At 38.5% G+C, this 115,343-nt stretch carries 109 protein-coding genes, 8 tRNA genes and 1 pseudogene (2 of these 118 cut by a window edge); 51 read left to right on the forward strand and 67 right to left on the reverse strand.

The window, feature by feature from the left end:
* The 4 genes from CQZ96_RS11525 to CQZ96_RS11540 form a co-directional block, all read right to left on the reverse strand.
* Positions 1 to 381, reverse strand: the 5' portion of a protein-coding gene (locus CQZ96_RS11525; RefSeq protein ID WP_105713990.1) for a hypothetical protein. It extends 270 nt beyond the left edge of the window; only the first 381 of its 651 coding nucleotides appear in the window; the start codon lies at positions 379 to 381; its stop codon lies beyond the left edge, outside the window.
* 63 nt (positions 382 to 444) lie between these two features.
* Positions 445 to 963 carry a hypothetical protein gene (locus CQZ96_RS11530; RefSeq protein WP_105713991.1) on the reverse strand — a complete coding sequence of 173 codons (519 nt, stop codon included), beginning with the start codon at positions 961 to 963 and terminating at the stop codon, positions 445 to 447.
* A 40-nt stretch (positions 964 to 1,003) separates the two neighbouring features.
* On the reverse strand, positions 1,004 to 2,134 hold the full coding sequence (locus tag CQZ96_RS11535; RefSeq protein WP_105713992.1) for an MBL fold metallo-hydrolase: 1,131 nt from the start codon (positions 2,132 to 2,134) through the stop codon (positions 1,004 to 1,006).
* 2 nt (positions 2,135 to 2,136) lie between these two features.
* Complete coding sequence (locus CQZ96_RS11540) at positions 2,137 to 3,075, reverse strand: cation diffusion facilitator family transporter (protein WP_105713993.1); 939 nt, start codon at positions 3,073 to 3,075, stop codon at positions 2,137 to 2,139.
* 127 nt (positions 3,076 to 3,202) lie between these two features.
* Here CQZ96_RS11540 and CQZ96_RS11545 point away from each other — a divergent pair, with 127 nt between their 5' ends.
* From CQZ96_RS11545 to CQZ96_RS11555, 3 genes are all read left to right on the forward strand, one after another.
* Positions 3,203 to 3,661 (forward strand): GNAT family N-acetyltransferase, encoded by a 459-nt coding sequence (locus tag CQZ96_RS11545; protein WP_105713994.1) that lies wholly within the window; start codon positions 3,203 to 3,205, stop codon positions 3,659 to 3,661.
* A gap of 542 nt (positions 3,662 to 4,203) precedes the next feature.
* Positions 4,204 to 5,112: a DNA-binding transcriptional regulator HcaR gene (gene hcaR, locus CQZ96_RS11550; protein WP_105713995.1), complete on the forward strand. Its 909-nt coding sequence runs from the start codon at positions 4,204 to 4,206 to the stop codon at positions 5,110 to 5,112.
* A 124-nt stretch (positions 5,113 to 5,236) separates the two neighbouring features.
* Complete coding sequence (locus CQZ96_RS11555; protein ID WP_056516824.1) at positions 5,237 to 5,908, forward strand: DUF1345 domain-containing protein; 672 nt, start codon at positions 5,237 to 5,239, stop codon at positions 5,906 to 5,908.
* A 138-nt stretch (positions 5,909 to 6,046) separates the two neighbouring features.
* Here the strand turns inward: CQZ96_RS11555 and CQZ96_RS11560 are convergent, their stop codons facing one another.
* The 4 genes from CQZ96_RS11560 to CQZ96_RS11575 all read right to left on the reverse strand — a co-directional run bounded on the left by CQZ96_RS11560 (position 6,047) and on the right by CQZ96_RS11575 (position 9,252).
* On the reverse strand, positions 6,047 to 6,652 hold the full coding sequence (locus CQZ96_RS11560; RefSeq protein WP_105713996.1) for a glutathione S-transferase family protein: 606 nt from the start codon (positions 6,650 to 6,652) through the stop codon (positions 6,047 to 6,049).
* A 57-nt stretch (positions 6,653 to 6,709) separates the two neighbouring features.
* On the reverse strand, positions 6,710 to 7,411 hold the full coding sequence (locus CQZ96_RS11565) for a helix-turn-helix transcriptional regulator (RefSeq protein ID WP_105713997.1): 702 nt from the start codon (positions 7,409 to 7,411) through the stop codon (positions 6,710 to 6,712).
* A gap of 80 nt (positions 7,412 to 7,491) precedes the next feature.
* Positions 7,492 to 8,160, reverse strand: coding sequence for an HAD-IA family hydrolase (locus CQZ96_RS11570; protein ID WP_105713998.1), 669 nt, complete (start codon positions 8,158 to 8,160; stop codon positions 7,492 to 7,494).
* 153 nt (positions 8,161 to 8,313) lie between these two features.
* A complete protein-coding gene (locus CQZ96_RS11575; protein ID WP_004718156.1) occupies positions 8,314 to 9,252 on the reverse strand; it encodes an RluA family pseudouridine synthase in 939 nt (312 codons plus the stop codon).
* 769 nt (positions 9,253 to 10,021) lie between these two features.
* Here CQZ96_RS11575 and CQZ96_RS11580 point away from each other — a divergent pair.
* The 6 genes from CQZ96_RS11580 (at position 10,022) to CQZ96_RS11605 (ending at position 16,337) form a co-directional block, all read left to right on the forward strand.
* Complete coding sequence (locus CQZ96_RS11580) at positions 10,022 to 13,444, forward strand: Rne/Rng family ribonuclease (protein WP_105713999.1); 3,423 nt, start codon at positions 10,022 to 10,024, stop codon at positions 13,442 to 13,444.
* A 207-nt stretch (positions 13,445 to 13,651) separates the two neighbouring features.
* Positions 13,652 to 15,493, forward strand: coding sequence for a long-chain-acyl-CoA synthetase (locus tag CQZ96_RS11585; protein WP_105714000.1), 1,842 nt, complete (start codon positions 13,652 to 13,654; stop codon positions 15,491 to 15,493).
* A gap of 195 nt (positions 15,494 to 15,688) precedes the next feature.
* Positions 15,689 to 15,764 (forward strand) — tRNA-Lys (locus tag CQZ96_RS11590).
* Between the two features lie 92 nt (positions 15,765 to 15,856).
* A tRNA-Lys gene (locus CQZ96_RS11595) sits at positions 15,857 to 15,932 on the forward strand.
* Between the two features lie 93 nt (positions 15,933 to 16,025).
* Positions 16,026 to 16,101 (forward strand) — tRNA-Lys (locus tag CQZ96_RS11600).
* A gap of 160 nt (positions 16,102 to 16,261) precedes the next feature.
* Positions 16,262 to 16,337: transfer RNA gene (locus tag CQZ96_RS11605), tRNA-Lys, on the forward strand.
* 404 nt (positions 16,338 to 16,741) lie between these two features.
* Here CQZ96_RS11605 and CQZ96_RS11610 read toward each other — a convergent pair.
* A complete protein-coding gene (locus CQZ96_RS11610) occupies positions 16,742 to 19,717 on the reverse strand; it encodes a cytosine permease (RefSeq protein ID WP_105714001.1) in 2,976 nt (991 codons plus the stop codon).
* 607 nt (positions 19,718 to 20,324) lie between these two features.
* Here CQZ96_RS11610 and CQZ96_RS11615 point away from each other — a divergent pair.
* Complete coding sequence (locus tag CQZ96_RS11615) at positions 20,325 to 21,095, forward strand: TorF family putative porin (RefSeq protein ID WP_105714002.1); 771 nt, start codon at positions 20,325 to 20,327, stop codon at positions 21,093 to 21,095.
* 229 nt (positions 21,096 to 21,324) lie between these two features.
* Here the strand turns inward: CQZ96_RS11615 and CQZ96_RS11620 are convergent, their stop codons facing one another.
* Entirely contained in the window at positions 21,325 to 21,996 is a 672-nt protein-coding gene (locus CQZ96_RS11620; RefSeq protein WP_105714003.1) for a hypothetical protein, read from the reverse strand.
* A gap of 329 nt (positions 21,997 to 22,325) precedes the next feature.
* Here CQZ96_RS11620 and CQZ96_RS11625 point away from each other — a divergent pair, with 329 nt between their 5' ends.
* Complete coding sequence (locus CQZ96_RS11625; RefSeq protein ID WP_105714004.1) at positions 22,326 to 22,586, forward strand: PspC domain-containing protein; 261 nt, start codon at positions 22,326 to 22,328, stop codon at positions 22,584 to 22,586.
* Positions 22,587 to 22,679: 93 nt separating this feature from the next.
* Here the strand turns inward: CQZ96_RS11625 and CQZ96_RS11630 are convergent, their stop codons facing one another.
* The gene (locus CQZ96_RS11630; RefSeq protein ID WP_105714005.1) at positions 22,680 to 23,780 is read right to left on the reverse strand and encodes an HPP family protein; all 1,101 of its coding nucleotides are present in this window, start codon (positions 23,778 to 23,780) and stop codon (positions 22,680 to 22,682) included.
* 122 nt (positions 23,781 to 23,902) lie between these two features.
* Positions 23,903 to 24,319 (reverse strand): lysozyme inhibitor LprI family protein, encoded by a 417-nt coding sequence (locus tag CQZ96_RS11635; protein WP_105714006.1) that lies wholly within the window; start codon positions 24,317 to 24,319, stop codon positions 23,903 to 23,905.
* Between the two features lie 24 nt (positions 24,320 to 24,343).
* Between CQZ96_RS11635 and CQZ96_RS11640 the strand changes: the two genes are divergently transcribed.
* A complete protein-coding gene (locus CQZ96_RS11640) occupies positions 24,344 to 24,796 on the forward strand; it encodes a hypothetical protein (RefSeq protein ID WP_105714007.1) in 453 nt (150 codons plus the stop codon).
* On the opposite strand, the gene CQZ96_RS11645 is transcribed toward CQZ96_RS11640, so the two are convergent.
* Entirely contained in the window at positions 24,759 to 26,243 is a 1,485-nt protein-coding gene (locus tag CQZ96_RS11645) for an FAD-binding oxidoreductase (RefSeq protein WP_105714008.1), read from the reverse strand. The two genes, CQZ96_RS11640 and CQZ96_RS11645, sit on opposite strands and share 38 nt — an antisense overlap.
* Before the next feature lie 153 nt (positions 26,244 to 26,396).
* Between CQZ96_RS11645 and CQZ96_RS11650 the strand changes: the two genes are divergently transcribed.
* Positions 26,397 to 26,915, forward strand: coding sequence for a 3'-5' exoribonuclease (locus CQZ96_RS11650; RefSeq protein WP_056516792.1), 519 nt, complete (start codon positions 26,397 to 26,399; stop codon positions 26,913 to 26,915).
* A gap of 55 nt (positions 26,916 to 26,970) precedes the next feature.
* Here the strand turns inward: CQZ96_RS11650 and CQZ96_RS11655 are convergent, their stop codons facing one another.
* On the reverse strand, positions 26,971 to 28,281 hold the full coding sequence (locus CQZ96_RS11655; protein WP_105714009.1) for a tetratricopeptide repeat protein: 1,311 nt from the start codon (positions 28,279 to 28,281) through the stop codon (positions 26,971 to 26,973).
* Between the two features lie 414 nt (positions 28,282 to 28,695).
* Between CQZ96_RS11655 and CQZ96_RS11660 the strand changes: the two genes are divergently transcribed.
* The 7 genes and pseudogenes from CQZ96_RS11660 to CQZ96_RS11685 all read left to right on the forward strand — a co-directional run bounded on the left by CQZ96_RS11660 (position 28,696) and on the right by CQZ96_RS11685 (position 33,939).
* Positions 28,696 to 29,088, forward strand: coding sequence for a hypothetical protein (locus CQZ96_RS11660; RefSeq protein WP_056516786.1), 393 nt, complete (start codon positions 28,696 to 28,698; stop codon positions 29,086 to 29,088).
* Positions 29,089 to 29,194: 106 nt separating this feature from the next.
* Positions 29,195 to 30,172, forward strand: coding sequence for a glycine--tRNA ligase subunit alpha (gene glyQ, locus CQZ96_RS11665; RefSeq protein ID WP_004718182.1), 978 nt, complete (start codon positions 29,195 to 29,197; stop codon positions 30,170 to 30,172).
* Entirely contained in the window at positions 30,172 to 32,241 is a 2,070-nt protein-coding gene (glyS, locus tag CQZ96_RS11670) for a glycine--tRNA ligase subunit beta (protein ID WP_105714010.1), read from the forward strand. The genes glyQ and glyS overlap by 1 nt, the downstream gene beginning before the upstream one ends.
* A 2-nt stretch (positions 32,242 to 32,243) precedes the next feature.
* A complete protein-coding gene (locus CQZ96_RS11675) occupies positions 32,244 to 32,837 on the forward strand; it encodes a DUF6036 family nucleotidyltransferase (RefSeq protein ID WP_105714011.1) in 594 nt (197 codons plus the stop codon).
* Positions 32,838 to 32,842: 5 nt separating this feature from the next.
* Positions 32,843 to 33,232 (forward strand): hypothetical protein, encoded by a 390-nt coding sequence (locus tag CQZ96_RS11680; protein ID WP_004718187.1) that lies wholly within the window; start codon positions 32,843 to 32,845, stop codon positions 33,230 to 33,232.
* Between the two features lie 59 nt (positions 33,233 to 33,291).
* Positions 33,292 to 33,384 (forward strand): annotated as a pseudogene (locus tag CQZ96_RS21910) (hypothetical protein); the annotation flags it as partial.
* A 171-nt stretch (positions 33,385 to 33,555) separates the two neighbouring features.
* Positions 33,556 to 33,939 (forward strand): hypothetical protein, encoded by a 384-nt coding sequence (locus tag CQZ96_RS11685; RefSeq protein ID WP_105714012.1) that lies wholly within the window; start codon positions 33,556 to 33,558, stop codon positions 33,937 to 33,939.
* Between the two features lie 53 nt (positions 33,940 to 33,992).
* Here the strand turns inward: CQZ96_RS11685 and CQZ96_RS11690 are convergent, their stop codons facing one another.
* Complete coding sequence (locus CQZ96_RS11690; RefSeq protein WP_056516777.1) at positions 33,993 to 34,385, reverse strand: hypothetical protein; 393 nt, start codon at positions 34,383 to 34,385, stop codon at positions 33,993 to 33,995.
* Positions 34,386 to 34,698: 313 nt separating this feature from the next.
* On the opposite strand from CQZ96_RS11690, the gene CQZ96_RS11695 reads away from it, so the two are divergent.
* Together CQZ96_RS11695 and CQZ96_RS11700 are read left to right on the forward strand one after the other, a co-directional pair.
* The gene (locus tag CQZ96_RS11695; protein ID WP_105714013.1) at positions 34,699 to 35,412 is read left to right on the forward strand and encodes a hypothetical protein; all 714 of its coding nucleotides are present in this window, start codon (positions 34,699 to 34,701) and stop codon (positions 35,410 to 35,412) included.
* A gap of 205 nt (positions 35,413 to 35,617) precedes the next feature.
* Entirely contained in the window at positions 35,618 to 36,271 is a 654-nt protein-coding gene (locus tag CQZ96_RS11700) for a hypothetical protein (protein WP_105714014.1), read from the forward strand.
* 137 nt (positions 36,272 to 36,408) lie between these two features.
* Here CQZ96_RS11700 and CQZ96_RS11705 read toward each other — a convergent pair whose 3' ends face one another.
* The gene (locus CQZ96_RS11705) at positions 36,409 to 37,365 is read right to left on the reverse strand and encodes a 2-hydroxyacid dehydrogenase (protein ID WP_105714015.1); all 957 of its coding nucleotides are present in this window, start codon (positions 37,363 to 37,365) and stop codon (positions 36,409 to 36,411) included.
* A gap of 33 nt (positions 37,366 to 37,398) precedes the next feature.
* Positions 37,399 to 38,097 carry a TetR/AcrR family transcriptional regulator gene (locus tag CQZ96_RS11710; protein ID WP_105714016.1) on the reverse strand — a complete coding sequence of 233 codons (699 nt, stop codon included), beginning with the start codon at positions 38,095 to 38,097 and terminating at the stop codon, positions 37,399 to 37,401.
* A gap of 82 nt (positions 38,098 to 38,179) precedes the next feature.
* Between CQZ96_RS11710 and CQZ96_RS11715 the strand changes: the two genes are divergently transcribed.
* Together CQZ96_RS11715 and CQZ96_RS11720 are read left to right on the forward strand one after the other, a co-directional pair.
* Complete coding sequence (locus CQZ96_RS11715) at positions 38,180 to 39,283, forward strand: fatty acid desaturase (protein ID WP_096732826.1); 1,104 nt, start codon at positions 38,180 to 38,182, stop codon at positions 39,281 to 39,283.
* A 127-nt stretch (positions 39,284 to 39,410) separates the two neighbouring features.
* Complete coding sequence (locus tag CQZ96_RS11720) at positions 39,411 to 39,854, forward strand: hypothetical protein (protein ID WP_105714017.1); 444 nt, start codon at positions 39,411 to 39,413, stop codon at positions 39,852 to 39,854.
* 77 nt (positions 39,855 to 39,931) lie between these two features.
* Here the strand turns inward: CQZ96_RS11720 and CQZ96_RS11725 are convergent, their stop codons facing one another.
* Positions 39,932 to 41,221, reverse strand: a complete 1,290-nt coding sequence (locus CQZ96_RS11725; protein WP_004818705.1) for a hypothetical protein — start codon at positions 41,219 to 41,221, stop codon at positions 39,932 to 39,934.
* Positions 41,222 to 41,310: 89 nt separating this feature from the next.
* On the opposite strand from CQZ96_RS11725, the gene CQZ96_RS11730 reads away from it, so the two are divergent.
* On the forward strand, positions 41,311 to 42,087 hold the full coding sequence (locus CQZ96_RS11730; RefSeq protein WP_105714018.1) for a class I SAM-dependent methyltransferase: 777 nt from the start codon (positions 41,311 to 41,313) through the stop codon (positions 42,085 to 42,087).
* A 29-nt stretch (positions 42,088 to 42,116) separates the two neighbouring features.
* Positions 42,117 to 42,674: a hypothetical protein gene (locus tag CQZ96_RS11735; protein ID WP_004718211.1), complete on the forward strand. Its 558-nt coding sequence runs from the start codon at positions 42,117 to 42,119 to the stop codon at positions 42,672 to 42,674.
* A gap of 94 nt (positions 42,675 to 42,768) precedes the next feature.
* On the opposite strand, the gene CQZ96_RS11740 is transcribed toward CQZ96_RS11735, so the two are convergent.
* Both CQZ96_RS11740 and CQZ96_RS11745 read right to left on the reverse strand, forming a co-directional pair.
* Complete coding sequence (locus CQZ96_RS11740) at positions 42,769 to 43,176, reverse strand: protease inhibitor I42 family protein (protein ID WP_004718213.1); 408 nt, start codon at positions 43,174 to 43,176, stop codon at positions 42,769 to 42,771.
* A 79-nt stretch (positions 43,177 to 43,255) separates the two neighbouring features.
* On the reverse strand, positions 43,256 to 43,846 hold the full coding sequence (locus tag CQZ96_RS11745) for a hypothetical protein (protein ID WP_004718214.1): 591 nt from the start codon (positions 43,844 to 43,846) through the stop codon (positions 43,256 to 43,258).
* A gap of 183 nt (positions 43,847 to 44,029) precedes the next feature.
* Here CQZ96_RS11745 and CQZ96_RS11750 point away from each other — a divergent pair, with 183 nt between their 5' ends.
* Positions 44,030 to 44,653, forward strand: coding sequence for a class I SAM-dependent methyltransferase (locus CQZ96_RS11750; protein ID WP_004718217.1), 624 nt, complete (start codon positions 44,030 to 44,032; stop codon positions 44,651 to 44,653).
* A gap of 212 nt (positions 44,654 to 44,865) precedes the next feature.
* Here the strand turns inward: CQZ96_RS11750 and CQZ96_RS11755 are convergent, their stop codons facing one another.
* Positions 44,866 to 45,333, reverse strand: a complete 468-nt coding sequence (locus CQZ96_RS11755) for a Holliday junction resolvase-like protein (RefSeq protein WP_004718219.1) — start codon at positions 45,331 to 45,333, stop codon at positions 44,866 to 44,868.
* Between the two features lie 129 nt (positions 45,334 to 45,462).
* Here CQZ96_RS11755 and CQZ96_RS11760 point away from each other — a divergent pair, with 129 nt between their 5' ends.
* The 3 genes from CQZ96_RS11760 (at position 45,463) to sodC (ending at position 48,156) form a co-directional block, all read left to right on the forward strand.
* On the forward strand, positions 45,463 to 46,107 hold the full coding sequence (locus CQZ96_RS11760) for a ParA family protein (RefSeq protein ID WP_004718222.1): 645 nt from the start codon (positions 45,463 to 45,465) through the stop codon (positions 46,105 to 46,107).
* A gap of 100 nt (positions 46,108 to 46,207) precedes the next feature.
* On the forward strand, positions 46,208 to 47,326 hold the full coding sequence (locus CQZ96_RS11765) for an AI-2E family transporter (protein WP_004718224.1): 1,119 nt from the start codon (positions 46,208 to 46,210) through the stop codon (positions 47,324 to 47,326).
* A gap of 275 nt (positions 47,327 to 47,601) precedes the next feature.
* Positions 47,602 to 48,156 carry a superoxide dismutase family protein gene (gene sodC, locus CQZ96_RS11770; protein WP_004718225.1) on the forward strand — a complete coding sequence of 185 codons (555 nt, stop codon included), beginning with the start codon at positions 47,602 to 47,604 and terminating at the stop codon, positions 48,154 to 48,156.
* 111 nt (positions 48,157 to 48,267) lie between these two features.
* Here the strand turns inward: sodC and CQZ96_RS11775 are convergent, their stop codons facing one another.
* Entirely contained in the window at positions 48,268 to 49,491 is a 1,224-nt protein-coding gene (locus tag CQZ96_RS11775; RefSeq protein ID WP_105714019.1) for a DUF2252 family protein, read from the reverse strand.
* A gap of 184 nt (positions 49,492 to 49,675) precedes the next feature.
* On the opposite strand from CQZ96_RS11775, the gene yccS reads away from it, so the two are divergent.
* The 3 genes from yccS (at position 49,676) to CQZ96_RS11790 (ending at position 52,861) form a co-directional block, all read left to right on the forward strand.
* Complete coding sequence (gene yccS / locus CQZ96_RS11780; RefSeq protein WP_105714020.1) at positions 49,676 to 51,826, forward strand: YccS family putative transporter; 2,151 nt, start codon at positions 49,676 to 49,678, stop codon at positions 51,824 to 51,826.
* Positions 51,827 to 51,856: 30 nt separating this feature from the next.
* Positions 51,857 to 52,411 (forward strand): hypothetical protein, encoded by a 555-nt coding sequence (locus tag CQZ96_RS11785; RefSeq protein WP_105714021.1) that lies wholly within the window; start codon positions 51,857 to 51,859, stop codon positions 52,409 to 52,411.
* Between the two features lie 162 nt (positions 52,412 to 52,573).
* The gene (locus CQZ96_RS11790) at positions 52,574 to 52,861 is read left to right on the forward strand and encodes a DUF3817 domain-containing protein (protein ID WP_034615366.1); all 288 of its coding nucleotides are present in this window, start codon (positions 52,574 to 52,576) and stop codon (positions 52,859 to 52,861) included.
* A gap of 62 nt (positions 52,862 to 52,923) precedes the next feature.
* Here CQZ96_RS11790 and CQZ96_RS11795 read toward each other — a convergent pair whose 3' ends face one another.
* Positions 52,924 to 54,165 carry an MFS transporter gene (locus tag CQZ96_RS11795; protein WP_004818687.1) on the reverse strand — a complete coding sequence of 414 codons (1,242 nt, stop codon included), beginning with the start codon at positions 54,163 to 54,165 and terminating at the stop codon, positions 52,924 to 52,926.
* Between the two features lie 344 nt (positions 54,166 to 54,509).
* Here CQZ96_RS11795 and CQZ96_RS11800 point away from each other — a divergent pair, with 344 nt between their 5' ends.
* The gene (locus CQZ96_RS11800; protein WP_004718237.1) at positions 54,510 to 54,902 is read left to right on the forward strand and encodes a hypothetical protein; all 393 of its coding nucleotides are present in this window, start codon (positions 54,510 to 54,512) and stop codon (positions 54,900 to 54,902) included.
* A 34-nt stretch (positions 54,903 to 54,936) separates the two neighbouring features.
* Here the strand turns inward: CQZ96_RS11800 and CQZ96_RS11805 are convergent, their stop codons facing one another.
* The 5 genes from CQZ96_RS11805 to CQZ96_RS11825 form a co-directional block, all read right to left on the reverse strand.
* Positions 54,937 to 55,818, reverse strand: a complete 882-nt coding sequence (locus CQZ96_RS11805; RefSeq protein ID WP_105714022.1) for a pirin family protein — start codon at positions 55,816 to 55,818, stop codon at positions 54,937 to 54,939.
* A 31-nt stretch (positions 55,819 to 55,849) separates the two neighbouring features.
* Positions 55,850 to 56,614, reverse strand: coding sequence for a DNA polymerase beta superfamily protein (locus CQZ96_RS11810; protein ID WP_105714023.1), 765 nt, complete (start codon positions 56,612 to 56,614; stop codon positions 55,850 to 55,852).
* Positions 56,615 to 57,346: 732 nt separating this feature from the next.
* Positions 57,347 to 57,718: a hypothetical protein gene (locus CQZ96_RS11815; protein WP_105714024.1), complete on the reverse strand. Its 372-nt coding sequence runs from the start codon at positions 57,716 to 57,718 to the stop codon at positions 57,347 to 57,349.
* Between the two features lie 77 nt (positions 57,719 to 57,795).
* Entirely contained in the window at positions 57,796 to 58,611 is an 816-nt protein-coding gene (locus CQZ96_RS11820; RefSeq protein WP_105714025.1) for a DMP19 family protein, read from the reverse strand.
* 152 nt (positions 58,612 to 58,763) lie between these two features.
* Positions 58,764 to 60,173, reverse strand: coding sequence for an FAD-binding oxidoreductase (locus CQZ96_RS11825; protein ID WP_105714026.1), 1,410 nt, complete (start codon positions 60,171 to 60,173; stop codon positions 58,764 to 58,766).
* Positions 60,174 to 60,545: 372 nt separating this feature from the next.
* On the opposite strand from CQZ96_RS11825, the gene serA reads away from it, so the two are divergent.
* Together serA and CQZ96_RS11835 are read left to right on the forward strand one after the other, a co-directional pair.
* Entirely contained in the window at positions 60,546 to 61,778 is a 1,233-nt protein-coding gene (gene serA / locus CQZ96_RS11830) for a phosphoglycerate dehydrogenase (protein WP_004718250.1), read from the forward strand.
* A 274-nt stretch (positions 61,779 to 62,052) separates the two neighbouring features.
* Positions 62,053 to 62,925, forward strand: coding sequence for an EamA family transporter (locus CQZ96_RS11835; RefSeq protein WP_105714027.1), 873 nt, complete (start codon positions 62,053 to 62,055; stop codon positions 62,923 to 62,925).
* Positions 62,926 to 62,965: 40 nt separating this feature from the next.
* Here CQZ96_RS11835 and CQZ96_RS11840 read toward each other — a convergent pair whose 3' ends face one another.
* From CQZ96_RS11840 to CQZ96_RS11850, 3 genes are all read right to left on the reverse strand, one after another.
* Positions 62,966 to 65,002 (reverse strand): PKD domain-containing protein, encoded by a 2,037-nt coding sequence (locus CQZ96_RS11840; protein ID WP_105714028.1) that lies wholly within the window; start codon positions 65,000 to 65,002, stop codon positions 62,966 to 62,968.
* Positions 65,003 to 65,402: 400 nt separating this feature from the next.
* Positions 65,403 to 66,122, reverse strand: a complete 720-nt coding sequence (locus CQZ96_RS11845; protein ID WP_004718259.1) for a metallophosphoesterase — start codon at positions 66,120 to 66,122, stop codon at positions 65,403 to 65,405.
* 14 nt (positions 66,123 to 66,136) lie between these two features.
* A complete protein-coding gene (locus CQZ96_RS11850; protein ID WP_105714029.1) occupies positions 66,137 to 67,567 on the reverse strand; it encodes a tetratricopeptide repeat protein in 1,431 nt (476 codons plus the stop codon).
* Positions 67,568 to 67,736: 169 nt separating this feature from the next.
* Here CQZ96_RS11850 and CQZ96_RS11855 point away from each other — a divergent pair, with 169 nt between their 5' ends.
* Positions 67,737 to 68,606 (forward strand): EamA family transporter, encoded by an 870-nt coding sequence (locus CQZ96_RS11855; protein ID WP_056516700.1) that lies wholly within the window; start codon positions 67,737 to 67,739, stop codon positions 68,604 to 68,606.
* A gap of 232 nt (positions 68,607 to 68,838) precedes the next feature.
* On the opposite strand, the gene CQZ96_RS11860 is transcribed toward CQZ96_RS11855, so the two are convergent.
* The 3 genes from CQZ96_RS11860 to truB all read right to left on the reverse strand — a co-directional run bounded on the left by CQZ96_RS11860 (position 68,839) and on the right by truB (position 71,269).
* A complete protein-coding gene (locus CQZ96_RS11860; protein ID WP_105714030.1) occupies positions 68,839 to 69,300 on the reverse strand; it encodes a hemerythrin domain-containing protein in 462 nt (153 codons plus the stop codon).
* Positions 69,301 to 69,464: 164 nt separating this feature from the next.
* Positions 69,465 to 70,232, reverse strand: coding sequence for a sulfite exporter TauE/SafE family protein (locus CQZ96_RS11865; RefSeq protein ID WP_004718268.1), 768 nt, complete (start codon positions 70,230 to 70,232; stop codon positions 69,465 to 69,467).
* 131 nt (positions 70,233 to 70,363) lie between these two features.
* Complete coding sequence (truB, locus tag CQZ96_RS11870; protein WP_105714031.1) at positions 70,364 to 71,269, reverse strand: tRNA pseudouridine(55) synthase TruB; 906 nt, start codon at positions 71,267 to 71,269, stop codon at positions 70,364 to 70,366.
* Positions 71,270 to 71,407: 138 nt separating this feature from the next.
* On the opposite strand from truB, the gene CQZ96_RS11875 reads away from it, so the two are divergent.
* From CQZ96_RS11875 to CQZ96_RS11885, 3 genes are all read left to right on the forward strand, one after another.
* Positions 71,408 to 72,442, forward strand: a complete 1,035-nt coding sequence (locus CQZ96_RS11875; protein ID WP_105714032.1) for a lipase secretion chaperone — start codon at positions 71,408 to 71,410, stop codon at positions 72,440 to 72,442.
* A gap of 389 nt (positions 72,443 to 72,831) precedes the next feature.
* Positions 72,832 to 73,806 (forward strand): esterase/lipase family protein, encoded by a 975-nt coding sequence (locus tag CQZ96_RS11880; protein ID WP_105714033.1) that lies wholly within the window; start codon positions 72,832 to 72,834, stop codon positions 73,804 to 73,806.
* Between the two features lie 264 nt (positions 73,807 to 74,070).
* Positions 74,071 to 75,039 carry a lipase family alpha/beta hydrolase gene (locus tag CQZ96_RS11885; RefSeq protein ID WP_105714034.1) on the forward strand — a complete coding sequence of 323 codons (969 nt, stop codon included), beginning with the start codon at positions 74,071 to 74,073 and terminating at the stop codon, positions 75,037 to 75,039.
* Positions 75,040 to 75,102: 63 nt separating this feature from the next.
* Here CQZ96_RS11885 and rplS read toward each other — a convergent pair whose 3' ends face one another.
* From rplS to ispH, 12 genes are all read right to left on the reverse strand, one after another.
* Entirely contained in the window at positions 75,103 to 75,474 is a 372-nt protein-coding gene (gene rplS, locus CQZ96_RS11890) for a 50S ribosomal protein L19 (protein ID WP_004718278.1), read from the reverse strand.
* A 271-nt stretch (positions 75,475 to 75,745) separates the two neighbouring features.
* A complete protein-coding gene (gene trmD, locus CQZ96_RS11895; protein ID WP_105714035.1) occupies positions 75,746 to 76,486 on the reverse strand; it encodes a tRNA (guanosine(37)-N1)-methyltransferase TrmD in 741 nt (246 codons plus the stop codon).
* A gap of 42 nt (positions 76,487 to 76,528) precedes the next feature.
* Positions 76,529 to 77,077: a ribosome maturation factor RimM gene (gene rimM / locus CQZ96_RS11900; RefSeq protein ID WP_105714036.1), complete on the reverse strand. Its 549-nt coding sequence runs from the start codon at positions 77,075 to 77,077 to the stop codon at positions 76,529 to 76,531.
* A gap of 27 nt (positions 77,078 to 77,104) precedes the next feature.
* Positions 77,105 to 77,362: a 30S ribosomal protein S16 gene (gene rpsP / locus CQZ96_RS11905; protein ID WP_004718284.1), complete on the reverse strand. Its 258-nt coding sequence runs from the start codon at positions 77,360 to 77,362 to the stop codon at positions 77,105 to 77,107.
* Positions 77,363 to 77,507: 145 nt separating this feature from the next.
* Positions 77,508 to 77,954 carry a type IV pilin protein gene (locus CQZ96_RS11910; RefSeq protein WP_004718285.1) on the reverse strand — a complete coding sequence of 149 codons (447 nt, stop codon included), beginning with the start codon at positions 77,952 to 77,954 and terminating at the stop codon, positions 77,508 to 77,510.
* The gene (locus CQZ96_RS11915) at positions 77,948 to 78,421 is read right to left on the reverse strand and encodes a prepilin-type N-terminal cleavage/methylation domain-containing protein (protein ID WP_004718286.1); all 474 of its coding nucleotides are present in this window, start codon (positions 78,419 to 78,421) and stop codon (positions 77,948 to 77,950) included. Before CQZ96_RS11915 ends, CQZ96_RS11910 begins: the two co-directional genes overlap by 7 nt.
* A 10-nt stretch (positions 78,422 to 78,431) precedes the next feature.
* Entirely contained in the window at positions 78,432 to 82,196 is a 3,765-nt protein-coding gene (locus CQZ96_RS11920; RefSeq protein WP_105714037.1) for a pilus assembly protein, read from the reverse strand.
* 17 nt (positions 82,197 to 82,213) lie between these two features.
* Positions 82,214 to 82,984 (reverse strand): pilus assembly PilX family protein, encoded by a 771-nt coding sequence (locus CQZ96_RS11925; protein ID WP_004718290.1) that lies wholly within the window; start codon positions 82,982 to 82,984, stop codon positions 82,214 to 82,216.
* On the reverse strand, positions 82,985 to 83,956 hold the full coding sequence (locus CQZ96_RS11930) for a PilW family protein (protein WP_004718292.1): 972 nt from the start codon (positions 83,954 to 83,956) through the stop codon (positions 82,985 to 82,987).
* The gene (pilV, locus tag CQZ96_RS11935; RefSeq protein ID WP_004718294.1) at positions 83,956 to 84,513 is read right to left on the reverse strand and encodes a type IV pilus modification protein PilV; all 558 of its coding nucleotides are present in this window, start codon (positions 84,511 to 84,513) and stop codon (positions 83,956 to 83,958) included. The genes CQZ96_RS11930 and pilV overlap by 1 nt, the downstream gene beginning before the upstream one ends.
* Positions 84,510 to 85,016 (reverse strand): pilus assembly FimT family protein, encoded by a 507-nt coding sequence (locus CQZ96_RS11940; protein WP_004718296.1) that lies wholly within the window; start codon positions 85,014 to 85,016, stop codon positions 84,510 to 84,512. The genes pilV and CQZ96_RS11940 overlap by 4 nt, the downstream gene beginning before the upstream one ends.
* A 142-nt stretch (positions 85,017 to 85,158) precedes the next feature.
* The gene (ispH, locus tag CQZ96_RS11945; protein WP_004718298.1) at positions 85,159 to 86,109 is read right to left on the reverse strand and encodes a 4-hydroxy-3-methylbut-2-enyl diphosphate reductase; all 951 of its coding nucleotides are present in this window, start codon (positions 86,107 to 86,109) and stop codon (positions 85,159 to 85,161) included.
* 133 nt (positions 86,110 to 86,242) lie between these two features.
* On the opposite strand from ispH, the gene gmk reads away from it, so the two are divergent.
* From gmk to bfr, 6 genes are all read left to right on the forward strand, one after another.
* Entirely contained in the window at positions 86,243 to 86,863 is a 621-nt protein-coding gene (gene gmk / locus CQZ96_RS11950; RefSeq protein WP_034617459.1) for a guanylate kinase, read from the forward strand.
* 121 nt (positions 86,864 to 86,984) lie between these two features.
* Entirely contained in the window at positions 86,985 to 87,266 is a 282-nt protein-coding gene (gene rpoZ / locus CQZ96_RS11955; protein ID WP_004718302.1) for a DNA-directed RNA polymerase subunit omega, read from the forward strand.
* A gap of 212 nt (positions 87,267 to 87,478) precedes the next feature.
* Positions 87,479 to 89,590, forward strand: a complete 2,112-nt coding sequence (locus CQZ96_RS11960) for a RelA/SpoT family protein (protein ID WP_105714038.1) — start codon at positions 87,479 to 87,481, stop codon at positions 89,588 to 89,590.
* A 93-nt stretch (positions 89,591 to 89,683) separates the two neighbouring features.
* Positions 89,684 to 90,067, forward strand: coding sequence for a RidA family protein (locus CQZ96_RS11965; protein WP_004718306.1), 384 nt, complete (start codon positions 89,684 to 89,686; stop codon positions 90,065 to 90,067).
* A 187-nt stretch (positions 90,068 to 90,254) separates the two neighbouring features.
* Entirely contained in the window at positions 90,255 to 90,449 is a 195-nt protein-coding gene (locus CQZ96_RS11970; RefSeq protein ID WP_004718308.1) for a bacterioferritin-associated ferredoxin, read from the forward strand.
* A gap of 319 nt (positions 90,450 to 90,768) precedes the next feature.
* A complete protein-coding gene (gene bfr, locus CQZ96_RS11975) occupies positions 90,769 to 91,233 on the forward strand; it encodes a heteropolymeric bacterioferritin subunit Bfr (RefSeq protein WP_004818630.1) in 465 nt (154 codons plus the stop codon).
* A 113-nt stretch (positions 91,234 to 91,346) separates the two neighbouring features.
* Here the strand turns inward: bfr and CQZ96_RS11980 are convergent, their stop codons facing one another.
* The 18 genes from CQZ96_RS11980 to tpiA form a co-directional block, all read right to left on the reverse strand.
* Complete coding sequence (locus CQZ96_RS11980) at positions 91,347 to 92,996, reverse strand: PglL family O-oligosaccharyltransferase (protein WP_105714039.1); 1,650 nt, start codon at positions 92,994 to 92,996, stop codon at positions 91,347 to 91,349.
* Between the two features lie 54 nt (positions 92,997 to 93,050).
* Positions 93,051 to 93,407 carry a prepilin-type N-terminal cleavage/methylation domain-containing protein gene (locus CQZ96_RS11985; protein WP_228722718.1) on the reverse strand — a complete coding sequence of 119 codons (357 nt, stop codon included), beginning with the start codon at positions 93,405 to 93,407 and terminating at the stop codon, positions 93,051 to 93,053.
* Positions 93,407 to 95,053 (reverse strand): O-antigen ligase family protein, encoded by a 1,647-nt coding sequence (locus CQZ96_RS11990; protein WP_105714041.1) that lies wholly within the window; start codon positions 95,051 to 95,053, stop codon positions 93,407 to 93,409. Before CQZ96_RS11990 ends, CQZ96_RS11985 begins: the two co-directional genes overlap by 1 nt.
* 50 nt (positions 95,054 to 95,103) lie before the next feature.
* Positions 95,104 to 95,460, reverse strand: coding sequence for a type IV pilin protein (locus CQZ96_RS21875; protein ID WP_105714042.1), 357 nt, complete (start codon positions 95,458 to 95,460; stop codon positions 95,104 to 95,106).
* A 199-nt stretch (positions 95,461 to 95,659) separates the two neighbouring features.
* The gene (locus CQZ96_RS12000) at positions 95,660 to 96,226 is read right to left on the reverse strand and encodes a TPM domain-containing protein (protein WP_105714043.1); all 567 of its coding nucleotides are present in this window, start codon (positions 96,224 to 96,226) and stop codon (positions 95,660 to 95,662) included.
* Complete coding sequence (locus CQZ96_RS12005; RefSeq protein WP_105714044.1) at positions 96,220 to 97,347, reverse strand: TPM domain-containing protein; 1,128 nt, start codon at positions 97,345 to 97,347, stop codon at positions 96,220 to 96,222. Before CQZ96_RS12005 ends, CQZ96_RS12000 begins: the two co-directional genes overlap by 7 nt.
* An 82-nt stretch (positions 97,348 to 97,429) precedes the next feature.
* Positions 97,430 to 98,020, reverse strand: a complete 591-nt coding sequence (locus CQZ96_RS12010; protein ID WP_056516623.1) for a LemA family protein — start codon at positions 98,018 to 98,020, stop codon at positions 97,430 to 97,432.
* 100 nt (positions 98,021 to 98,120) lie between these two features.
* Positions 98,121 to 98,945, reverse strand: a complete 825-nt coding sequence (locus tag CQZ96_RS12015; protein ID WP_105714045.1) for a tetratricopeptide repeat protein — start codon at positions 98,943 to 98,945, stop codon at positions 98,121 to 98,123.
* A 106-nt stretch (positions 98,946 to 99,051) separates the two neighbouring features.
* The gene (locus CQZ96_RS12020; protein WP_004718330.1) at positions 99,052 to 99,447 is read right to left on the reverse strand and encodes a ribosome-binding factor A; all 396 of its coding nucleotides are present in this window, start codon (positions 99,445 to 99,447) and stop codon (positions 99,052 to 99,054) included.
* Positions 99,447 to 102,155 carry a translation initiation factor IF-2 gene (infB, locus tag CQZ96_RS12025; RefSeq protein WP_004718332.1) on the reverse strand — a complete coding sequence of 903 codons (2,709 nt, stop codon included), beginning with the start codon at positions 102,153 to 102,155 and terminating at the stop codon, positions 99,447 to 99,449. Before infB ends, CQZ96_RS12020 begins: the two co-directional genes overlap by 1 nt.
* A gap of 10 nt (positions 102,156 to 102,165) precedes the next feature.
* Positions 102,166 to 103,650: a transcription termination factor NusA gene (gene nusA / locus CQZ96_RS12030; RefSeq protein WP_004718337.1), complete on the reverse strand. Its 1,485-nt coding sequence runs from the start codon at positions 103,648 to 103,650 to the stop codon at positions 102,166 to 102,168.
* A gap of 34 nt (positions 103,651 to 103,684) precedes the next feature.
* A complete protein-coding gene (gene rimP, locus CQZ96_RS12035; RefSeq protein WP_004718339.1) occupies positions 103,685 to 104,209 on the reverse strand; it encodes a ribosome maturation factor RimP in 525 nt (174 codons plus the stop codon).
* A 202-nt stretch (positions 104,210 to 104,411) separates the two neighbouring features.
* Positions 104,412 to 104,488: transfer RNA gene (locus CQZ96_RS12040), tRNA-Met, on the reverse strand.
* A 100-nt stretch (positions 104,489 to 104,588) separates the two neighbouring features.
* Positions 104,589 to 104,665: transfer RNA gene (locus CQZ96_RS12045), tRNA-Met, on the reverse strand.
* Positions 104,666 to 104,741: 76 nt separating this feature from the next.
* Positions 104,742 to 104,818: transfer RNA gene (locus CQZ96_RS12050), tRNA-Met, on the reverse strand.
* Between the two features lie 44 nt (positions 104,819 to 104,862).
* Positions 104,863 to 104,947 (reverse strand) — tRNA-Leu (locus tag CQZ96_RS12055).
* A gap of 53 nt (positions 104,948 to 105,000) precedes the next feature.
* Entirely contained in the window at positions 105,001 to 105,342 is a 342-nt protein-coding gene (gene secG / locus CQZ96_RS12060) for a preprotein translocase subunit SecG (protein ID WP_034613616.1), read from the reverse strand.
* A 9-nt stretch (positions 105,343 to 105,351) separates the two neighbouring features.
* Complete coding sequence (gene tpiA, locus CQZ96_RS12065; protein WP_105714639.1) at positions 105,352 to 106,146, reverse strand: triose-phosphate isomerase; 795 nt, start codon at positions 106,144 to 106,146, stop codon at positions 105,352 to 105,354.
* A gap of 277 nt (positions 106,147 to 106,423) precedes the next feature.
* Between tpiA and pilB the strand changes: the two genes are divergently transcribed.
* Genes pilB through coaE form a run of 4 tightly spaced genes read left to right on the forward strand, consistent with a single transcriptional unit; the run spans position 106,424 to position 110,909 of the window.
* Complete coding sequence (gene pilB, locus CQZ96_RS12070; RefSeq protein WP_105714638.1) at positions 106,424 to 108,139, forward strand: type IV-A pilus assembly ATPase PilB; 1,716 nt, start codon at positions 106,424 to 106,426, stop codon at positions 108,137 to 108,139.
* A 27-nt stretch (positions 108,140 to 108,166) separates the two neighbouring features.
* Positions 108,167 to 109,399: a type II secretion system F family protein gene (locus tag CQZ96_RS12075; protein WP_105714637.1), complete on the forward strand. Its 1,233-nt coding sequence runs from the start codon at positions 108,167 to 108,169 to the stop codon at positions 109,397 to 109,399.
* 2 nt (positions 109,400 to 109,401) lie between these two features.
* Positions 109,402 to 110,283, forward strand: a complete 882-nt coding sequence (locus CQZ96_RS12080) for a prepilin peptidase (RefSeq protein ID WP_171287958.1) — start codon at positions 109,402 to 109,404, stop codon at positions 110,281 to 110,283.
* Between the two features lie 26 nt (positions 110,284 to 110,309).
* Positions 110,310 to 110,909 (forward strand): dephospho-CoA kinase, encoded by a 600-nt coding sequence (gene coaE / locus CQZ96_RS12085; protein ID WP_105714636.1) that lies wholly within the window; start codon positions 110,310 to 110,312, stop codon positions 110,907 to 110,909.
* A gap of 68 nt (positions 110,910 to 110,977) precedes the next feature.
* Here coaE and CQZ96_RS12090 read toward each other — a convergent pair whose 3' ends face one another.
* From CQZ96_RS12090 to CQZ96_RS12100, 3 genes are all read right to left on the reverse strand, one after another.
* The gene (locus CQZ96_RS12090; protein WP_105714635.1) at positions 110,978 to 111,889 is read right to left on the reverse strand and encodes a DMT family transporter; all 912 of its coding nucleotides are present in this window, start codon (positions 111,887 to 111,889) and stop codon (positions 110,978 to 110,980) included.
* Between the two features lie 38 nt (positions 111,890 to 111,927).
* The gene (gene rlmB, locus CQZ96_RS12095; protein WP_105714634.1) at positions 111,928 to 112,683 is read right to left on the reverse strand and encodes a 23S rRNA (guanosine(2251)-2'-O)-methyltransferase RlmB; all 756 of its coding nucleotides are present in this window, start codon (positions 112,681 to 112,683) and stop codon (positions 111,928 to 111,930) included.
* A 160-nt stretch (positions 112,684 to 112,843) separates the two neighbouring features.
* Positions 112,844 to 113,167, reverse strand: coding sequence for a pyrimidine/purine nucleoside phosphorylase (locus CQZ96_RS12100; protein ID WP_004718357.1), 324 nt, complete (start codon positions 113,165 to 113,167; stop codon positions 112,844 to 112,846).
* A gap of 530 nt (positions 113,168 to 113,697) precedes the next feature.
* Here CQZ96_RS12100 and recN point away from each other — a divergent pair.
* Positions 113,698 to 115,343: the 5' portion of a DNA repair protein RecN gene (recN, locus tag CQZ96_RS12105; RefSeq protein WP_105714633.1), read on the forward strand. Its footprint extends 16 nt past the window's final position; 1,646 of the gene's 1,662 nt are visible here — the first part of the coding sequence; its start codon is at positions 113,698 to 113,700; its stop codon lies beyond the right edge, outside the window.

Below are 115,343 nucleotides of genomic sequence, written 5' to 3' on the forward strand. Positions count from 1 at the left end.
TACGGCACTGACTAATTTCACCTTACCCTTTGCATCTACAGTATAGGTTTGTTTGCGCACACCATAAGGATAAGTCCAGAGCCCCTGCCGATCACCTGAGGCCCAATAACTATAAAAAATAATCTTGTTATCTTTGACCTCATAATCACCCAATTCAATCTGGAGAATACTACAGTCACCCGTGGTTGAATAAATTGTATGCGTGAGCAACTTTTGGTTATTTCGATATAATTCAATATCTTTACGTAAAGAATCAGCTTCTTCTTCATTCATCACTGTTTTCAACTCAAAATTATTTTGATTAATTTGTATATTTTGAGTCTCAGCAAAAGCTGTACTGGATAATGCCAGTAACATCAATAAAGTTTGGATTATTTTCATTATTCATCTCCCTTGATTTTTCAATCAGGAATCAACACTATTTTTTAGTTTGGATAAATCCCCCTAATCCTGACACAGCTTTTCCAAAACTGGAAGTATTTCACCGGCCTGACTAAAGGGTTGTGTCTGACGATAATGCTCTACCTTTTTAACCAGTTTATAGTTTTTATCGTCCTGACTTTTAAACTGTTCTAACCGTGTAAATGTCCGATCCTTACACAATACTTGATAATAATTAATCGTATATTGTTTTTTTGGGTTCACACTTTTAACCCAAGCTTGAGCAAGCTGAATAGTATCGGCCAATCGCAGATCATTTTCAAAGAATTGAGTATCTGAATTTTGGTATATCAGCTCCCATTTATCCCCTATTTCCAAATCATATTTTTTATTTAAAGGCTTAATACTTTTCGTATAATCCTCAGGTTCAAAATCTTCGACTGCTGCAGATTGGTCTACAACAGCACATGGCTCGTCTGAAACACAATCCGCCTTAGCCGCTTGAGTTAGGTCTATAGATTTTGCAGCGACTGAAGTCATCACCAAGCAAAACAACAAAGTACTGGATAAGATTTTTATCATTTTTAGTGCGCTCAATTTTTATGGCTCAATAAGGGGCCCACTACACCACCAATTTACGACCTTCACGGATACAGTAGAATGGATTAACCATTTTTGATGAATTCTTCATGGCCTTTTGTAAATCCTGCTCAGGCTGTTCCCGTGCTTCATCCGTCAATTGGAAAGTACGGTAATGAATTGCCAAAGAACGTTTGGCTTGTAAATCTAAATGCGCCTGAAAAGCATCTTGTGGATTCATGTGCATATATTTCATTAGCGCTCTTGGTTCATACGCACCGATTGGCAATAACGCAATTCGCGGTGAACCTAAACGTTTTTGAATTTCTTTAAAATGCGGTGAATACCCCGTATCGCCAGCAAAGAAGAAATGACCATGTTGCGATACCACAGAAAAACCGCCCCACAATGCAATATTCTGATCACGTAAACCACGACCCGAACCATGCTGTGCTGGGGTATAAATAATTTTTAAGTTTTTAAACAATGCAGATTGCCACCAGTCCATCTCAATCACATGGAACTCTTTAGGCAAGTAACAGGCATTGCCCAAACCTGTATAGATTGGCATGGCAAACTTGTTGTGTAGCCATCTTAAAGAGGCTAAATCCATATGGTCATAGTGATTATGACTGAGTAAAACTGCATGAATCTCTGGCAATTGCTCTAAAGCAATTCCAGCAGGAATCACACGTTTTGGTCCACGCCCATGTTTTGGACTGACATAGTCGGCCCAAACAGGATCAGTTAAAAAGTTATAGGGACCAATTTGAACCAGTACAGTCGCATGGCTCACAAACCAGATTTGCCAATCATGCTCATCGGCATCTGGTCGATTCTGAGGTAATACGCGTTTTGCCGCATAGAATTCTGATGATTCTTTTTGAGTATCCACATTCCAAGTATATGATTTTCGGGTACCCAGCCATTTCATCAAATCCCAACGGCTACGCCCTTGTGGTTTACGTACTTCATTAAAGAATCGTTCACCATTGTGTTGATTTGAACCAATCACACTAAATACAGGTTTATACCATGTATGTGACAGACAATTTTCAGTATCAATTCGATAATGCAATTGTTGAACTTGCTGAGATGGAACAGTCTTATTTTGCATTGTGTTGTCTTGTACCGTTGTATCTTCAAGACGGACCATTGGCTCTTGTTTCGACATGATTACTCTAAACGCCCTTTCATTCTTTCAAGCCATACTTGCTGTGTTTGTGGCTTCACGAATAATGCCACGATTTCGGGATGAATACTTTTAATCTTTGCTTCAATTCTGTTCACACAGGCTTCGATATCATCGGAAGTTAAACTATCTTTAAACTCTAAGCTTAAAGAAGCAATCACTTGATGTGCACCCATTTGTTCAGTCAGTACGCCATTTGCTGAATACACGGCAGGATCTTCCTGAGCAATTTTCAATACATTATGACGCAGTTTTGGATCTGCTGTTTCACCCATCAACAACCCTTTGGTTTCCCTTGCCAAAAGCAGGGCTGAGATGGCTAAGACAACACCAATCAGTACCGAAGCCACACCATCTAAAATGGGTAAATTAAACTGCTGGGCACAAAATATTCCCAGCAATGCAATGATTAAGCCAATTAAAGCTGCTGAGTCTTCAAATAAAACTGTAAAGGTTGTCGGATCTTTACTGCGACGAAAAGCTTCAAAATATCCCATTTGACCTTTGGTCTTTTTAAATGTTTTCAACGCAATAAACCATGAAGTGCCTTCACAAAGCAGCGCAAATCCGAGTACCACATAATTGACCAATGGGGATTGTATAACTTCTGGATGACGAATATGTTGAATACCCTGATAAATTGAAACCACAGCACCTAAAGCAAAAACCAACAATGCGACAATAAAGGCCCAGAAATATAACTCTCGCCCATAACCAAAGGGGTGATGATAATTTGCAGGCTGTTGTGATTTTTTTAAACCATACAGCAATAAGATTTCATTTAAAGTGTCTACGACAGAATGGACTGCCTCACTAAGCATCGCCGAACTATTTGTAATATAAGCGGCAACAAACTTAACCAGAGCAATGGCTAAATTGCCCAAAAGTGCTGCATATACAACAATTTTGTTGGAATCTGACATTTATTGTCCTGTTTTTTATCATCAAATACATCAATTTGATTTTTATATCTGTCCTGCTTCATATTAGCGAAACTATCTGTGATTTTTCTTTATTTTTTGTTGCTTTTCACAATTGAGTGAATCTTTTATGGAACCCAATTTAACCAATATTCTAAATACTCCGTCGCAGTCTCATCCACAATTATTAAAAATTTGGGAAGCTTCTGTACGTGCGACTCATGACTTTTTAAACGAACAGCATATCTTACAAATTAAAACGCTCATCATTCAGCATCATTATTTTGATCATGTGCGGTTGTTTCATGTGGAACGTGAAGGTCAAATCGCTGGGTTTATGGGACTGGCTTATCAAAAGATTGAAATGTTATTTATTGACCCTAAGTTTTTTGATCAAGGTATCGGTTCCATGCTCATTCAAAAAGCTTTTGAGTTAGGTGCACATGAAGTAGATGTCAACGAACAAAATATTCGTGCTTTGGAGTTTTATAAGAAACATAACTTCCAACAAATTGCACGTTCGGAACTTGATGCTGAAGGTAACCCATTTCCAATTTTGCATTTGAAACTAAAGAAGCCTTCCGTCTAAGTGTTTTGAGATAGAGCGAGATCAAAAACATCATCATAAACACCCTCATCAACTCTAGAATCCATAAATACCAAACCGACTTTACCCTATCTCCAAGTCGGTTTTTGTAATTCTCAGCATGATCATGTCTATCAGACAGATAGCAACAACTTAAACCAGTGCAATCAACCACTTTTCAAATGTTCGTTCATATAAATTTGGATCGCTGTAGATTGATGACGAGATACATCAATTAAAACATCGATATCAATTTTTCCATTCCTGAAAGTACGCTTATGACAAGTAAGGGCCGTAGATAAATTGATGTAACTTTGTACAGTTGATTGCTTCTAGACTAGAGCTTAGAGAAATATTTTTTGTTTTAATTAAGATATTTTATCAATTATTCGCTATGTTATTTTCTATATTAAAATAACAATGATTTTAAAAAGTTCATTTATTTTCTAAATACTATAATCGTCTTCACCTGACAGTTGTTTATAGATTATACTCTTTGAAAATCTTAGTAAGACATTTTTTGGATTATTCTTTGGACGCGTTATATGGAATTACGACATCTGAGATACTTCATTACTGTGGCTGAAGAACTCAACTTTAGCAAAGCAGCATTGAGACTTTATACAGCACAACCCTCACTCAGCCAACAGATCAAAGATCTTGAAGAAGATGTCGGTGTTCGGCTGTTAAATCGGACCAAGCGTAAAGTTGAACTTACTGAAGAAGGTGCTGTTTTTCTAGAGCAAGCACGCTTAACTTTAGCACAAGCCGATAAGGCTGTTGCTATGGCAAGACAGGTCTCCAAAGCCAGACAGCTATTGTTAAGGATTGGGTTTGTACCCGTGGCTGAAATAAAGATTTTCCCTTATGTCTTACCAAATTTAAGGGTACAAAATCCTGAGCTAAAAATTGAGTTATTAAGCTTAAATAACCTTGAACAAATGCGCGCATTGAAAAAGGGTGAGCTAGATATCAGCTTTAGCAGGCACAATTTTCATAATGATGAAATCGAAAGTAAATTTGTGCTCCGTGAGCCGTTAATTTTTGTTTTACCCAAAGATCATCCTTTAGCCAAGTATGAACGTATCCCTGTTAAAGCGCTCAATGGGATCGATTTTATTATTCCTGCTGAAGAACAATCCACGACTTTGCACAACACCATTTTAGAGTTTGCCAAACACAATCATATTGAATTGAATATCGTCCAAAAAGCTGACAATATTTCATTGAATATTAACTCAGTTGGAGCGGGCTTAGGCTGTACAATTTTGCCAAGTTATATTGCGCCATTAATCAATAATAACTCTGTCATTCGACCCTTAGATATTGAGCTTCCCTATCTAGACTTGTATGTAAGTTATCGAAAAAGTGCTGGCTCTGCTGCGATACAAAAATTCATTGAACTATTAACCAAGGTATTTTATCTGGATATCAATCGTTTAGAGCAAAAATAAGACCGCTGCGATAAGACATAGAGCGTAGGCCTATTTTTTAATATGACGACTTAAACCAATAGAACTTAATGCTCATTTTCTTTGCTCAAATATCCATCAATCTTTAACTCAGGCGGTGTTCATCATGTTAGGACGTGCATTTCACCAACTTCGATCAGGCATTCAGTCTCGCCCATATTTCTTTATTAGTTTTCTCCTCACAGCAGTTGTGTATATGGGGATGTCTTTGAGCACAGATTGGCAGTGGTCAACCAATTTGTTATTCAGCTGGAATATAGCCACCCTGGTCTATTTAATCCTGACCATGAAAATGCTCTGGGCAACCAATCAAGCGCATATTTTAAAGCGCGCTCAGCAGCAGGATGCCAGCAAATGGATCATTTTGCTGTTGGTTGTGCTCTCACTCATCATGTGTTTTATTGCCATTATTATTGAATTGGCACATTTGCCCGATGTGACTGGAGTTAAAGCCGGACATATCGCCTTAGCAATTTTTACCATCATTTTTGCATGGTTATTTATGCATACTATTTTTGCTATTCACTATGCACATGACTTTTACTTGGCAGTGGAGAATCATCAGGATGGTGGATTGGACTTTCCAAAAACACCTAAACCAACCTACCCTGAGTTTTTATATTTTAGTTATGTCATTGGTACTTCTGCGCAAACTGCGGATGTATCGATTACATCACGTTCGATGCGCGTTTTAAATATTCTCCATATCCTTTTGGCATATGGATTTAACACGACGATTTTGGCGATCTGTATTAATGTTGCCGCAGGTTTTATTTAACTGAAGTAAAAATAGAGGGATTAAAACCAAAAACCAATCTCCAAAGTTTTTTATCATTTTTCTGCGCTTGAATGTGACTAAAAAACCTCAATGCAAACCCAGCACGAGATCATGCTAAGTTTGCATCGTCTTGATGATTTAGTCGCTAAAAAGTGCTTGATTATTTCTTAAGTTTTTTCGGCTTTTGATTGAATTAAGATATTTTTCAATTGCAGGATGGCTTTCAATCTCTGCCATCTTCAATTGCCAAAATAGCATGGAACCAACAAACACATCGGCTACCGTAAATTGCTCACCACATAGATAAGGTTGAGCCTGCTGCAAGCCCTGAATTAAAGCCGTATAGGTGTCCTGAAAGTTTCCATAGCCAATATGCATTTTTTGCTCGTCGGTAATCTCAACCTTTAATGCGCGATCCGTCGTGGCTGCATCCCACGGTCCAGCAGCAAAGAACAACCAACGGAAATACAAGCCACGTTTTGGATCATCCAGTGCTGGTGCAAGTCCTTGATCAAAAAACTTATCTGCCAAGTATGCGCAAATTGCAGGCATTTCGTAAATCACCATATCGCCATCGACTAAGGTGGGCACTTTGCCAAATGGGTTAATCTTTAGATAAGATTCTGACTTCATTTCAGTGTGATAAGCCAACTCAATTTTTTCAAATTCAGCACCCAGTTCAATCAGTAGCCATTCAATAACAAGACCTCTAGACTGCGCGTTGCTATATAGTTTTAAGCCCATTTTTCCATTCCTTTATAGTGGTGTATTGAATATAAAGGGCGGCTGTGTCAGTTTTTGTCAGGAGCTTTTCAGCATGGATTTTTTTTGCAGCTCTTTTTGCCACCATGCCTGAAAAAGATGGCGCTTAAACTCTGGGTAAATGATTTCGGTCACATTTAATTTTTGAATCCGATCTAAACGAAAATTTCGAAAATCCTCACGTAACTCACACCATGCAGCCAACAACATTTTGTCATTGAAATACCCTAAGACAAAAGGCCAAAGCATACGGCTAGAGATATTTTGTTTTTCATCTAAATAATGCACTTCAATCTTGACCTGATAACGAATTGCTAGACGTACTTGTTCTACAATTTTCTCATCAACCACAAGCCAATGGTTGATAGACCGAAGCATGGTTTCATCAATCAGTTCTTGTTTATTCTTGGGCAATACCGCATTGAGTTTGGCCAAAACTGAATGTGCAGCATTTTTTAATGCTGGATCTGGCACTGACCTTAACCAATGCAATGCCAAGAACACTGCTTCGACTTCCGTTTCATCCAAACTCATCGGAGGCAGTAAAAAGTTTTCTTTCAGCTGAAATCCTAAGCCCGCACTGCCCTCAATATTGACACCTTGGTCACGTAAACTTTCAATATCCCGATAAACACTTCGGACACTAATCTCCAAATGTTCTGCTAAGCATTGCGCGGTAATGGGATAACGCTGTTCACGTAAAAGTTGTAATAAAGTGAGTAATCGAATAGAACGGCTCATGGTCAATTTTCTTATTATATCTCTTTGGTTTTATCTAAGTTTACGCTGAGGGCAATCTGCAAACAGCGTAAAAACAGCATCTAAGCAACTTCACTGGCCTTAAGCTGTTGAGTTAAAAACTGATGTAAATGATCGACGTTATCCGCGATCATCAGCGGATTAAAACGCTGTAATACATCAATCGCATGTACCCCATAACTCACCCCAACACGTGGCATGGCAATATTCTGTGCCATTTCTAAGTCATAAGATGTATCGCCCACCATAATGGCTTGCTCCGCCGAAATTCCAGTGTAATCTAAAATTTCAGCCAACATCAATGGATCTGGCTTGGATTTGGTTTCGCTCGCTGCACGGGTGATCTCAAATAAATCCTGACTCTGGGTCTGAGCCAAAACACGATCTAAACCACGACGGCTTTTCCCTGTTGCAACTGCCAATTTGATATTTTGATTTTTTAAATCATGCAACATTTCAGAGACACCAGCGAACCATAAATCATCTTTGGAATGCTCAACATAATGATCGCCATAGCATTTCAAAATTTCAGTGTGTAACTCAGGGATCTGTGGAAATAACACTTGAGCAACTTCAGGTAAACCTAAACCAATAATACTTTTCGCAGCATCAGCTGTTAACGGTTGGTCAAAGGTTTTTGCAGCAACCAATAAACTCGCCACAATTTGCCCAACTGAATCAAATAAAGTGCCATCCCAATCAAAAATGATAAGTTCTACAGGTTTTTGCATGAATTATTTCCAATATTTGCTCAGTTTACGCATGACTAATGTTTAGATCTTATGCCCTTTACATGACAAGCTAACGCATTTTTAAACACAAAGGGAACTTTTCATAAAACAAGTTCCCTGTGTGTAAAAGATAAAGTGAGCAGCGAGATCGAATCAATCTTTCTTTTGTGCTCTTAACTGCGCAACCAAGCTTTGCATATCTTCAGGTAAAGGCGCTTCGATCACAGGATAACCAGGAATTTCAAGACGCATTGCATGTAGGCTCAATCGACGAGCTTTGGGTCCACGATACTCTGTTTCATGACCATACTTATCGTCACCCACTAAAGGATGACCAATACTTAAACCATGCACACGAATTTGATGGGTACGGCCTGACAGTGGAGACGCATAGACCAGTGTCGCATGCATAAAGCGCTCGGCAACTTTCCATTGTGTCTTAGATTCTTTACCTTCTTCTGAGACACGTACACGACGTTCACCATTGGACAGCTCATAGCGCAATAAAGGTTGATTAATCAACTGTTGATCTAAACTCACTTGACCTTTAACAATCGCAGCATAGGTTTTTTTAATTTTATGCTCACGCAACATGTCTTGTAACGCCTTCAATGTGCTGCGTTTTTTACTCACCATCACCAGACCCGAAGTATCGCGGTCAATACGATGAATCAATTCCAAATATTTTTTACCTGTTGCCGCGCGTAAGCCTTCAATTAAGCCATAAGCCACACCGCTTCCACCATGTACGGCAATTCCAGACGGCTTGTTGACCACCAATAAACCTTCATCCTCATACACCACACGGCTGAGTAAGCTTTGTGCAACCTTATCGGATACAGGTGCATCAGTTTCGTCTTTTTGCTCAAAGCGAATAGGTGCAACACGGATTTGATCGCCAATCGCTAGCTTAGTTTCTGCTTTTATACGCTTTTTATTGACGCGTACTTGACCTTCACGAATTAAACGATAAATACGGCTTTTCGGCACACCTTTCAGGCGAGTAAATAAGAAATTATCGATGCGCTGGCCTTCTTGATGCTCGTCTACTTCAAACCAAGTTACATTTTGCCATTGTTGCGTAGAATTCATACAGTTAGGTGATCCAATAAAAAACTAAAATTTGATTAAAAACTGATCATTTAGACTATGCTTTTCATACAAAATAAGCATATAGCCCATAGGCAGATGATTCAAGGTTTGCTATAGTCAGCGCACGGATACCACCGTAAGTGAAATTTAGTGCCACCCTTTTTTAAAAATGAAAGCGTGACACAAACGATAAAATTCACGATAGATGCGGAAAGGTCCCAAAAGAATATGCCGACGCCGAAGGCTTTATTATATCGGCAAAAAGACAAACTGTTGCGTTTAATTGTACTTAAAGTACAGAAATCAGTTTGTTTAAAAATATATGTCGCCAACCCAGACGTTGGTTTTTAAACATAAACTGATACACATCAGGCAAGTCGCTGTAGAGTGTTATTCAGGACATAAGTGTTTGAGGCATTGGAACTGCACAATTTGTAAAGGTACGATGATAATTCCGTATCAAGACGCTCTCACAAAAGTTGAGATGCTCTTCGAGCAATGTGATAGTGAAAGACGAATCAAATCAGTCATCCAATGCACCACTTAAGTGCCAGTGAAGAGCTCAAAACTTTAATCGTGCAAAGATTAAAGAAGTATTGCAGCATCAATACAGGCATCAAACCCAACCTTGCTCAAAACAAGTGGGTAAATTACTCAGATCATATTGGATGTATCCGTGATTTGAGCATTGATCCAATATTTTAGATGTTCGCTTCACTTAAAAAAGATAGCGAGTTGTTGGTGTGAATCACTATTAGGTGTTACACCCATGAAACGTATGTTGATTAATGCAACACATGCCGAAGAAGTTCGCGTTGCACTCATCACTGGTCACCGTCTTTACGATTTCGATTTAGAAAACCGTACACGTGAACAAAAGAAAGCCAATATCTATAAAGGCCATGTCACTCGCGTAGAGCCTTCTTTAGAAGCTGTATTTGTAGAGTATGGTGCGGGTCGTCAAGGTTTCTTGTCGATGCGCGAAATTGCCAATACTTATTACAAGGCAGACCCTCGCCAAACATCAAATATTCGTGAACTCATCACTGAAGGCACTGAACTTTTGGTTCAAGTTGAAAAAGAAGAGCGTGGCAACAAAGGCGCTGCACTTTCAACTTATATTTCCCTTGCTGGTCGCTATTTAGTCTTGATGCCGAACAACCCAAAAGGTGGTGGTATTAGTCGTCAAATTTCAGGTTCAGTTCGTGAAGAACTCAAAGAAATGTTGGCGTCATTAAATACCCCTCGTGGTATGAGCGTAATCGTTCGTACAGCAGGGATTGGCCGTTCACAAGAAGAACTGCAACTTGATCTTCAACATTTGTTAGACCTGTGGGCACAAATCCAAGGTACAGCAAACTCTGGTCCATCACCAATGCTTGTTCATCAAGAAGCTGGTGTGGTGACGCGTGCTATCCGTGACTATTTACGTGATGATGTTGCAGAAATTTTAATTGACTCAGAGCAAGCCTATAACGAAGCCTATAACTTTGTTAAAGCGGTAATGCCAAATCAATTGGATAAGCTAAAAACCTATACGTTAAATGAACCGTTATTTGCGCATTTTGGTATTGAAAGTCAAATTCAAACAGCTTATGAACGTGAAGTTAAACTTCCTTCAGGCGGTTCAATTGTAATCGACCAAACTGAAGCACTGGTTTCAATCGACATCAACTCGGCGAAATCAACACGCGGACATGATGTAGAAGAAACTGCGCTCAGCACCAACTTAGAAGCAGCTGAAGAAATTGCTCGCCAATTACGTTTACGTGATATTGGTGGTTTGGTGGTGATCGACTTTATCGATATGACCAAAGAGCGCAACCAACGTATGGTTGAAGCTAAACTTCGTGAAGCGACGCAAAGTGATCGTGCCCGTATCCAGTTCGGTCAATTGTCACGTTTTGGTTTAATGGAAATGAGCCGTCAACGCTTACGCCCATCTCTTGAAGAAGCTACAGGTTATGTATGCCCTCGCTGTCATGGCACAGGTATGGTACGTGATCTACGTTCTCTTTCTCTTTCAATTATGCGTAAAGTTGAAGAGATTGCATTACGTGAACGTCAAGGTGAAGTTCAAGTTGAAGTGCCTGTTGAAATTGCAGCATTCTTATTGAATGAAAAGCGTCACAGTCTGGTTTACTTAGAACAAACGTCAAATGTGCGTGTTACTGTACTGCCACATCCACATTTAGAAACACCACATTACGAAATCTCATATAACCCAGAAGGTTTTGCGCCAACTAGCTATGAACGTACTGAAGCTACCCGTTCAAGCGAAAAAGAATTGGGCTATGAGTCATCTGAGTGGCATTTAGAAGAAGAGCAAACGCAACACAATGCTGCACCAGCTCAAGCACAAAACAATAAACAAAACAGAAAGCAACAACCTGCTCAAGCTCAAAAAGCTCAGCAAGCGGTTCAAGCACAAGTTGCTCAACCTGCTTCAAGTCCATGTGCTTGGTTAGAAAATCTGTTTGTACAAAAACAAGCAGCAACTGTTGACCAATCACGTACTGCAAACAATGCAGCTGCAGCCATTGAACAAATGATTAACGGTGGTGCTGTAAGCCGTGGTCAATTTGGCCAAGTGAATAGCAATAGCGCGCCAGCTGCAATTGAAGCTCAAGTTGTTGCTGAAACCAATGCTTATCTTTCACATGCACCTGTTCAAAAACAAGAACCACGTGAATATGAAAAACAGGGTGAGAAAGAAGAACGAACTCCGCGTAACAACAACAATAAAAATAAAAATCGCAACAAGCACAAAGAGTCACGTGAACAAAACACTGATCAACATCAAGTGATTGAAGAAGTGGTTCAGGTGCCTCGTCAAGAGCAACGCCAAGAACAGCGTCAGGAACAACGTGATCAACGTCGTCAGCAAAAGCAGCCACGTCAACAGCATGATCAAAATGCTGAAACGAATCATGCTGAACAAGCTGTTCCACGTCGTGATCGTAACCATCAGCAACGTCCAAACCGCCCAAATCGTCATCGCGATAGCAGCGTGTTTAATGATGAGCAACAACAAGCGCCAAACAACAATGCGCCTGTAGAGCATAATCAACCTCAAGAGAAACAACCTAAGGTTGAACTCATTGACACCCCGAAGCATGCAGCACTTGAAACAGCTTTAGTGGTTAACCTTGATCAAGCTCAAAGTGAAATTGTGGCATTAAACCCGCAACAAGTTGCTGCGCCAGCAAGCAACAAGCCGAAGCGTCATGATCGCAATGAAAAAGCTGAAACTGTTGCTAAAGCACCTCGCACTGTAGATGCTCAACCAGCTACTGCACCGGCTGTAGAAAGTCAGGCTGTAACGACTGAAGCAAAAGCACCTGCAGCAGCAGAGGTTCAAGCAGAACAGCCTGTGCAACGTGCCAGCAATGACCCGCGCCAAAAACGCCGTCAACAACGTGACGCTGCTCAAGCAAAAGCGGCACCGCCTAAAATCGCACCATCTCAAGTACCGACATTAAATCAGTACACAGTGGGAACGTTGATTCGTCATGTCTATGGTGATGACTGTGCGGTACTGATTGAACAGTTTGGGTTAATTCCAACATTCAATCGTGCTTTGGTTAAGTTTACTGAAGAATATTCAGCGACCTTAACTGTGGTAGAAAAGACCGATGTACAAAGCAAGCAGCCTGTAACACGCGATGTTGCTATCTCTAAAGCAGCACCAGAAGCACAACCTGCTGATGTTTTAGACTTAACGCCACCGAAGCCTGAGAATGATCGCCGTGTAGCGAATGATCCTCGTGAACGTCGTCGTTTAGCAAAACAAGCGGCTGTACAAGCAAAGCAAGAGCATCAAGCTGAACTTGAGCAACAACCGGAAGAAGTGAAAACTGAGACCCAAGCAAGTCCAGTTGAAGCAGCACCTGTGGTTACTCAAGCAGAAGAAGTGCAAGCTGAAACGCCTGTAGAAACGACAGTTGAAACAGCGCCTGCGGAAGCTCAAGTGGTTAAAGCAGCCCCTGCTAAGTCAGCTGAGAAAGCAGTTGTTGCAACTGAAAAGGCGAAAAAGCCACAACAATCGCTTGCTTTAGATACGACTGCTGAAGCGGCTGTAGATGAAGATGCACAAAAGGCAGACAATGTGGCAACAGATGAAAAACCTGCCCGCCCTCGTCGCCCTCGTGGTCGCCCGCCAAAAAAAGCGACACCGCCAGCGGATGAGTAATGTGTAAAAATTTGCTTAAAATGTAGCGATTAAAGAGAACCTAGTCATTTCGATGGCTAGGTTTTTTTGCTATTTTGAAGAGATTATCAGGACATTTGTCAGATTAGGTTGATTGCACTAGTCTTATACGATTAAAAAGACAAATGTAATGTGAGTCAATGACACTCTAAAAATTGTATTGGATTACGAAAAATAAATAGGATTGATATGAGTCAAACAACACAGGCCGATCTCATCGGATTTACTGATGTCGCAGAGCGCTTACCACAGCTCATCAATAAGCTTCCCAATATCCTGACTGGACTTAAACAAGCTTATATCAGAACACCCAATACACCTGCTGGGCTAGGTCTTGCTTTTGAACGTGCTGTAAAACGCAATCCTTATGGTGATGCGTTATTATTTGAAGATCAACGCTATAGTTATAAAGAACTGAATAACTGGGCCAATCAAATTGCACACTTTTATCTTTCTATTGGCATAAAAAAAGGCGATGCGATCACCGTGATGATCGAAAATCGTCCTGAGTTGATTGCGACCGTGATTGCACTGGCAAAAATTGGCGTAACAACAGCTTTAGTCAATACCTCACAGACAGGTAAAGTCCTGACGCATAGTATCAATTTGGTCAATCCTGTTGCGGTGATCGTCGGTGAAGAATGCCGTGCTGCGGTAGATGAGATTCGTCAAGACTTAAACATTGCTCAAGACCGCATCCATTGGTTTGCAGATCAAAATACAACGCAAGACTCGGGTACAGCACCTCAAGGCTTTATCAATCTCGCTGAAAAAATTCAACAATTTCCAAAATTCAATCCTTCGACCACACAAAGTGTCAAAGGGAAAGATGGCTTGTTTTATATCTATACCTCTGGCACAACGGGTTTACCTAAAGCTGTGGTCTTTACCAACAGTCGTTGGACCTTGGCATATGGAACATATGGTCATGTCTTAAACTTAGGTGAAGATGATGTGATGTACTGCACTTTACCGCTTTACCATGCAACAGGTATGGTGGTGTGCTGGTGTGGTGCTATTGCAGGTGGTTCAGCTTTGGCAATCCGTCGTAAATTCTCTACCTCTGCATTCTGGTCTGATGTCAAAAAGTTTAATGCGTCCGCAATTGGTTATGTCGGTGAACTTTGCCGCTACCTTATGGATGCACCTGCTTCAGAACTTGATCATACGCACCGTGTCACCAAAATGATCGGTAATGGTATGCGTCCAAATATTTGGGGCAAGTTTAAAGAACGCTTTGGTATCGAAGAAATTTTAGAACTTTATGCCTCTAGTGAAGGAAATGTAGGCTTCAGTAATGTTTTTAATTTTAACAATACTGTTGGCTTCTCCCCTACACCTTATGCCATCGTCCAGTTCGATAAAGAAAAAAATGAAGCAATCCGTGACAGTCATGGTGCATGTCAAAAGGTCAAAAAAGGTGAAGTGGGCTTATTGATTGGTAAAATCACCAAGCGCTCCCCTTTTGATGGCTATACAGACCCAGAAAAGAACAAGTCAGTGATCATGAAAGATGTCTTTAAAAAGGGCGATTCTTACTTTATTACTGGTGACTTGGTTCGTGATATTGGTTTCCGACACGCGCAATTTGTCGATCGCCTTGGCGATACTTTCCGCTGGAAAGGTGAAAATGTTTCAACCACCGAAGTTGAAAATATTTGTAGTGAATACCCTAAAATCACAGAAGCTGTGGTTTACGGCGTTGAAATTCCAAATACCAATGGTCGAGCAGGTATGGCTGCCATTACTTTACATGATGGTGAAGAACTGACTGAACAAGATCTAAGCCAGCTTGCAGTCGAGTTTAAAAAGAACTTGCCAGCCTATGCTGTTCCGGTATTTTTACGTATCCAACAAATTGTAGAAACGACGGGTACATTTAAATATCAGAAAAATAAATTAAAGGAACAAGCCTTTAATCCTGAAAAAACCTCTGATCGTTTATTGGTTTTACTGCCAAGTGCCAATGCCTATTGTGATGTCACTGCGGAAGTTTTTGCCAATATTGAAGCTTATAAATACCGCTTCTAAAGCTAAAAGCCCTGATTTCAGGGCTTTTTTAGTCCATTTTGTGTTATTTATAACCGAACGTTGCAAACTTTCTTAATTTTTACTTGCGCTCTATCAATATCTTGCTAAAATACGCTCCATCAAAACAAAGTGGTGTTTAAAAACTTTTTAGTTTTCTTGCACTACACATTCAAGCCTAGCTTGGATGAAGGTTCAGGGTCGTTAGCTCAGCTGGTAGAGCAGCGGACTTTTAATCCGTTGGTCCCGCGTTCGAATCGCGGACGACCCACCACTTAATTGTTTTGACCTGTAAATGGATAGCGATAGAAAATTCTCAATTTTCACAAATATCGTGTAAAGCATCGCTTTATACATCCTTGCTCAGGGTCGTTAGCTCAGCTGGTAGAGCAGCGGACTTTTAATCCGTTGGTCCCGCGTTCGAATCGCGGACGACCCACCATCTTCATGTTTCAACCTGTAAATAGATACCGATAGAAAATTCTCGATTTTCACTGATATCGGGTAAAGCAACGCGCTTTACACATCTCGCTCAGGGTCGTTAGCTCAGCTGGTAGAGCAGCGGACTTTTAATCCGTTGGTCCCGCGTTCGAATCGCGGACGACCCACCATTCTTTCTTAGGGCTTCTTTCTGTACATTTAAAGTACTACAATAGAAACGAAACCTGCAAACGTTCCGACCAAGACCAAACATCTTTATTAGATGCTTCGCCATTCTCGAAATTTTGCTTCATCTTTTGTTCTGGTTTAATCATGTTTTAAACAAGTTCAGGGTTGTTAGCTCAGTTGGTAGAGCAGTAGACTCTTAATCTATTGGTCGTGGGTTCGAACCCCACACAACCCACCAGATTTTTAAGTCATTTCTCCCCCTTAAAATAAGCTCAGTTGAATTATTTTTCTGATAGCTGCACGCCCTAATCAAACGGATTGTTTTATCCTTCAATGATGACGAAGCATCAATACTCAAATATTGACTGAGACGTGCGTTAACGGTTTTAGCTTAAAACTACCAAGCCTACAATCACAATCAGATGACACGACCGAACTGAATAGCTAAAAAGCTTTTATTCTTCTTATTGAACGAGCAAATATAAAATCATCGCTAGCAAGATAATATTCTCCTGCTTGACGAGTCATCGTATTCCCCCTCCCAAACAATATAAAACCGTACCCAATAACCAAGATTGCGCACGGTTTAATTATGCGTATGATAATTCAATTAAAACAATCAGCGGGAATTTACCCAGTGGGTTATTTCTGTTGAAGGATAAAATCTGCGGCACGTTCGCCAATCATAATACATGGTGCATTGGTATTGCCTGACACAAGATCAGGCATAATGGATGCATCAGCAATACGCAGATTATTAAAACCAACGACCTTAAGCTTTGGATCGACCACACTCATTGCATCAATCCCCATCTTACATGTTCCCACGGGATGAAATACGGTTGCAGCATATTCACAAACATAGGCTTGATAATCTGCATCGGTTTTAACATCAGGTCCGGGTAAGATTTCTCGACCATTGAACGCCTTAAATACATCTTGCTTTAAAATACGCTGTGCCAGTTTAATTCCTTCAATCAGCACTTGCATATCTTGTTCTTTTTCAAGGAAGTTATAATCAATCTCAATCTGCTTTTGGGCATTCACACGTATTTCACCAATGCTCTTGGGTCTTAAAACACAGGTGTGGATTGCATAGCCATGTCCCCATTCAAACAGGCGACCACGATGACTCCGATACCCCGGAACAAAGTGAAATTGCACATCCGGTAAATCTGTTGCCAGGGGTGTTTTTGCAAAGCCTCCTGCTTCTACATAGTTGGTGGTCAACCAGCCTTTTCTTTTGAGTGCATACTGGAATGGTGCGGGCAGTATAGATGCCAAAGCCCCAACGGAAAAACCCAGTGTTCTTGAACTATTTGTTCTAACCGTCACCAAACCATCAATATGCTCTTGCAAGTTTTTACCTACCCCTGGTAAATCAACCTTACATTCAATACCAGCCTGTTCCAACTCAGATTTCGGACCAATACCAGATTTCATCAATAATAACGGCGAAACAAAAGCACCAGCAGAGAGGATTAACTCTTTATTGATTCTGATATCAAAATTTTGTCCTTGTCGTTGCACATGAATCGAGTGCACTTGCCCCTCACTATGATGAATACGCTCAACCTCGCATTCAGTCACCACTGTAAGGTTTGAACGTGTCAATATCGGCTGAACGAATGCTTTAAAGCTGGATAGACGCTGACCATCACGTTGAGTCACATCATATATCCCCACACCTTCGCTTGATGCAGCATTAAAATCTTGATTCTCTTTTAGATTGAGCAAAGTAGCAGCTTGGATAAAGAGTTTAGATAATGGGTTAGAATCTTTCGGATGATCAACAAACAACTCGCCATCAACACCATGAAAAGCTAAGTCTTGCTGAATGACATTTTTTTCAGAGCGTTTAAAGAAGGGTAAAACCTCTTTCCAGCCCCATCCAACACAACCTTTCGCCTCCCAATTGTCATAATCAGAGGCATTTCCGCGAATATAAATCATACTGTTCATTGAACTTGAACCACCGACCATTTTGCCACGTGGGGCATGGATTTGACGATTATTCAAACGTTTCTGTGGGGTAGAAAAGAAATTCCAGCTGTATTTTTTACTCTTATATAACGTGATCGTTCCTGCTGGAATCTGAATGCGTGGCGAATTATCAGCAGCGCCTGCTTCAATCAAACAGACACGGGTATTTGGGTCTTCACTTAGTCGATTGGCAATCACACTCCCCGCCGAACCCGCGCCAACAATGACATAATCATAGCTATGTTGCTGTAATTGTTGATTGTCTATTTCAGGTAATGTGCGTTTATATAACATCGCCACAACATAATACAGTGGGCTAACCACCAGTAAACCAACTGCCCATGAGATATCCACCTCGCCCAGTAATTTGGCAAGCGGACCAACATACAGCGGCGTAGATAAAAATGGAATCTGAATCAAAATCCCAATCACATAACAGATTAATGCAGGCCAATTGAAGTAACCATAAATCCCACCATCAGGTTTAAAGAAAGATGGCACATCATATTCAGTATGATGGATAAAGTAATAATCGATGAGGTTGATGGCTGTCCATGGAATCAGTACACACATGAGCAAGAGAATAAAATTGACATAACTCTCGACAAAGCTTTCCGAACTTGAAACAGATAAGAACATCGCCACACTAAATAAGCTTAATGCCACTATGGTTCTGGCAAGTACTCGCGGTGACCACCGGTGAAAAATCGTTTGTAGAATAGTGATGCTCGATAAAGTACCACAGTACAAATTCATTGAGTTTGTGGCAGCAATCCCGAGAGAAAAGACGATAATCAAAGCGGTACTGAATAGACCGGACCCGGTTAAGTGAATTAAGCCTTGAATAAAGTCACCACTATAGGCACGAGCAACAGTTAAGCCCAAGATCATTGAAATCAGTGAGCCGAGTGAACAGCCCCAATAGCTTGCCCAAAATGCAGTTTTTGCCCCAGTCGCTTTAGGCAAATAGCGGGAATAATCTGATACATACGGGGCATAAGCCAACTGCCATAATGCGGCAATGGATAAGGTTCCCATAAAGCCAATGCTTGAAAACGTTCCCAGCTGAAAGAAATCTTGGGGGAAGTATTGCGAACTAAATACACGAATAAAAGCAGCAAGCAGCATTAAACCTGAAAGTACCGCAAGGATTTGGGTGTATTTATGAATGAGTTTATAACCAAAAATAACTGCAATCAGACTCCCAATCGCAATAATTGTAATGCCTTGTACCTTGGAAATCGGCTGATAAATTGTATGTAGCGCTTCACCACCAACCACCAGATTGGATGCATAAAAACCCAAGTACATAATCACCACGACGCCAACAACAAGCAAAGCCCCATAGAAACCAAATTGCCCGCGTGTCTGAATCATTTGCGGCACTGCAAGTTGTGGGCCTTGCGCAGAATGCAGTGCGACAAAAATCGCACCAACAAGATTTCCTAAAACCAATGCCATTAAGGCAGAAAAGAAACTCAAATTAAAAACTGTAACCGCCAATGATCCAGTAAACATGGTCAATAACATAATGTTTGAGCCAAACCAGATCGTAAATAGATCGCGTGCTTTACCGTGACGTTGATTTTCAGGAATTGCCTGAATCGTACTACTTTCCATAGTTGTGATAGACATAAGGAATCCATTCCATAAATAAAAAGTTATAACCAATCTGAGAGCTGGCTTAAATTTTTATATTCAGTATCAAACCTTTAGTTTTTTTAAAGTAAGGCTAAAAAGGGCTGAATAGCGTAGTTACTCCATCGCAAAGAGATCAAAATCATTTGCGAAATCATCTTAAAATTTCAAATTAAGACCATTTAATATGTTGAAAATATTGAGGCCAGAATAATCACGAACAAATTAAAGAAAAATTATCTCAGGCTTGTATTTGTTCGATATTCAATATCGACCTATACACCAGCTTGGGTACCACTTGAATTGAATAAAAACGATGGGTGAAAAGCAGATCATTGATCTAGGGTTAAAAAAAGTAATTTATCGTTCAAAAGAATTTTTTATTAAAAAATAATTACATAAATAATCATTAAAAAATTTAACTCAATTGGATAAAAGTCATCGTTATACCCAAGCGATTCAGATTTTTTGAGGCATGTGTTCTGAATATTCTATTATCTCTTTATAACATCAGTACTTAAGATAACAAAAACAAAAATGCGTCGTTGATCGACATAAAAAAGGATTTTGGAATAATCCAAATTTTTACGAAAAGGAAATCAATATGATTAAACCAGTAATTTTATCGGTAATGCTAACAACAATGGCAACTCATTCTGCTATGGCCTCAGAAACAGGACATTCATCAGGTCTTAGCTTAAGCGGTTCTACTGCACTGACAACGGACTACCGTTTCCGTGGTTTATCCCAATCTCGTAATGATCCTGCGGTACAAGGGACCTTTGTACTGTCACATGATTCTGGTTTATACGGCGGAATCTTTGCTGCCAATACGGACTTTGGTGGTTCAACATCACCACATTTTGAGTTTACCTCATATATTGGCTATAACACGGCATTAAATTGGTCTGAAAAAGTTAAGCCAACACTAGATTTAAGCTATAACCGATTTAGCTACCCGGGTTGGTCGGATTGGGCATGGCATGAGTTTTCTGCACGTTTAACCCTTGATAACGTATTTTTGGTTAAAGATAGTCTCCTCACCAATATTAATTATAGTGATGACTATATTGGATTTGCAGGTAATGCATGGAACTTCACCTTAGGCTATTCAGTACCATTGGCTGAAACAGGTTTTGGTCTAACTTCAAGTATTGGTTATTCCATCATCCAAGATAAAGGTGCATTGATTGATCTCAATGCTGACAATTATGTCGATTGGAAGCTTGGGGTGAATTATCAATTTAAAACACTTGAAGGCTTAACTGCAGAGTTATCTGCAGTCGGTACCAACTTGAATACCGATCAGCTCTCTAAAAGTGAAAAACGTACAGTCGCAAACGGTGCAATTTTTAGTTTAACCAAAGCGTTTTAACATTGCATTTTTAGAGGATACACAATGTTTAACTGCTAACTGATTTTCTAAGATTTGTTCAATTTAAAAAATGCTTTTCTGAGATGATCATTTATTTCAAAACTTTAAATTTTAAATGTGTCATTCTGGTGGGTTACACCCTAAAGCCCCACCAGATTGTTTAAATCAACATATGTCTTGATCAAAACAGCGTTCTTATTCAAATGCGCTTATTCGATTGTTTCGCTTTTTAATTATCAAATTTCTTTAACACATAAGCTTTTGTTGGTGCAGTATGGTGTTGACTAAAATAGAGTCGATTTTCTTCAGTTCCATTAACGATTTTATCAATATCCATCACCAAGTCGTTTTGTGCATCCACTTTGTAATAGAACTGAATACCTTCAATTCGGTTAATCACAATTTCATGATTTACTTCGTCATAGACCCAAGTATTTTTTTGATAACCACGGTTCGGTTTTATATCATTATTTTCATAGGTCATTTTCCCCATATATACAAAGGTACGATGTGCGGTACCGTCTGGGAGTAAGTTAATAATAAACTCTGCACTGCCTTTTTCACACTTGGCAAAAGGATCTTCACAACTCATTTGAACATGATAACGTCCTACAAATGCCTCAGCTTTTGTGGAAACTACGTCGCTTTGCTGGTCTTGCCCTTTCATTTCTGCCATTGCAGGTAAGGTGGCTTGACCCGCAAGATCGGTCAGTTTTTTACCTTCACTTGCATTGGCACGTTGTGGCGTTGGCTGCAAAGCAAGCTCACTGGATGAATTTTGTGTGTCAGATGCACCTTGTTGTTTATCATTTGATTTTGAGGAATCGCAAGCACTCAGTACTGTACAAATACTGATGCCTAAAATTCGAAAAAAAATTACTTTATGAAAAGTTAAATACATAAATCCAAATAACCCAATTACACCGTGCCAGACACATCAAAAATGAATGTGTATATGTATATCTTATTGTGTTGTACCGTTTCTCGAAATCTTAACGGTGTATTTTTTACAAAAGTATAAAAAACATATTTGTCTCAATCATCTCCCTATAAGTTTGGACACTTTTTACATTATTTTTAATGATTTAAGTGGTGTTGTTACACAGTCTTAACAATTTTAATCGGTGATTCACTTGAAGAATCAAACAGAAACGCCACTATTTACTTATATAAATTCATTTTTAATTTTTTTAATCATGAATGATGATGAATAACTTTAAGGAGATTTAAATGGCCAATTCTGGTTTATATCGTTCAAGCCGACATAATATGATCGCCGGTGTAATGGGCGGTATTGCTGAAAGTTTTGGTTGGAATGTCACATTACTACGCATTATTTTCGTAATTGTTTCATGTTTGAGCGCAGCTTTTCCAGGTATTCTGGTGTATTTAGTGCTTTGGTTAATTATGCCAAAACAAAAATTGCAGCTAAATGAACCGCAAAGCTATGAACGCCCTGTACGAACCATTTATGAAGAGAAAACCCATTAATTGACTTCGATTTAAAGATATGACCCTTTTCAGCTACAACAGTTCCCCCAAACTGCTGTAGCTTTTTTTATACCGCATCATTTTTAAACAGTATCATTGTGAATTATTGAGTTGTTGCTGTAATGCTGCAATCATATCTGCGCGACTAATAATCCCGACCATTTTTTGATGATCAACCACAGGGATATAATTAAAAGAGCGTTCAACGAAATAAGGCACCAAGTCTTGAATCGGTTGTGTCGGCTGTACAGTCACCACTTGTCGATTCATAATTTGTTTGACCAAATGTTCCCAAGGGGCCCGAGCATCGGCAGCGCGTTTAAACCATTCTACAATTTCATACAATGCCAATGTGCCAACCAATTCCTGATCCGCGTTGAGCACGGGCAAACTCATCAAATTCACATGTTTAAACTTATCTAAAGCTTGGTGAATATCATCTTGCTCATCCAAGCTCAGCACATCCTTGCTCATAATATCTTGGCAAAGGTATTGATGTACTGCTCTTGCGTTGGCCTTTGCTTGTGCTTCTAAAATGATTTTTTGTAAATCATATTCACTAATATCTAAAAGCTGTGTCTGTTGTTCTAACACATCTTGAATATCTTGCGGTTGAATCGTGACTTTCTGTGTCGGCGTTGGATCTTTAGAACGTGTATTGAGCTGTGCAACCTGTGGATATTGCTTTCCAAACATACGATTAAAAATGATTGCAATCACCAGCAGCAAGACTGAATTGAGTAATACTGGATAAAAAATAAATTGATAACCCAACTGATGAATAGAAGCGCCACCCAATACGGCAGTAATCGCCACTGCGCCACTTGGCGGATGCAATGAATCTGTACTCATCATCAAAAATATCGACAACGCAACAGCAACACTAAATGCCTCGGTTGGATTGGAAATAAAGATGGCACAGGTCACGCCGACTAAACCTGCAATGGTATTCCCCACCACCATATTCCAAGGTTGTGCTAAAGGACTCGCGGGTACAGCAAAGAGCAATACTGAGGACGCGCCCATCGGTGCGATATACCATGCATTAAAGCCACCGAGTACATACCAACTGATTAATGATGACACTGCTAATCCGAGCAGTGCCCCAACACCACAGACTAAACGATCTTTTAGCGGTAAAACTTTAAAATTGGGTTTTAAGGTATTTAACCATTCAAGTTGCGTATGAAACACGACAGTCCTGCGCTTTAACACGGTTTAAAGTGTGAATTATACGATGTTGTGGTTATAAGATATATTTATTATCTATCTTAAATGGATAAATTTTTCGCCGATATTTCTCATCTACTGATTTTTCACTGGGCATATTCAGTCAATTGATCAAGTCTTTTCCCATATTCTTGCATTGGGCAAAACGCATACATGGGTGAACCAATATAACTTCCAGCATTTTGGCACTCCTGATCAACATAAGCTTTCCATAAGCGTTGTGATTTCATGATGTCATTATAACGTTCTTGCCGAAGGTCTATCTGACTCTGTTTTTTGATCTGATCAAGAACTTTGACAATTTCTTTTTCATAATATGCCCTGCTCTGGTTACTACATGATTCAACCACAGTATTGTTAATGTTACCTAAAGCCAGTTTTTCGATGGTTTGTTCAACACATTGGTTATATACATCAGGTGAAGCAGCACTCTGTTCTGCATAAGCTGATATTGAACAAATAGTTGTAGATAAAACCATCATGATTGTGCATGCTCTTATCATATTTATTCCTTTGTTGTTTTGATCATGGCTCAATATAGCAATAAATCGATTTTAAAGGCTTTGTTTTTAGCACCCAGTCTGAGCTTAATCCTATTGATCGCATTTTTTCTTTTTATGAATCATCAATATGATATACAGTCTTTACTCACAATATTTGGTATCAGCTTAATCGTTTATCTGATTTATTGCATTCTTGTCATTCCAATTGCGTATGTCATTTCACTTTGGCTTGCACATCAGTATTGGCTTAATTTTTTCAGTATTTTCGTCGGCTCACTGTTGATGTGGTTAATTGTCAGCATCATTGGCTATCTGGTTTTTACTGGATCATTGCCTACACCGCTATGGAAACTATTGAGCGATTGGTTTTTTTATGCAATTTCTGTATTTGCAGGGTGCTGTTATTGGGGTTTATTAAAAGTATTCTCCAGACCATCATTCACGACTCACGATAATGTAGATAGAACTGATTACTAAAGATCTCCTCTGGATCATATTTTTTCTTCAAACTAAAAAAAGCATCCGTTTGCGGATAGGCTAAACGCATCTTGTCGCGACTTACATGTAAGCGATAAGGCAAATAAAATGTGCCTTGGTTTTTAAGTGTAATATCAACCAATTGCTGAGTCAGTTGTTGCATATCCTGCTCTTGTTGTGGGGTCTTCTTTTGATTAAACAGAAACACCAAGCCAAAAACGTCCTCTCGGGCATAATTCATAAATGCATCATGATCATGTTCAACTTCACGAATCGTGATATTGAGTAGATCCACTTTTTTAGTTTTTAAAACGGGCTTGAGATCTTGAATAAACTGAGCCAAGTGCTGCTTTGGAATAAAATATTCATGCAATAGATCGGTTGAATGGATATCTTTATTTTCAATCAAGGCGGCATCTTCACTGAGAATTTCATTGCGACTAAATATCGCATAAGGCGATACTGAATTCAGACTACTTTCTAGATCCCAGCGTAGCCGTTTGCCGTATTCACTATCGACAGAGCCACGGAACACAATCCGCTTAGTTTCAGCGTTTTTACTTTGCTGTTGTGACAAGGCTAAAGGTTTTTTATCGATTTTTTCAAAATAGTTTAAGGTTGCCTGCTGTAAAAAATGCTTGTCTGAAATACGTAAACGACCATAAGCAAATTGTACATCTGGATTATTGCTGACAATCTTTTGGTACGCGTTTACATAGTCTTCAGGTAAAACTGAAATTGATTGAAATGTTAAAGCAACATTATCTACAACTTTTAATTTTACATCGAGAATAATGCCAAATAATCCATAGCCACCAATCACCAATTTAAACAGTTCAGGATGTTCTGTACGACTACATTTTACAATTTCTCCCTGGGCATTCATCAAGGTAAATGACTCAACACTGGATGAAATAGGGGGTGAATTCTTTTGCCAACCATGTCCATTGACACTGATCGAGCCGCCAATTGAGAAATTACTAAACGCTTGCATCACTGCAATTGATTTACCATAGCGGTCTAGATACCGAAGTGCCTCTTCCCACGTTGCACCTGAACCAATCGTGAGAATATTACTCTTCTCATCAAAGCTCATGTGGTTATAAGGCAACATATTCAGTGCAATACCATCAGGGTAAATGGTGTGCCCGCCCATACTGTGCTTAGCCCCCGCAATCGAGACTTTTAGATGATGTTCAGCTGTATATTTAAGTAAAGTTTTAAGTTGTTGTTGAATCGCTTCGGGTGTACTTTCTACATCGACAATTTTATGCACTTTTGTCAAATTAAGATGACTGGCATCATCCCGATAACCTGTAGGAATATGCTCAATTCCCTGTTGCTCATTGATTTTTGTTTTAAAAAGATGAATTGCAGGAATAGAAATAACTGCCAATAGAATAAGGAGAAGGCTTAGCCAAAGTTTGTTTTTCTGTATTTTTTGCATAAGGGATGATTTAAAAATGTTTTAAATTTATTCAATAATTTATAAGCTATAAATATTAAAAAAGCAAAATACCGATAAAGTTTGTCAGTGATCAAAATCATCATTTATAATGACTTCCACCATAAAAACAATATCTTAAAATAAGGAGAATATATGGCTTATATTATGGTGGACATCGAAGCAGATGGTCCAATTCCCGGTGATTACTCAATGATTGCGCTAGGTGCAGTGTTGGTCGAAGATCACTTACATCAACAATTCTACGGTTTACTTAAACCAATTTCCGAGAATTATATTCCTCAAGCGCTCGCAGTTTCAGGCTTTAGTCGTGAAGAAACCCTAAGCTTTAACAATCCTGAGCATGTTATGAAAGACTTTGCCAAGTGGGTGAGTAAAGTCAGTAAAGATCGCCCTATCTTTATTAGCGATAATAATGGTTTTGACTGGATGTTTGTCTGTTGGTATTTTCATCATTTTACTGGCAGTAATCCGTTTGGATTTAGTTCACAAAATTTAGGCAGTTTGTATAAAGGACTGGTCAAAGATAGCTTTCAAAGTTTTAAGCATTTACGTAAAACAGCACATACCCATAACCCTGTTGATGATGCCAAAGGCAATGCAGAAGCTTTATTGGCAATGAAAAAGGATTATGGATTGAAGATTAAGTTTTAGATATCGCTAGATTAGCCAGTCATGACTCAAGACTAATCTTTGCTAAAGAAAGTTTTTAATACATTCGCTGCATTAATCGCAATTCTTCAGGTTTTGGAATCTCACCTGTTTGTCCTAAAGCATGATATTTTTTAGTTAAATCTTCACGAACTAACTTCGCTTTTTCAGGATTTTTAGCAATGCCTTTGGTTCCATTTTCCAAACGATCTAAAAAGTAGATACCCACTAATATATTGTCCTGTTCATAATATTTTTGATACAACTCCATCGCTCTTTTTGGATCTGCCTTGATCAAATTCCCTTGCTCATAATAGAGTGGTAGGTTCAACTGTGCGCGTTCATGCCCTGCTTCAGCTGCTTTTGCCAACCACTCCATTGAAAGTTGAGGATTGTAAATTTTCCACTGTTCCTGAGCATATAATTCTGACAAAGTAAAATAAGCAGATTTTGGGTCTTGATCATGCTTTGCGTTTTCAGTTTCTTCAAATAACTCTATTTCATAAGTCAGATCTTCAAACTTTTTATCCGTTTTTAATAATCTTACAATTGCCTGTTGTGCTGGAATGTTATTTTCATCTGCTCGGGTCGCAATTTTGTAATAATTCATAGCTTCACCCAAATGTGCTTTTAAATAAGGCTTTTGTTCTGCCATTTGTCCCATCATAAAACCGACAAAACCACCTGCATCAAATTGTAACGAATAGATACGCCAAGCTTTTTTCCAATATTTTAAAGCCTTTGCTTCATTCACCTCTGTGCCTATACCATACGCATAGGCATAACTTAAATATGCCCATATTGGAGTTGGATAATCATCATTATCCCCCATGTGTTTTTCGATGGTATGAAATATACGAACTGCTGTTTCTTTTCTATCTGGATCAGCACAATGCTGATTAAGTACAGGGTAGAAAATATAGGCTTCTGAATTTCTCTTTCCAACTGCATCAAGCAGCAACTCAAAAGCCTGTTGTTGATCAATAGCAACTTTATCGCCGTAATATAATTTTTGTGCTTTAACCATTAGGTTATAGGCTTCTAATTCTTCAGGCTCTACTTCAGATACATCTTTTTGGGTCGGTTTCATTTGCTTTTTCTGTTCTTCTGAGAGCCCCAATTGACCAAATAAAGTCTCTAAAGTTTGATTAATCATTTTTGCATTTGGATAACCTTCTATGGGTGATTGAACATACAACTCCCACAATACTTCTTGATCAAATCCTTTATTTATTTGATAAAACTCTTTAAAAATAGGCGCTGTTTGTGGGGCGAAACAAGGGGCTTCTTCTATATTTACTGCATAACTTGATGTTGTAGATATAAAACCTAAAGTCGCTATGTACATAAAATAATTGAATTTTTTCATATTAAGATTGCTCATTTTGATATAAAAATTAAATTTATAAATTTTTAAAAAAGTATTTTTCAAATTATATATAAAATAATTCAATTAGTTAATTTTATTTTAAAACAAATTATTCAATATTTTGACAAGAACCGCTAGCATTGAAAAACCCTGTAGTTTGAAAATTAAGTTTAATTAGCCCTTTCTAATTTTGCTACAGCCCAATAATGATCTTGTGCATTTTATCATCCTCTAAATTCGCCCCTATGATTTCTAAATAATTCATTTACTTAACATTGAATGAATCGTTGTGACATCGTCATGATGAACTTCCGACATTCAGCTTTTGAAGTGCCCTCTACCTTTACAAAGTTCATGAATATAAATTTTTTATGTTAATATCAAACATATAATTTAACTTATTTAATTTTACCAATGAACAAAATAATCCATTTCATCATTTTAACTTCTTCTTTTTTCCTTGCTGCATGTAGTACATCAAATGAACCTGTAATTTTAGAAACAAAGCAAATTGCAATGACGGGCGAACCATCAAGCACACTTGAACTTACGCTGATTAAAAAAGATAAAATCTGCATCTTAAAAGCAAAAACCACTTCTAAAAATATACCAACAATAGAAAAAGATTGGGCTTTTTTTAGGGATGATCTCATTTTAATATCTGAAAATTCAAGCTCGGAACCCGTAATCAATAGTGATGCTCCAGATGCAAAAATTGAAGAGCACATTGAGGAAATGAAAATAAGAAAAGAGGCCAAAGAAATAAAAAGCTTTATCTCAAAAGAAAATCTGAAAAAATGTACATAAGTTGATCTGCGATAAGAATCAATATTTATAGACTAACCTTTGCCACACCTCCCCAAAATCCTTATACTTAGAACCAATTTTTTCTAATACTTATAGTGGATGCTGCATGAGTCGCGCCATATCGCATATTGATACATTCCAAGGCTTAATTCTTGCCTTACAAAACTACTGGGCTGAACAAGGTTGTGTGGTGTTACAGCCTTACGATATGGAAATGGGCGCAGGGACATTTCACACTGCAACATTCTTACGTGCGCTTGGGCCAGAAACATGGAACGCAGCATACGTTCAACCCTCACGTCGTCCTAAAGACGGTCGTTATGGTGAAAACCCAAACCGTTTACAACACTACTATCAATTCCAAGTGGTGCTTAAACCGAACCCTGACAATATCCAACAACTGTATCTAGACTCTTTAGAAGCGATTGGTATTGACACGCTTACACATGACATTCGTTTTGTAGAAGACAACTGGGAATCTCCAACATTGGGCGCTTGGGGCTTAGGTTGGGAAGTGTGGTTAAACGGTATGGAAGTGACTCAGTTTACTTACTTCCAACAAGTCGGTGGGGTTGAATGCTACCCAGTCACAGGTGAAATCACTTACGGTCTTGAACGTCTGGCAATGTACTTGCAAGGTGTTGATTCAGTTTATGACTTGGTTTGGACCAAAGGTCAATTTGGTACAGTCACCTACGGTGATGTGTTTCATCAAAATGAAGTAGAGCAATCAACTTATAACTTTGAATATGCCAACGTTGAAAAAATGTTTGAACTCTTCGATTTTTATGAAGCTGAAGCAACCCGTTTAATGGAAGCGGAACTTCCACTTCCAGCATATGAGCAAGTCATCAAAGCATCACACAGCTTTAACTTACTCGATGCACGTGGTGCTATTTCTGTCACTGAGCGTCAACGTTATATTTTACGTGTGCGTACTTTGGCACGCTCTATTGCACAAAGCTATGTGGCTGCTCGTGCCAAACTCGGTTTCCCAATGGCTGAACCGCATTTACGTGACGAAGTGCTTGCACAGTTAAAAGCACAAGTTGAAGCAGAAGCAAAAGCTGAGGAGAATAAATAATGTCTAAACATACAGTTTTATTCGAACTTGGCTGTGAAGAATTACCACCTAAAAGCTTAAAGACCTTACGTGATGCGTTACAAGCTGAAACGGTTAAAGGTTTAAAAGACGCAGGTTTGGCATTTGATTCAATTGAAGCTTATGCAGCACCACGTCGTTTGGCATTAAAAATTGTCAATGTTGATGGTGCACAAGCAGACACTCAAAAGCGTTTTGATGGCCCTGCCCTACAAGCTGCTTATGATGCAGAAGGCAAACCAACTAAAGCCTTAGAAGGCTTTATGCGTGGTCAAGGCATTACTGCGGATCAAGTATCAACTTTCCAAGCAGGTAAAGTTGAAAAAGTTTGCTATTTAAAAGATGTGAAAGGTCAAAGTCTTGACGCTTTACTTCCACAAATTTTACAAACAGCACTGGATAATCTACCCATCGCAAAACGTATGCGTTCTGCGGCAAGCCGTACTGAATTTGTTCGTCCAGTGAAATGGGTCGTCTTGTTAAAAGACAATGATGTGATTGATGCAACGATTCAGGATCATAAAGCGGGTAATCTGACCTATGGTCATCGTTTCCATGCGCCTGAAGCGATTTCACTCACAAATTCAGATGATTATTTACCGAAATTAAAAGCAGCACATGTCGTAGCTTCTTTTGAAGAGCGTCAAGCAATCATTGACCAACAAGTTAAAGCTTTGGCTGATGAAGTCAATGCGATTGCCATCGTTCCTGCTGACCTACGTGATGAAGTGACTGCATTGGTTGAATGGCCTGTTGCGCTACGTGCAAGCTTTGAAGAACGTTTCCTTGCGGTACCTCAAGAAGCCTTGATTACCACGATGCAAGACAACCAGAAGTATTTCTGTTTGGTCAATGCAGCACATAAATTACAGCCTTATTTCATTACTGTTTCCAATATTGAGTCTAAAGATCCAACTCAAATCATTGAAGGCAATGAAAAAGTTGTACGTCCTCGTTTGTCTGATGCAGAGTTTTTCTTCTTACAAGATCAAAAGCAACCCCTTGCTTCTCGTAAAGAGAAATTAGCCAATATGGTCTTCCAAGCACAATTGGGCACACTTTGGAACAAGTCTGAACGTATTGCAAAATTGGCTGTGGCGTTATCCGCAATCACGGGTGCAAATTCTGTAGATGCTGAAAAAGCTGCTCTGCTTGCAAAATGTGACTTAACTTCAGAGTTAGTCGGAGAATTTCCTGAACTTCAAGGGATCGCGGGAACTTATTACGCACGTATTGAAGGCGAAAATGATGAAGTTGCTGAAGCTTTAGGTGAACAATATTTACCTAAGTTCGCTGGCGATGTTCTACCAAAAACGAAAACAGGTACAACCATTGCCCTTGCTGATCGTTTAGATACCCTCACAGGTATCTTCGGGATTGGTCAAGCACCAACAGGTTCGAAAGATCCATTTGCTTTACGTCGTTCTGCGATTGGTATCTTGCGTTTGGTGACTGAAAACAATCTTGATGTTTCGATTGAAGAACTGATCAAGCTTGCTTTGGCTGCTTATGGCGATGTATTGAAAGATCATGCGAAGACTTTAGCCGATGCTGTCGCATTCCTTGAAGGTCGTTACCGTGCTAAGTACGAAGACCAAGGTGTTGCGGTTGATGTGATTCAGGCTGTTCAAGCACTTTCTCCAAAATCTCCACTTGATTTTGATAAGCGTGTGACGGCGGTAAATCATTTCCGTGACTTGCCAGAAGCTGCTGCTTTGGCTGCTGCCAATAAGCGTGTTGCCAATATCTTGGCAAAAGAAGCTGCACCTACAGGTGAGGTTGTTGAAGCTAAATTGCTTGAAGATGCTGAAAAAGCGCTTTATACCGAGATTCAAAATATCAAACCTGCAGTTCAACCACTTTTGGACGCGAAAGACTATACCACTGCGCTTTCTAAGTTGGCTGCGCTTCGTGCACCGATTGATGCATTCTTTGAGAATGTGATGGTCATGGCAGATGATGCAGAACTCAAAACAAACCGTTTACGTTTACTTACACAGTTACGTGACTTGTTTACAAGCGTTGCAGATATTTCGGTGTTACAGCACTAAGTATGACGATCTATAGTAATTCTCCAATTACTATCGCTATTCTCAAGCTCTTTCAAGAGCTTGAGAATGACATATCCAAAAATCATAAGAATCTACCTAATGGCGCTGTAAAAGCATTTATTTTTGGTGGTTGTGCATTTCATATTCATACCAATGCTCGTGGTAGCAATGATATAGATGCTGAAATTCAGGCAATCCAGCAATTAAAGAAACACGATATAGTTTTGTTTTTAGAAAATAATGACGTTGAATATTTAGATGATAATAATCTTGAAACTAATTTAGAGTTTGATCGTAGTTTTAACACCAGCCTTGCATCTGTCGACCCTGACTATCCTGAAAGAGCGATTCCTTTAGTTGCCAATAGCATTGTTGAAGTTTATTTAGTATCCGGTTTAGATTTAGCCATTTCAAAACTTGCTCGTTTATCTGATAGAGATATCGAAGACATCAAAAAATTATACCTTAATGGTAAGTTTTCTCTTGAAGCGTTTAAAAAATCAGCGAATAATGCTGAAATGTACTATGCGACTCCTGAACAATTACACTCGAATATTCAATATATCGTGTCAATCCTTTCGGAGTTAAGAGGTTAACTCATATGATGAATCAGGTAGAGTTTGAACATGCTTTGAATACGTTGTTAAAACAACCATTATCATCGGCAACATTTAGTGAAGTGAAACCAGTTGCTGAAGCTTTACTCTATTCAGAGCTTTTACCTTCTATAACAAATAATCTAAGTACACTTGAAACACGCCGTTTAGTTTTCTTACTTGAAAAATTTAGACGCTATTCGTGTTCTAGCGTGTCTCGTAGACAACAGTTAAAGTCTTTTTCAAATGATTTGTCTTTACAGACCACTCATCTTGACTCAAGCCACTTGGTTGATCCTCTAGCGCAAAGATTTGGTTTAGATGAAGATTTAAATCATTTAAAATCACAATTACTCACACTTCAAACACGCCATTATCATCAAGAGCATGGGTAAAAATCATTTGTTCTGTTGTCTTTTACATTAGGCGACGAATACGTTCTTTGAGAATCAGGGATTCAGAGTTGGGAGCAAACCGTTTACGTTTACTTGCACAGTTACGTGACTTGTTTACAAGTGTTGCGGATATTTCGGTGTTACAGCACTAAGTAGAAATATAAATTATAACCCGCTTTCGAGCGGGTTTATTTTTAGTCTCCGCTTTCCAAAACGCATAAATAAATGAAAACATAACAATAAAAATTAACAATCTAAAACTAAATATTCCCAATACATTGTATAGACTCAATTGATCAAGTTAAGTTTAAGATCAAAAGCATATGAATTCTAAAATATTATTATCTGTACCGTTAATAGTGATCGCCCTCTCTGCCTGCTCAACCACACCCACCAATCCAAATGCTCCAACTGTTTTAGAACAACATAAAAATATCTCTGCTGAACCAAGCACAAAACATAACCTTGCCAAACTCATCAAACAAACAGACAACTGTGTCATCGAATTTACTGGCAACTTTGAAACAGGAAAAGCCACAGAACATTGGATTTTTAAAGGTGAGCAGCTCATCTCTGCATTTTCAAATGTAGATGCTGAAGTCGAAAATAAACAAACTGTTTTTGACCCAAAAGATGCTGAAAAGCTAAAAAACTTCAACTCACTTAAAAATAACTTTAAAACATCAAATCTGGAAAAATGTAATTAATCTCGGCACTTCACTTTGATACGTCGTCGAAGCTAAAAGAGCTAAATACAAAATTATTTCGCTCTTTTAGCCACATAAATCACGGGATAAATCCAAACAAGGACGCCAATGAATCCAATCGCAGCAAATATGAAACTATTTGGGAGGTAATCAGCAAACCAATAATAAATTGGATTTAAACCCAATTTAAACGAATTCATCATTGCGTAGAGCATCGCAATCATCAGCACATGAGACAAAATCAAATGCTCAATAGATAGCTGATATTTCCTAAAATATTTTGCAAAATAAAGGCTTGGAATCAAATAAATTAAAAAAACCACGCCCATCACAATCCAACTCATTATTTGATGGCTGGAAGACAATTCATCACCACAGCCGCAGGCAAAACTGGGTTTTAAACTCAATATAAAGGTGAGAAATATCAAGATTATTATATTTTTCATTATGATGATTAAACCAACAATTTAACCCAAAGCTTATGTCGTTTTTGTTTTAATAACAAGCTAGAAATTCTTACAGAAAATGCTTTTATCATCGTTCTCATATTCTTATAAGCATCAGAATTTAAAAAATAAAAATGCCCAAGTCTTCCAAACACGTCTAGTCGTAACATTCATTCACAATTCTTACACTATTGTTAAAACTCTGTAGATAAGCTGTTGCTGTTTTATCTCTAAGGCTATTTTTATACATATTTCACATTATTATAGGCAACACTCAAACTTGAACTCATTCAGGTACAGGATAAAACTAATTATGAAAATGCTTAAAACAACAGTGATCGCCACAGCACTTCTTGCCAGCTCTCCTCTTTTTGCCAATACAGATGTAAGTGCAAATGCTTCTGCTGAAGTCGGAACCAATGGAGGCATTCTAAGCAACATTGGTCAAGGTATCCATAACACAGCAGATAAAGTAGGTAATGGTCTCGAAAAAGGTGTTGATAAAACCCGTGAAGTGTCTAAAGACGCTTGGGATGGCACTAAGAATACTGCTGCTAAAGTAGGTACAGGTCTCGAAAAAGGTGTCGATAAAACCCGTGATGTGTCTAAAGATGCGTGGGATGGCACTAAAAATGTAGCTGATAAAGTCGGGACAGGTGTTGAAAAAGGTGTCGATAAAACCCGTGATGTATCTAAAGATGCATGGGACGGCACTAAACATGCTGCTGATAAAGTCGGGACTGGTGTGGAAACAGGCATAGACAAAGGTAAAGTTGCGACGAAAGGTGCGTGGGAAAATACCAAAAAACTAAGTTCTGAAGCGGGTCACAACACCAAAGAAGCAGCTGTTAAAGTAAAAGACAAAACCAAATCAGCGACAAGTAAAACTTGGCAGAAAACCAAGGATTTAGTTAAACCAAAACCAGCAAATACAGGTGCAAAAGTAAATTCACAAACCCATGTGAAAACACCAGTAGGTAGCGCTAAAGTCGCCGTATCTACAGACGCTAAAGTTGCTACAAAATAATTTAGATTTAATGCCCATTTAAAAAAGCTCACTTAGGTGAGCTTTTCTTATATATCTACTAGTAATTTGGTATGCAATGTATACATATGTTTTCTTGCTGTAGGATTTTTCTTTCCATTTTACTTTTTATCTAAATAAAACAGTATGATAATCCCAATTAGCACTGAGCGAATCGCTACAATCATCATAAAGGGATCAAAACATCATGAAGATGATCAAAAGTCTATGTGTGATCACTGCAATACTTGCAACACCATCACTCTATGCGCAAACCAATACTCAAAATCAAACCCAGCCATATGGTGATAATCCAAATATTTTTAAAGTATTGGCACATAAGACCGGTGAAGCTGTACAGAATACCGCTGAAAAAGTAGGTGATGCGACCGAAAAAGGGATTCAAAAAATTAAACCGTCTTTGGATGAAACCATTGAAAATACCAAAAAATATACCACTGAAAAAGCCACTGAGGCTCGTGATAGTACTCGCCAAGGCATAGATACTGCGGTAAAAAAAGTTGAGCAAACCAAAGATCGAGTGATGGGTAAAACCAATTTAAATGTTCCGATTGAACAAGGCAGCTTAAGTCAATCTTCGACCACACCCAATACGACGAATACTGTAACTGCTGCAACTACAGCAAACGTTCAAAATACGCCGATCACCACACAACCTGTTCAACCCGCAGTTCAAAATCAATTACCCAACAATGGGCAAGAAGAACCTGAAATTAAAAAACAGTCATTACCAATCGAAAACCAAGAGCGTGATGTCAACACCAATAACACAGGTTCAAAAGATACCAACTCAAGCAATACGCAAAGTTCAACAGATGATGAGGTTGGTGTACCAAGATAAGCAGCTAAACACACTTAATCCGTCGCTCTCCACACCTTGCGCTACCTATGCTCAAGGTGATAGCAGTAAACGCATATAGCTATTTAACGGTGTTTTTTAATTGCGCCTTTTTTCATTGTGCTTTTTCACTCGGCTCTTTAGCCATTCACCTGACGAATCACTTTCCCCTGCTTAAATGCCTCAACATTTTCAAGCATTTGATTCACAATACCTTGACGTGCATCTACACTACCCCACGCACTATGCGGTGTGATAATCAGGTTTGGAATATCTTGTGCAAGTAAAACATTACCTTGTGTCGGTGGTTCAACAGAAAGCACATCTGTTGCCGCACCTGCAATTTTGCCTTGTCTTAATGCATCGGCCAAAGCCTGTTCATTAACGATACCACCGCGGGCACAATTGATTAAAAATGCAGATTTTTTCATCTTATCAAAGGCTTGGCTATCAATTAAATCACGTGTTTCATCTGTTAGAGGACAATGCAGAGAAAGAAAATCGACTTGCGCAAGCAATTCGGCAAAAGGTATTCGATCCTTATGCGTTGGTCGATTGGGTAATGATGCGACCAAAATTTTCATCCCAAAAGCTTCTGCCAACTTGGCAACCGCTTGACCAAGCTCACCATAACCAATGATGCCAAGAGTTTTCCCAGATAATTCAACAATTGGAAAATCCAGTAAGCAGAAAATTGGCGATTTGTTCCATTCGCCTTGTTTAACTGCATGCTCATATTTGAGTAAAGATGTTGCTAATGCCAACATTAACGTCAGTGTATGCTGTGCAACTGCAGATGTGCCATAGCCCTGACAATTACACACCACAATACCTTTTGATCGTGCAAAATCTAAATCAATATTGTTGGTCCCCGTGGCCGAAATCAAAATTAATTTTAAATTTTTACATTGCTCCATCGTCTCAGCATTCACAATCACTTTGTTGCTGATCACCACGTCTACATGTTGAATGCGTGCTAGAACTTGCTCTGCTGTGGTCGATGGATAAAGTATTAAGTCATCAAAAGCTGCTTTTAGCTGACGAAAATCCAAATCCTGTTTATCTAAAGATTCATAATCTAAAAATACAGCTTTCATTGCTTTTCCTTAATGATAGAGAGCCAATTTTACTTACGAAGCCGATGCTTCTGAAAAACCAAAAGAATTATTCTTTAAAGCCAATAAGTATGCATTGGTCATACGGTAGGCCTCTTGAATGATGGCTTCAGAAATATAGCTTTCGTTGTAATAACCATGCTTCATACAAGTAAAAACCAATTCCATCAAAATCGTCAATGTATCAGGCTCCTGTGGTACATATTCATCCACTTTAATCATTTCCAATGCTTTTCGGACACCATGACTGACTTTTTTTAATTCTATTTGGTATTCCAGATAAGCTTGTCGGGTAAAAGGTCCACTTAAAATCAACAAGCTCGCCGTTTCAGATTCATTAAAATATTTGGCTGTGGTACGAATCATACTCTCTGAGAGTAACTGTCCGTATACTTCTATGGGTGCATTTGGGTTTTCCGTCAACACTCGAACAGCAGCTTGTCCGAGTTGTTTGACTAAATCGTTTAAATGCGTCAGTGCAATATGACGAAAAATATCGTATTTCGTCGGAAAGAACTGATAAATACTGGTCCGTGGAACACCAGATGCATTGGCAATTTCAGGAATCGAAATCTTTTCAATTCCAATGGATAACAGTAACTCTTGCGTGGTTGCCAGCATCTTATCCATTCTTTTTTGGGAACGTTCTTGTTTTGGTTGGCTCACCTTTTTCGTCATTTTTTTTAAAACTGACGTTGACGTTATTTTAATCATCAGATAATCTCTCATAAAACCCAACAAATGTTGGTTTTAAAAACTTCCTTGTAGTACTACAAAAATATAGAGGAAACCGGAGATGAATTTACCCCTTTCCGATGTACAAATGTCCATACAAAGCAAAACTAAACTTTTTGCTGATCCAGAAGATGAACAACGTAGCCACCGAATTCGTAAAACAATTTTGGAAGCTGGAAATCAATTACGCGAACGTCATCCTTGGCTGGTTCAGCACCAAGACCAAATTGGCCTAGCCATCCTTGTAACAGCTGTAACAGGGATTATTTTCAATATAACACAATACACTCGTGGGAAAATGCCTTGGTATGTGGCAATTCCGCTTTCTGCATTTTGGATGTCGCTCTTACATGAACTAGAGCATGATCTTATTCACCAAATGTATTACCGTAAAAACAAAAAAATCAATGATGCCATGTTGGCAGCCGTTTACGCCTTTCGCCCAAGTACCGTGAACCCATGGATACGTCGCGAGGTACATCTACATCATCACAAATCATCGGGTACCAAAACAGATTTAGAAGAACGCGGTATTAACAATGGTGATCAATGGGGCTTAAAACGTTTGCTGATGACTGGTGACAATATGTTGGCGATCTATTTACGCCCCATCACCATGATGAAAACCACCAAGCGTTTTATTCATGCTCAAAAGCATTTATCCCAAGCAGATAAACTCAAATTAAAAGCAAAACTTTCTGCGAGTTATGCACCCTTTGGACATATTCATTATGCCTTATGGCATGGTTTCTTATTGATCAATGCTGCCAAATTGGCAATGAAAGCCACAGGCATAGCACAACCTAAAAATAGCTTATGGAGACTTGCAGACAAAACCACAAAGTTTTATGCCGTAAGCATTGCAGCACCAAATTTTTTACGCACTTTAAGCCTGCATTTTACCAGTTCCAATATGCATTATTATGGCGATGTTGAAGATGGCAATATCGTTCAGCAGTGTCAGGTCTGGACAGATTGGCGAATGAAACCTTTACAAGCCTTTTGTTTTAACTTTGCTGGTACACATGCCATTCACCATTTTGTTGTACGTGATCCATTTTATATTCGTCAAGCCATTGCCCAAGACTGCTATCCAGTGATGCAAGAAAATGGGGTTCGTTTTAATGACTTTGGAACGTTTAAACGAGCGAATCGTAGATTCTAAAATTTATAATTTTTTATTTATAACTTTTGAGTTAATGGAGGCCTCTGGTATGGGGTCTTGTTTTATATTTTAAAACACCTGATTACGCCTTATAGTGAGTTAAACAATCAGCTAAAAAGACCGCACAATGAATAGGACAGCTTATCCGTCACTTATGCTCGCTCTGCTTTGTTTTGGCTTATATTCACCAGCCTATGCAAAAGCATATATTTTACAATCGATTAATAACTTGGATGAAGCAGAGTTTAGAAGTTCTGAGGGAAATGAATTCAAACTGATTAAATTAAATCGAGGTTGTCGTATTCAAGCTCGATATTATTTGGAGATGGAAAATCGTGTGTTTAATTATACCTTCCTTCATCAACCACCCATGAAGCAAAAACTACTCCATGCCACGCAAAAAACCTTCCGTTATCACTATAGAGACGGTGAAGAAGGTTCTCTGGCAGCAGTGACTGATGTTTATCAACATTCTAGCGAAGTCTATAAAGTCAGTGATTTAGACGTTCAAAATGAATTTAAAAAATATACAGCTTTATTTCCAATCGCCTATTTAAAGCAGTGTAACTAAAGCTGTATCTGTCTATTTAAATGGCTCAAATGTCAAATCGTTAGACAGCAAATGGTGTTTCAGCTCAACCGCTGACTTTAAGCAACCTTAAAGTGACAAAACTCATTTAAGCTTTCATCATCAAAACTCACCAAACCTTGAATATCACAACTCATATAAAAGTTTTTATAGGTCAATACATAAAAGTCAGTGGTTTTTTTAATCACAATTGGATTCATATCCAAAGATAACGCTTCATCTTGCTTAAATAATTTGGTTACACGGCGATCATTCATACAGATCAAATAGGTCTGCTTTTTGATCTCGACTTGTGCCAAACCATTGTTTTCAACATGCAATGGAATAATGTATTTGCCATTCACATCAATTACTTGTTGATCATAGCTTTCTAGCTTTTGTGTGATCACGTTAAATACTAAAATATTGCCAAAACTGTCTTGTAGCTGCGTTTTATCTTCAAAAGCAAAATTGACTTGAATACCCAGTTTCTGCAAATCTTGCTCATCCACTCGCTTATTGGTCAATAAAATACGCGTAATGGTCTGCTTTAAACTGGCATCAAAGAAAGTACTATCCAGTTGAATATCTGTACCTTTTAGAATTTTACCCAAAGCTTCGTTATGTGTCCCCAATAAGTGAGCAATCACACTTCGATAATAAAATTTGCTGTTTTTCTTTACTTCACGAATCTGCTTATAAAAATAAGTTTGATCGTATTCACGTTCAATAAAATCATGTAGTAGCGCAGAGTTGGCTAAAACTGCAATCGCATCATGACCAGTATACGGTAAATGTAACGTATGCAATTGAGGGATCAATGGCTTAATTTTTAAATAATGTTCTTTATCATTTTCAAAATAAGGATCATAAACAATGATATATTCACAGTCTGCAACGATGTCTTGTGCCTGAATACGCATATCCGCATTTAATTCAGCATCATAGAAATCTGTATAACGCTTGTCCTCAACCTCTAAAGGATCGATTGAATATTGTGGAACCATGGCAACCACTCGATTCATTTTTAAAGCTTTGGCATATTTGATTGCCGCGTAGCCACCCATTGAACCGCCATAACCCACGATATTTTTAAATTGTTTTAAAATGGGATCTAAGTGCTCTAACAATGCAGCCATGCTTGAGGCAGGAAACCAAGACTTCTGTTTTGGCATAATCCCGACCACAGCATAGTTATATTTCATCAAAGACTTTTCAGCATTGATGGAAAGTCCTTTGGCTCTAGAAATCAAGTCACCAAATGACAGGACTAAAGTGTCAGAATCGCCTTGTAAATAGATTGCTCTAATATGATCATCTTCAAAAATTATTTGCTTATCCATTCGCACACCGAGCACTAGCTCTATCATTGGCTGAAATTAAATAAATAGGCGCTTGCCTATTGATTGCTTCAAGTGTCATATTTTATAGAGTCTAGTCAGATAAAAAAGCGCAAAATATGACACATTCCCTACATCCTGCTGCTCAAAAAGGCTTCAGTACTGCTGCTGAACTTTATCAACAAGTCAGACCCAATTATCCACAAGACGTGGTCAAATGGTTAAAAGAAGATTTAGCTCTAGGCCCAGATTCAAGCGTTGTTGACTTAGGTGCAGGTACTGGAAAATTTCTCCCTTACCTCAAACAAGCAACGCCCAATATTATTGCTGTCGAGCCCGTCACAGAAATGTTGGAACAATTGAAAATAGTACATCCTGATGTACAAACGCTTCAAGCAAAGAGTGATCAAATTCCGTTAGAATCTGAAAGTATTGATGCTGTTTTGTGCGCCCAGTCATTTCACTGGTTTGCCAATATTGAAACCTTGAATGAAATTCACCACATTTTAAAACCTGAGGGTCATCTTGGTTTGGTCTGGAACCAGCGCGATGAGACGATAGACTGGGTTAAAGCATTGGCAGATCTGCTCGCGACGATCGAAGGAGACACACCACGTTACCATAGTGGGCAATGGAAATTGGCGTTTGAAAATCAATTTTTATTCCAACTTGAAACAGCCAAAGTCTTTTCACAAGTACAAACTGGAACCGTGGAAAACGTGGTCAGTAAGCGCTTATTATCCACCAGTTTTATTGCAGCGATGCCAGAACAAGAGCAACTCGCGCTGAAACACAAATTCGAACATATTGTCTTGGAATATACGGGTAAACATGCGCAAGATGAAATAGACTTCCCTTATGTCACCTATGTTTATAACTTTAGGAAACTGCGCTAATCGAAACGCTTTAATGAGGAATGTTTATCATGAATTTAATACTTCGCCCTTTACTCCTTTCAGGTTTACTTACATCCGTCGTTTTCATGGCAGCATGTTCTCCTAAAGATAGCCCACAGCAAAACAATTCATCTGAACCTAAAGACGCCTCTCAAGAGATCATGGATCAATTGAAAACCAAACCGATTAAAAGCTTTCCAAGTACACCCGATGATGCTCACGATATTGCATTACTTGAAGAATATGATCAGAAATTTACCGAAAATAATAATGCTTTAGAAGCTGACCTTAAAAAACGTGCAGCTGAAGATACGCTGACCTACGAAATTGATCAGCAACTCAAACGTGATAGCATTGAATCTGCGTTGAATATGCTTAAACAACTGGATCTAAAAACTGAACAAGGTCGCTATATTCAAGGTTTAATTTATCAATTTTGGGAAAATCAAGCCAAAATCTATGACGAGAATAAACTGTCTAAAGACGGTCAATCTAAAAATTCAGCTGATGATGTAAAAGGTATGGGGGGTATGTTCACAGCCAAAGATCAACTCGATCACTGGAAACAATTGACCGATAAAAAATAAAAAACTAATGCTTTAATCTTCTCTTGTGCTAGATCAAATGGCACAAGAGAAGAAACGCTGATCATGTTTGAACCAGTACAATTAAAGTGAAATCCTAAGAAACCCGAATACGACAACGCCATTGTTGATCAGGTTGTTTTGAAGATTCCCATGAACGAACATGCACCAATTCAATATAATCTTGTCCTGGTTTTTCAGCTTTAAAACGGAAAGTCTTGGTGCCACCGACACCCACTGCTCCCTCTTCATTATCATTTTGCAAATAGGTTTCTTCTGTTTTAAATATTTTAAGTGGTTGTAATAACTGCCATTGGTAACCTGTGCTTGGGTTTTCAGGTGCATTGAATACAAGCACTTCACCTACTTTCATATCCATCAAAGTTGGGCACTTTTGTTTCAGTGTATACTCATGTGTTTTACCTTCCACTGTAGGACTTGAACTTTGACAAGCGACTAAGCCCAAACTGCAAACCAACAAAGTAAAACCCACTAAACCTTTCATTTATCACACTCTTTATGATTCAAACTGGCTAAAATTATAGCAAACCTTATCATCTTCTCTGATGTGGCTCAATTTGAATTTAGATATTTTGCTTTTCCAACCACTGAATAGAATTCACTCGAATCAGTTTACACGCCCCATCACCAACACCATTCCAATCCAAAGCAGATTTCCACACCAAATCTTTATCATTCACTTGAACCAAATCACCAGTTAAACGAACTAAATCGCCACGCTTTACCTGTTTGATTTGTTGAGCAATTTCAGGATTAGCGGGAATAATATGCATATTACTGACCAATTGAGTTGCCAATTGAGCAGGAATTGGTGGTCGAGCCATTTTCCAATTTAAGAAACGATCATATTGATTGATCGAAATCTGGCGGGCAATTTCAGGCTCAGTAAATAAACCGCGAGTTACCGCATAATCAATTGGAGAAAATTTTGCTTGCTCATCATCCTTATATTCTTTTGAACCGAGGATCCGAAACTCCCCATGAAAGGGTTCCAAAACAGAAATTTTCTGATGTTGGTCGATTGGTGCTAAACCATTGGCAATATTAAATGCTGGATTGGCTTTTGAAACTTTAGAAGAATCAGTGGATTGAAAAGCATAGACCTGAAAAGCACTCAGTGCCATCAACGCTGCACAGACTAACTTTTTACTCATATCATGCTCCTCAAACCACACTTAAAAATTGTACAAAATCTATAATCCTAGTATTAATATAAAAACTTAAAATAAAAATCGAGTTTCGGTAACAAAATACAGAGATTTCGTCCTATTTTTGTCTTATATTCAAAACAGGCTTTGGTTAGAATTTAGCTTATATCCATATAATTGCATACAATGATGATTTATAAATTTTACCAACAACGTATTTTCCCGCATTTGCTTAATCAGGTGATGCAAACACCAAGCATGATGGATGGACGTGCAGAATTACTTGGAAAAGTTCGAGGTGAAGTCTTAGAAATTGGTTTTGGCACAGGTTTAAACCTGCCATTTTACCAAGAGGTTGATCAAGTTTATGCGCTTGAGCCAAACCGAGATGTCTATCAACTTGCTCAAAAACGGGTATTTGATGCACCTTTTCATGTACAACACATTCAAGCCAGCGCAGAAAAGCTGCCTTTTGCAGATCATTCAGTCGAAAATATCGTCAGTACATGGACCATGTGTAGCATTGCCAATTTAGACAAAGCCATTCAAGAAATTTATCGCGTTTTAAAACCTCAAGGGACACTGCATCTAATTGAACACGTTCAATATCATGACAATAACACCTTAAAAAAACTGCAAGATCTTTTAACACCTATACAAAAAGTTATTGCTGATGGATGTCACTTAAACCGTAATATCGAACTTGAACTTTTAAACGCCAATTTTAAGTTTTCTGAAAAATATTATTTTGATGCTGAGGATCTGCCAAAAATTGGACGGCGTATGTTTATGGCCAGAGCACACAAGCTCTAAGCTTGCGCCATTGAATAGATAAATTTAATAGAAAATTTGATAGAGAAATTTTAACCTCACTCAATCCTTGTTAAAAACAAGATCGTTTCGCCTTTCACCCACAATTTAAAAACAGTGTCCTTTTCACTTGATCTAAAGCAAAGTCGAAAAGGACCTTGGTTTTTGATTTAGGCTAAAAATCTACACACCCGATGCAACAACACTTCAACCTTCTAATCTTCAAAATCAATCCGAATCGTTTCAAAGCGGACTCGTCCGTCTTGAATTGCTTGGGCAATCGCTTGTTGCCCTTTGGTCAAACGTGCCCCACCACTCTTAATATCAATCAACACCACTTCAATATCTTCAGCCAAACCTTCACCATCTCGAAAATCGGTATAGCCATCAAACACGACATAATCAATAGGATCACCTAAAAACTTGGCATCACTGGGTAAATAACGAAACTCAGGCATGATTGGTGCAAGTTGTTCCGCCATTTTGCCTTTCAGCACAGCACGACTGGTATTTACACTACGCTTTTGTGCGCTTGCTAAAGCCTGCTGATGCTCTAATTCCAACTCAGCAATATACTGCTCATACTCTGCTTTGATTTTGCCATTACGCGTACTTGATAACACGATTGTGGTTAAAACGATGCCAATACATGCACCAATTAACATCGCCATCCAGATGGACATGCTTTTTCCTTTAACTCGATATCTTGCACAATGTAAACAACTACTAAAGTTTTGTCATGTATAACCTATATGCTAAAAATTAATGCTAAAGTAAGGTGAAGGTTAGCTTACAGACTTAATTGATCAATCATGAAAACAATACTTGTTGCAAATTTGAAAGGCGGTTGTGGGAAAACGATTACGGCAATAACATTAGCGACGGCGCTTGCACAAAAAGGCTATAAAGTGGCCTTGGCTGATGCAGATGGACAAAAATCTGCACTGCAATGGTTAAAGCAACGTCCTGACACTGCAGCAACAATTCAAAGTCTGGATTGGCGTCATGAAAAATCAATTGGAGATGCACCTAAAAACTTAGATTATTTAGTGATTGATGCACCAGGTGCTTTAACTGGTGAACATGCTGAACAACTGATTAGTGAGTGCCATGCTGTAGTCACTCCGTTACAACCCTCTTTTTTTGATATCGACAGTACCCGACGTTTCCTTAAACACATCCAAGACATTAAAAAAATTCGTAAAGGTAAAGTTTCTGTATATCTGGTTGCCAATCGAATGAAAGCCAACAGCTCAAGCTCGAAAGATATTCAGCAATTCTTTGATAAAATCGAACAAAAACCTGTTGCATGGATATCTGAACGTACTGCCTATAGCCAATTGGCGATGCAAGGTCTAAATGTTTTTGATAAAACCCAAAAGAACTTTTTAACCATTCAAGAACAATGGCAACCCTTACTTGATGCTTTAATAGACGATCCAAGCGATTGGTTCTAAAACCAATTCAATAAAGATCAAATAAATTGTGCTTAAAATTTGCCACACTTTATTTTTCAGTTAATATTGAGTCAATCACTCACAATTTTTAGAGTAATTAGTGCAAGAATTCACTTCGAACTTACAACGTATCTTATTGTTTGGATTATTGTTCATCCTTATTTTTTTGGGTTACGATATTCTCAAATACTTCATTGTACCTGTGTTATGGGCATGTATTATCGCCTATATGACTTGGCCAATGTACAAACGCATCTTAAGAATGTTTGGTTCGAATCGACCAACCCTCAGTGCATCACTCATGATTACACTGGTGGTTTTGGTGGTTGGAATTCCACTGACTTTTGCTATTTTTATTTTACAACATGAAGGACGAAATCTTTATTTCGACCTACAACGCCAATTATCTTCAGGTCATTTGACTGTTCCAGACTTTATCCGTGAACTCCCCATTATTGGAAAAGAAGTCAGCCGTACCGTACGTGAAATTAATGCCGATCCTACCAGCCTTTCGCAAACCATTGGTCTGTGGATTCAAGGCCATATGAACTATGGTAAATTCGTCCTGAACGAAATTACCAAGAATTTGGTTAAGCTGGGTTTTGCAATCATGTCTTTATTCTTCTTCTATCGAGATGGTCAAACCATTTTGGAACAAGTCAGTAAAGCCTTACAAATGTTAATTGGCCCACGTATTCACCATTATCTTGACACCATTTCTGAAACAACCCGTGCTGTGGTTTATGGTGTTGGTTTAACTGCGGTTGCTCAAGCATTTCTTGCTGGTGTGAGTTATTTTGTTGCCGGTGTTCCAAATCCAATGGTACTCACCATTGTGACTTTCTTGATGGCACTGATTCCATTCGGCCCTCCTGTTGCTTATGGTGCAGTTTCATTATGGCTGTTTTCACAAGGTCAAACCATGGAAGCAATTGGTGTAATGGCTTGGGGTGTTTGTATTGTCAGTACTGCTGATAATGTGATTCGACCTTTGGTTATTTCAGGTGCAACCAAGATTCCGTTCTTGTTGATCATGTTTGGTGTACTTGGTGGATTAGCAAGTTTTGGACTGGTTGGACTGTTTATTGGCCCTGTCATTCTTGCAATTCTTTTGGCCATTTGGCGTGAGTGGTTACATGAAACCACTGAGCCAGAAATCCTAATGCCAGATGCCACGATGGCCTATGACATTGATGATGATCAGCCTACAAAACCTTAGCCCAATTCAGGCAAGTGACAATTAAAATTTCAATATTTGAAATCGTATATTCGCGAATAAGCTTTAATTGGCGAATATACCTTGTCTAACGATCTATATATCGCAGATATTCTGCGTAATTATTTTGTTTATTTATTTTTAGTCAGCATAATCAATGCCAATCAAATTTACTGTTAAATAAATTCATACAATCAGACATTTAATTCACATTGTTTATCAGGCCGTGCTTTGTTTGAATAGTGACTAATCATAATCAAATACTTTGGATGCGTTCGATGACATCTACTTTCTTTAAAACTTCTATACTTTGTACATGTATCGCACTTTTTACAGCGGCATGTAGTACAACAACGGTCAAACCTAAGCTTAAAACACCATTACAAACAGTGGATATGCATGCGGTCTCTGCACAAGGCATTGGTGCAAAAATTGGTACAGTAAGCTTGCAAGATTCTCCAAATGGTTTAACCATCAACACCCAACTTAGCCAATTACCTTCTGGTTATCATGGTTTCCATATTCATGAAAAAGGCTCATGTGCACCTGCTGAAAAAGACGGAAAAATGGGCGCGGCTTTAGCTGCGGGTGGTCATTTCAATCCGCAAAAAACTGGACATGGCACCCCCAATGATGGACATATGGGCGATTTACCTGTACTCAATGTAGATTCAAATGGTAATGCCAAAACAACCTTAATTGCACCACGTCTAAAACTGGCCGATATTCAAGGCTTAGCTATTATGATTCATGCGGGTGGCGATAATTATTCAGATCATCCAAAACCACTGGGTGGCGGTGGGGATCGTATTGCATGTGGTGTGATTCAATAATTTAAATCATTAGGGGCTGTAGGCCTTTCATAAATGGTTTATAGCCGTAAACATAGACGAATTGTCAACAGACCCAAATTGTGGATAAGTATGCGCTTATCCACATTGTCTTTATTTCAGATGCGAAAGCGCATAACGACGGCAATGTTCCAAATAACCTGCCTCATGTACACTCATCAATTCAACAATACTACGCCATAGCCAAAATGGCGCATCAATGGTTTTTGATTGATTGCGTTTTAGCTCTTTCACCCAAGCATTACGTACTGAATCATCCATCTGTCGAGCATGTGCACGACCAATGACAAAAGCCAAATAGAAAGCTAAATCTTTGGCTTCAACTTCATTGACCCCTTCTATTTCGAGTTTTAAATCTTGTGGTAATAACTCTCGAATAAAAACCGAAGTATCTAAGAACTTGCTTGCTCGCATCCGCTCCCCTAAAAAGGGTGATAAGTGTCTTGCACCTTCAACAATTCTTGCTGCATTGTCTTTTGGCATCGGTGTATTTGAATAGCGTGGTGCAAGTGCTGTTGTGGCTTCTTTCAGATCCATTAAACATAGGCCTTTCCCATCTCTGACAATATGATTCGATGAATCCATCAGTACGATATAGCGCAATAAGCCTAAAGAACTGCACCCTTTAACCCAATATGCTGAATCGATGACTTTCAACTGAGCTGATTGATCACGCTGACCAATCATTGTGACCAAGTCTTGAATATCGGGCTGATTAAAAACACGATGAATTTCGAGATGTTCTTTTTTCAATAAGGGCCAAAATTTCTTCCCCAAGGTTATTTCTGGCGTTAAACCTTCTAAACGCTCTCTTGCTAAATTTTTCCAGGTTCGCTTAAGTGCTTTTTGCATCGCACTATGCACAAGTACTGGTCGCTGTAATTTATCAATCCCTCGACCATTATGTGCTAGGGCATTCACATAACCTGCATACAACGCTTCAATCATCTGCGCGGTGACCACACCGGGTAAATCTGAACTACGCACAGCTGTGGCTAAGGATAACCCTAAACGGATAACATCATTGGCAGGATTACCAATCACAGTTTGATCTAGGTCACGAATTTCAATATCAATTTTACCCTCAGCATTGGCAACAGGGCCCAAATTCCCAGTATGACAATCTCCACAAATCCAAATCGCTGGCCCCTGTGGGATCGAACTTATTTCAGCTTGCTTCAACCAATCATAATATTTGGCCGTATTGCCACGTACATAGGCATGGATCGAACCCGCCATTTTTAAATTACGACGTTCTGTTAATTCAGCATTGCGATAACGAGGTTGTTTTATTTCAGTGTTTTGCTGGTTTGACATTTTTACTATTTTTAAGTATTTGATCGCTTATTCTGAGTTTTTTTAAGCATTTAAGTAAGGGTTAAACTGTATACAAAATGTTGAATATTACCGTTTATTTTTTACATTTCTATATGCAATAAATCGTGTCGCCTTTTCAGAAATGAGTAAAATATTGAAACGCCCAAGCCACTGAATTGACACTGTGAATAGTTATCAGCAAATCTTTCAAAATATAAAATCAAATTCAACTTTGATTTATTGCCTACAGATTTTGATTGTTTTAACTGGAACAACGCTTGGGCTGTATTTTCTAGGTTATGAACAGCTCATTGTTCCAATTACGCTTGGTGCAATTGCAACAGCACTCACAGATTTTGATGACCGACTGAGTATTCGTTTAAGAAATCTTGGCTTGGTTTGTGTGCTATTTTTTACTGTGAGTAGTATTTTAGATTTTTTACATCCCTATAAACTTTTATTTTTAATTTACTTATCTCTGTCCAGCGCAGCTTTTATCTTAATGGGGGCATTGGGGCAACGCTACGCCACCATTTCATTTGGTACCGTGCTCTTGTCAATCTATACCATGTTTGGCTTGGGTGAATATACTGAGTGGTATCAACAGCCCAGTTATTTTGTCATGGGCACATTATGGTATGGCTTGACCTCTATCATTTTCTATCTACTGAAACCGACACAGGCTGTACAAGACAACTTATCCAATAGCTTCAATCTTCTTTCCGAGCTGTTGATGTCAAAAGCAAAACTGTTTGATCCTGATAATGTCGACAATGTTGAGCAACTTTTATATGATCTTTCTTTGCAAAACAGTCAGTTGGTACAAAACTTAAACCAAACCAAAGCCTCATTACTGACCCGATTAAAAGCCTCTCGTGCCAATAAAAACACCATTTACTGGCTCAATTTATATTTTCTGGCTCAAGATATTCATGAACAAGTTACGTCCAATTATTTGCACTATGAAAAGATTCACCAGAACTTTAGCCGCACAGATTTAATATATCGCATTCAAAAGAACGTACGTTTGCAGGCGCGTAATTGTCAGCAACTTGCCGAGGCAATTTTAAAGCGCCAAATCTTTCAAACACATACAGACAACAATATTGCTTTAGCCCATTTAGAAAACTCAATGCAGGAATGGATTCAACACAACCCACATAATTTAGAAGTAAAAAACTTACTGTTGGTATTAAACAATCTGAAAAATGTGCAAGATCAATTTGTTAACCTGAGTATTGAACAACGTAACTATCAACAAAGTTATAGCCAACATCGAGATAATCTCAATTTATTGGATGATGATATCCATGATCTACCAGACCTTTGGCTCAAGATTAAACAACATTTAACCCCAAATTCTGCATTATTTCGCCATGCCGTGCGTATCGCGTTTGTGTTTGCTGTGGGCTATACCATTTCGCTACTGCCCTTTGCCAAAAACGGCTATTGGATTTTACTTACCAGTTTATTTGTATGCCAAATTAGTTATTTTGCCACCAAAAGTCGTTTAAAACTGCGCACGCTAGGGACTGTATTAGGGGTACTTTTGGGTATTCCGATTTTATACTTTGTCCCCAGTATTGAAGGCCAATTGCTCCTTACCATTATTTTTGGGGTGTACTTTTTCTACTTACGCTCAAAGAAATATGCCATGGCGACTTTAATGGCAACGCTAATGGTCTTGTTGATCTTTAATTTAAAAGGCGCAGGCTATGCCATTATTTTACCGCGCATTATCGACACCCTCTTGGGGTGTTTAATCGCATGGTTTGCGGTCAGTTTTATTTGGCCAGACTGGAACTTCCGTGATATTTCCAACAATATCCGGAAAAGCAGTAAAGCAACCTTAGACTATTTCGATGCGGTTGTTGAACAATATCAACAAGGCCGTACCAACAGTATTGATTATCGTAAAGCACGTCGAGCGGCACATAATGCACAGATTGAATTATCCACGATGATTTCCAGTTTAAGTGCTGAGCCCAATCCAAATCCGGATTTAATTCACAATGCCTTTAGATACTTGGTCTATAGCCATAGCCAGCTCAGTTATGTTTCAGCTTTAGGTAGCCATCGTGAACATGTATATGATCAGCAGATTTTAGATTTGATGTTATGGTGCAAACATACCTTAACTGATGTTTTGCTTAACCAAACCGCTGTAAATGAAGCCTTAATTGAAACAAAGCTCACTGAAATTCAGCACATCAGTGATCAAGAAAATTTGTCAGATAATTTACTTTTGGTGCTTAAACAAATCAGTTTATTATTGGAAACCTTACCTGAGTTGTTAAAACTAAAAACAACCTTACTTCGATTAGAAATTAAATAGCAAGAATGACCAGACATTTAGAGGCTTCACATGAAACTTAAACATTGCCTAGCGTTTTTATTCTCTGCATTGACTATCGGTGCTGCGCCCAATGCTTTTGCAGATTCTCAATTTAATCAAGACTTACAGCAATTTTTAGAGTGTAAAAAGACACTTAAAAATTATTATGCCTTAGGTTTTGAATTTGAGGATGATCTGAAAAAGAATGGCTGGATCAAACAAGGTGAAGAATATAGCTATGTCAGTAAAGTTCCCATTACGGTATTCGGTCAATCTACAGATCAAATTAGTTTGGTTTCTGGTGGAATGTTGGCTGTTTTAAGAAATGCGGATACCAAAGACCTCGCTAAAAAGTTTCAAATCACGCAAAATCCGTTCTTTAAAGATATGCCATATTTTTCAGGAGAGAAAGTTGTAAAAACAGATCTTGAGACCAAAGAAACCGAAAAATCTTTGCGTAAACTGACTTTGGCTGAATCGAATCCCGTTGTAGATGAAGGTGAACACAAAACCTATATCGGGTGTGTTTATATCACTGAATTTGAACAGCAACAGCAGGACGCTGCAATCAAAGCTTTACAATAATCGATCTTAAATATTGGGCTATATCTGGTCTGGAGACTAAAAACTTATTCTCAAGAACGATCTTTCATCTATTTAAATCAATCGATTTTATTTACTATTTTTTTCAAATCGTTTAGATAATTCGGTTAGACTCAAGCTTCATTCTCATTTGACTAAGTGACCATGAATATCAAATCTTTACGTATTGTTGGTTTTCTTGAAGGTATTTCCTTTCTCCTTCTTCTCTTTATTGCGATGCCTTTGAAATATATTTGGGATATGCCTATTTATGTGAAATATATTGGCATGGGACATGGTGTGTTATTTCTTGCTTTTCTTGCAGTGTTATTGATTGTCTGTGGAAAACAGAAGTGGTCCATTCACATGTTTATTTTAGGTTTAATTGCTTCAATTTTACCTTTTGGGCCTTTTGTTTTTGATCATAAATTAAAAGCATTACAACAGCCTTAACCTGTTTATTTAAGAAGCAAAGCTCCCTCCCCTTTTACAAGGAGAGGGAAACTCAAGTGAGCTTAAAACTCACCATTTACTTTACGTTGCTGCATAATTGTTTTTAATAATCCACGTGGAATAGTGAACCACAAAGCAATTAACGCAAAACATGACAACGCATAAGCCCAGAGATGAAAATGCTCATACAGAATTCGAATCAGTTCAATCACAAAGAAGAAAGTGAACATCATCAACACTGAAACAGCAGCAGCGACAGTGCCTTTAGAAACTTCAGATGACATTAACGCAAAACGATAAAGCACTGAAAAACTAATTCCTTCACCAAAGCTGACTAAGGTCATGCCTAAAATAACGCAATGAAGAAAATATTCGCGCCAAATGATTCCAACCACCACAATTGCGGTACCTAAAAGCATCAAAGGTAAACCAATCAAAACTGTTTTACCCAGTGGCAAACGATCAATCACTTTAATCAGCACAATATTACCTAGAATCAACCCACCCAATACAGGGAATTGCGCCAGACCATATTGCATACTACTGAGTCCCAGTTCCTCAACCAACATCACTGGAGACAATGCGATCCATAGCATCAAAGGCATCGCCACCATTGGCAAGCCGAGGGTCATGCCCATGAACGTTTTATTTTTCAAGACTTGCATATAATCATCCCAAATATAACTCAACGGTTTTTTGGGAATACTGCTTGTACGTGCTGGCATCTTGGCTTTTAGACCAAACCAACTCAGAAAAGCTAAAAAGGCAATCGCAATAAATCCCCAGTGCCATGACACATGATCAATCAGAAATGCGCCGACAACAGGGCCAATCAAAGGGGCAAGCAAAGAAATATTTGCCATCAGTGCCATGACTTTAATGGCATCACGCTCTTCAAAGGTTTCTTGAATCGCAGCATAACCCACTGCTGCGATCACAGATAAACCAAAACCTTGCAAGAATCTTAAAACAAGAAAACTTTCAATATTGTGGGTGAGTAAAATTAATAAACAGGTGATGACAAAGAATGCAACACCTGACAATAACACTTTCTTACGTCCTAATCGGTCAGACAAAGGTCCGAGTATCCCTGCGACGCATGCCCCGCCGAGGAGATAAAATGACATAGATGATGGTGCCCATGCACTGCTCACACCAAATTCTTTGGTGATTGCGAGCATCGCAGGCTGAACCAAATCATTACCGATATAAACTGAAAATTCAAATAACACCAACGCCAATGGAAACATAAGCGTAGCGCGACTCAAACTTGCAGTTTGTTCTTTTTGCACTAAATTTTGCATTATTTTCTACATATCTTTATTGGCTTGCATTGCTCACACTACTTTTTAAAGATAAGCGTTCGCCCAATGACAAGCACTGAAATATAAATATTAAATTGTGGAATTTACGTTGAATAAAGGCAGTTCAACACCGTATTCACAAGGTGTCTAATTCAATAGGTAAAGTAATTGCTGAAACTATATTTGTGAGATTTATAACTTGACCCGATTTATGAGAAAGCTCATAGAGGTACACACAGGGTTAAGTTTTACTAGTCTAACACAGACAAATTTCCAGTGAAAGTTGAACATTTATTATTCTTAAGCTACTCTAAATGCTGTATAAGCGGATATAAATAATTTAAATGAAAAATAAAAACCCAATATCGCTGATCATTATTGGCGTGATTTTATTGTTGGTGGGTGGAGGACTTTATTTTATCAGTTCTGCACCTAAAATTAGCGCTGAAGATCAGGCGCGATGTGAACAATTGGTTCAAAATAAATATGCTGAAAACTCAAGCACTATCATAGGAAGCTGTAAAACAGATACAGGCTTTGTGGCATTGATGGATAGTCAAGCCAATGCGACCGCCTCGGCTGAAGATACGGCGAAAGCAATTAGCTCCGCCAACCATAAAGAATTGGGCTTGGGTATATTTGGCAAGTTCCTAATGGGATTATGTGTGGGTATCGGGATTGCATTACTGATCAAAGGCTTGATTGCACTCAAGAACAAACCACAATCGATAAATTAATTATCAAAGCAAATTGTAATTCTCACAGTTTGCTTTATTCATCATCGCGCACTGTTGATTTGATAAATGTACCACGCTTAATATCGTCATATGCTTCAAGAATTTCTGCGTAGTTGTTCATGACGAATGGCCCATGCCCATTGATCGGTTCTTGAAGCGGTTTGCCTGTAAGCAGCAACAATTTACACTGTTGTAATGCCGTTATTTCAAAGTCTTGTTCCAAGCTCGACATCACAGCAAGCCCTTGCTCTTCAAATATCTCATCTTCAGCTTGAAACTGTGCCTTACCCGTTCGTAAATAGACCAGTGTGGTTTCTCCTGCGCCTGCGGGCAATCTGACCTTATGCCCTGCTTGGATTCCAATATCCAAAACTTGAAGTGGTGAATGCGTTTTTGCTGGCCCGTGTTGCCCTTGGTAGTCTCCAGCAATCACTCGTACCGTTCCAGCACTATTCGTAAGTTCAATCACTGGAATATTGGCTTTTCGCAAGCTTTGGTAACGTGGTGGATTCATTTTATCTTTGGCAGGTAAATTTACCCACAGTTGCACCATTTCAAAATAACCACCCGTTTTTGAAAATGCCTCACTAAAGACCTCTTTGTGTTCAACACCTGAAGCTGCGGTCATCCATTGCACATCACCCGCTGAAACAATACCACCACCACCCGATGAATCACGGTGTTCTAATTCACCAGCAAAAATCAGGGTAACCGTTTCAAAACCACGATGAGGATGCTCACTCACCCCTTTGCGTAAATTGGTCGGTTTTAAAACACCAGGTCCTAAATGATCCAATAACAGAAAGGGAGAGACGGTATTGCCTAATTCATAGTGTGAAAAGACAGAAAGTACAGGATAAAAATCCCCTATCGCAAAGCGGGTGTCATTACGATGAATAAAGGCAAGGGTTTTCATAGTGTCACTATTCTCTGATTGAGTAAAAGCATTAGCCATAAAAATGTTGTTTTAAATTAAAGCTATATTCGGTGAGATATTGCTTCAATTTTTCAATATCATTGGTCGGTTCAATCGCTCTTAGATTTAAGGCCTCAATTTTATTTTCTAACAGTTTTAAGATTTGCGCTTGTTCCGCAACAGGCAATTGCGCTTTTTCTTTCTGCTGTTTTTTGATTTCCAAATAATCTTCTGCCCAATGCCGTAAGGGATCATGAGCGTCGATTTGATCAAACAATTGCGTAATCAGGAGTTCAGGCATAATTTGCTGTGTTGCTAGTTCTGCTGACATTAGACCACGAATAGAATAAAACACTTTTTTATAGGTAAAGTTATCTGCAGTTTGCATGACATGCATACCGCCTTTCGCCAGCGACAAGTAATGATAATACAGCGCTTTATAGTCTATTCGTTCAAGTAAGCCATCTCTAAATTTCTCCCATTCAGGAAATTGATTAAAATAGACAATATGTGCACGCACCCACTCTAAAACAGTCGGATTGCTTTTTGCCAAAAGCCCAAACATTTTATTTAAGTCGAATGAAACGAAGTCAAAGTCGCCATCCATGATCTCGATTAAATCACGGTGTTGGCGATAATCATAATATTGTGCTTTGGAAGGTAGATGGAAACCACGTACATCGTAATCACTGTCTGGACTTGCCATGCCCCATAAACGACTACCACTTTCAATATAAAACAGTGGATGTTCATCTCGGTTTTGGAATAAGTTTTGAATTTCTTGTTGGATGTTCATTGTGTTCACATTTTGGGTAAATCTATAAGTTTTATATCATTAATTTCAGTGCTTTTTAAATTTTCTTTGAATCCAAGCTTTTCTTCCCTTTGTTTTTAATTCAAAACCTTTATCAATATTCGCTTTAATTCATCATGATACTGACCAGCATAATTTGCTTTATATTGGATATATAGCCAAACCACCTAATTACTCATACAAGTGATTTACATCAAGCCATTGATCATAAATAAAGCTTATTTTTTTATGAACTTTTAGAAACTGTTGGTTATCAATTCATTTTTTTGTACTTTTGAATCATAGATGGTTGTTCTATCGTGTGGCGACATGGATGTCGCCGTTGGGCGGGGGTACAGGACGTACCCCTCGCCCAAATGAAGATTTTTGTCATCTTTTCATCTCTGAAAAGTGAGGCATCGCCTACGCAATGGTATTTAAACTTTGAATGTAAGGTGTGGCATTGCAAGCTTTTTTATAATTAAACAATTTATTTTTCCATTCAATTGATTTAATTAAAAATATCAATCAAGAGAAGTTATATTCTTGTGTATGAGTTTTTGACAGGTTGACTATATTCAACTTCTTATATCAGTCAAAAATACGAAAGATCAAAACCATTACCCACAATTAAAATATTCATTTATTGTGATTTCCCAAATAAAAAACGTACCAAGTCTGATACGTTTTTATGCAGTATTTCTATCTATTTTTCAAGCATAAATCAAAAAATCATCAAGGACATTTTGCCTTTTGGAATGTCTTGGTATTTTTACCACGGTAACACTGATATTCCTTCTGCATATCTATACGTTTCCACTGACCATCAATATTTTTAAAGCTATACACACTACGAATTGAGCGCACCGAATCATCCATAAAACCTGTTTCAGTCAACTTCACTTCTGCAACAGTAGGTGATTCCACACTATTAAAATACTGACGCAACTCAACAGTCGCGAGATCCTTACGCAAATCAGGACGTTCATTTAAAACCTGACTTAATGGTGTCTCTGAACCACCTACTTTATTCATTAAATTTTGTGTTGTTGCACAGCCAGACAAAGCCACTAAACAAAATACTGAAATTAAACTCAAACGATTCATTCTGATCACCCTAAAACTAAAAGCATAGCCTAATAATGCTATGCTTTTTAAACGTACACTATTTAAAAACTGTGTCTTTATGACTCATCTGCAATATGGCTAACATCGAGCGCTATGATTTGTTGATCATTTTCATCAAACATCAAGGCTTGATCACCTAGATCCAGCATATAAAAATGCCCTGCATCAGTTAGAAAATGCCAAGCAACGATCTCTTGCCCATTATACTCATGTGATGGATCACCAATGGTAATACGATCTAGTTCCTGACCTGCTTGCAGGCATAAAGCTTGAATAATTTTAAAATAACGTGGGCTGTTTTCAGCTGCTTGCTGTTTACGTTGTTCTAAATTTGGAATTTTGGCTGCAACTTGCTCTACAATCGCTAAGATCTGATCTTCATCAACAACCTGTAGCTTTGGATGTTGCTTTAACCATCGACTATTTATTTCAATCAAATCTTCACTATCATTCAATGCATAAAACTGGTCATCAAAAGCATTGAGAATATCTCGTTGCTCATTTTCACCAAAGTATTCACCCTCTAAGAACTGTTCTAATTGCTCATCCGAAAACTGATCAATTAAATCCGCACTTTGCTCAAAGAGAGCAGAATGCTCAGTTGCATTCATGGCTTTTAATCCTTCACGAACATGTTTCACCATGAACGCATCCCAACCCGTGTTATAAACGAATTGTGAAAAACCACCATTATTGACTTGAGCAAGATAGTAATCGACAAAATAACTGTATAAAGCCTCTGCGGATACTTCATCATATTCGACATAATGTTCAAATAAGCCATTTAAGCTATCAATATTGGACATAATCACATCATAGTGATCATCACTGTCTAAACTTTGTTTAGAAATTAAAATGTTATCAATGAGCATAGTTTTCAGTTTCTTATCAATATTTAAGCGCAACCAACATAACAAATTTTCAGCAATAAATGGCGACCAGCATGTAACTTTATTTTATCTTTTGTTCGGCAATAAAAAAGCGCTTCTCTCGAAGCGCTTGTACAAACGAGCTATTTAAATCATTACAGATCAAATAACTTACCTGGGTTCATGATGCCATTTGGATCGAACACTTTCTTCAAGGCTTTCATATATTCAATTTCTTCAGCAGTCCGTGTGTAATCCAGATAAGTCTTTTTGGTCATGCCTACGCCATGCTCTGCAGAAATTGAACCGTCATATTTCTTCACAGTTTCAAACACATACTTATTTACCACCTGACATTTGGTAAAGAATTCATCTTTAGATAAATTCACAGGTTTTAAAATATTTAAGTGTAGGTTTCCATCACCAATATGGCCGAACCAGCAGATTTCGAAATCAGGATAATTTTCAGCAACAATTGTATCAATTTCCTTAATAAAAGCAGGAACATGTGTAATCAATACTGAAATATCATTTTTATACGGAGTAAATGGGGCAATCGTTTCAGAAATGTCTTCACGTAAACGCCATAAGCTTTGAACTTGTTCAAGATTTTGGCTCATCACTCCATCAAGCACCCAGCCTTGTTCCATGCAATGCTCGAAAATTTCCATCGCAGCATCCATAATCGGTTCATACGGCGCTTCAAATTCAAGTAAAACGTAGAATGGGCATTCAGTTTCAAATGGACGTTGTACATGACCACGATCCAAAACTTTTTGCATCGCCAGTTCACCAAAGAACTCAAAGGCAGTTAAATCAATTTTGCTTTGGAATGCATGTAATACAGGCATGATTGCATCAAAATCAGGAACACCCAATACCATCACTTGTAGATCATGCGGTTGGCGTTCAAGTTTAATTTCAGCTTCAGTCACTAAGCCTAAAGTCCCTTCACCACCGATGAATAAATGTTGCATTGCATAACCTGTAGCATTTTTAATCATGCCTTTGTTTAAACGCAATACATCACCTTTACCTGTCACCACGGTCAGACCAAGTACCCAATTACGAGTCATCCCGTATTTGATCACTTTAATTCCGCCTGCATTGGTTCCAATGTTACCACCCAATTGTGATGAACCAGCAGAAGCAAAATCAACCGGATAATACATCCCCTGTTCTTCTGCATAGTTCTGCAACTGTTCAGTCACTACACCCGCTTGAATACGTACCATACGGTCAGCTGGATAAAATTCTAAAATTTGGTTCATTTTGTCGAAGCTCACGACAATTTCACCATTGGCAGCAACAGCACCTGCCGATAAACCTGTACGGCCACCCGATGGGGTAATCGCAACATTAAACTGATTAGCCAATTGAACAATTGCTTGCACTTGCTCTGTGCTCGATGGGAAAACGATGACCGATGGCTGAGGATCAAAATGCTTAGTATGGTCTTTGCCCCAATTTTCTAAGCTGTCAGCATCGGTTTTAATTCGGTTTTCACCGACGATTTGCGTCAATTGGGTCAATAATTCAGGTGCTATCGTTACTGGAGCATTCATCGTTTTGCGGACCTAGCAAGAAGTAAATAAGAGGTTGTGCTATACAACATTCGAGATTTTAAATCAGTCTGTGAAAAATTTTCAGCATTTTTTATAGCTGAAATCGGCAGCTTTACTGATTTTAGCAGTATTTTACCTAGATGACTGCTGAGGATAAAGCACAGATTTGATTCACATTATCCACACTTTGTGTATAAAGTATGCTTCAAGCATTATAAAAATCAATGCATTAGCATTTCATTTAATTTTTGAATAATGCTTATCAGAAATCGTAGATAAAATATCCACTGTACTGTCACAATCGAAATATCTATAGAACAAGGTCTATGGTATCATATTGCGACTAAATTTGGCCTTTGTAGCGGAGCCGTAATGAGCCAACATCTTTCACTACCTAAAGATAAAATTCGTTTCTTGTTGTTAGAGGGCGTTCATCAAAACGCAATCGACACGTTAAATGCTGCCGGATATACCAATATCGATTACCGTAAAACTGCGCTTGAGGGTGAAGCGTTGAAAGAAGCGGTTAAAGATGCACACTTCATTGGTATTCGTTCCCGTACACAATTAACTGAAGAAGTCTTTGCAGCTGCGAATAAATTGATCGCAGTGGGTTGTTTCTGTATCGGAACAAACCAAGTGAATTTAAATGCAGCCATGATTCGTGGTATTCCTGTATTTAACGCACCATACTCAAATACTCGTTCAGTTGCTGAATTGGTTCTTGCAGAATCAATTCTTTTACTTCGTGGTGTGCCTGCTAAATCTGCTTCAACTCACCGCGGTGGTTGGAACAAGTCTGCGGTAGGTTCATTTGAAACGCGTGGTAAAACTTTAGGTATCGTGGGTTATGGCTCTATTGGTTCTCAACTTTCAGTTTTAGCTGAAAGCATGGGTATGCACGTCATTTATTATGATGCTGTGACTAAGCTTCCTATGGGTAATGCACGTCAAGTGGGTTCTTTAGATGAACTACTTGCAAATGCCGATGTTGTTACACTGCATGTACCCGATGTTCCTTCAACTCGTAACTTCTTTGCAAAAGCTCAATTTGCGAAAATGAAAGAAGGTTCAATCTTCATCAATGCTGCACGTGGTACATGTGTTGTTATTGAAGATTTGGCAGATGCGATTAAATCTGGTCATATTGCTGGTGCAGCTGTTGACGTATTCCCGAAAGAACCTAAAGCCAATGGTGAAGAATTTGTTTCTCCACTTCGTGGTCTAGACAATGTGATTTTAACACCTCACGTTGGTGGTTCAACCATGGAAGCGCAAGCTAACATCGGTCTAGAAGTTGCTGAAAAATTTGTTGCTTATTCAGATAAAGGTATGACTTTATCTGCAGTAAACTTCCCTGAAATCGCACTTCCATTGACTGAAGGTAAACACCGTTTACTACACATCCATAAAAACGTGCCAGGCGTGTTATCTAAAATTAACAATCTGTTCGCTGAACATGGTATCAACATTTCTGGTCAGTCATTAATGACTAAAGGTGATGTCGGTTACTTGGTGATGGATGTAGACGCAACTGCATCTCAAGAAGCGCTTGATACCCTTCATGAAGTTGAAGGCACAATCCGCGTTCGCGTATTGTTCTAAGACGATTTAAGCTAAAAAAACCACAGGTATTTGCCTGTGGTTTTTTTATGGGATTTATAAATCTGTCACTTCTTTCCGATAGCATATTTTTAAGTTAAATTATTTGTTTAATAAACTATTTGGCATCTTCTCTCACCCTACTCTACAAAGACAGTGTACTATCTAAAGCGCAATAAGCTTTGCAAATTACATGAGCATTTCATCTAAATTGTTTTATATAAGAAGCCTGTTGCGGAGATTTTCCTCCAAGCCCTTACTTTAAATTACAGAAACAATGCCAAATTTAAAAAATGCACCACACCTGCAAGCTTTAGTTCTACTGTTCATTGCCATGATCAGTATGCAAAGCAGTGGCGCATTAGCAAAAACATTATTTGATCAATTTCCAGTCCTTACCATTTCCGCTATGCGGTTATTGCTCGGCTCATTGATTTTGGCCGTGATTTTTAAAATTTGGCAGGTCAATTTTAAACAGGTGAAATGGTCATCCATCATCAGTTATGGTATTGCCCTTGCAGGAATGAATGCTTTATTTTACTTATCAATTCATCGTATTCCACTCGGCATTGCCGTAGCGTTTGAATTTATTGGACCGCTCAGTGTGGCCCTGTTTCATGCACGGCAAAAATTCGATTTTATTTGGGTCGGACTTGCGATACTTGGACTAGTTTTACTGTTTCCATTTGATCAGGCAAAGCAAAGCCTCGATCCTATTGGCATTGCCTTTGCCTTAGCTGCTGGCGCTTGCTGGGCGCTGTATATTATTGCAGGTCAACGACCTTCAGGGGTTTCTGGAAACCATACTGTATGCTTGGGGATGTTTGTAGGCATGTTGTGTTTAATGCCAATCGCCTTATTTTCTGGGATGCCTTTACAGGTTTTTGAACCTTCAAATTTAATTTATTTTATTGTGTTGGCGATCTTGGCAAGTGCCTTGCCGTTTTCATTGGAAATGATTGCATTAAGAAATTTATCTGCTTTAAGTTTTGGCACACTAATGAGTCTTGAGCCTGCAATTGCCGCATTTTCAGGGTTTATTTTCTTAAATGAACAATTATTATGGACCCAATGGTTGGCCTTAGCCACTATCATTAGTGCATCAATTGGCTGCACCGTAACCACACAAAAAGCACGGCATAAAGGATAAAACCACCTCGAAAGGTGGTTTCAATTCACTCATCTAAAACCTACCAATCAGGTGCATCCATAATTAGTTTTATCATGCTATTCGGATCTGGCTCTAGTTCAAGACCAATTCGTTCAACCAAGTCACCATTACTGTCTTCTATATTTGCATAAATACTTAAATAAGTAATAGGGCCTTTTCCAGCTGAATCAAAACCTGAATATTTACTTGGTAATTGAATCTGCGTCGGTTTTCCATAGATTGCATTATAAGTTAAGATCTCATTGCTACCATCTATGTTATATACCGTGATTTCTATATTGCATGACTTTCCAATTAATTCAGGAACAACTTCCCAATTCCCATTGGGCTCAGTGGTCCCATTTAAAGGATCCTCAATCAAACTGGTACAGACAATCGGGAAACTCAAGCCTTGATTGCTGACATAAACAACTTCACGATCTGCCAAGATAATATTAACATTACCTGTTAAACCTGAAGTTTGCTGGCCATTATAACGCACCCATTGATTACTCTCAAAAATTAAAGCCGTTTGTGCAGACCAATCCAACTGCCCGTCTGGGTCTTTTATACCTGTGAGGAAACGACCGCCATCTTGCGATATTGAAAAATCCAACTGGTCATTTATTTTGCCAAAACATGCCACAAACGTCCCATTGGGTAGTGCACATTTTACAAAATGATCTGTGGCTGATTTTCCAAGATCAATAATCACATTACCTGAGGTTGTCGATGTTTTTTCACCCAGCATTGTGTCTGTTAGATCTTTTGCAGTCCAATGAATTGAACCACTAGAAGGCATATTGACCACCGTCAATCCTTCTTTAGGAATACTGTTGGATTTGGTTAAGGATGAACCGTCATTTAAGCTGATTCTTGCAGTCACATTGCATGGAATCCCCTCACCATTGGATTGACACTGCACAAAGACTGAACCTGCATTTACAAATTTAAAATCCCAATTCCATGTTGAAAAATGCTTCACTGTTGCATGTACAGCAAGGCCTGTAGGTGATTGGTTTGACAGCATTACCTGCCCGACACCCTCTTCAATCCACAAGCCACTCACTTGGTCAAAATACCACATTGGAATTTGTGTACCTACTTTCATCTGTTGATTATTGATACTCTTTATAGGCAGATTCATTTGAAGGTCTGCTGTTTTACCAGCTGCAAGTTGTAATTTCTGACCACCTGCATCTTTAAATGTGGCTGTAATCATTCCAGCACTGATCAGATCCACGATGTTGCCTTGCGCATCGCGTGCTACACCATTGGCAGGCATTGCATTTAAATCACGATTGGTAATATCCCATGGAGTAAATTCAACAGTCACTGCGCCTGTGGCTAGGCTGCCATCTGCTTTTACAAAAGCATTGGCTGGGATGCTAATGCGTGCACCCAAATTTAAGGATTGAATCACTTGAGCGTCAGAGATCTCAGACACAGGAACAATTTGTTTAATGGCCAATAAATTTGCTGAGATTGCTTTTAAATTGGCAACATCATAAACAATTGACTGCGTGATAAAGCCTTGTTTTTCAAATTTAGCCACCACTTTTTGTGTGTTTTGAGGAAGTATCAGCTTCAAAGTCGCATGACCATTTTGATCTGTTTTAACACTTTGCCCCTGTATTGTAATATTTGTATTTGGAATCGAAGCGCCATCAACCGTTTGAGCTGAAACTAAAACCTCTCGGTTTATCGTTGTTGCTCCCTGCTTTACTTCTATTTTCTGTGTAGTTGAGTCAGTCCGACCTGCTAGGTCTGTTATCGTCAGGCTCACGGTATATTGACCAACTTTGGTATAACTATGTTCAACTGTAGCGCCTTTTCCGCTTGAACCATCTCCAAAGTTCCAAGCATAGCTAGCAATTGCACTGGCTTCTTTTGCTTGATCAACCGTACTTTTGGTTGCATCAAATTTTACAACTTCTCCGATACTTGGCGCTGTTGGACTATATTCAAATTTGGCTGTAAGACCCTGTTCAAATTTTGTTGAAGAGTTACAAGCCAACAAAAGTAAGCTTACCCATGCAAAAAGAAACCATTTTATATAATTTTTCGATCTCATCATTCTGATCACCTTATTGTTATTTAATTCGCGATATCCATCACGATAACTTATATTACTGTGAATTAATTATTAATAATAGCTGTTTTATTTTAAAAATATTTTAATATTTTGCTCAATCTAACCGAGTTGATGCTTACTGTATCGAATCAAGTAATGGCAAAAAATTTGATTGAATATCGATAAATGAAAGAATGACCTTGATTAGAAATAAATATTTTTTCTTTACAATTCAAAATCTTATACTTATGTATTTAATAGTTAATGCTTTTATATGTATGTATTTTTTAATTAAAGACTTATTTTATCCACTACACAGATAAAATTTAAGTAATAGCCATATAAAATTCACTGCAATGAATAGCCTGAACTCTTAAAAATATTTAAACAATAATAAGCAAAATTATGACTTCAGGACAAACACTTGTTTTTCTATCGGGCGGTGATGATCTATTTCAACAAGGCTTAACTCACTTCCAAAACAAGCGCCCGTATCTAGAAAATAGCAATTATGCTTCTTGGTGACAAAATCAACCACGGTATGACCTAGAAAAACCTGCTCCACACCGACAACTGTTGAATAACGCATAAAGCGTTTATTTTTAATTCTTCCTCTGCCCCATAATGCCAATTCGCGACTTTTAGATCGTGTCGCAACTTTAAACGCATCCCAATCATTTAGATCTATATCGGCATGCACAAAGCCATACTTCTTATTTTGATAGATGACTTCTAACAGTATGGGTAAAGTGTTTAATTGATCGATGACTTGTTGCTGCTGATCTGGACTTAATGCATAAAACCATTTTCCACCATGATGCGCATGCATATCTTTCATCATCGGATCGATCTGCGACAATAAACACATTTCTTCATGATTGCCTAAAACAGCTTTAAACCAAGGCTCTGCAAGCAGATGCAAACATTTCAAACTGTCAGGACCACGATCAACAAGATCCCCTACAGCAATCAATAGATCCTTTTCAAAGTTAAATTGAACACGTTCAAGCTGTTGCATCAACAGATCATAACAACCATGTATATCACCTACCACAAACAAGCGACCTGTCTCATGGGTATAGGTCGCTACATGCGCGAGCTTGTGTTGCGATAATTCAGACATAGACTGATCTTTGATTAAAACTCAATTGAAGCTGCTTCAATATGCTGGTTTTCTTTGGCTAAATCCAAATATTTGCTGGCAGTTTTTTTATTTTTACGCACCCCGATCCCATCTTTATAAATTTTAAATAATTCAAAATAAGAGTCGATATCACCATGATCGGCAGCTTGTTTAAACAAATCTGCACTTTGGGTTAAATCAGCCTCTACACACTTACCTTCCTGATACATTTGTGCCAATAAGAAGAAGGCACGTGGAACTTTCAACTCTTTGGCTTTGTTTAACCAGAATAATGCCCCATTCGCATTGTTTTGACGTTGCTCAAAAATTGACATACACAGCATGGCCTGAACATGGCCTTTCTCTGCAGCTGAATTTAATAATGGGAGGTGATGTTCATGTTCTAAAGGCAGTAACATCGACAATTCAAACTGGGCATCTGGATGGTTTTGCATTGCAGCACGTTCTAACCAAGAAATACCCTGATCAAGATTCTTCTCAGTTCCCATACCATAGCGTAAACACTGTGCTAAAGAGTATTGAGCTGGAACATTACCTGAAACAGCAGCATGCGATAATAGATCAAAAGCGAGTGCTGCATATTCTTTCTGCTTTTGCTCAGTTTTGGCATTTTCCGAATTTTTTAACAGTGTCACTGCAGCTAAATAAGCAGATTCGATATGTCCATTTTTTGCAGCTTTAAGTAAAAACTCTTGCACAACTGCTGCATCCGCTTTAGCACTTTGTTGTTCAATAAGTGCGCGAAAATAGCAGCCAAATGGATCATTATGTTCTTGCGCGATATCGGCATATTTTAAAGCAGCATCAAGATTGTTCTGTTTTAAATAACTAAACGCCAATAAAGCACAGGAAAAATGGTCTTTTTCAGCGATTTTTAACAATTCATTTTGTACTTTGATCGAATCAAACCCTGAAAACTCTACAAAAAACTTCAGGCTGTTTTGATGCTGATTTTTTAAATAATTGTTTAAAAGTAATAAGTATGCTGACTGTGGATCCTGTGACAATTGTTGTTGTGCATAAACAAAAATTGCTTCTGGATGATTCAATTGCACTGCCTGCTGCAAATGCATTAAGGCTTGTGCTTTTGTCAATTGATTGGTTGCATTGTTCAAGCCAAGATAAGCAAGTTCTAAATGAGCCAGTGCATGATTAAGCTTTGCTGCATGTTGAAAAAAAAGAATAGCTGACTGCACACTTTGATTTACATAACGGCCTAAAACATGCCACTGTCCTAACAAAGTACTTGCAGGTGCAAAATTCTGATTAGAGGCATTAACCAACAAATCAACACGCGCTTGAGCGTCTTGCTCATTTTGAGCAAGACCTTGTTGTTCTAATTTAAGTACATCGATATACCAAGCTTCTGCTTGCTCTGTTGCATTTAAGCCTAAATTTTCAGTTTTATTGGTATTTCCTGACATCTTTTATTCCTAACACATGTGTCATTGCAAGTATAATCATTCCCATCTTACAGAGGACTCGGCTGAATCTCAAAGGGAAATGTTGAATCAATATTCATCTATTCGCGAAATACTCAAATAAATCCGAGAAAGTGTTAAAATCTGTGCAATATTTTTCCTCACCTTAGATATGCCAAATTCTCAACTCACTGCTGTGCTCTTCATGGTTTTATCTATGGTGGCTTATCAGATCAGTGCCTCATTTGCGAAACAATTATTTGAGGTTTTAGATCCGATTACCGTCGTGACCTTAAGATTATGTTTTGCGTCTATTTTAATTATTTTAATGTTCCGTTCATGGAAAATTATCAAGCGTTTACCTTACCTAAGATGGAATGAGCTACTTTATTATAGTGGTTCAGTCTGTTTGATGAATGTGCTGTTCTATGCCTCTTTAGGCAAATTGCCTCAAGGTATTGCTGTTGGATTAGAATTTTTAGGGCCTCTGACTTTGGCACTGCTCTCGATTAAACAAAAAACTGACTATATTTGGGTATTTCTTGCCATCATTGGCATTGCTTTGATGGTGCCTTGGCAAGATGCGACTGCACATAACTTTTCCTATCTTGGTGCTGCCTTTGCTTTAGGTGCGGGTGTCTGTTGGGCAAGTTATATTTATTTTGGGCAAAAAGTTGTACGACAAAATATTGGTATGCATGCACTAAGTATTGCAATCGTCTTGTCGGCCTTGGTTATGCTGCCAATTAGTGCTGTACATAACCCAGATGCCTTGCTACAAACACAGTACTGGGGCAAAGCTTTGCTGATTGCACTTTTAGCAACCGCGATTCCGTATGCCTTAGATCTGCTTGCTTTAAAACAATTAAGCAAAATGAGCTATGGTACTTTATCGAGTCTATCCCCTGCACTTGCCGCAATTTCAGGTATGGTTTTACTGAATGAACATATTACTGCTTGGCAAACCGTTGCTTTAATCTGCATTATGATTGCCTCGGTAGGGGTAACATTTAGAGCGGCGAAAAGCTCAAATGCTCACTAAAACATTCTCAATACTGACCCACTGCCAGTCATATAGAATCCCGACCATATTTACGCGATCTTAAGGAAGAGAAGATCAGTGTAAATATATGATGGATGAGAAGCATCTCATTAATTTAAAAAAAATTGTAAATATCGTTCAGCAATCTGCTCATCATTCTCTGGGTACTTTATAGCTTCAATTTTATTTAGTTGCCTTTGTAGACAAGTCAACGAAATACCAGCCAACAGACTTAGCCAACCAAGCGGATAATGTCTTTTGCTTTATACTTTTTATATTCCGATAAATATTTCTTTGCTAAGATTAATTTTTGATTTTCATCTAAAATCTTTAGCGCTTTTTGAAAAAAAGAATGCTCTTCTTGATGAATATGATGCGCGATGATTTCAGATAATCGTTTCGCTAAAACCAGCCAGCGAGAGTGGCTAAAATCTGTTTGTTCTAGCGATTGTAATATTTCATCCATCTCATGATGTTCAGCCAGTGCCAAACGGGTAATATTTAAACCTGAATCCGTCATCATTAACGGAATATAAAAATAGCGATCTTCTGCAACAGCATGGGCAAATAATTCATTTTTCAATAAATTAAAAATTTTCCTTCGTTCAGGACTATCGCCTGAGGTATGTGTTAATTGTTCTGACAAATCCTTCTGAATGATATGACTTTCTCTCAAAGCCTCAAATATATTCATCTAAATCCCTCTTTTTATAATCCTATTTGATATTTACCTTCCATTGCTTCGGTTTGTGATTTTTCGATCAAGAAACCAACAATCTTAGAAGACAAATCAAAAAAAAGCCTTACAAAATTTAAGCTTTTTTGTATCAAAAAAAATTAACCAGAGAATCTAGCAAATTACGCGACAAACATTTGATAGGCCAAGCGACAAATCAAAATGCTAACCAAAATCAAAAATAGAATACGAATAAAACCACTGCCATATTTCAGTGCCATTTTCACACCAACCAATGAACCACACACATTGGCAACAGCCATCAGCAGGCCCAATTGAAATAACACATGTCCAGTGGGAATAAAGAAACTCAGTGCGGCAAAGTTGGTCATGAAATTGCCAATTTTGGAAAGCGCCGATGCGTGCAAAAAGTCAACTTTCAGATAACGAATAAAATAGAAGATGAAAAAACTACCTGTACCTGGCCCAAATATCCCATCATAAAAGCCGATCAATAAACCACCTACACCCGCGATCAATAACATTTTACGCGTGATTTCTTGTTGAAAATGGACTTGTCCAAATTGCTTCTTAAAAAATGTATAGATTGCGATCACAATCAGCATAAATAATACAAATGGCCGCAAAATTTCTTGGGGGATCAGTGAGACACAAGCAGCACCACCAAATGAGCTAATAAATGCAGTGATTCCAATCACTGCCAACAGCTTCCACTGAATTTTGACTTGTTTTAAATATGAAAAAGCAGCCGAAGCTGTTCCACAAATCGAAGCCAGTTTATTGGTTCCAAAAACTGTGGCGGTAGGATAATGCGGTAAAGCACCCATCAATGCAGGAATTTGAATCAACCCTCCACCTCCAACAGCGGCATCAATTGCCCCTGCACAAAAGGCAAAGAATACTAAACTGAGGATGATATCAAATTCCATAACATTCACTTATCTTTTAAATGCGTCTATTAAAAAGGCGCTGAGAGACTTAACCTTGCTTTGGCTTAATCCTGCTTGAGCTTAATCAGGCTTAGATTTAAACTGAGTCATTTTCTAACAATGAAACGAAATTAAAGGTTTAGCACGCGTTTAGGCACTAAACGCTTTTTATCGGTAATTTCAGCCAAGCCTAAACATTTGTCACCATCAAAAACCAAGACTTCAGCTTCGGCAACATGCTCAATATTACTTTCCATACCACGGCTAAAATATTCCGCACGTCCTTCAGGTACCTGAACTTTAGGAAAATGATCAATTGGTGCATAGACAGGCAGCAACAAGGCTTCACGCGCTTGTTCAGTCAAGCTTTCCAAATGCTCAATGGTATATTCCGGAATCAAATCAAAATGACCAGTTTGAGTTCGATTTAAATACGTTAAATGCCCGTAAGTTCCCAATGCTTTGGCAATGTCTTCACCCAAAACACGAATATACGTTCCTTTAGAACAAGTAATATCCAAGGTCAGGCTGTGCTGATTAAACGCAATTAGCTCAATGGCAAAAATATGAATTGGCCGTGCATCACGTTCAATCTCAATTCCCTGACGCGCCAACTCATATAAAGGACGGCCTTGTTTTTTTAAGGCTGAATACATTGGCGGAACTTGTTGAATATCTCCGGTAAATTGCGCCAAAACCTGTTGAATACTGTCTTCACTTAATTCAGGTACGGCCTTTTCAAGTAAAACCTCGCCTTCAACATCACCCGTGGTCGTGCTATGCCCGAGTTGAACAGTCGTTTGGTAACGCTTGGTCGAATCTAACAGATAGTGTGAAAATTTAGTCGCTTCACCTAAACAGATTGGTAAAAGTCCAGATGCCAAAGGATCAAGTGCCCCTGTATGCCCTGCCTTTTGAGCGCGATACAACCACCGCACTTTTTGTAGCGCCGCATTTGAACTTATGCCTAAAGGCTTATTCAATAAAAAAACACCACTGATATGGCGACGCGGTATTTTCTGAGCTTTTGAAGACATATTGGTCTGGATACGGAGAATAATGCGCTATTTTAGCAAAAACCATTCGTCTATTTTTACAAATTTTCTGTTTGAAATTTCGAATTCTGTGGCAAATTATTTTTTCAATAAAAAATCTAAAAATAGTAGGAATATTAGATGGATCTATCTAAAAAAATGATTGGGATCATCATTGGTAGTCTCTTGATCATTCTTATAGCCGTAATTTTTTGGCTAAAACCCAATACAGAATCGACTGAAACACCACCAGCTTCAGGAAAAGCACATGAACAGCAGATGGGGCAATTGGCTTCAGCTCAACTTCCTGCATCTGAAGCACTGAGCTTTGCCAGCAAAAGCCAACAAGACACGCAAATTAATTGCCAAATCCGTGCTGATGCCTCCAATCGATTGATTGTCAATGAACAGACCAAAGATTGCTTTGAATATTTCATCACCCAATATGGTGAAAAAAGCATTGAGCAAATCAAAGCAGATTTTCTCAGCTATACCAAAATCAGCTATAAAGAGCCTGTGCTATCACAGTTAAATGATCTCTGGGCACGCTATATCGATTACAGAAGCAAATTAGGTGATTTACAAGCACCTACCGCAGATAAAGAGAGTGCAAAGTATTATCAACAGATTTTAGTCAATACTAAAAATTTAAGAAAAAAATTCTTCTCAGATTATGAAATTCAAGGCTTATTTGGCACACAAGATACCTATGATCAATATACGGTAGACCGCCTAGAAATTATGGATAATCAAAAATTATCTGCTGCTGAAAAAGCACAAAAACTCAAAGAGCTTTTCGAGCAACTCCCCGAAGACTGGAAAGAGAATTTACAACAACTCAATCAACTTGAAGACTTAAGAAAGCTGACAGCAGAGATCAAGGCGCGTGGTGGTTCTGCACAAGAGATCCGTCAAATGCGCACCAATTTAGTGGGACCAGAAGCGACACAACGCTTAGAAACGCTTGATGTACAAAGAAATGATTGGAAAGGCAAAGTTAATCAATACCTTGCTGAACGTGACACTATCCTCAAAAGTAATCTGAGTGATTCAGCCAAACAGCGTGCTGTAGAACAATTGAAATCACAACAATTTGCAAATCAACAAGAGCAACTCAGATTACAAACTTTTGAAACTGTGCATGATCAAGGAGGAAAATTACCCTTTGCAAATTAGCCATGAAATACATAGCCCATCGCTAAAATGATGAAAAAAGCGAAAACAAAAATATTTAGATTATGCATTTATAGCACGTTTTATGGCTTGAGTTTGCAAGCCAGACTCAAGGATCTCTGTACATTTATAACTCAGGGATACCTACAAGTCTGCGGATACAAAGTGGAAAATAATATTTACAACACCCTATAAGGAGGACGCACACAAACTAAAAACTTGCTCGGGATTGACACGATTTTAATGCAACTTGCACCTTTGGTTTAGAGCAATAACGATAATGATGGTATGCCAATCGCTTGAGATCATAAGGGTTGAAAGCAACTTTTAGCTTACAACACAGACTTCGTGTCAATCAACAATTCACTTAAAAACAACAAGAGTATTTTAATATGAAATTTAAAATCAATATTTTCGCCCTGAGTTTAATCATTGGATTAAGTTCGATGGCTGCATCTGCATCTGGCTTACAAACTGTAAATCCACGTTATGTCAGTTCAAACTATGCAAAAACCAAATATCCAATTGTATTTAATCATGGGATGTTCGGTTTCACACGTCTGGGGACTTCCTCCTTTGGCATAGATTATTTCTACCAGATCCTCCCTGATTTAGCTCGCAATGGCGCAAAAGTTTATGCGACACAAGTCTCCCCATTGGAGTCGACACAGGTTCGAGGTGAACAACTCTTACAGCAAGTCGATGAAGTCATCGCACTGACTGGCTCACCCAAAGTCAATCTGATTGGGCATAGTCATGGTGGCCCAACGATTCGCTATATTGAAATCGTTGCACCCACAAAAGTTGCTTCTTTAACTGCTGTTGCAGGGGCAATTAAAGGTTCTAAGATTGCGGATGATATTTTAAGTAATCGAGGTGCAAATACGCTGCTGACTATTTTTAGTCAACATATCTTAGCACCAGTGATTACGCTTCTCGAAGGTAATCCATCCCTCCCCCTCAGCCTAAATAACTCTTTACAAAGTGTGAGTGAAAAAGGGGCTGCTGAATTTAATGCAAAATATCCAAGTGCTGCGATTCCCAAAGACTGTGGCAATGGTCAAAAAGTAACAGCCAATGGTGTTTATCATTATTCTTGGACGGGTAAAGCCCAATTCACCAACATTTTTGATGTTATGGATGGCGTCATTTCCACACTCGCACCTTTATCTTATAAAAATTTAGATAATGATGGCTTGATGAATCGTTGCAATACCCATTATGGGCAAGTGATTCGAGACAATTATCGTCAAACGCACTTGGATGAAATCAATCATGTTTTAGGGCTACGTGGAATATTTTTTGCACCAAACCCACTTGCTCAATATCGTCAGCATGCCAATCGTCTGAAATTACAAGGCTTGTAAATATTGCCGATGAGAGGCGATAAAATGTACTGTTCATTCAGTATATTTTATAGTTGAATAGTAAATGATTCTGGATTCAAATTTTGTACTAAACATTGTATTGAATTTCGAATTCCAGAATCTGATTTGATATAAGATTTAAAAAAACAAAGAAGTTAAAAGTTTGTGTTCCTGCAAACATGATCAGAATCGAGGCTTTACACTCAATACATTTAAAATTGAGGTATGTAAATCGCCCAATAATAAAATAGATGGAGTTTTAACATGAAATATGGACGTATTATCGCGAGTCTACTGCTGGCGAGTACATTATCAACCGCATATGCATCTAACAATGCGCAAAAAGTGACTGTCAGTAAAGTAAACTCGGACTATGCAAAAACCAAATATCCTGTGGTATTTGTGCATGGTATGGCTGGATTTATTCGTGCTGGCGATGTTTTAGGACTAGACTACTGGTATCAAATTTTACCTGATTTGGCTCGCAACGGCGCCAATACATGGGCCACGCGAGTATCACCCTTTAATTCTACTGAAGTCCGTGGTGAGCAATTGGCTCAGCAAGTCGAAGAAATTCTGGCAATTACCGGCAGTCAAAAAGTCAATCTGATCGGTCATTCGCATGGTGGTCCTACCAGCCGCTATGTCGCAGGCATTATGCCTACCCAAGTTGCATCTGTAACTGCTGTTGGTTCACCACAAAAAGGCAGCCCTGTTGCAAATGTTATCTTAAGTATAGAAGGCACGCCGCTTCAAGGCTCATTGGTGAGTGTGGTCAATTTATTTTCAAAAGCAATTGTCTGGGCGCAAGGTCTTAACCCGAAAGAACTTCCCCATGATGCGTTAGCAGGTGGGAAAAGCCTTACCATTGAAGGTTCTGCGCTATTTAACAGTAAATTCCCGATGGGCGTTGGCACCACAGCTTGTGGTGAAGGGGCTTATCAAGAAAAAGGGATTCAATTCTATTCATTTACGGGCAATACAGCCGTCACAAATCTTCTCGACTTGGATTCGGCCCTACTTGGCACAAGTTTATTAATTAATGCTGGTCGTGATAATGATGGTTTAGTTCCACGGTGTAGTGCCAAATTTGGCAAAACGATTCGTGATGATTATCGTTGGAATCACTTAGATGAGGTCAATCAAATTTTAGGATTGCGTGCAATTTTTTCACCAGATCCAGTACAAGTCTATCGTGAACATACCAATCGCCTGAAACTACAAGGGCTTTAACTGTAGCAAGAAACAAAAAATGCGCCAAATGGCGCATTTTTTAGCTGTAAAGCAAAGTTAAAATTAACCTTGTTTACGCGCTGGTAATTTTTCACGAATACGCGCTGCTTTACCAGACAATTCACGTAGGTAATAAAGCTTAGCACGACGAACGTCACCACGACGTTTCACTTCGATTTTAGCAACGATTGGAGAGTGAGTTTGGAATACACGCTCAACACCAACACCGCTAGAAATTTTACGTACTGTGAACGCAGAGTTCAAGCCACGGTTTTTCTTCGCAATAACTACGCCTTCAAAAGCCTGAAGACGCTCACGATCACCTTCTTTTACTTTTACTTGAACGATAACTGTGTCACCAGGAGCAAAAGTTGGGAGGTCAGTTTTTAACTGTTGGTTTTCAATTGCTTGAACTAAAGGATGTTTACCACTCATTGTGGGAATCTCCGTTTTGCGGGACAGAAGAGGTCTGCACAACCGCTGGGGATAGAGGCTAAATCGCGTATCAACCCGTTTATCTTTCCCTTTATTGCTGATGTTATTCAGATCAATAAAGAGCCTAATATAAGTACTTAATCATAAGTATTTTCTTGAAGCCGACTTCTTATGGAACTTACATTCCGCAGGACAACAATGATGAATGTTGTATCCCTGATAAGAAGCACAGCTTCTGACGTGCGTTGAAACAAACATAATCAATGCTTGCCTACCCTCGCTCATCTTTTAGCCATTTTTTTTGCTGCTTGGTCAACTCAACTTTTTCCACCAACTCAGGTCGGCGTTCTAAAGTGCGTTGATAGCGTTGCAAAAACCGCCATTTTTCAATATTGGCATGGTGCCCTGACTTAAGTACTTCAGGAACATCCAAACCTTCAAAATGATCTGGCTTGGTATATTGTGGGCAATCTAAAAGACCATCCACAAACGAGTCTTGCACTGCTGATTGTTCATCTGACATGGTATTCGGCAAACGTCGAATAATACTGTCCAATAAAACCATCGCAGGGAGCTCACCACCTGATAATACGTAATCTCCTATTGACCATTCCTGATCAATATATTTTTGGATCAAACGCTCATCAACACCTTCATAACGTCCACACAGCACAATTAATCCGTCATATTCAACAAATTGTTGCACTGCTGGTTCATTTAAGGTCTGCCCTTGTGGTGACATATACACTACAGGAACCTGAACTGCACCTGCTTGCTTTGCAAGCTCTTTGGCGTGGTGGATTGCTTTTGCCAAAGGCTCAGCCATCATCACCATACCTGGGCCACCACCAAATGGACGTTCATCCACTCGTTTGTAGTTACCCTCAGCAAATTCTCGCGGATTGATACAATGAACTTGTACAATGTCACGCTTTGCCGCTCGCCCGCTAATTCCGTACGCTGTAATCGCTTCAAACATTTCAGGAAAAAGCGTAATGACTGCAAAAAACATCGCAGACTCCTCTATTTTCCTGCTGCGCCAATCCTTATCGGATTAGAAATCTACGCCCCAATTGACATAGATACGACCAGCTTCGAGATCAACGCGTTGTACCACATCTTTATGCCATGGAATCATTCGCTCTTCGCCATCGATGCTATCTGCTGTTGCACGAACAACCATGACATCATTGGCGCCAGTTTCAAACAATTCGTGGATTTGACCAAGATTTACTTCCTGTTCTTCTTCATTCAGACCTAATACGGTTAGACCTTTTAAATCAGACCAGTAATACTCGTCCACGCCTGCTTGAGGCAGTTGCGATTTTGAAATCCAAACATTCGCGCCAACTAAGCTGTCTGCTGCAGTGCGATCACTCACACTTTTCAACGAAACAACCAAGCCTTTACCATGTGGTTTCCAACGTTTTACGTCTACAATTTGCCAACCTGCTTTGGTCTCAATGTACCAAGGGAGGTAGTCAAATATGTTGCTCATAGGTTCTGTATTGGAATAGACCCAGAGCCACCCATTTAATCCATATGCTGAACGTAGCTGTCCAATCTGAATACGATCTTCGGGCACATTCTGTGCTGGTGTCATGGGCTTACTGCCTAATTAAAGGTTTAATTATGCAGTAGCTGCAGCTTTCTTAGCTTGAGCAGCTAAAGAAGCAACACGTTCAGACGGTTGAGCGCCTTGAGCAACCCAGTGAGCAAAACGATCAGCATCTAAACGAAGTTTTTCTGCTTTACCTTGAGCTGTAGGGTTAAAGAAACCAATACGTTCGATGAAACGACCGTCACGCGCATTGCGGCTATCAGTTACGATTACTTGATAGAACGGACGTTTTTTAGCACCACCGCGTGCTAGACGAATTACAACCATGATAGAACCTTATAGTTTTTACGGATTATCCTTGTACCGACCATCGATACATTTCAAACCCCTTTCATAGAGGGCAATATTTTACGTTATCTTTGTCATGAAAGAAAGATCAAATTTTATTTATCCACAATTTTGAATTTAATTTTTATTTGCCGTCCCAGTTTGTGGTTGCTGAAGGGGTGCAAGTGGTACTTTTGGTCCAGCATTTTTGGCCTTGGTTATTTAGAACTATCGAACCATTTCCAGTTTGATTTGTATTTACAACAGGAGTTGCCGTTAATGTCCATGTACCTGCAGAAACATCTGCTAATGTTAATTTATATAGTTGCTTACCACTTGAGGGGTATTGTTCAACAATGCCCAATGTCGCTAAATCAACGGGATTACCGTCTTCTTTCTTCAAAAAAGTTGAGTTTAATGTTCTATATTTTTGTAATAAACCACCGATTCTAACCATTTCAGACTGCATATCAACACGATTTGCTTTTATTAAATAGTCTGTATAAATTGGATATGCGATTCTTGCTAACACCCCTAAAATTGCAACTACAATAAGGAGTTCAATCAAGCTAAAACCTTGTTCTTTTACCATGGTTGGCTTCCTGTCTTTGTCCCATCATTCCAAGGTTCACATTTAAAATTCACATCACTCGCTAAACGTGATTTACATTGCAACCCATTACTACTCATTAGAAAATAATTATTTTTAGCACTATAATTACGATTATTTGTATCTGTAGGTGGTGCTACTGAAATATACCAACCTATTCCTTGTACATCATCTGTTAAACTTTTTGAACTATCTTCCAAGTCTGAAATTTTCAGTGTATAGCCATCAGGTAACTCGGTAGCAGTCCCAGAGAAATTTCTATAATTAAAATTTCTAGATTTATATCTTTCTAATTGCTCAGAAAGTTTTAAGATTTCTTGTTGAACTTTTTTCTCGGTATTGGATTGAATCACATCCTTATAGCTTGGTATGGCTATAGCTGCCATTATTGCAATAATAATGACAACTATAATTAACTCAATAAGGGTAAATCCTTGTATTTTTTTCATGGATTCTTCCTTAACGTTCATACCAGCGCTGTGAAATAAACTTGGTTTTACTTGTATAATTTGTTAAAGGTTCAGTTGTAGGGAAATTTAAAACTAAACCACGACTCTTATCTTTACCACCAAAACTAATACCGATATTCCCTTTACCTAATGCAATTTCATTTGGGCGATTTTTGACAACTATTGTATTACCACTCAGCATAGTGCATTGCCCATAAGGTAAACAGAATTGATTTGCCTTACTTTCACCTCGAACACCACCATAACAATCAACGTCATCAATATCTATATTTGCGTTAAATATACTGACATATAAATCACTATCAATCGCAATATTATCATTGAGTACACGTTTTTTAGAGCCTAACGGATAGTACCACCCCCCCAAACTTAGACTTGTCGCTGTATTACCATCAGTATTTTTAACCAATTGTTTACTGCCGGTGGTCATTGAATTGATATCAACCGAATTTAACTCACTGTACTTTAATACGGATAAATTCCGGCGAGTTACATCTTTATCATAGATGACATATAGCGCATCATTTTTATTAGCTTCTGACATTGGTGAACTCAAGTTACCAGAACCTATTGTTAATACCGCAAATAAACTTCCACCATTATTATGGATGGTAAATGTAGGTGTAGAATAAAATCTTGGTACATCAGACGCATTAGACTGATTTAAAATTCGAGTGATACGTTTCGCTAAATTAACGGTATTTCCTGCTTGTTTTGAGCTGTCCAAATCAACACGCCATAGCTGTCCACCTAAATCACCAAAATATAGATGATCTACTAGACCATCAGTATTACGATCAACTGCTTTTATCTGACTCACGACACTGCGTTTCATGTTACTAACGTTAGTCTCAGTCACCTTGTCTGCTGTAGCATTCGCGCCTGCCCACCATAAGACTGAACCAGTTTCAGCATCAAAAATGTACACTCCCGCACCTTTATCAATACTGCTTGATGTTGGTGTTCCTATATTTTCATAAATTGGATCATAGCCACCACCAACAATCATCACCAACTTACGTGAACCTTGCCAGTTTATCCAAGCTAGAGTAGGTTTAGACCAGCTTTGCCCCATATAACTCATTGGCGAATATGCAGTAGCATCATCCGGACTTATTCTAAATTTGATTTTTGGCTTTCCGCTTGTAGCCGTAACATCAGATAAATCTAGAGCATAATAACTTCGCCCCCCCATGCGTAAACCACCATATAACCATTGCTTACCACCACTCACAGTTACAACAGGTTCTGTCGCATTGGTACCAGACTTCGTCACATATTCAGTATACGCTGTCCAAGGACCATCAACCCCATACTCCAAGTTTCTTCCTTGATTTTCTTGATTTAAAAAACCTTTGCTTTGTTTCTCAATCATTTCATTAGGAGCAAATGTAAATACTTCTTTACCAGCATTACTATCTGTCGCACTATCGCCAGCACGAATGACATGCAATAATCCCTGAGTTGTTCCAAAAACAATTAAGTCATCACGATCTTTATAACTTAAATCACCTGTTTTAGCATCAAACTGTGTTGTTCCTTTTTGTGTAATTAATAAAGGCTTTGAATGCATCACAGCACCCATCTGCCTAAGTGTTGCGTTAGATTGTGTTAAAAAATTAACAAATGCTGTATTCGCAGAATCATTATTACTTGTTGTTAGGTTTGATGCCATTGCTGAGGTTACATTATAGCCAAACAATGCCGCGAGATAACCTCGCTTTGTATCTAGACTAAAATTATTCGCAGGATTATTGGCTTTTAAATCAGCACTACTCACTTGTAATAACGCTTTATCACTACCTATACTTGAAGCGACGCCAGCGTCACTTACTTTTCGATCTGTATAAATAACCCGTTCACTATTATTCACATTACCAAGTTTAAATTGACTTAAGGCACCACCAACCTTTACTTCAAGCTCTTTTTCAATATCAACATTATTTTCTTGAATGATTTTGGTAATCGTCTTTTTAATAGAAGTATCTGCCCAATAATCATTTGGATCATCAACACTAATACCTTTCGCGGCATCAAATATAATTTTATTATCGCGATCCTTAATTATATTATCCACAACTTGATACTTCTTAAGATTACCTACCCATGTTGTTACTTGAGCATCTGGTGCAGGATCAAATTGCGGGAAATACCCCCAAGGTTGGATGTTTTGTGTATCTAAATTATCTACAGGAATTGTAATTGAACCAGTAGTGACAGGTGGAATATACTTCTGAAGTTTCTTAAGAAAGGCATTGACACTTGCAACCACATCAGAATCATTACTACCAGAATACCATCCCCCCTCTCCAAGTGTTCCCCATTTTTGAGCATCTTGTACATCACTACCTGTACCACTATTAAAGTCTGAACCAAAGCCTACAACTGCAGTTTTTATTCTTACCCCAGCAGGGTTTAAATTAGGATCCAATAGTGCTTTCGTATATGCTCCGATACAGTCCCAACCATTTGGTCTACTCATTGTACCGTTAGTACTATAATTATTTAATAAACCTAATGTACTTGAATTACTACACGAAAAGGACCCTTTTTTTGACCCCAGAGTATTTTCCATGAAAGTCTGTAATGTACTTTTATTTTTATTATAATAATATTGAGGTTGACCATCCGTTAGGAAGTAAATTCCTTGAGTATTACATTGCTTTGTTTTTGTTACAGATGAAGGAGCTATATAGTTATTTCCATTCTGAATAGCTGTTAAACCATTGGAGTTACTAAACCCGCTACCAGTTAACCCTTTTGTAGACTGGCCCATCATATAAGCAGCAACTTCTGCAAATGCATATCCAGTGGGAGTACTATCATCTGCATTTAATAAATTTACTGCTCGTAACATCCTCTTACGATGAGTATCTTCTGCAGTACCTGTATAAACTTTATACTCGACTAAAGAAACTGTACCACTTTTTTTTCCGTTATAACGAGTATAAACCAAATTTTGATAATAACGAGTTGTCCAACAATAACTCCCATACCATTCAATACATTCACTTGTTGTTGCAGGATAAGTTGAATTGTTCTGAAGCAGAGTTCCATTACCATCATTAGTTGCCGTCCATGAATATGCGTAGTTAGTGCTTGTTGTATTAGAAGTAACTGTACCAAAATCAGTAGCTCGCTTTGTTGTAGAAACCCAACTATTATCTTTACAGGTATTGTCAGAATTCCATTCTATACACTCTTCAAATTGTTTAGCACCATTATCCTGTAGATTCGACGTAGAAATATTACCATCACTATACGAATATTGAGTTGTACTTAATGTTGACCAACCTCCCCATGTTCTATCTCTATATTCCCCTTTTACGGTAATTTTTGTGTAAGCTTGCTCAGCATTTCCTATTTTTGGCTGAATTTCCCTAAATACTTGTGCATTTGGAATATACGTTTTATCTCCTAAAGCACGAGCCTCTAACTTAATACGTCCATTAGATCCGGCAAATTCAGAGAGACCAACAACCAATTTATCAGGTAAAGCATCTGTATTAGCATCCCCTTGCAGGAGCTTTATCATCCCATTCTTTAAACTTTGAATTCTGTTTTCTCTATAGTTATTATTATTAGGGTTCATACTTCCAGATACATCAAGCATAAACATAATTGTTGTTTCAGAGGTTTGAGGTGCTTTATAGAGTTCCGTATCACTTGCATAGCTCGGTAAAGCAGAACAAACTAAGGATGTGATAAAAGCTGTTTGTATCGCAACAACTATTTTTTTATATTTAGTTTCCATGAGATATCCCCTTTACCTTAACTCTTAGTCGCATAACTAATCACAGCATAATCCATGACTTGTTGACTATATGGCACACCCAAATCAGAAAAACATTCTGCAACTGTTTTTTGTTCTGCGTACTTTGCAGACTTGTCATTCAAATGTGTCTTAAAACAATCATTAATTTGGCTTGAAAAACTAGACCATCCAGAACCACTACCACTAGCTGCACCTGGGATAATCGTAGTCACAATAATTTGAACAGGTTGTACCTGATCAAGTTGAACAGTAGAGGTATCTGTACCAGTTGGGAAATATTTAAATGGTACGTCCGTATTACTACTACTTTTTTTCACAGCAATCTGAGAAATCATAATATCTCGTCCACTGCTATAATCATTTTTTGTATATTGACAATAACCTGCAACGCCCAACTCGCTGTTATTTACATCTGTAGCACTGACAGGGTAAATAACACTTGCCTGTTGAATAGAAAATAATTTGGCTTGGGTTTTAGGTCTATAGCAGAAAACAAGCTCTTTATTTAAAAAACTATCTGACTTCACAATCCCAAATAAGCCTAATGAACTTAAATTTTTCTGTAAAGTTGCTGAATCCTTATTATCTTTCTCAAGTGCAAAGAACACAGCATCTGCGGTCTGCTGATTCAAACTTTGAATCTGACTATTCGTCGCAATGCTTAACCCTGTTAAACTCTGTTTCACCGCCAAAGTACCAATTAAAACCATTAAAATAAGTACAAATAGTACAGCGATAATCGTGACACCTCTTTGATGGACTCTCATTTATAAATCCTCCATGAGGCCATAGCCATTTCGTAATGCGACTGTCTGACTGATTACATCTCGAATGTATTTAGGATCTGTATCTGATGTACCTAGCGACACGACTTGATCCAAAATAGTAAAACTACTCGGTAATTTATCTTTTTCCGAAATAGAATCATAACCACGCACTAGAGCACCCAACTGAATCGACATAATTCGAGGTCTAGCAGCCCCAGCCTTAGTCAGTGAGTTTGTTGCTCCCATATACTGGTCAATCGTTATATAGCTAAATTCATCTGTATTATTTTGCTTAATCCCAAGTAATACATGAAAATAATCAACACGACGCATAATGATTTGGCTACGCTCACCCAAACCTGAAATATTTGTAGGTAAAGCATCCGTTTCTACTAACGTTTTATAACGACCAGCGTCACAAACTAAAGCCAAATTCCCTGCGGAGCCATCTTGTCGTAAAAAATATCGTTGTACAATAAATGTGCCTTTGTCTATATCGTCTTGTGAAATTGAATTACCCTCACAGTCGAAGCCATTTGGATCAAAGGCTTTATACTGAATGACCAATTGATCACTTTTTATATTTACATTTGACAATCCTACTTTAGCTTGGGTGAAATTCGTTAAATTTGCTGAATCACCAGAAATAAAATATGGAATATTTGCCGTTGCAACTTTCTTCTCATCCTCAGTTAAACCTGTGTAACTTTTTATTGTTGTAAATACGATTCCACTGTATTGATTACGATCATTAACAACCGCTAAATCTGCATCTAAATTAGCGAGTTTTATATCTTTTAGGATATAGTTTAAACCAAAATTTCCATTATCTTGTAATTCTGCTAAGTTCTTCTGAAGCCCATAATTAATACTGCCTGTCAAAAATAACTGCATAGCTGCTGCCATGATCAATAGCCCAATAACTAATGCCAACATTAACTCTACAAGCGTCATACCTTTTGAATAATTCATTAGTAGGCCTCCAAAATGACACATTTAGAGTCTTTATTATAAGAACCATCTTTAGTGCAACTATTTGTCGAACCACCATTAGAAGGATCCGTTTCATCCCAAGCTACAAACACACAATAGCGACTTCTGGTCATATTCCCTGGACAATCACTAATGGCTGCTTTCATTCCATTCAAAAATGCTTTATATAAAATTTGATTTACATCTTCTTCTGCAAATTTCTGGCTAGAACACTTTGTTGTATTACTACATTTTGCCGAATAGCTAGTCGCATAAGTTCTCCCTGCAAAAGCATTTGCGTATGCATCAATCACTTGGTCTACATTATCTACTTTAATTGTTATATTTTTGGATAAGCCTTGGTTATTTGCCCGCATCCGCTCAGATAGATCACGAGCCAAACTCATCGCTTGAATGCGTTTAGACGCATCAAGAGAAGCTTCCATAGCTCTCATTTGCAACATCGCAAAACCTAACACCCCAATTGATAACAATATGAGTGCTACAATGACTTCCATCATACCTATTCCCTTTTGGGAAGATACTGCTTTCATCATGAGGTACAATCCCCGTCAAAATTAGATTTATTCGTTGTTGTAACTTTGCCAAAATTTGTTAAATATACGTATTTACTATAGGGATTACTCGAAACTTGTATTTCTAAATTTTGAGGAAAATCCTCTACATTTCCTTGTGGCAAAAATACAATTTTAGTGAGTGTTGGAATCGTTGAACTATAACCCCATGTCTTTTTCCCAGCATTATCGGTATTACAGACACCTGTTTTAAAACTTAAACTTTGCCCTGAAGGTATATTCCAATATTTACTTTGAGCAGAATCTTTTCCAGCTGAGTTAAGATTAACTGTAACTTTTTTTCGGAATACAGCGGCATCAGACCTCGCTTGAGTCAATATTTTTTCTAAATCAACAGAAGTTCTCTCAAGCTTTCTTCTTATCGTTAAATCTTGAATTTTTGGCGCAGCAATTATAGCAACAATCGAGATAATGATTAGAGTGACTATTAATTCAACTAAGGTGAATCCTCTATTATTTTGCATTGTTACTCCCCTTGCAACAAAAACCTTACCCTATTAAAAATCATAACTTAAATACTTACAAAACCAATACAAGTTGGATAAAAGGCATAAAAAAGCAGATAACTGAAATCTCAGCTATCTGCTTAAAAAATAAAGTTTAAATTTAAGCTTGGGTTACATGAATCCGTAGCTCTTTTGGCAGGCTAAATGTGATGTTTTCCTCACGACCATTTAACTCTTGTGGTGCTGTCGCGCCCCAGTCCTGTAAGCGTTGAATTACTTGTTTAATTAAAATCTCAGGTGCAGATGCCCCTGCTGTAACGCCGATCTTATGATTTGGGTTAAACCACTCCTGTTTTAACTCATCTGCGTTATCAATCAGATAGGCATGTTTCCCCATGCGTTCAGCCAACTCACGTAAACGATTTGAATTCGACGAGTTTGGAGAGCCAACCACCAACACCACATCACATTGTGTTGCTAAATCTCGCACAGCATCTTGGCGGTTTTGCGTGGCATAGCAAATATCATCTTTACGAGGCCCTTGAATTTGAGGGAATTTATTTCGCAAAGCATCAATTACTTTGGCCGTATCATCTATAGATAAGGTTGTTTGGGTCACAAATGCTATTTTTTCAGGATGATGTACTGTTAATGAAGCGACATCTTCTTCATCTTCAACCAGATAAATTTCACCACCATTCTTTTTGTCATATTGCCCCATGGTCCCTTCAACTTCCGGGTGACCTTCATGGCCAATCAAAATTGCTTCGGTGCCTTCACGTGCATATTTCGTCACTTCAATATGTACTTTGGTGACCAATGGGCAGGTTGCATCAAATACTTTTAAACCACGACGTTCTGCTTCTTGTTGAACCGCCTTTGATACACCATGTGCGCTAAAAATAACAATATTATCGTCAGGCACTTCATCTAATTCATCCACAAAAATTGCGCCACGCTGACGTAAATCGTCAACCACAAATTTGTTATGAACCACTTCATGACGAACATAAATAGGTGGATTAAAACATTCAAGCGCACGATTGACGATGGCAATTGCACGATCTACACCTGCACAAAATCCACGCGGATTAGCCAATACAATTTCCATAAAACCCTCAATGCTCACTTCAATGGTGGATATATTTTATCGATTAAACACAAACAATGTGTAAAAACAGTTTTGTTTGTCTTCGCTCTACTCTAAAATAGAGAAGATATTTTATCATATCAGGAAAAATATCATGTCGGGTCTATTGTTTGTCGTTTCTGCGGCATCAGGAACAGGCAAAACATCTCTCGTTAAAGCGCTACTTGAGCGTGTGAGCAATTTACACGTTTCTGTTTCACATACGACTCGTGGTCAGCGACCTGGCGAACTCGACGGTGTTCATTATCACTTTACCTCTAAAGAAAACTTTCTTGATCAAGTCAATCAAGGTGGTTTTATTGAGTATGCAGAAGTTTTTGGTAATTATTATGGTACTGCGCAAGCAACTGTAAAAGACCAATTGGCAAAAGGCCATGATGTGCTACTTGAGATCGATTGGCAAGGTGCTGAGCAAGTTCGTAAACTTTTTCCTGAATCTAAACAAATTTTCATTCTTCCTCCAACGCAGTTTGATTTACGTCAACGTCTCTCAAATCGTGGCACAGACTCTGTTGAAGTTATTGAACATCGCTTAAGTTGTGCAGTGGAAGACATGCAACAATATGTCAACTTTGAATACATCATCATCAATGATGATTTCAATAAAGCGTTACATGATTTGGAATCTGTTATTAATGCCAATCGCTTAAAAATAGATCAACAGGCAAATCGTCATCAGGCTTTAATTACCAAACTGATTACACCACAATCTTAGATCTAAATACTTATGATCTAAATGCTTTCTAAATAAGCTTCGATTAAAACTTGAGTCTATGATGAAAGCATTTTATACTGCACAGTCTATTTAAAAAATTTGTATTCAAACGAGAATTCTTATGGCACGCGTAACCGTTGAAGATTGTTTAGACCATGTGGACAACCGCTTTGAGCTTGTACTAGTGGCAAGCAAACGCGCGCGTCAATTGGCACGTCAAGGCATTGAACCGACTGTTGAGTGGGACAATGATAAGCCGACTGTTGTTGCATTACGTGAAATTGCGATTGGTCATGTGACTAAAGATATCTTGAAGCAACGTGATCAAGATTACCAAACGTCTAGTCTTGACCTTGCTTTATCAGCAAACAATCTTAATCTTGAAGGTTTTTCTTTCCAATAAGCTGAGCCTTTGTAAAAAGCCTAGTTTTTCAACTAGGCTTTTTTATTTCAATTATTTTGCAAAAAGTTTTACCAATCAATCGACAAAATTCAAAATATTTGTTAAAAAAAATAGATATATTTGATGTCTAGAAATTGACAAGCGGCTCAATATGCTTTTCATTAAAGCATTAGGAAAAATATTTCAAATTTGTAATTTAAGATAGGTGTTCTATGCCAGGCCAACAGGTCAGCCAATCCAAGCAACAGTTGAATGTAATTATCGACGCGTACTTAAAACCAAGTGATGTCGAGCGAGTACTTGTGGCTTGTGATTATGCTGATATTGCGCATGATGGTATTACACGTAAAAGTGGTGAACCCTATATTTTACACCCGATTGCGGTGAGTTGTATCTTGGCACATATGCGTATGGATGCCGAAACGCTCATGGCAGCCTTATTGCACGATGTGATTGAAGATACAGACTTTACCAAAGAAGATATCACTGAAAAATTTGGTAAAACCGTGGCTGAATTGGTCGATGGGGTCACCAAACTGAGTCATTCCAGCGATAAAGAATATAATAAAGCTGCGTCTTTCCGTAAAATTCTTCAAGCTACCCTACAAGACCCCCGTGTCATTATTATCAAACTCGCCGATCGTTATCATAATATGACGACTCTAGGTGCTTTACGGCCAGATAAACGTGCACGCATCGCACAAGAAACTTTTGATATCTTTGTTCCTATGGCACGGCTTGTCGGTATGAACGAGATGGCGGATAACTTAGAACATCTGTGCTATCAAAACCTAGATCTCGATATGTACAATGATGTACAAGAAAATTTACTCAAAACCAAACCTGAGCGCTGTAAATATCAATCGGTTTGGGAACAAAACTTAGCTGAGTTGCTCAATAATTATAATATTCAAGGGCGCATCAAAAAGAAAAACAACAATATTGAACTCTTACGCCACTTTGTAAAAAATGAAATCGACTTACAAGAGCTCACCCATAGCCATGCTTTTGAAATTGTTTTACAAAGCATCGCGGATTGTGATCGCTTGGTGGATGCCTTACGTGAAAATTTCCAAGTCATCGACTATGAAGACCATATCCGTCGCCCATTACCAGGCGGAAATCAGTCTTTAATGATCAAACTCAAAGGTGAACGTACCACGTTGTCCTTAACCATTCAAACCGAGTTGATGCGTAAAGCTGCGCGCTTTGGTGTGGTCCTCGGTGAAAATGCGCCACAAGCTTGTCGCTCTGCGATTCAAGCCTCCATGAAGAATTTAGATCTTCTTGTCGGTGGTGAATGTGCAAAAACCACATTTAGTGATCTACTTGATTATTTACATCAAGAAAAGATCTGGGTCTACACCCCACATGGACAGCTACATGAATTACCACAAGGTGCTACAGCCGTTGATTTTGCGTATTCTGCGAGTTTATTTTTAGGCAACCATGCGGTGGGTGCCAAAATTAATGGTGAAATTAAACCACTTTCAACTCCTTTGGTGAGTGGTCAGGTGGTTGAAGTCATTACCGATGTATTGGCAACACCAAACCCAGACTGGTTAAGCTTTATTAATACCCAAAAAGCGCGCCGTGCGATTCAAAATATCTTGCGAGATCAAGATCCAGATGAACAACGCCTAGTGGGGCAACAAGCGCTCAATCGTGCTTTAAAACTGTTTAATCGCTCGACCAAAGACTTATCTGAAGCGGATTGGAAAGATTTATTAGAATGGCGCCATGTACCCGATAAAGACACCTTATTTGAACAAATTGCAGTAGGTGATCTACTACCACAACTGGTCGCCAACCATTTATTTGCCCATTCTAAAGCCAATGAAGAACACGCTTCAAACCGCCTCATCCAAGGTACAGATGGTGTTGATGTAAAATATGCACACTGTTGTAACCCAGTCTTGGGAGATCCTATTCAAGGACATTTATCCCGTCGTGGTTTAATTGTGCATCGTGCACGCTGTCATAACTTATTGCACGAACAACATTTACATCCTGAAAATATCATGTCTTTACAGTGGACATCGGAAGAAGAAGACGATGTGAACTTTAATGCTTATTTGAGTATTGATCTTATTTTAACCGATGAACAAATTTCAGAATTGATTTACTTATGTCGTAAAGCAAAAACTGGGGTTGAATCAGTACGCTCTCATGAAGATAAAACCTATGTGAATATCGTGGTGAATAATCGCAAACAAATTGCGCAAATCATTCGTGAACTCCGTATGCAATTTGGTTTTCCTCGTATTAGTCGAATGTCTATGCCAGTTTCAATTAATGAGACGCTAAAAGCAAAAGCGTGCTAAATTAAGACCTGTAATGTTTATCGATAATCTTCGATGCACTTTGCATGCCATTCATGCTTTATGATGAAATGATTTGAAATCAAGGAGAAATCAATGTCCCGCCAAGTGATCCATACTGAAAATGCCCCTGCTGCAATTGGTACTTATTCACAAGCCATTTTAGTAGACAACACATTATATCTTTCAGGGCAAATTGGCTTAGACCCATATAGCATGGAATTGGTCGAAGGCATTGAAGCACAAATTCGACGTGTTTTTGATAACTTAAAAGCAGTCTGTGAAGCTGCAGGCGGTTCTTTAGCAGATATTGCAAAGCTCAATATTTTTCTTACCGATTTATCCAACTTTCAATTGGTCAACCAGATTATGGGCGAATACTTTGCTCAACCTTATCCTGCACGTGCAGCATTAGGTGTTGCTTCTTTACCTAAAAATGCATTGGTTGAAATGGATGGTATTGTCATTATTCCTCAATAATATCAGCCAAAACTAATTGTTTGATTTTAAATAATTTAAAAAATAAAATTAAATACTACCGATCAGGTGGTATTTTTTTATTCAAAAAGCCAATAAAGATTAATGAGATTTCAAATGAATTTCATTGACAAATGATAACAATTATCAATAATATTAGATATCGCATTTAACCTTAGGGTTGAGTTTTATGTACGTTTGTTTATGTCGTGGTATTACAGATCAAGATATCAAAGATGCAATGGCAAATGGTGCAGAGAGCTACCGTGAAGTACGTGAATTATTAGACTTAGGCACGTGCTGTGGTCGTTGTGCCCCTGAAGCAAAAAGCATTATTAATGAAGAACTATCGCTGATTGCAGCACGTATTTCTGTTGCCGCGTAGCTTTTAATTTAAAAATTCAAACATAAAAATAAGTTCAGATTTATAACGACAATAAATAAGTTTTTTAATGATCCCCAGATCATTCTCCTCCCCCCGCTTCGACTCAAAGCGGGTTCGTTTTTTCAATCAGTCTCTTTTAGCCAAAACGACATCCCTATTGTTTTTGATTGCGATTTTCATTTGCCGTTCCATAAACTACTCGTAACCCTGCAAAAAGTTGATTAATATAGAGCCATATCAAATTACCTTAATCATTAAATTTCAATGACTCAGTTTAAATTCACGTTAAGGTAAAAAATTAGAATGGAGTTTTAACCATATGCAAGGCAATCGAGACGTAATTAATCAGCTCAATCAAGTGCTTTATCATCATTTGACTGCGATTAACCAATACTTTTTACACTCGCGTATGTTTAATGATTGGGGAATCGAGAAACTTGGTTCGGCTGAATACAAAGAATCTATTCGCCAAATGAAGCACGCGGATAAGATCATTGAACGTATTCTTTTCTTGGAAGGCTTACCGAACCTTCAACATTTAGGCAAGTTGTACATTGGTCAACATACAGTTGAAGTTTTAAACTGTGATGTACGCAAAGTAAAAGAAAACATTGATGCATTAAAAACAGCAGTTGCACTCGCTGAAAGCAACTTAGATTATGTGACTCGTGATCTTGTTCAAGAAATTCTTGAAAAAGAAGAAGAGTTTTGGGATTGGACAACCACCCAACTGGATCTAAGCGAAAGTGTTGGCATCGAAAATTATATTCAAAGCCAACTATAATTTTTTAAATATCACAAAAAAATCCCCCAACTGATTGGGGGATTTTTTATTTTATTTCGAAATGTGACGATGCAAAATTTACAATCATCAAAATTCACTTTTATGAAATGGTATTATTTTCCTACAACAGATACAGGTAACAGATCTTGATAACTCTTATCTTGCCGGTGTAGTGTATTAAGAATCCATAACTGATGTTCAGCCTCAACTTTTTTACCATTAAAAGCCAAGATCTGTGCATATTTCTGAATATCATATGCAGAAGCTAAGTTCGCTACCATACGTCCCATATCTTGCAACTGCTGATCCGACATTTTTGTATATGGATTTAAGCCAATCCACCAGACACGTTCTTTAAATTGCGTCAGCAACAAAATATCCTGATTCATCACTGCTTGCTGTGAAGCACTTAACGGTGTTTTCTTATTCACAAATACGCTTTGTTGGCGGTATAAAATATAGTCTCGATAAATTACTCCCACCAAGACCAAACCAATCACAATAATACTTACTGTAATCGAAGACTTTAAGTTCACTGTAGGCAAACGAGAATACTGAGCTTGAATGATCCCCAATAAAAAACCTAAAGGGAGTAAGAAATATGCATAGTGAATTGGGTATTCCAATAAAGCATGAATCAAAATGGCACAGACCATCAAACCTGCTGCAATCGAAACCGCATCTTTAATGCCCTTATTTAGCCAATACAACCAACATGCGACATAAACAATAATCAATCCACCAATCGGAATACCATTCCAAATCAGCAAATCCAAAATCACATTATGTGCAGTTTTATACCATTCATGTGATGGATATAAATCAAAAGCAGCGATTTGCGCCATCCCTGTTTGATTCCAGCCATAACCAAACCATGGCTTTTCTGAAATCGCGACTAGAGCTTGATTCCACATATCTAAACGGAGATAACCCGATGTTGCTCGCTCGACCGCTGAAGATGTTTGCGTTACTTCTTGTGTCGCTACAGCTGCAATCCACTGATTCAGTATTGGCAAGCATGCAATCAAAGCAATAAACACCCCACTCCATGCGAGCAATTTTACAAACCCAAAACGTTTAGTTTGACCGAATTGCTTGATGGTCAAATAAATCAAAGTGAACAAACATACCACCCAAGCAGTACGAGATTGAGTCAATGCAATGGTCAATAGAAAAATAAAAGTTGATGGTCCGAGTATGTAATTTGGCAGTATCTTCTTTTCATAAAAATATAAACATGCAAATACCCCCATACACATAAACGTCGCCAGATTATTCGGCTGGGCAAAGTTTGCATATGGACGGTTTTCGCGTAACCTATTCATTAATGGGCTAAAATAATCATTTATATTTAACCATTGGCAAATTGCAATAAAACTTGAAAGCATCGCACCCGTAAAAACCACAAGGCAAAACAATTTAAAGACTTGTTCTCTTTGACCTTTTTCACCCACTGCCAAGTTATAGCCAACAACCAGCATCAACCAAAACATCGCAATATAGGCGGTACAAAGCAATGCATTACTAAAATACAAAATTTCTCCAAAGCCCCATTGTATCAATGGGATTGCCAATACAGGCAATATAAGCACTTGCGGTTTTGGAATTTTTAAATCTTTATTTAGAAAAGCACTGAGTAGCACCAAAGCCGATAGAAAAGTAAGCGCTTCACTACCAAAGGTTGTCCATGGCATTTTATGAATAGGTAAAAGCCAAGCAAGTAAAAGCAATACGGCTGAAAGAATGTAAGGAATGGCTTTCATAGGAAAAGTGAAAAGAAAAACTGAGCCTATTATAGCGTTTCTAGCACTTTTTGTTTAAGGAATGATTGTACAGTTTGCACCTTTACTCAAGTCACAACGGATATCTACTGTAGATGAATGCTTACTTTTTGCCTCAATAATTAGATTGGTTGTCGATTCATTCCATAAAGAAGCATCTGTAATAACCTCACATGCTGATGATTTTGGTGAATGCGGGAATGTATTTGCTTCAGATACAAATATTACATAAAAAACACTATTTGCATAAGCTTTCGCCTCTGAAAGACATGCAGTTTGTTTCGCTTTCCGACTATAACTATTATAAGCAGGAAAAGAAATTGCAACCAGAATACCCATTATTGCAACAACAATAATTATCTCTATGAGACTAAATCCATTATTTTTTTTCATCATCTCTCACCAATTTCATTCACACGAATAGGTTGATTATTTTTTACAGATTTATATATATCATCATATGTATAATTTACATGATACAAATCATACAAAATCTTATAATAATCTCTTGCCTCCTCAAACCTACCATTAAGGATTAATATTTTAACAATATTGATAAGATTATACTCAGTAGGTGCCGTTTTTATAAAATTTTTATAATATTTAATTTTAGCATCAGACATCATAGATGGTTTTTTTTCAAAAACCCAGTTTTTCATTGTATCTAATCGACCCAAAATTAAAATCTCTTCTTTTATTTCATTTTTTTCGAACTCTTCACTATTATAGTTAGCTATTATATACTTTATATTTAAGTAATCCCTAATGATTGCACCAAAAATAATAATTGAAAAAATAAAAATAATTGGAAAAGTTTTTTTATTTAATTGAAAAATCTTTAAATCATAATTCTCTCTTAATAAAAAACCAATCAAAAAAGCTATGATTAATAAAAAACAAGCATAATTTTGTGGGAACTCTAGTAAAGCATGAACTATAAAACTTACAATTATTAACCTAATTAAAACCATTTTTTGATTAGATGTAAAAAAAACCAACTTTAATAAATATAAAGCATAAAATATAATGATACTTCCAATTAATATGCCATTCCAAACTAATAGTTCTAAAATAATGTTGTGTGCACTTCTAGTCTGTTCACTATGAAACACAGTTGTAGAAGCAATTATCTGTGCATATGCTGTTTGATTCCATCCATAACCAAACCATGGCTGCTGATAAATTGCGACCAACATTTGTTTCCATATTCCCAATCTCAATGAACCAGTTGATAAACGATCATTCACATTTTGCGTAGACAACAAACCTAAACCAAAGCCATTTAAGAAATTATTTAGATAAGGTATCGTAAATAAAAAAATAAAAAATAATACTGAATAAAAATAAATAGTTTTTTTCTTAACCACCTTATCTTGAATAAAAAATAAGCACACACCAATTATAATAAGCTCTATCCAAGCTGTTCTTGAATAGGATAATGCTATAGCAAACAAAATTAAAAAAGAAAAAACACTTGCCATTTTCTTAGTAATCTTTAAATCTTTTAATAAAAAAAGATTACTCAACAAGCCAAATACTAAAAAGGTTGCCATATTATTAGGTTGAGCAAAATTTCCAAACGGACGATCATGATGTAATGGTGCTATCAAAAAAATATTCTTTTCTAAACCAAACCACTGTAATAAAATAATAATTACACTTATTAATGAAGAGATTAAAATAGAACCTGAAAGCAATATTAATGTTCTTTCCTTAAGTTCTATACTTGCAGTATTAAACCCAATTATCATTGATAGAAAAACACAAAATAAGTATGAAAAACACAATAAAGCTGTTTCAAAGTATAATTCTATACCAAAAAAATATTGAAAAAATGGTATAATTGAAAAAAACAAAACAGGTAAAATTACTCTAGGAATAATAATATCTTTATCTTTGAAGAAAAAAATTAAGCAGAATAAGCTCAGAAAAGCACAAATCTCACTCACTATCATCAACCATGGATTAGCGTGAAAAGGACTTAACCATGCACAACAAATAAACAATAATGAAAGTATAATAATTATTTTTCTTAACAAAACATTCTCCAAAAAAAAAGGCTCATAAATGAGCCTTTTTTGATTTTAAATTATTGATTACCAGAAGTAGAAGATGCTGAGCAAGAACCTGTTTGATCACAGCTAATTGTTGCATCTCCATTGCCTTTAGCCGCAGCAGTTACACCAGTGAAAGTAGCAATTGTTTGGCCACCTGTAATTACAGTATTTTGACATGCTTTATTTGCAATCGAAGGAGCAGAAGCACCATCACTAAATGCAGCGACTACAGCATTAGCAAAACCTTTCGCTTCAGCCAAACATGCACGGTTTGCAGATTTGATTGTGTAGTTTTTATACGCAGGAATCGCAATCGCAGCAAGAATACCAATAATTGCAACAACAATCATTAATTCGATAAGAGTAAAACCCTTTTGAACTGATTTCATAACATTTCTCCAATGTTTTAAAAATTTTTATAGCTTTAGAGCAATTTATATGGCTGTTCTTTTTGTGGAAAAAATCAACAACCAATCGAGACTCTTTGATTTTAGAGAGAATGTAATGCTTTACAAGTTTTTTTTTACCGCTTATATTTTTACGTAATTATACGTAAAAAAGTGACATTTATTGTCACCAAAAACCCGATTAATTCACAATGATAGGGTTATTTGTTAACTCATTAACATTGGCAACCTGAGCATCTTGCTTACCATAAAATAAATTTAAAATTTGACCAATTTCTAAGACACCATTGGTGACCGCAGTTCGATAATTTTTATCTTTTAACTCTGAAATCATCGCATCGCAAATCTGTTGCCATATTTGCTGCGTTGTTGCTTGATAAATACCACGATCTATCACAATTTCGACTGTCTTTTCACATAAGTTTAAATACAGCAACACGCCACTATTATACTCAGTATCCCACACGCCCAATTCAGCAAACAATTGTTGCGCTCTTAAACGTGTATTTTGATGATATGCCTGATGACTTGGAATATGTCCCTCAATCACTACTTGTATTTCACCGACATGACCTTGTTCAGCTTGCGTCACAGTTTGTGCAATGACTTGTTGATCGTGCTTTGAAAAATAGCGTTTTGACGCGGGCATATATAAAACGTGTTTTAACCAACGTTTTAAGCTGGGTTGTACCTGTTCCTGTAACTTCGGTTCAGTCACAATTGCTGTTGTATCTGTTTTTGTTACCATGAGCCTGATGCTCCTCCACCGCCGAAACCACCGCCGCCGCCACTATAACCCCCACCACCGCCAAAACCGCCCCCTCCATTACTTCCACCACGCCCACCACCTGATAGAAACATTTGGAAAATAAGTTGTGCCAGTGACGTAATCAACAAGAAGAATATGCCAAAACCCAAAACTAGACTCATCACAATCCCTGAGCCATAAATAAGCCCTGCTGCGGTTGCGGTCACACCCGCAACGGCTGCACTTAAACGATTACCCACAATAAATGATGCAAAGATACCAATCACCAAAATCACCATAGCAGTGGTTAAGGTTCGGTCCTTAGCTTCTTGTTCTTGCAGTGCTTGAGTTTGCCGCGCTTTTAACTCATCCGCGGCTTGTTTGGCAATTTCAGGGTCAAGATTTAAAATACGCTCAATCTCATTGACACCTGCCTGTAAACCTTGAGCATATTGCCCCTGTTTAAAATCAGGGGTGATTTGATTGCGTATAATTCGACTAACCATAATGTCAGGAAGTACACCTTCTAAACCATAGCCTGTTGCAATATGAATTTTTTGATCATTGATTGCGACTGCAATCAATAAACCATTGTCTTGTTTTGCTGAACCTAACTTCCATTGCTCAGCAACCCGCATTGCGAAATCAAAAATTCCTTCTTGCCCCGTGGTTGGGACAATGATAATGCCGATTTGCGCTTTGCCTTGGCGGTATATATCACGAATTTGTTGTTCTAAATTTTGCTTTTCAGCTGCAGATAACACCTTGGCTTGATCAACGACAGGCTGATTCAGTGTGGGAATATTTCGAGTAGTTTCACCCTCTGCCATATCATTGGCAACTTGGGGTACGTTTTGTACGGGACTTTGAGGTCCTTGTTGTGTAGTTGGCGTTTGATTTACTTGATTTTGAGTATCTGGTGGTTTTGAACCGATCACATTGGGTAAATTAGTATTGGGCACCACTTTACCCAAAACAATCGCATCTTGCGCCTCTTGCTCATCTGTGGCTGTCGCAGTTTCAGCCCAGACACTCGATTGAACAGAAAGCATCAGTCCAAGAAATACAAATAATATTGTACTCATGTTTTTCATTACTGATTTTTCTCGCCATTCAATCATAGTTCACCTTTTATTTAACAATGAATATTCTTAGCCTATCTTTTTCAGCATGCTTTAAAGACAGTGAAATGAAATCACATCATTAATTAAAATTAACTGTTGGCGCTTTAGATGCACCCGCTTCTGCACTAAAGTTTGGCTTGGCTTTCATACCAATCACTTTAGCAGTCATTGCTTGAGGGAATTGACGTACATAAGTATTGTAATCTTGAACAGATTCTACATAACGTGTACGCGCAGTACTGATACGGTTTTCCGTACCTTCCAATTGAACCTGTAAATCACGGAACTGTTCATTGGCTTTTAAATCTGGATAATTTTCCGTCACCGCTAAAAGTCGCGATAACGCACTGGTCATTTGTGATTGTGCTTCTTGGTATTTTTTAAACAATTCAGGATCGTTCAATACTTCTTTATCTACTTTTAAACCTGCAACATTGGCACGCGCCTCAGTCACTTCAGTTAAAACTTTTTCTTCATGCGTTGCATAACCTTTGACGACATTGACCAGGTTAGGCACTAAATCTGCTCGACGTTGATATTGGTTTTCAACTTCTGACCATGCCGCATTTACTGACTCATCTTTGGCTTGCAAAGTGTTATAGCCACAACCTGAAAAAGCCAAAGTACTTGCCAATGTAAGTGCAACTAAACCTTTTTTCATTGAATTCATTGCCAATTCCTCAGAGATATTTATTTGTATTTGTTGATATCTCTGCATTCTATACAGTTTAAGGCAAAGTTTTGTTTAATTTCTGCTACCTAGCCAATGATCATACAATTAAATTTTTGAATGTTTGATAGATATTGACAAAAAATGCCTTAAAGCGAAACCATTTAGAAGGTTGAAAATAATCTAAACGTGTCTCAATTAATTTCGGGTTGAGATAGCCGATATCTTGAGCGCGCCGATAAAGCAAATCTACTGTTTTATCCGCCAAGTTATAATTCAGCATTTCAATATTGGCCATATTAAATATAATTTGCGCAGTGATTGGATCACGATCTACAAACCTTAACCGTTGATCCATTTGAATTTGGCTATCAAATAAGATTCTATTTAAATCATAATGTTGTTTTTGAAATTGTACAGTTTTAACCTTTGCCTTTGGTTCGGCTGCTTGACCAAAATCCAACCCCAAAACATCGTGATGTTGAATCCATGTAGAATCTTTTTGTTGTTGGATTTTCGCATCTAAAATTTTAACATGAATCCATTCACTGCCCTGATGAAGATTTGGATCACGTTGCATACCCTGTTCAATCCAATATTTTGCTTTTTCAGACTGCCCAGCCAGTTCATATGCTGTCCCTAAGTTCGCAGCGGTTTTAGCTAGATTTGGATGGGATTTTTCAATTTGTTTAAATATTTGAATCGCTTGATCGTATTGATGTGCATAAATCAGCAAGACACCATAATCATTTAAATCCTCAACAGATTTGGTTTTTGGTAAATGACCTTGCGCCAATTGCTTTTGAGCAGTTTTTTGATCTAATCCGCCATAACCCAACTCAAAAGCATAAGTATTGATACAGGCATGGGCTGTAACAGAGATCACGGACAGCCCAATCACAGGGATATAAAATTTTAGCTTCATCTTGTTATTCTCATTTTGATTATTTAAAAATTTTAACTAAGGATTTAAGCATATTTTTAAATGCATAAAAAAGCCACCCTAAGGTGGCTTCTTATTTCAATTACTTTTATTCTTCGTCTTTTTGCTCAGGTAAATCTTTCACAGCTTCTGCGATTAGACCAAACATATAGTTACCATAGGCATTGGTTTTATCATAATGAAAGCGCAAACGCGGAGTTACACGAGTTTTAATACGACGACCTAATTCGTGGCGTAAAAAACCAGATGCTTTATTTAAAACATCTAACGTTTCTTTATTTGCCGCTTCACTTTGCTCATCGCCAAGTTCACGCCCCATCACGGTAACGTAAACTTCTGCATAACCTAGATCTGGACTGACTTTCACTGCAGAGATGGTCACTAGACCACCTAAGCGTGGATCTTTCAGCTCTTGGCGGATCAGTTCTGACAACTCACGTTGTACTGTATCTGCCATACGCTTAAGACGTTGACTACCCGCCATTAAAGACTCCGTTTAATCAACTGAACATCATACACTTCGATTTTATCAAGTGCTTTGATGTCTTTATAACCTTTCACTGCAAGACCACATTCCATACCGGCACGAACTTCTTCAACCACTTCTTTATAGCGACGAAGAGATTCAAGCTCACCTTGGAATACCACAACATCATCACGTAGTACACGGATTGGTTTATTACGATGTAATACACCTTCGAGTACCATACAACCCGCAGCAGCACCAAACTTACTTGAATGGAATACTTCACGAACTTCTGCAACACCCAGAATTGTTTCACGGTGTTCAGGTGCAAGTTTTCCGCTCATTGCTGCTTTCACATCATCAATAAGTTGATAGATGATTGAGTAGTAACGAATGTCGATACCATCTGCATCTGCTTTTTGACGTGCGGTATTATCTGCACGTACGTTAAAACCAAGAAGTACCGCTTCTGAAGATTCAGCAAGAGTCACATCAGACTCAGTGATTGCACCAACGCCTGAACCAATGACACGTACTTTAACTTCGTCAGTTGCAAGATCAGCAAGTGCAACATGTAACGCTTCCAAGGTACCACGTACATCAGTTTTAAGAACAACATTTACAATCGGCACATCTTTCTTGCCCATTGATGCCATGATGTTCTCAAGACGCATTGCGCTTTGACGTTCAAGACGTTTTTGACGCTCACGATCCATACGCGCATCGGCAACTTCACGTGCTTTTTTCTCATCATTAACAACAAGAACTTCATCACCCGCCATTGGCGCTTCTGGAAGACCTAAAATTTCAACTGGAATTGAAGGACCTGCAGATTGAATACGTTGACCATTCTCATCCGTCATCGCACGAACACGGCCGTAAGATGCACCTGCAAGAACCAAGTCACCTACTTTCAATGTACCGTTTTGAACAAGGATAGACGTTACCGCACCACGGCTATTGTCTACACGTGCTTCAATTACAACACCTTGAGCAGCACCTTCTTCAGATGCTTTCAATTCTAACATTTCAGCTTGAATTGAAATCAAATCTAGAAGTTCGTCAATACCTTGACCAGAATGTGCTGAAACCATTGCAACCGGTACATCACCACCCCATTGTTCAGGCACGATTTCTTTGGTTGTCAATTCATTCAATACGCGATCTGGATCAGCTGATTCTTTATCCATTTTATTGATTGCAACAATAATTGGAGTACCCGCAGCACGCGCATGGTCAATTGCTTCCGCAGTTTGTGGCATTACACCATCATCCGCTGCAACAACAAGTACCACGATATCAGTCGCTTTGGCACCACGTGAACGCATTGCAGTAAATGCAGCATGTCCAGGCGTATCAAGGAAAGTAATAATTCCTTTATCCGTTTTAACGTGATAAGCACCAATATGCTGTGTAATCCCGCCCGCTTCACCTTGCGCAACTTTGGCACGACGAATGCGATCAAGTAACGATGTCTTACCATGGTCAACGTGACCCATGATCGTTACAACTGGCGCACGTGTTGTTTGTGCACCACGCGCTTCTTCAGCTGCTTCAAGTAGGTTATCTTCAGCTTGTGTATCAGATACACGTACTGGGTTGTGACCCATTTCTTCAACAATCAATGCTGCAATTTCTTGCTCAATGGCTTGGTTTTGAGTAACAAGCTCACCCATTTTCATGAGTGATTTAATCACTTCACGAACTTTAACTGCCATTTTTGCTGCAAGATCTGCAACAACAATGGTTTCACCAATTTCAACGTCATAAACTTGCTTTTTAACTGGTTTTTCAAAACCATGTTTATTGGCTTGGCTGGTTTTTAAACCACGTTTATGCGGGTTATGGCTGAAAGATTGCTCTTCCTGACCACGACGACCACCTTTTTTAGGAGAACGCGTATTTGCAGTATTGGTACCACGTTTGATTTCACGGTCTTCTTTCGCAAATGAATCTTCATATGCTTGACCAACCAAACCGGCAGCCAATGGTGAATCATCAACTACACGAATCGTAGTCGTTGTTTCATCAGAAGAATACTTAGACGCCATTTGACGCATTTGCTCAAGGGTACGTTGTTGAGCTTCTTCTGCTGACTTACGACGAGCTGCTTCTTCAGTCGCTTTCAGTTGTGCTGCTTGAGCTTCACGGGCACGTTTCTGCTCAGGGGTTTCAATGGTTTTTACGGTTGCTTTAGTAATCGGTTTATTGGTCGATTTACGTTTTACAACAACAGCTGCTTTTGGTGTTTCTTTCGCAGCAGTTTGCTGTTTTGCAGCAGCACGCATTTTTTCTAAATTCGCTTTCGCTGAACTTTCAGTTTTTTCAACTCCACTCACTACAGTATTTTGCTGTACTTTTTGAGTTGACGTCACTTGAGCATTTGCTTGAGCTTTCGCCAAAGCTTCCGCTTTGATTTGTTCAGGATCTGGCTTAGTAAACGTATGTTTCTTACGAACTTCTACGTTAATTGTCTTCGCTTTACCTGAAGTACTCGCAACTTTAGCTGTACTTGTCGTTTTACGTTTCAACGTGATTTGTCCTGCTTGTCCCGTATCTTGACCATGCGCTTTTTTCAAATGGTTCACGAGAACATCTTGCTGTTCAGTAGAAATTTTATCTTCAGCCTGTTTTTGTGGCAATCCAGCTTCACGCACCTGATCAAGGAGCTTTGCAACAGGAAGTCCTACGCTGACCGCTAACTCTTGAATTGACTTATCCGTCATGTATTACCTCCTAGTTAAACCATGATTCACGTGCTTTCATAATCAATTGACCTGCTTTCTCAGCGCCTAAACCGTCGATATCAGAGATATCATCCGTTGCTTGGTCAGCTAAGTCATCGATTGTTACCACACCACGTGCTGCTAAAGCATGCGCAATTTCAGAAGTCATTCCTTCCATCGCAACAAGTTCTGGACTTGGGTCCTGAATATCTTCTTGTTGCTTTAACGCATCAGCTAAAGCTGCTTCTTTTGCACGACTTTGTAGCAATTCAACTGTATCCGCATCTAATTCGATTTCATCGAAAGTTTCCGCAGGTACATAAGCGATTTCCTCAAGTGAGGTAAAGCCCATTTCTACTAAAGCCATTGCAAGATCTTCTTCAATATCAAGACGTGTTACAAACATGTCTAAATACTGTTGAGCTTCATTTTGTTGACGAGCACGGTACTCATCTTCAAGCATCATATCTAATTTATAGCCCGTAAGCTCTGATGCTAAACGGACGTTTTGACCTTGTGAACCAATTGCTCGCGCAAGTTGATCGCTGGTTGCAAAAATAATGTCTGCTGTACGCGCATCTTCATCAATCACAATCCCAGATACATCCGCAGGCTCTAAAGCGCTGGCGATATATTGAGCAGGATCATCAGACCACACCACAACATCAATACGTTCACCATTTAACTCAGATTGTACCGCTTGGATACGTGTACCACGCATACCAATACATGCACCGACTGGATCAATACGATGATCGTTGGTTTTAACCGCAATTTTTGCACGTACACCTGGTTGACGCGCTGCTGCTTTAATTTCAATGATTTCTTCAGAAATTTCAGGAATTTCTTTTTTCATTAATGCAATCAGCATTTCAGGTTTAGCACGTGACAACAAGAGTTGTGCACCACGACCTTCACGGTTCACATTGTAAAGAATTGCATTCATACGCTGTTTAGGGCGCAGAATTTCTTTAGGAATCATTTCTTCACGCGCTAAATACGCTTCTGCATTATCACCCAAGTCAATGATGAAGCCATCTTTGGTTTGTTTTTTCACTTCACCATAGATCAATTCACCGACTTTAGCTTCATAAGCATCCGCCACTAAAGCACGTTCAGCTTCACGAATTTTTTGCACAATGACTTGTTTAGCAATCTGCGCGGCAATACGACCAAAATCAATTGATGGTACTTCTAACTCACGGATATCACCAATTGACCATTGAGCAGGATCAACATCAGAAATCGCATCTTGACATGCTGGCATTTCATGATCTTCATCAGCAACAACTTCCCATTGACGGAAAGTGCTGTAATCACCTGTTTTACGGTCAATTTCTACACGTAACTGAGCTTCTTCCGAATTCGTTCCTTCGTAGAATTTCTTTTTCGTCGCTGCAACTAAAGCCTGTTCAAGCGCTTCAAAAATTGCTTCACGACTTACACCTTTCTCATTACTAACCGTTTCAACGACGGTGAGAATTTCACGAGCCATAAGTCACCTATTTATTCAGATTTCTATTTCTGGATTAATCCTGAAAGATCAAATTCGCTTTGTCTATATTGTTGCTATCGATCTCAAGTACTTGCTGTTTTTCAACTTCGACTTGAATGAATTCATTTTCTAAATCTACAGCAATTAATTTTGCTTGGAATTTACGGCGATTTTCAACTGCAGCAATCAAACGCAATGCAACTTGTTGTCCGATGTATTTTTCTAACTGCGCCAACTGGAAGAATGGTCGATCCCAACCTGGTGATGATACTTCTAAAGCATATTCACCTGAAATTGGATCATGTACATCTAATATTGCACCGACTTGCTGAGTCACACGTACACAATCTTGTACGCCAATACCACGACCTAATTCTGCTTCACCATCTTCATTGATTGTTGGTTCAGCATTTTCCACAACGTCTTTGTCGATATAAATACGCAATAAAGAACGCTTACCTTGAGGAATAAATTCGATTCCCCAAAGTTCTACATCACAAGCTTGCACTGCAGGAGTGATTAGATCTTGAAGTGCTTGAGTTTTATTTGATAGCTTCATTTACTCTCGTCATATTTGTGCGATTCAATCGCTCATCGGACTAATTCAAACTTACTATAGTGAAGCATGTCTTTTTGACCAATTGATGTCCACACTACACGATAGCCAATAAAAAAGGGCGTAATCGCCCCTATTATCGCACAGTAAACCGAAGTTCACTATGCAAAAAAGACCCACCTATCTGTGAGCCCTTTTAGAAACTTGGTAGCGGGAGCTGGATTTGAACCAACGACCTTCGGGTTATGAGCCCGACGAGCTACCAGACTGCTCCATCCCGCATCAGCGTTGCAAAATTATACACAAGAAATTTATCTTTTTCAATCTATCATTAACCGATACATTGTATTTCTTGCTTGATTAAGTTGCACCTTAATCAAAATGGTAGCGGGAGCTGGATTTGAACCAACGACCTTCGGGTTATGAGCCCGACGAGCTACCAGACTGCTCCATCCCGCAACAACACTGCAAATTCACACATCATCTCAATTTCTCAACTTAGATGATCTTTAATTAAGTTGCATCTTAATTAAATTGGTAGCGGGAGCTGGATTTGAACCAACGACCTTCGGGTTATGAGCCCGACGAGCTACCAGACTGCTCCATCCCGCATCAATGTTTTTTCAGCTGCTAACACCAACAATCTGGTTCATTGTTGGTGCGGAAGGGGGGACTTGAACCCCCACGCCCGAAAGCACTACCACCTCAAGGTAGCGTGTCTACCAATTCCACCACCACCGCAGCTGTGACGCATTCTAGTCGCATCATTCAGAAAAAGAAAGAACTAAATGGCATTATTCGCCAGTTTTTGGTGCAGTTGGTGAAGTTTCACCCGTATTGGCTGGTGCAGCTGGTGCCGTTTGAGAGCTGGTCTGTACAGATTTTAAACCATACGCATCTGAAGTTTGTTTTTTAGCAAACACCGCCAAACTTAAACTGGTGATAAAAAACAAAGCCGTGAGAATCGCAGTTAAACGAGTTAAAAAGCTTGCAGAACCTGAAGCACCAAATACTGTTGCAGCACCACCGCCACCAAATGATGCACCTGCATCTGCACCCTTACCATGTTGAACGAGGATAAGCCCGATCATCAAAACGGCCAAGATGATATGTACAACCAGCACAAATGTATGCATGCTGAACTCCTATTCTTCTGTTTTAGCAAATGCTTGAGCAATTTTATAAAATGACTCAGCATTAAGTGATGCACCACCAACCAGCGCACCGTTGATATCTGGACAAGCAGCTAACTCTACTGCATTTTCAGGTTTGACACTACCGCCATACAAAATCGCTGTATGTTGAGCTTGGGCCGTAATTTGAGTTAAACCTTCGCGAATTTTTGCATGCATTGCCTGAGCATCTTGTGGAGAAGCTGTCTTGCCTGTTCCTATCGCCCAAATCGGTTCATAGGCAATCACAATATTGTGCCATTGCTCTGCTTTTACAACCGCTGCGAGATCGCAAATTTGTTGTAAGACCACCTGCTCTGCCTGCCCTGCTTCACGTTGTTCTAAGCTTTCACCTACACAATAAATCACTTGAAGCCCAGCATTTAAAGCATTTGATAATTTTGCTTTAATTTTTGTAACATCATCGCCAAAAATTTCTCGACGTTCTGAGTGCCCAATCAACACATAATCAATCTGGCTGTCTTTGAGTAGTTCAGCACTCACTTCGCCGGTATAAGCGCCTGTGCCTGCCATTTGAGAAAGATCTTGTGCGACAACTTTGACTGGTGAATGTGCATCTTTAAGTAATTTTTGCACAGACAGTAATGCAATAGAAATAGGCGCAACACCAATATGACATTGTTGTTCTGTAATCGGTGATTGTTGTAAATACTGATTTAAATCTTGAATGAGCTGTTGCGAATTCGCTTGCATTGGGTTCATTTTCCAATTGCCGACAACCCAAGGAGTAATAGTCGAACCCGACATACATCTAACCTTTTATCGAAAATGTGCACATTCTACACGGAATTTATATTTTTAAAGTATTTTTTCTTTATCAATTCAGTCATCTCATTTAAAGTCATGCTTTAACAATAAGGAATGAAACATAAATCGTTTCAAAGATTATGCTAAAAAGCCTGATTGGCTCAAGTTATTTTCAAATATGTTTCTATAAAAAATACGTTTAATTCTAGATATTTCTAAGGATCATCGTATAATTTTCGTATTCCAATTATAAAATGAAATTTAATGTGTTTTGGGGATGTCTATGCAAAATGGTTCACCTAAGTTTTCGGGGTATATCCGTCGCTTAGTCGACGAAGGTTTTTTATCTGCCCAGCAAATGAAAGATGCGCTCAGTAACGCTCAAAAAAATAAAGTGAGTATCGTGGCTTATCTCAGTGAAAAACTAAATATACCGCCACTGATCATTGCTGAAATGATCTCCCAAGAATTTGGAGAACCCATTTTTGATCTTGATAGCTTTAATCCTGACATACTGCCCAAGGAGCTTATTGAGCCAAATTTAGTCACTAAACATAAAGTGATTCCTTTAGTACAACGTGGCAATATTTTATATGTCGCCACCAGTGATCCGACCAATATAGAAGCGCTGGATGCCATTCGTTTTAACTGCGGTTTGAATATTGAACCGATCATTGTTGAACATCATAAATTAGAAAAATATTTAGAAAAGCACTTTACTGTAGAGGAAAGCTTTAATTTTGGTGATGAAGATTTTGACGTTGATATCATTGCCACTGATGACAACCCTCCATCAGAAGATGATGACGATGAGGCTTCAGAAGAAGAAGCACCTATTGTTAAATATATCAATAAACTCTTGATCGATGCGATTCGTATGGGTGCATCTGATTTACACTTTGAACCTTATGAAAAAAGTTATCGGGTGCGTTATCGTGTAGATGGGGTACTAAGAACCATTACCAATCCCCCCTTGCAATTAGCTGGCCGTTTGGCATCACGTCTAAAAGTGATGTCTAGAATGGATATTTCTGAAAAGCGCGTTCCGCAGGATGGTCGTATTAAGTTAAAAATATCAAAGACCAAAGCCATTGATTTTCGTGTGAATTCACTACCGACATTATTTGGCGAAAAATTGGTACTGCGTATTCTTGACCCTTCCAGCGCAATGTTGGGTATTGATGCGCTGGGTTATGAAGAAAAGCAAAAAGCATTATTTATGGAGGCCTTAGAAAAACCTCAAGGCATGTTACTGATTACTGGACCCACAGGTTCAGGTAAAACTGTTTCCCTCTATACGGGCTTAAATATCCTCAATACAGAAAGTTCAAATATTTCTACAGCCGAAGATCCTGTTGAAATTAACTTGGAAGGGATCAATCAAGTTAACGTCAATCTTAAAGCAGGTCTCAGCTTTTCGGTCGCTTTGAAATCATTCCTACGTCAAGATCCTGACATTATCATGGTCGGTGAGATTCGAGACCTCGAAACTGCTGAAATTGCGATCAAGGCTGCTCAAACGGGTCATATGGTGATGTCTACCCTACATACCAACAGCGCACCTGAAACATTAACCCGTTTACGTAATATGGGTGTACCTTCATTTAATATTGCCACCTCAGTCAATCTTGTGATTGCGCAACGATTGGCAAGACGTTTATGTAATCATTGTAAAGCACCCGTTGAAATCCCTAGACAGAGTCTGTTAGAAATGGGCTTTACCGAACAAGACTTAAGCAATCCTGACTTACAAATTTTTCAGCCTGTGGGCTGTAATGAATGCCGTGAAGGCTATAAAGGTCGTGTCGGGATCTACGAAGTGATGAAAGTAACACCTGAGATTTCAAAAATTATCATGGAAGATGGCAATGCGCTGCAAATTGCAGCAGCATCGGAGAAATTAGGGTTTGATAATCTAAGACGTTCAGGTTTAATTAAAGTCATCAATGGGTTAACTTCTTTACAAGAAATTAACCGTGTGACCAGCGAATAAATATAATCAATATTCAAGGAAATTATGATGGCAGCTAAAAAAGCTCAAATGATGCCTACATTTGCTTATGACGGGGTTGATCGTAAAGGGATCAAGGTCAAAGGGGAACTACCTTCACGTAATATGGCGCTTGCCAAAGTCACCCTACGTAAACAAGGCATTACCATTAAAACCATTCGAGAAAAAAGGAAAAATATTCTTGAAGGTTTAATGAAAAAAGGCATTTCCACTTTAGATATTACTATTTTCACACGACAACTCGCCACAATGATGAAAGCAGGTGTGCCTTTAGTACAAAGCTTTGAAATCGTTGCAGAAGGACTAGAAAATCCCTCAATGCGTGAAATTGTACTCGGGATTAAAAGTGAGGTTGAAGGGGGAAATACATTTGCAGGTGCATTAAGAAAATATCCACGCTATTTTGACAGCTTATTTTGTTCATTGGTCGAATCTGGGGAACAATCAGGTGCATTAGAAACCATGTTAGATCGGGTAGCGATCTATAAAGAAAAAAGTGAATTGCTGAAACAAAAAATTAAAAAAGCCATGAAATATCCAATTTCTGTAATTGTGGTTGCAGTGATTGTTACCATTATTCTAATGGTAAAAGTGGTGCCTGTCTTTCAGGATTTGTTTAGCTCTTTTGGTGCTGACCTTCCCGCATTTACTCAAATGGTAGTGAATATGTCTGATTGGATGCAAAAATATTGGTTTGTATTTTTATTGATTGTTGGGATGCTTATAGCTGCATTTCTAGAAACAAAAAAACGCAGTAAAAAATTCCAAGATTTTCTAGACCGAACAGTACTTAAGTTACCCATTATTGGTGATCTGGTTTATAAAGCCATTATTGCCCGTTATAGCCGTACACTGGCTACAACTTTTGCAGCAGGTGTGCCACTCATCGAAGCTTTAGAATCCACAGCTGGTGCAACCAATAATGTGGTTTATGAACAAGCTGTAATGAAAATCCGTGAAGATGTTGCGACTGGACAGCAACTTAACTTTGCCATGCGTGCAACCAATAAGTTCCCTGCTATGGCCATTCAAATGGTGGCAATTGGTGAAGAATCGGGTGCATTGGATGCGATGTTAGATAAAGTTGCGTCACATTTTGAAAATGAAGTTGACAATGCTGTGGATGGCTTAACTTCAATGATGGAGCCTTTAATTATGGCGATATTAGGTGTACTTGTGGGTGGCCTAGTGATTGCGATGTATCTGCCTATATTCCAAATGGGTTCAGTGGTTGGTGGATAATGATGAATATGTTCAATGATTTGTTAAATTTCCTTATTCAATCACCAACAGCACTCTATTTGACAGTTGGTGTTTTAGGGCTATGCGTTGGTAGTTTTTTAAATGTGGTGATTTATCGCACCCCCAAGATGATGGAAAAAGAATGGCGACAGGAATGGCATACAGAATGCCAACTACTGGCAGGCTCACAACAGATTGTGATTGATGAAGAGAAACTCAGCCTGAGTCAACCAGCCTCTACCTGTCCCAAATGCAAAACTCCAATTCGTTGGTATCAAAATATCCCCATTATCAGTTGGTTGGCTTTAAGAGGCAAATGCGCTTCGTGTCAAAACCCGATTAGCATCCGTTATCCATTTGTTGAGCTTTTAACTGCAGTGTGTTCATTAACAGTGCTTGCTGTTTATGGCCCTACTTTAGAAATGGTTTTTGGTGTGCTACTGACTTGGGTACTGATTACACTTACATTTATTGATTTTGACACTCAGTTACTTCCAGACCGCTTTACCTTAACCTTGGCGGCAATAGGTTTAGGCATTAACTCATTTCATTTATATACAACAGCAAGTGCTGCAATTTGGGGGTATATTATTGGTTTCCTATGTCTTTGGATTGTCTACTATCTATTTAAAATAGTGACAGGCAAAGAAGGCATGGGCTATGGTGACTTTAAGCTACTTGCTGCACTTGGCGCGTGGATGGGGCCATTGATGTTACCGTTAATTATCCTACTGTCTTCTGTGGTGGGTGCGATCATTGGTATTATTTTACTTAAGATTCGTAAAGAAAATGTCCCTTTTGCCTTTGGTCCTTATATTGCAATTGCAGGATGGATTGCGTTTTTATGGGGTGAGCAAATTATGAAAGTATATTTGGGTCAATAATTTCAACACAGTATTAGGAATACGCAATGACGTTTATCTTGGGTTTAACAGGTGGAATTGGTAGCGGTAAATCCGCAGCAAGTCAATGGTTTGAAACCCAAGGGATTACAGTTGTTGATGCAGATATTGTTGCAAGAGAAATTGTTGAAAAAGGACAACCCGCGCTTCAAAAAATTAAAGAGGTTTTTGGGGATTGGGTACTATTAAGCAATGGTGAACTTGATCGTCGTGCATTGAGAGAACATATTTTTAAAGACCCATTAGCACGACAACAACTTGAATCAATTACCCATCCTGCGATTCGCGCTGAGATTATTCAACAATTACAAGCAGCAACCAGCCCTTATGTAATTTTGGTTTCACCGCTACTGTTTGAAACCAACCAACATGAACTCACTCAGCGATCTCTACTGATTGATGCCAGTGAAGACATGCAAATCTTACGTGCTGCACAACGAGATGACCAATCCATTGAACAAATTCAGAAAATTATTGCAGCCCAAATGCCACGTAACAAAAAGCAAAAATTAGCAGATGATATTGTGCTCAATGATGGGCATATTGATCATCTATACGCAAAATTAGAGTCTTTACATCAACAGTATCTAAAACAGGCACAGCAGTAAATTGTGTGCCTCATCACCTTAAAATAGGTTTCTATCAATCAGTTTTGTATCAATTTAACCTGTTTGATCTATTTCTTCTCGTCCAACTGCTTTTGCAAACTGTCTTTATGTGTAAACCAACGCCAAGGCTGTAAAGCACCAATGCCCATACCAATCAAACCGCACATCATTGCAAGGCTTATCGGTTCATTTAACAAGGGTACGGCGATAATTGCAGCAATAAAGGGTGCAAGTGTGACGATACTGCCTGTTTTAAAAGCACCTAATCGTTTAATTGCTTCGACATAGGCCAAAGTCGCAATGATCACCACAAAAATACCGTGAAACAACGTTTGCATGACCAAATGTGCTGTGGACACTTGATCTAAATGTTTAGGCAAAAACAACAAATAAATTGGGACATAAACGATCGCTGACCAAATCGCAACACCTGCCATGGCGTGCCATGCGGATAGTTGCCATTGACGCAGTAATACAGTAAAAGTCCCCCACCAAATTGCACTGATAAAAAACAGTAAATCACCAATACCAAAAGCAACGCCTGTTTCGCTATACATCAAAAAACTCATCACAGCAATCGCAGAGAGCATGATGATTAAACTGATCCATATATGTTTATCAAATGGTTGGCGATAAAGTAAGAAACCAGCCAAAGCTGTACACAATGGAATACAGCCATTTAAAAAAATGGCAGCATGTGCCGCAGGGACAAAGTGAAATGCAGTATATGACGTCAAACAATAGGCAACACCGCCAATCATCGCCAAAATAAAAGGTTGTTTGTTAAATAGAAAAGCCGTGTCTTTTTTATAGATTAAAATCGGCATCAGAATACAAAATGCCAAAGAAAAGCGTAATGCGGTGATATCCCATGGACTGATATGCCAAATTGCATTCAGTCTTGAGGTAATCGTAAAACCTCCCCAAATACACATTGTAATGGCGACATACATGTAGCCTTGAGTACGGGAGGTCATCATGTTGCTTCTCTAATCTTACCGATACAATTTAAACTAAATCATTCACTTTGTTGGCGTTGACGGCATGCTTCATATAACGCCATACCAGTAGCCACACTTACATTTAAACTTTGTAAGTTTCCAGCCATTGGGATAAATACGGTTTGATCACATTGCGATTGGGTGATTGGACGCAATCCCGTATCCTCCGCACCCATCACCACACATACCGGTGTTCCTGTAAAATCAAAGTTCTGAATAGGCAACGCCTTTTCATCGAGCATAGTGCCGACCACACGAACATTATAATTTTCTTTGATTTGCCCAAGCGTACGCGCCAAATTGGTGACTTGAATAAACTTCACCTTTTCAGCACCGCCTGCTGCAACTTTACGTGCAGTCGGGGTCAATGTTGCCGCACGGTCACGCGGGACAATCACAGCCTCTACACCCATAGCTGCCGCTGTACGGATACATGCGCCCAGATTATGCGGATCCGTGATATGGTCTAAAGCCAACAATAAAGGTTGTTGGGTTGACTCTAGAAGCTGATCTAAATCTTTTTCATTTAATACAGGATGTGGGCGAACAGCTGCGACCACGCCTTGGTGAAAAGGTTGACCTGCCAACTTTTCCAAGCTATCACGACTTGCTTTTTGGACACTGATTCCAAAAGGCTCTGCAAGCTGGAGAATGCGCTGTAAACGCTGATCATCACGACCTTTTAAGGTAAATAAGGTTAAAACACGTTCAGGTTCTAACTCCAATAATGACTCCACTGAATGAACGCCATAATAATATTCGGACTTCGCCATGAACAACCTCATTAACAACATGATGATAGAAATGAAAAATCCTGCAAAGCCAACTTTACAGGATTTTATTTGATGCTTTAGTTTAACCGATTTAGCTTAAAAATTCTTTGCCTAATTTAAAAACAACAGCATAGGTCTGTTTTAAGCAAAGCTTTTTTAATTAGCCTTCTAAATGGCAAACGTAGTCTAAAACGTCATCCGTTTCAATTTTAAAACGACTATTACCAGGCACATAGAATGACTGACCTGCGCGGAACAACTCACTTTCTTCACTGTCTGCGATTTTAACGCGACATTCACCAGAAATAATTTCCATGCGTTCAGGCACATGTGTTTCAAATGTTAAAGCTTCTTCTGTTGGAAGAATGACCCCTAAAGTCTTTTTGGTTCCGTCTTCAAACTGCACAGTGTGGCTAATACATAAACCGCCAAAATATACATTAGATTTTTTAACTACTGATACATGATCATACTGAGCTGACATGCGTATTCTCCAGATAATGCGCATTTATAAAAATTATGTTCGATGTAGTTTAATGTTGCTCCGCAAACTAATCAATCTATGTTTTTAAGGTTAAGCTATTTCTATTTTTGCTCTGCTTTATCAGTCCGCTTAGATCAAAGCTTAAGCTTCTCTAACAATAAAGACCCAAAACCACAATACACGTCACCAAGAATACCAATCCTGTGGATGCTCAATTTATTCCCTACTTAGACTGAAGAAATGTCTTGTTTCAATATTGGCTGATAAAAGATGCAGATCAATAGATTCAAATGTCTGTTGCATAAAATCAGTCATAAAAAATCTAGATATTTGCTTCATTTTTTATCTAATTCAACAGGATTTATCTATTTTGATGTTTTTACTGGCAACTTAAGCAAAGGAAATTACATTTTCATATTAAAATTATTTAGAATGCTTAAAATTACTTCGTATTAGAATGCGTTCTGACTTGTGACCACAACAAAACTTCACTATCTTAGAACTTCACCGTTCGCAGCTTGGATGCGTTTATGCTGACACACTTAAATCTGATCAATTTTGCTTTAGCTGATAACCTTGCTATTGATATCGAGCAAGGGTTCAACGTGCTTACAGGTGAAACCGGTGCGGGTAAATCATTATTATTAGATGCGTTGTCAGCCTGTTTAGGTGAGCGTACCGATACCAATTATGTGCGTTATGGTGCTGAAAAAGCCGATATTACGGCGGTTTTTAGCTATCAAGTACAGAGTCCAGAAGCCAATTGGCTCAACACTCATGAATTAGACGATGAATCTGGTGAAATTCATTTAAGACGGGTGATCTTTGCAACAGGTCGCAGCAAAGCATGGATCAATGGTCGTCCCAGTAGCCTCGCTGAATTAAAAGAACTTGGACGCCTCTTGGTACAACTATACAGTCAACATAGCCAACAACAACTGCTTGAACCGCCCTACCCAAAGCATTGGTTAGATCGTTATAGTAATTTTTATCAGCCTGCCCAAGATGTGCGGGATGCATATAGCACTTGGCAAAAAAATATTCGTACACATCAGGCGGCGATTGATGCACAAGCCAATCGCCTGCAACGTATTGACACTTTAAAATTACAACTTGAAGAACTCGAAGATGTCATTCGTATTGATTATAAAGAAATCGAACAAGAATTTGATCGTTTAAGTCACCATGAACACATCATGCAAGACTGTGGCTATAGCTTAAATGTTCTTGATGAATCTGAACAAAATATTACCCAAGAAATTTCTTCGATTATTCGACGTTTAGAATCGCATGCTGGACGAAGTGAACTCTTGTCTGAAATATACAATTCATTGATCAATGCACAAAGTGAAATTGATGATGCAACAGCAAATTTACGTCAGTTTATAGACCGTCAAAGTTTTGATCCTGAACGTATGGATGAGTTAAATACACAACTCGAAGTCTTTCATCGCTTGGCGCGTAAATACCGTATTCAACCCGATGAACTCAAACAGCAATATGAAACATGGCAAAATGAGTTAGAACAACTGCATCAGCTTGAAGATCCTGAGACCCTCGCTGAGCAAGTTGAGCAATCTCATCTACTGTTTATCGAGAAAGCACAACATTTAGATCAGATTCGTCGTGATGCCGCTGAACCTTTAGCCAAACAACTGACTGAGCAAGTCAAACAACTGGCGCTACCAGAAGCACATTTTGAATTTAAATTTGAACCGTTGGAACAGGTTTCTGCGGAAGGTTTAAGTTTTATTCAGTTGCTCTTTACTGCCAATAAAGGGATTCCACCTCAACCGCTGGCACGTGTTGCTTCTGGTGGTGAGCTGTCACGTATTGCATTGGTCATGCAAGTGATGAATGCCGAAAAAACTGAAGCAGAAGTTTTAGTGTTTGATGAGATTGATGTCGGAATCAGTGGTGGTACGGCTGAAATTGTCGGACGTTTATTGGCAGGCTTGGGGCAACACGTTCAAATTTTATGTATTACCCACCAAGCTCAGGTTGCGGCCCAGTCCGATCAACACCTATTGGTGAAAAAGCTACAAACAGATCCTGCAAGTAGTACCATCGTTGCACTAGAAGAAGAGCAACTTATTTTAGAATTGGCTCGTATGACAGGCGGTATTGAAATTGGTGAAACCACCTTGCAACATGCAAAACAATTAAGACAGCTGAA

This window comes from Acinetobacter sp. MYb10 (genome assembly GCF_002980175.2).
In the GTDB taxonomy this organism is placed as follows: Bacteria; Pseudomonadota; Gammaproteobacteria; order Pseudomonadales; family Moraxellaceae; genus Acinetobacter; species Acinetobacter guillouiae.

Coding starts and splice junctions, on each gene's coding strand:
- CQZ96_RS11645 (WP_105714008.1), bottom strand. CDS start 26,243: ATGCAAAAAATACAGAAAAACAAACTTTGGCTAAGCCTTCTCCTTATT.
- CQZ96_RS12090 (WP_105714635.1), bottom strand. CDS start 111,889: ATGATGACCTCCCGTACTCAAGGCTACATGTATGTCGCCATTACAATG.
- rplS (WP_004718278.1), bottom strand. CDS start 75,474: ATGAGTGGTAAACATCCTTTAGTTCAAGCAATTGAAAACCAACAGTTA.
- CQZ96_RS12075 (WP_105714637.1), top strand. CDS start 108,167: ATGGCAGCTAAAAAAGCTCAAATGATGCCTACATTTGCTTATGACGGG.
- CQZ96_RS11685 (WP_105714012.1), top strand. CDS start 33,556: ATGAATTCTAAAATATTATTATCTGTACCGTTAATAGTGATCGCCCTC.
- CQZ96_RS11705 (WP_105714015.1), bottom strand. CDS start 37,365: ATGAAAGCTGTATTTTTAGATTATGAATCTTTAGATAAACAGGATTTG.
- CQZ96_RS11635 (WP_105714006.1), bottom strand. CDS start 24,319: ATGATAAGAGCATGCACAATCATGATGGTTTTATCTACAACTATTTGT.
- CQZ96_RS11960 (WP_105714038.1), top strand. CDS start 87,479: ATGCCAGGCCAACAGGTCAGCCAATCCAAGCAACAGTTGAATGTAATT.
- CQZ96_RS11690 (WP_056516777.1), bottom strand. CDS start 34,385: ATGAAAAATATAATAATCTTGATATTTCTCACCTTTATATTGAGTTTA.
- truB (WP_105714031.1), bottom strand. CDS start 71,269: ATGTCTTCAAAAGCTCAGAAAATACCGCGTCGCCATATCAGTGGTGTT.
- CQZ96_RS11700 (WP_105714014.1), top strand. CDS start 35,618: ATGAAGATGATCAAAAGTCTATGTGTGATCACTGCAATACTTGCAACA.
- CQZ96_RS11760 (WP_004718222.1), top strand. CDS start 45,463: ATGAAAACAATACTTGTTGCAAATTTGAAAGGCGGTTGTGGGAAAACG.
- CQZ96_RS11565 (WP_105713997.1), bottom strand. CDS start 7,411: ATGAGCCGTTCTATTCGATTACTCACTTTATTACAACTTTTACGTGAA.
- CQZ96_RS11785 (WP_105714021.1), top strand. CDS start 51,857: ATGAAACTTAAACATTGCCTAGCGTTTTTATTCTCTGCATTGACTATC.
- nusA (WP_004718337.1), bottom strand. CDS start 103,650: ATGGCTCGTGAAATTCTCACCGTCGTTGAAACGGTTAGTAATGAGAAA.
- CQZ96_RS11710 (WP_105714016.1), bottom strand. CDS start 38,097: ATGATTAAAATAACGTCAACGTCAGTTTTAAAAAAAATGACGAAAAAG.
- CQZ96_RS11835 (WP_105714027.1), top strand. CDS start 62,053: ATGCCAAATTTAAAAAATGCACCACACCTGCAAGCTTTAGTTCTACTG.
- CQZ96_RS11575 (WP_004718156.1), bottom strand. CDS start 9,252: ATGAATTCTACGCAACAATGGCAAAATGTAACTTGGTTTGAAGTAGAC.
- CQZ96_RS11535 (WP_105713992.1), bottom strand. CDS start 2,134: ATGTCGAAACAAGAGCCAATGGTCCGTCTTGAAGATACAACGGTACAA.
- CQZ96_RS11580 (WP_105713999.1), top strand. CDS start 10,022: ATGAAACGTATGTTGATTAATGCAACACATGCCGAAGAAGTTCGCGTT.
- CQZ96_RS11915 (WP_004718286.1), bottom strand. CDS start 78,421: ATGAAAAAAATACAAGGATTTACCCTTATTGAGTTAATTATAGTTGTC.
- CQZ96_RS11715 (WP_096732826.1), top strand. CDS start 38,180: ATGAATTTACCCCTTTCCGATGTACAAATGTCCATACAAAGCAAAACT.
- rlmB (WP_105714634.1), bottom strand. CDS start 112,683: ATGGCGAAGTCCGAATATTATTATGGCGTTCATTCAGTGGAGTCATTA.
- CQZ96_RS11850 (WP_105714029.1), bottom strand. CDS start 67,567: ATGTCAGGAAATACCAATAAAACTGAAAATTTAGGCTTAAATGCAACA.
- CQZ96_RS12010 (WP_056516623.1), bottom strand. CDS start 98,020: ATGAATTCAATGAAAAAAGGTTTAGTTGCACTTACATTGGCAAGTACT.
- CQZ96_RS11720 (WP_105714017.1), top strand. CDS start 39,411: ATGAATAGGACAGCTTATCCGTCACTTATGCTCGCTCTGCTTTGTTTT.
- CQZ96_RS11860 (WP_105714030.1), bottom strand. CDS start 69,300: ATGAATATATTTGAGGCTTTGAGAGAAAGTCATATCATTCAGAAGGAT.
- CQZ96_RS11790 (WP_034615366.1), top strand. CDS start 52,574: ATGAATATCAAATCTTTACGTATTGTTGGTTTTCTTGAAGGTATTTCC.
- CQZ96_RS11755 (WP_004718219.1), bottom strand. CDS start 45,333: ATGTCCATCTGGATGGCGATGTTAATTGGTGCATGTATTGGCATCGTT.
- CQZ96_RS11655 (WP_105714009.1), bottom strand. CDS start 28,281: ATGAAAAAATTCAATTATTTTATGTACATAGCGACTTTAGGTTTTATA.
- glyQ (WP_004718182.1), top strand. CDS start 29,195: ATGAGTCGCGCCATATCGCATATTGATACATTCCAAGGCTTAATTCTT.
- CQZ96_RS11660 (WP_056516786.1), top strand. CDS start 28,696: ATGAACAAAATAATCCATTTCATCATTTTAACTTCTTCTTTTTTCCTT.
- CQZ96_RS11745 (WP_004718214.1), bottom strand. CDS start 43,846: ATGAGTAAAAAGTTAGTCTGTGCAGCGTTGATGGCACTGAGTGCTTTT.
- CQZ96_RS11795 (WP_004818687.1), bottom strand. CDS start 54,165: ATGCAAAATTTAGTGCAAAAAGAACAAACTGCAAGTTTGAGTCGCGCT.
- CQZ96_RS11620 (WP_105714003.1), bottom strand. CDS start 21,996: ATGTATTTAACTTTTCATAAAGTAATTTTTTTTCGAATTTTAGGCATC.
- CQZ96_RS11910 (WP_004718285.1), bottom strand. CDS start 77,954: ATGGTAAAAGAACAAGGTTTTAGCTTGATTGAACTCCTTATTGTAGTT.
- CQZ96_RS12005 (WP_105714044.1), bottom strand. CDS start 97,347: ATGATTGAATGGCGAGAAAAATCAGTAATGAAAAACATGAGTACAATA.
- coaE (WP_105714636.1), top strand. CDS start 110,310: ATGACGTTTATCTTGGGTTTAACAGGTGGAATTGGTAGCGGTAAATCC.
- CQZ96_RS11675 (WP_105714011.1), top strand. CDS start 32,244: ATGACGATCTATAGTAATTCTCCAATTACTATCGCTATTCTCAAGCTC.
- CQZ96_RS11640 (WP_105714007.1), top strand. CDS start 24,344: ATGGCTCAATATAGCAATAAATCGATTTTAAAGGCTTTGTTTTTAGCA.
- CQZ96_RS11855 (WP_056516700.1), top strand. CDS start 67,737: ATGCCAAATTCTCAACTCACTGCTGTGCTCTTCATGGTTTTATCTATG.
- hcaR (WP_105713995.1), top strand. CDS start 4,204: ATGGAATTACGACATCTGAGATACTTCATTACTGTGGCTGAAGAACTC.
- sodC (WP_004718225.1), top strand. CDS start 47,602: ATGACATCTACTTTCTTTAAAACTTCTATACTTTGTACATGTATCGCA.
- CQZ96_RS11540 (WP_105713993.1), bottom strand. CDS start 3,075: ATGTCAGATTCCAACAAAATTGTTGTATATGCAGCACTTTTGGGCAAT.
- CQZ96_RS11825 (WP_105714026.1), bottom strand. CDS start 60,173: ATGAATGCTCCAGTAACGATAGCACCTGAATTATTGACCCAATTGACG.
- CQZ96_RS11965 (WP_004718306.1), top strand. CDS start 89,684: ATGTCCCGCCAAGTGATCCATACTGAAAATGCCCCTGCTGCAATTGGT.
- CQZ96_RS12080 (WP_171287958.1), top strand. CDS start 109,402: ATGAATATGTTCAATGATTTGTTAAATTTCCTTATTCAATCACCAACA.
- CQZ96_RS11680 (WP_004718187.1), top strand. CDS start 32,843: ATGATGAATCAGGTAGAGTTTGAACATGCTTTGAATACGTTGTTAAAA.
- CQZ96_RS11810 (WP_105714023.1), bottom strand. CDS start 56,614: ATGAACATCCAACAAGAAATTCAAAACTTATTCCAAAACCGAGATGAA.
- CQZ96_RS12015 (WP_105714045.1), bottom strand. CDS start 98,945: ATGAAGCTAAAATTTTATATCCCTGTGATTGGGCTGTCCGTGATCTCT.
- CQZ96_RS11735 (WP_004718211.1), top strand. CDS start 42,117: ATGAATTTAATACTTCGCCCTTTACTCCTTTCAGGTTTACTTACATCC.
- ispH (WP_004718298.1), bottom strand. CDS start 86,109: ATGGAAATTGTATTGGCTAATCCGCGTGGATTTTGTGCAGGTGTAGAT.
- CQZ96_RS11920 (WP_105714037.1), bottom strand. CDS start 82,196: ATGGAAACTAAATATAAAAAAATAGTTGTTGCGATACAAACAGCTTTT.
- infB (WP_004718332.1), bottom strand. CDS start 102,155: ATGACGGATAAGTCAATTCAAGAGTTAGCGGTCAGCGTAGGACTTCCT.
- CQZ96_RS11805 (WP_105714022.1), bottom strand. CDS start 55,818: ATGAAAACCCTTGCCTTTATTCATCGTAATGACACCCGCTTTGCGATA.
- CQZ96_RS11560 (WP_105713996.1), bottom strand. CDS start 6,652: ATGGGCTTAAAACTATATAGCAACGCGCAGTCTAGAGGTCTTGTTATT.
- CQZ96_RS11775 (WP_105714019.1), bottom strand. CDS start 49,491: ATGTCAAACCAGCAAAACACTGAAATAAAACAACCTCGTTATCGCAAT.
- CQZ96_RS11650 (WP_056516792.1), top strand. CDS start 26,397: ATGGCTTATATTATGGTGGACATCGAAGCAGATGGTCCAATTCCCGGT.
- CQZ96_RS11925 (WP_004718290.1), bottom strand. CDS start 82,984: ATGAGAGTCCATCAAAGAGGTGTCACGATTATCGCTGTACTATTTGTA.
- CQZ96_RS11875 (WP_105714032.1), top strand. CDS start 71,408: ATGGATCTATCTAAAAAAATGATTGGGATCATCATTGGTAGTCTCTTG.
- CQZ96_RS11555 (WP_056516824.1), top strand. CDS start 5,237: ATGTTAGGACGTGCATTTCACCAACTTCGATCAGGCATTCAGTCTCGC.
- CQZ96_RS11800 (WP_004718237.1), top strand. CDS start 54,510: ATGAAAAATAAAAACCCAATATCGCTGATCATTATTGGCGTGATTTTA.
- CQZ96_RS11585 (WP_105714000.1), top strand. CDS start 13,652: ATGAGTCAAACAACACAGGCCGATCTCATCGGATTTACTGATGTCGCA.
- rimP (WP_004718339.1), bottom strand. CDS start 104,209: ATGAAGCTATCAAATAAAACTCAAGCACTTCAAGATCTAATCACTCCT.
- pilB (WP_105714638.1), top strand. CDS start 106,424: ATGTCTATGCAAAATGGTTCACCTAAGTTTTCGGGGTATATCCGTCGC.
- CQZ96_RS11750 (WP_004718217.1), top strand. CDS start 44,030: ATGATTTATAAATTTTACCAACAACGTATTTTCCCGCATTTGCTTAAT.
- CQZ96_RS11740 (WP_004718213.1), bottom strand. CDS start 43,176: ATGAAAGGTTTAGTGGGTTTTACTTTGTTGGTTTGCAGTTTGGGCTTA.
- CQZ96_RS12000 (WP_105714043.1), bottom strand. CDS start 96,226: ATGGTAACAAAAACAGATACAACAGCAATTGTGACTGAACCGAAGTTA.
- gmk (WP_034617459.1), top strand. CDS start 86,243: ATGTCGGGTCTATTGTTTGTCGTTTCTGCGGCATCAGGAACAGGCAAA.
- CQZ96_RS11980 (WP_105714039.1), bottom strand. CDS start 92,996: ATGAAAGCCATTCCTTACATTCTTTCAGCCGTATTGCTTTTACTTGCT.
- secG (WP_034613616.1), bottom strand. CDS start 105,342: ATGCATACATTTGTGCTGGTTGTACATATCATCTTGGCCGTTTTGATG.
- glyS (WP_105714010.1), top strand. CDS start 30,172: ATGTCTAAACATACAGTTTTATTCGAACTTGGCTGTGAAGAATTACCA.
- CQZ96_RS12020 (WP_004718330.1), bottom strand. CDS start 99,447: ATGGCGGGTAGTCAACGTCTTAAGCGTATGGCAGATACAGTACAACGT.
- CQZ96_RS11885 (WP_105714034.1), top strand. CDS start 74,071: ATGAAATATGGACGTATTATCGCGAGTCTACTGCTGGCGAGTACATTA.
- CQZ96_RS12100 (WP_004718357.1), bottom strand. CDS start 113,167: ATGTCAGCTCAGTATGATCATGTATCAGTAGTTAAAAAATCTAATGTA.
- CQZ96_RS11545 (WP_105713994.1), top strand. CDS start 3,203: ATGGAACCCAATTTAACCAATATTCTAAATACTCCGTCGCAGTCTCAT.
- rimM (WP_105714036.1), bottom strand. CDS start 77,077: ATGACACCAGCACAGAATGTGCCCGAAGATCGTATTCAGATTGGACAG.
- CQZ96_RS11615 (WP_105714002.1), top strand. CDS start 20,325: ATGATTAAACCAGTAATTTTATCGGTAATGCTAACAACAATGGCAACT.
- CQZ96_RS11820 (WP_105714025.1), bottom strand. CDS start 58,611: ATGCTCATTGATAACATTTTAATTTCTAAACAAAGTTTAGACAGTGAT.
- CQZ96_RS11845 (WP_004718259.1), bottom strand. CDS start 66,122: ATGTCTGAATTATCGCAACACAAGCTCGCGCATGTAGCGACCTATACC.
- CQZ96_RS21875 (WP_105714042.1), bottom strand. CDS start 95,460: ATGAAATCAGTTCAAAAGGGTTTTACTCTTATCGAATTAATGATTGTT.
- CQZ96_RS11570 (WP_105713998.1), bottom strand. CDS start 8,160: ATGCAAAAACCTGTAGAACTTATCATTTTTGATTGGGATGGCACTTTA.
- CQZ96_RS11530 (WP_105713991.1), bottom strand. CDS start 963: ATGATAAAAATCTTATCCAGTACTTTGTTGTTTTGCTTGGTGATGACT.
- bfr (WP_004818630.1), top strand. CDS start 90,769: ATGCAAGGCAATCGAGACGTAATTAATCAGCTCAATCAAGTGCTTTAT.
- CQZ96_RS11985 (WP_228722718.1), bottom strand. CDS start 93,407: ATGAAAAAAAATAATGGATTTAGTCTCATAGAGATAATTATTGTTGTT.
- rpoZ (WP_004718302.1), top strand. CDS start 86,985: ATGGCACGCGTAACCGTTGAAGATTGTTTAGACCATGTGGACAACCGC.
- CQZ96_RS11880 (WP_105714033.1), top strand. CDS start 72,832: ATGAAATTTAAAATCAATATTTTCGCCCTGAGTTTAATCATTGGATTA.
- CQZ96_RS11815 (WP_105714024.1), bottom strand. CDS start 57,718: ATGAATCGTTTGAGTTTAATTTCAGTATTTTGTTTAGTGGCTTTGTCT.
- CQZ96_RS11625 (WP_105714004.1), top strand. CDS start 22,326: ATGGCCAATTCTGGTTTATATCGTTCAAGCCGACATAATATGATCGCC.
- CQZ96_RS11840 (WP_105714028.1), bottom strand. CDS start 65,002: ATGATGAGATCGAAAAATTATATAAAATGGTTTCTTTTTGCATGGGTA.
- CQZ96_RS11970 (WP_004718308.1), top strand. CDS start 90,255: ATGTACGTTTGTTTATGTCGTGGTATTACAGATCAAGATATCAAAGAT.
- CQZ96_RS11695 (WP_105714013.1), top strand. CDS start 34,699: ATGAAAATGCTTAAAACAACAGTGATCGCCACAGCACTTCTTGCCAGC.
- CQZ96_RS11725 (WP_004818705.1), bottom strand. CDS start 41,221: ATGATAGAGCTAGTGCTCGGTGTGCGAATGGATAAGCAAATAATTTTT.
- tpiA (WP_105714639.1), bottom strand. CDS start 106,146: ATGTCGGGTTCGACTATTACTCCTTGGGTTGTCGGCAATTGGAAAATG.
- serA (WP_004718250.1), top strand. CDS start 60,546: ATGAGCCAACATCTTTCACTACCTAAAGATAAAATTCGTTTCTTGTTG.
- pilV (WP_004718294.1), bottom strand. CDS start 84,513: ATGATGAAAGCAGTATCTTCCCAAAAGGGAATAGGTATGATGGAAGTC.
- CQZ96_RS11930 (WP_004718292.1), bottom strand. CDS start 83,956: ATGAATTATTCAAAAGGTATGACGCTTGTAGAGTTAATGTTGGCATTA.
- rpsP (WP_004718284.1), bottom strand. CDS start 77,362: ATGGTTGTAATTCGTCTAGCACGCGGTGGTGCTAAAAAACGTCCGTTC.
- CQZ96_RS11865 (WP_004718268.1), bottom strand. CDS start 70,232: ATGGAATTTGATATCATCCTCAGTTTAGTATTCTTTGCCTTTTGTGCA.
- trmD (WP_105714035.1), bottom strand. CDS start 76,486: ATGTTTTTTGCAGTCATTACGCTTTTTCCTGAAATGTTTGAAGCGATT.
- CQZ96_RS11940 (WP_004718296.1), bottom strand. CDS start 85,016: ATGCAAAATAATAGAGGATTCACCTTAGTTGAATTAATAGTCACTCTA.
- CQZ96_RS11730 (WP_105714018.1), top strand. CDS start 41,311: ATGACACATTCCCTACATCCTGCTGCTCAAAAAGGCTTCAGTACTGCT.
- CQZ96_RS11610 (WP_105714001.1), bottom strand. CDS start 19,717: ATGTCTATCACAACTATGGAAAGTAGTACGATTCAGGCAATTCCTGAA.